Annotated in this window: 109 protein-coding genes and 3 pseudogenes (1 of these 112 cut by a window edge); 52 read left to right on the top strand and 60 right to left on the bottom strand. The window is 60.5% G+C overall.

What is annotated here, in order from left to right; all coding sequences use genetic code 11:
* Together HCF10_RS18620 and HCF10_RS18615 are read right to left on the bottom strand one after the other, a co-directional pair.
* Positions 1-218: the 5' portion of an ABC transporter permease gene (locus tag HCF10_RS18620; RefSeq protein ID WP_131698986.1), read on the bottom strand. It extends 730 nt beyond the left edge of the window; only the first 218 of its 948 coding nucleotides appear in the window; the start codon lies at positions 216-218; the stop codon falls past the left edge of the window.
* A 3-nt stretch (positions 219-221) separates the two neighbouring features.
* Complete coding sequence (locus HCF10_RS18615) at positions 222-1,109, bottom strand: proline iminopeptidase-family hydrolase (RefSeq protein ID WP_131698985.1); 888 nt, start codon at positions 1,107-1,109, stop codon at positions 222-224.
* Positions 1,110-1,292: 183 nt separating this feature from the next.
* Between HCF10_RS18615 and HCF10_RS18610 the strand changes: the two genes are divergently transcribed.
* Entirely contained in the window at positions 1,293-2,057 is a 765-nt protein-coding gene (locus HCF10_RS18610) for a LuxR family transcriptional regulator (protein ID WP_131698984.1), read from the top strand.
* Between the two features lie 94 nt (positions 2,058-2,151).
* Positions 2,152-3,084, top strand: a complete 933-nt coding sequence (locus tag HCF10_RS18605; RefSeq protein ID WP_167656132.1) for a proline iminopeptidase-family hydrolase — start codon at positions 2,152-2,154, stop codon at positions 3,082-3,084.
* 38 nt (positions 3,085-3,122) lie between these two features.
* On the opposite strand, the gene HCF10_RS18600 is transcribed toward HCF10_RS18605, so the two are convergent.
* Positions 3,123-4,625 (bottom strand): nucleobase:cation symporter-2 family protein, encoded by a 1,503-nt coding sequence (locus HCF10_RS18600; protein WP_131698982.1) that lies wholly within the window; start codon positions 4,623-4,625, stop codon positions 3,123-3,125.
* Between the two features lie 159 nt (positions 4,626-4,784).
* Between HCF10_RS18600 and HCF10_RS18595 the strand changes: the two genes are divergently transcribed.
* Positions 4,785-5,618, top strand: coding sequence for a nucleoside-binding protein (locus HCF10_RS18595; protein WP_167656131.1), 834 nt, complete (start codon positions 4,785-4,787; stop codon positions 5,616-5,618).
* On the opposite strand, the gene punC is transcribed toward HCF10_RS18595, so the two are convergent.
* Positions 5,615-6,799, bottom strand: a complete 1,185-nt coding sequence (gene punC / locus HCF10_RS18590) for a purine nucleoside transporter PunC (RefSeq protein ID WP_131698980.1) — start codon at positions 6,797-6,799, stop codon at positions 5,615-5,617. The genes HCF10_RS18595 and punC overlap by 4 nt on opposite strands.
* Positions 6,800-6,921: 122 nt before the next feature.
* Between punC and punR the strand changes: the two genes are divergently transcribed.
* Positions 6,922-7,842, top strand: a complete 921-nt coding sequence (gene punR / locus HCF10_RS18585) for a DNA-binding transcriptional activator PunR (protein ID WP_131698979.1) — start codon at positions 6,922-6,924, stop codon at positions 7,840-7,842.
* Here the strand turns inward: punR and HCF10_RS18580 are convergent.
* On the bottom strand, positions 7,831-9,000 hold the full coding sequence (locus HCF10_RS18580) for an aspartate aminotransferase family protein (RefSeq protein ID WP_145334814.1): 1,170 nt from the start codon (positions 8,998-9,000) through the stop codon (positions 7,831-7,833). The two genes, punR and HCF10_RS18580, sit on opposite strands and share 12 nt — an antisense overlap.
* 104 nt (positions 9,001-9,104) lie before the next feature.
* On the opposite strand from HCF10_RS18580, the gene HCF10_RS18575 reads away from it, so the two are divergent.
* Positions 9,105-10,010, top strand: coding sequence for a LysR family transcriptional regulator (locus tag HCF10_RS18575; protein WP_167656130.1), 906 nt, complete (start codon positions 9,105-9,107; stop codon positions 10,008-10,010).
* Here HCF10_RS18575 and HCF10_RS18570 read toward each other — a convergent pair.
* Positions 10,007-10,630 (bottom strand): HAD family hydrolase, encoded by a 624-nt coding sequence (locus HCF10_RS18570; RefSeq protein WP_167656129.1) that lies wholly within the window; start codon positions 10,628-10,630, stop codon positions 10,007-10,009. The two genes, HCF10_RS18575 and HCF10_RS18570, sit on opposite strands and share 4 nt — an antisense overlap.
* 304 nt (positions 10,631-10,934) lie before the next feature.
* Here HCF10_RS18570 and HCF10_RS18565 point away from each other — a divergent pair, with 304 nt between their 5' ends.
* A complete protein-coding gene (locus HCF10_RS18565; protein WP_167656128.1) occupies positions 10,935-12,104 on the top strand; it encodes an anthrax toxin-like adenylyl cyclase domain-containing protein in 1,170 nt (389 codons plus the stop codon).
* A gap of 61 nt (positions 12,105-12,165) precedes the next feature.
* On the opposite strand, the gene fabV is transcribed toward HCF10_RS18565, so the two are convergent.
* Positions 12,166-13,362, bottom strand: a complete 1,197-nt coding sequence (gene fabV / locus HCF10_RS18560) for an enoyl-ACP reductase FabV (protein ID WP_167656127.1) — start codon at positions 13,360-13,362, stop codon at positions 12,166-12,168.
* 309 nt (positions 13,363-13,671) lie between these two features.
* Here fabV and HCF10_RS18555 point away from each other — a divergent pair, with 309 nt between their 5' ends.
* The 5 genes from HCF10_RS18555 to HCF10_RS18535 all read left to right on the top strand — a co-directional run bounded on the left by HCF10_RS18555 (position 13,672) and on the right by HCF10_RS18535 (position 17,323).
* A complete protein-coding gene (locus HCF10_RS18555; protein ID WP_145334823.1) occupies positions 13,672-14,496 on the top strand; it encodes an aspartyl/asparaginyl beta-hydroxylase domain-containing protein in 825 nt (274 codons plus the stop codon).
* A 147-nt stretch (positions 14,497-14,643) separates the two neighbouring features.
* Complete coding sequence (gene ppnN / locus HCF10_RS18550; protein ID WP_167656126.1) at positions 14,644-16,017, top strand: nucleotide 5'-monophosphate nucleosidase PpnN; 1,374 nt, start codon at positions 14,644-14,646, stop codon at positions 16,015-16,017.
* Between the two features lie 213 nt (positions 16,018-16,230).
* Entirely contained in the window at positions 16,231-16,488 is a 258-nt protein-coding gene (locus HCF10_RS18545; protein WP_131699039.1) for an AbrB/MazE/SpoVT family DNA-binding domain-containing protein, read from the top strand.
* The gene (locus tag HCF10_RS18540) at positions 16,485-16,880 is read left to right on the top strand and encodes a PIN domain-containing protein (RefSeq protein ID WP_167656125.1); all 396 of its coding nucleotides are present in this window, start codon (positions 16,485-16,487) and stop codon (positions 16,878-16,880) included. Before HCF10_RS18545 ends, HCF10_RS18540 begins: the two co-directional genes overlap by 4 nt.
* A 71-nt stretch (positions 16,881-16,951) precedes the next feature.
* Entirely contained in the window at positions 16,952-17,323 is a 372-nt protein-coding gene (locus HCF10_RS18535; protein ID WP_167656124.1) for a hypothetical protein, read from the top strand.
* A 7-nt stretch (positions 17,324-17,330) separates the two neighbouring features.
* Here the strand turns inward: HCF10_RS18535 and HCF10_RS18530 are convergent, their stop codons facing one another.
* Positions 17,331-17,660: a YXWGXW repeat-containing protein gene (locus tag HCF10_RS18530; RefSeq protein WP_131698969.1), complete on the bottom strand. Its 330-nt coding sequence runs from the start codon at positions 17,658-17,660 to the stop codon at positions 17,331-17,333.
* Between the two features lie 131 nt (positions 17,661-17,791).
* Positions 17,792-18,688: a LysR family transcriptional regulator gene (locus tag HCF10_RS18525; protein ID WP_167656123.1), complete on the bottom strand. Its 897-nt coding sequence runs from the start codon at positions 18,686-18,688 to the stop codon at positions 17,792-17,794.
* 50 nt (positions 18,689-18,738) lie between these two features.
* On the opposite strand from HCF10_RS18525, the gene HCF10_RS18520 reads away from it, so the two are divergent.
* On the top strand, positions 18,739-19,452 hold the full coding sequence (locus tag HCF10_RS18520) for an NADPH-dependent F420 reductase (protein WP_205885734.1): 714 nt from the start codon (positions 18,739-18,741) through the stop codon (positions 19,450-19,452).
* 85 nt (positions 19,453-19,537) lie between these two features.
* On the opposite strand, the gene mqo is transcribed toward HCF10_RS18520, so the two are convergent.
* Entirely contained in the window at positions 19,538-21,184 is a 1,647-nt protein-coding gene (mqo, locus tag HCF10_RS18515; protein ID WP_131698966.1) for a malate dehydrogenase (quinone), read from the bottom strand.
* A gap of 493 nt (positions 21,185-21,677) precedes the next feature.
* On the opposite strand from mqo, the gene HCF10_RS18510 reads away from it, so the two are divergent.
* Positions 21,678-22,865 carry an MFS transporter gene (locus tag HCF10_RS18510; protein WP_167656122.1) on the top strand — a complete coding sequence of 396 codons (1,188 nt, stop codon included), beginning with the start codon at positions 21,678-21,680 and terminating at the stop codon, positions 22,863-22,865.
* 159 nt (positions 22,866-23,024) lie between these two features.
* On the top strand, positions 23,025-23,864 hold the full coding sequence (locus HCF10_RS18505; RefSeq protein WP_131698964.1) for a lipopolysaccharide kinase InaA family protein: 840 nt from the start codon (positions 23,025-23,027) through the stop codon (positions 23,862-23,864).
* A gap of 56 nt (positions 23,865-23,920) precedes the next feature.
* Here the strand turns inward: HCF10_RS18505 and HCF10_RS31475 are convergent, their stop codons facing one another.
* Positions 23,921-24,142 carry a hypothetical protein gene (locus HCF10_RS31475; protein WP_167656121.1) on the bottom strand — a complete coding sequence of 74 codons (222 nt, stop codon included), beginning with the start codon at positions 24,140-24,142 and terminating at the stop codon, positions 23,921-23,923.
* Between the two features lie 196 nt (positions 24,143-24,338).
* Between HCF10_RS31475 and HCF10_RS18495 the strand changes: the two genes are divergently transcribed.
* Positions 24,339-25,091, top strand: coding sequence for a metallophosphoesterase (locus tag HCF10_RS18495; RefSeq protein ID WP_167656120.1), 753 nt, complete (start codon positions 24,339-24,341; stop codon positions 25,089-25,091).
* Between the two features lie 248 nt (positions 25,092-25,339).
* Here HCF10_RS18495 and HCF10_RS18490 read toward each other — a convergent pair whose 3' ends face one another.
* From HCF10_RS18490 to HCF10_RS32060, 3 genes and pseudogenes are all read right to left on the bottom strand, one after another.
* Positions 25,340-25,588 carry a CsbD family protein gene (locus tag HCF10_RS18490; protein ID WP_167656119.1) on the bottom strand — a complete coding sequence of 83 codons (249 nt, stop codon included), beginning with the start codon at positions 25,586-25,588 and terminating at the stop codon, positions 25,340-25,342.
* A 336-nt stretch (positions 25,589-25,924) separates the two neighbouring features.
* Positions 25,925-26,446 (bottom strand): annotated as a pseudogene (locus tag HCF10_RS32065) (methyl-accepting chemotaxis protein); the annotation flags it as partial.
* Between the two features lie 609 nt (positions 26,447-27,055).
* Positions 27,056-27,565 (bottom strand): annotated as a pseudogene (locus HCF10_RS32060) (MCP four helix bundle domain-containing protein); the annotation flags it as partial.
* A 306-nt stretch (positions 27,566-27,871) separates the two neighbouring features.
* Between HCF10_RS32060 and HCF10_RS18480 the strand changes: the two are divergent.
* A complete protein-coding gene (locus HCF10_RS18480) occupies positions 27,872-28,012 on the top strand; it encodes a DUF2256 domain-containing protein (RefSeq protein ID WP_082340960.1) in 141 nt (46 codons plus the stop codon).
* Between the two features lie 55 nt (positions 28,013-28,067).
* On the opposite strand, the pseudogene HCF10_RS32055 reads toward HCF10_RS18480, so the two are convergent.
* Positions 28,068-28,178: pseudogene (locus tag HCF10_RS32055) on the bottom strand (DUF6124 family protein); the annotation flags it as partial.
* A gap of 270 nt (positions 28,179-28,448) precedes the next feature.
* Between HCF10_RS32055 and dusA the strand changes: the two are divergent.
* Both dusA and tal read left to right on the top strand, forming a co-directional pair.
* Positions 28,449-29,435 carry a tRNA dihydrouridine(20/20a) synthase DusA gene (gene dusA / locus HCF10_RS18475; protein WP_145334833.1) on the top strand — a complete coding sequence of 329 codons (987 nt, stop codon included), beginning with the start codon at positions 28,449-28,451 and terminating at the stop codon, positions 29,433-29,435.
* Between the two features lie 308 nt (positions 29,436-29,743).
* Complete coding sequence (tal, locus tag HCF10_RS18470) at positions 29,744-30,670, top strand: transaldolase (protein ID WP_053136503.1); 927 nt, start codon at positions 29,744-29,746, stop codon at positions 30,668-30,670.
* A 189-nt stretch (positions 30,671-30,859) separates the two neighbouring features.
* Here tal and rssC read toward each other — a convergent pair whose 3' ends face one another.
* The gene (gene rssC, locus HCF10_RS18465; protein ID WP_003172602.1) at positions 30,860-31,342 is read right to left on the bottom strand and encodes an anti-sigma factor antagonist RssC; all 483 of its coding nucleotides are present in this window, start codon (positions 31,340-31,342) and stop codon (positions 30,860-30,862) included.
* Positions 31,342-32,523, bottom strand: coding sequence for a two-component system response regulator RssB (gene rssB / locus HCF10_RS18460; protein ID WP_131698958.1), 1,182 nt, complete (start codon positions 32,521-32,523; stop codon positions 31,342-31,344). Before rssB ends, rssC begins: the two co-directional genes overlap by 1 nt.
* 276 nt (positions 32,524-32,799) lie before the next feature.
* Between rssB and HCF10_RS18455 the strand changes: the two genes are divergently transcribed.
* Complete coding sequence (locus HCF10_RS18455) at positions 32,800-33,096, top strand: PilZ domain-containing protein (RefSeq protein WP_167656117.1); 297 nt, start codon at positions 32,800-32,802, stop codon at positions 33,094-33,096.
* 61 nt (positions 33,097-33,157) lie between these two features.
* On the opposite strand, the gene HCF10_RS18450 is transcribed toward HCF10_RS18455, so the two are convergent.
* Positions 33,158-33,847 carry an MlaA family lipoprotein gene (locus HCF10_RS18450; protein WP_027604219.1) on the bottom strand — a complete coding sequence of 230 codons (690 nt, stop codon included), beginning with the start codon at positions 33,845-33,847 and terminating at the stop codon, positions 33,158-33,160.
* Between the two features lie 195 nt (positions 33,848-34,042).
* On the opposite strand from HCF10_RS18450, the gene HCF10_RS18445 reads away from it, so the two are divergent.
* Entirely contained in the window at positions 34,043-34,651 is a 609-nt protein-coding gene (locus HCF10_RS18445) for an HAD family phosphatase (RefSeq protein ID WP_131698955.1), read from the top strand.
* Positions 34,652-34,761: 110 nt separating this feature from the next.
* Positions 34,762-35,028: a DUF4404 family protein gene (locus HCF10_RS18440; protein ID WP_065928147.1), complete on the top strand. Its 267-nt coding sequence runs from the start codon at positions 34,762-34,764 to the stop codon at positions 35,026-35,028.
* 63 nt (positions 35,029-35,091) lie between these two features.
* Here HCF10_RS18440 and queF read toward each other — a convergent pair whose 3' ends face one another.
* Together queF and copI are read right to left on the bottom strand one after the other, a co-directional pair.
* Positions 35,092-35,922, bottom strand: coding sequence for an NADPH-dependent 7-cyano-7-deazaguanine reductase QueF (gene queF / locus HCF10_RS18435; protein WP_131698954.1), 831 nt, complete (start codon positions 35,920-35,922; stop codon positions 35,092-35,094).
* Positions 35,923-35,988: 66 nt separating this feature from the next.
* Positions 35,989-36,510, bottom strand: coding sequence for a copper-resistant cuproprotein CopI (gene copI / locus HCF10_RS18430; protein WP_131698953.1), 522 nt, complete (start codon positions 36,508-36,510; stop codon positions 35,989-35,991).
* 157 nt (positions 36,511-36,667) lie between these two features.
* Between copI and HCF10_RS18425 the strand changes: the two genes are divergently transcribed.
* Both HCF10_RS18425 and HCF10_RS18420 read left to right on the top strand, forming a co-directional pair.
* Complete coding sequence (locus HCF10_RS18425) at positions 36,668-37,348, top strand: heavy metal response regulator transcription factor (RefSeq protein ID WP_131698952.1); 681 nt, start codon at positions 36,668-36,670, stop codon at positions 37,346-37,348.
* A complete protein-coding gene (locus HCF10_RS18420) occupies positions 37,345-38,700 on the top strand; it encodes a heavy metal sensor histidine kinase (protein ID WP_167656116.1) in 1,356 nt (451 codons plus the stop codon). Before HCF10_RS18425 ends, HCF10_RS18420 begins: the two co-directional genes overlap by 4 nt.
* Before the next feature lie 104 nt (positions 38,701-38,804).
* On the opposite strand, the gene HCF10_RS18415 is transcribed toward HCF10_RS18420, so the two are convergent.
* Genes HCF10_RS18415 through HCF10_RS18405 form a run of 3 tightly spaced genes read right to left on the bottom strand, consistent with a single transcriptional unit; the run spans position 38,805 to position 42,049 of the window.
* On the bottom strand, positions 38,805-40,049 hold the full coding sequence (locus HCF10_RS18415) for a lipoprotein-releasing ABC transporter permease subunit (RefSeq protein WP_145334837.1): 1,245 nt from the start codon (positions 40,047-40,049) through the stop codon (positions 38,805-38,807).
* A 58-nt stretch (positions 40,050-40,107) separates the two neighbouring features.
* Positions 40,108-40,791: a lipoprotein-releasing ABC transporter ATP-binding protein LolD gene (lolD, locus tag HCF10_RS18410; protein WP_024074097.1), complete on the bottom strand. Its 684-nt coding sequence runs from the start codon at positions 40,789-40,791 to the stop codon at positions 40,108-40,110.
* A gap of 7 nt (positions 40,792-40,798) precedes the next feature.
* A complete protein-coding gene (locus tag HCF10_RS18405; protein WP_027604228.1) occupies positions 40,799-42,049 on the bottom strand; it encodes a lipoprotein-releasing ABC transporter permease subunit in 1,251 nt (416 codons plus the stop codon).
* 94 nt (positions 42,050-42,143) lie between these two features.
* Here HCF10_RS18405 and HCF10_RS18400 point away from each other — a divergent pair, with 94 nt between their 5' ends.
* Together HCF10_RS18400 and HCF10_RS18395 are read left to right on the top strand one after the other, a co-directional pair.
* Complete coding sequence (locus HCF10_RS18400; RefSeq protein ID WP_131698949.1) at positions 42,144-42,728, top strand: PilZ domain-containing protein; 585 nt, start codon at positions 42,144-42,146, stop codon at positions 42,726-42,728.
* 44 nt (positions 42,729-42,772) lie between these two features.
* Positions 42,773-43,495 carry a glycerophosphodiester phosphodiesterase gene (locus tag HCF10_RS18395; RefSeq protein ID WP_131698948.1) on the top strand — a complete coding sequence of 241 codons (723 nt, stop codon included), beginning with the start codon at positions 42,773-42,775 and terminating at the stop codon, positions 43,493-43,495.
* A gap of 42 nt (positions 43,496-43,537) precedes the next feature.
* Here the strand turns inward: HCF10_RS18395 and sthA are convergent, their stop codons facing one another.
* Positions 43,538-44,932 carry a Si-specific NAD(P)(+) transhydrogenase gene (gene sthA / locus HCF10_RS18390; protein ID WP_090407744.1) on the bottom strand — a complete coding sequence of 465 codons (1,395 nt, stop codon included), beginning with the start codon at positions 44,930-44,932 and terminating at the stop codon, positions 43,538-43,540.
* A 214-nt stretch (positions 44,933-45,146) separates the two neighbouring features.
* On the opposite strand from sthA, the gene HCF10_RS18385 reads away from it, so the two are divergent.
* Positions 45,147-45,680 (top strand): chalcone isomerase family protein, encoded by a 534-nt coding sequence (locus HCF10_RS18385; protein WP_167656115.1) that lies wholly within the window; start codon positions 45,147-45,149, stop codon positions 45,678-45,680.
* A gap of 194 nt (positions 45,681-45,874) precedes the next feature.
* Here the strand turns inward: HCF10_RS18385 and HCF10_RS18380 are convergent, their stop codons facing one another.
* On the bottom strand, positions 45,875-47,338 hold the full coding sequence (locus HCF10_RS18380; RefSeq protein WP_131698946.1) for a glyceraldehyde-3-phosphate dehydrogenase: 1,464 nt from the start codon (positions 47,336-47,338) through the stop codon (positions 45,875-45,877).
* Between the two features lie 340 nt (positions 47,339-47,678).
* On the opposite strand from HCF10_RS18380, the gene mfd reads away from it, so the two are divergent.
* The 3 genes from mfd to HCF10_RS18365 are packed head-to-tail and all read left to right on the top strand — an operon-like array spanning position 47,679 to position 54,409.
* Positions 47,679-51,128 (top strand): transcription-repair coupling factor, encoded by a 3,450-nt coding sequence (mfd, locus tag HCF10_RS18375; protein WP_145334841.1) that lies wholly within the window; start codon positions 47,679-47,681, stop codon positions 51,126-51,128.
* 11 nt (positions 51,129-51,139) lie between these two features.
* The gene (locus tag HCF10_RS18370) at positions 51,140-51,706 is read left to right on the top strand and encodes a CsiV family protein (RefSeq protein WP_145334843.1); all 567 of its coding nucleotides are present in this window, start codon (positions 51,140-51,142) and stop codon (positions 51,704-51,706) included.
* Positions 51,707-51,715: 9 nt separating this feature from the next.
* Positions 51,716-54,409, top strand: coding sequence for a DEAD/DEAH box helicase (locus tag HCF10_RS18365; protein ID WP_167656114.1), 2,694 nt, complete (start codon positions 51,716-51,718; stop codon positions 54,407-54,409).
* Between the two features lie 61 nt (positions 54,410-54,470).
* Here HCF10_RS18365 and nagZ read toward each other — a convergent pair whose 3' ends face one another.
* Both nagZ and HCF10_RS18355 read right to left on the bottom strand, forming a co-directional pair.
* Positions 54,471-55,481, bottom strand: a complete 1,011-nt coding sequence (nagZ, locus tag HCF10_RS18360; RefSeq protein ID WP_167656113.1) for a beta-N-acetylhexosaminidase — start codon at positions 55,479-55,481, stop codon at positions 54,471-54,473.
* A gap of 136 nt (positions 55,482-55,617) precedes the next feature.
* On the bottom strand, positions 55,618-56,325 hold the full coding sequence (locus tag HCF10_RS18355; protein WP_131698942.1) for a TetR/AcrR family transcriptional regulator: 708 nt from the start codon (positions 56,323-56,325) through the stop codon (positions 55,618-55,620).
* A gap of 263 nt (positions 56,326-56,588) precedes the next feature.
* Between HCF10_RS18355 and lexA the strand changes: the two genes are divergently transcribed.
* Together lexA and sulA are read left to right on the top strand one after the other, a co-directional pair.
* Positions 56,589-57,197 (top strand): transcriptional repressor LexA, encoded by a 609-nt coding sequence (lexA, locus tag HCF10_RS18350; RefSeq protein WP_003172575.1) that lies wholly within the window; start codon positions 56,589-56,591, stop codon positions 57,195-57,197.
* A gap of 10 nt (positions 57,198-57,207) precedes the next feature.
* Entirely contained in the window at positions 57,208-57,681 is a 474-nt protein-coding gene (sulA, locus tag HCF10_RS18345) for an SOS-induced cell division inhibitor SulA (RefSeq protein ID WP_131698941.1), read from the top strand.
* A gap of 83 nt (positions 57,682-57,764) precedes the next feature.
* Here sulA and HCF10_RS18340 read toward each other — a convergent pair whose 3' ends face one another.
* From HCF10_RS18340 to HCF10_RS18310, 7 genes are all read right to left on the bottom strand, one after another.
* Entirely contained in the window at positions 57,765-57,998 is a 234-nt protein-coding gene (locus HCF10_RS18340) for a hypothetical protein (RefSeq protein ID WP_010212068.1), read from the bottom strand.
* Between the two features lie 116 nt (positions 57,999-58,114).
* Positions 58,115-58,636 (bottom strand): DUF6586 family protein, encoded by a 522-nt coding sequence (locus HCF10_RS18335; RefSeq protein WP_167656112.1) that lies wholly within the window; start codon positions 58,634-58,636, stop codon positions 58,115-58,117.
* A 246-nt stretch (positions 58,637-58,882) separates the two neighbouring features.
* Positions 58,883-61,504, bottom strand: a complete 2,622-nt coding sequence (topA, locus tag HCF10_RS18330) for a type I DNA topoisomerase (protein WP_027604240.1) — start codon at positions 61,502-61,504, stop codon at positions 58,883-58,885.
* 114 nt (positions 61,505-61,618) lie between these two features.
* On the bottom strand, positions 61,619-61,855 hold the full coding sequence (locus HCF10_RS18325) for a DUF1653 domain-containing protein (protein WP_010212074.1): 237 nt from the start codon (positions 61,853-61,855) through the stop codon (positions 61,619-61,621).
* Between the two features lie 97 nt (positions 61,856-61,952).
* Positions 61,953-63,128, bottom strand: a complete 1,176-nt coding sequence (gene fadA, locus HCF10_RS18320) for an acetyl-CoA C-acyltransferase FadA (RefSeq protein WP_026136849.1) — start codon at positions 63,126-63,128, stop codon at positions 61,953-61,955.
* Positions 63,129-63,157: 29 nt separating this feature from the next.
* Positions 63,158-65,305 (bottom strand): fatty acid oxidation complex subunit alpha FadB, encoded by a 2,148-nt coding sequence (gene fadB / locus HCF10_RS18315; protein WP_167656111.1) that lies wholly within the window; start codon positions 65,303-65,305, stop codon positions 63,158-63,160.
* Between the two features lie 496 nt (positions 65,306-65,801).
* Entirely contained in the window at positions 65,802-66,239 is a 438-nt protein-coding gene (locus HCF10_RS18310) for a hypothetical protein (protein WP_131698937.1), read from the bottom strand.
* Between the two features lie 105 nt (positions 66,240-66,344).
* Here HCF10_RS18310 and HCF10_RS18305 point away from each other — a divergent pair, with 105 nt between their 5' ends.
* Entirely contained in the window at positions 66,345-66,785 is a 441-nt protein-coding gene (locus HCF10_RS18305) for a universal stress protein (RefSeq protein WP_131698936.1), read from the top strand.
* A gap of 135 nt (positions 66,786-66,920) precedes the next feature.
* On the opposite strand, the gene HCF10_RS18300 is transcribed toward HCF10_RS18305, so the two are convergent.
* Positions 66,921-68,840, bottom strand: a complete 1,920-nt coding sequence (locus HCF10_RS18300) for an ATP-binding cassette domain-containing protein (protein ID WP_131698935.1) — start codon at positions 68,838-68,840, stop codon at positions 66,921-66,923.
* A 213-nt stretch (positions 68,841-69,053) separates the two neighbouring features.
* Between HCF10_RS18300 and HCF10_RS18295 the strand changes: the two genes are divergently transcribed.
* Positions 69,054-70,982: a transglycosylase SLT domain-containing protein gene (locus HCF10_RS18295; protein ID WP_167656110.1), complete on the top strand. Its 1,929-nt coding sequence runs from the start codon at positions 69,054-69,056 to the stop codon at positions 70,980-70,982.
* Positions 70,983-71,047: 65 nt separating this feature from the next.
* Here the strand turns inward: HCF10_RS18295 and HCF10_RS18290 are convergent, their stop codons facing one another.
* Positions 71,048-72,832, bottom strand: coding sequence for an ABC transporter transmembrane domain-containing protein (locus HCF10_RS18290; RefSeq protein WP_167656109.1), 1,785 nt, complete (start codon positions 72,830-72,832; stop codon positions 71,048-71,050).
* 246 nt (positions 72,833-73,078) lie between these two features.
* Here HCF10_RS18290 and HCF10_RS18285 point away from each other — a divergent pair, with 246 nt between their 5' ends.
* Complete coding sequence (locus tag HCF10_RS18285) at positions 73,079-73,252, top strand: PA1571 family protein (RefSeq protein ID WP_053136589.1); 174 nt, start codon at positions 73,079-73,081, stop codon at positions 73,250-73,252.
* A 54-nt stretch (positions 73,253-73,306) separates the two neighbouring features.
* Here the strand turns inward: HCF10_RS18285 and pdxB are convergent, their stop codons facing one another.
* Positions 73,307-74,452 (bottom strand): 4-phosphoerythronate dehydrogenase PdxB, encoded by a 1,146-nt coding sequence (pdxB, locus tag HCF10_RS18280; RefSeq protein ID WP_167656108.1) that lies wholly within the window; start codon positions 74,450-74,452, stop codon positions 73,307-73,309.
* Positions 74,453-74,621: 169 nt separating this feature from the next.
* Here pdxB and HCF10_RS18275 point away from each other — a divergent pair, with 169 nt between their 5' ends.
* On the top strand, positions 74,622-76,016 hold the full coding sequence (locus tag HCF10_RS18275; protein ID WP_167656107.1) for an MATE family efflux transporter: 1,395 nt from the start codon (positions 74,622-74,624) through the stop codon (positions 76,014-76,016).
* On the opposite strand, the gene tusA is transcribed toward HCF10_RS18275, so the two are convergent.
* Together tusA and rlmM are read right to left on the bottom strand one after the other, a co-directional pair.
* On the bottom strand, positions 76,013-76,264 hold the full coding sequence (gene tusA / locus HCF10_RS18270; protein WP_131698931.1) for a sulfurtransferase TusA: 252 nt from the start codon (positions 76,262-76,264) through the stop codon (positions 76,013-76,015). The two genes, HCF10_RS18275 and tusA, sit on opposite strands and share 4 nt — an antisense overlap.
* 27 nt (positions 76,265-76,291) lie before the next feature.
* Positions 76,292-77,368 carry a 23S rRNA (cytidine(2498)-2'-O)-methyltransferase RlmM gene (rlmM, locus tag HCF10_RS18265; RefSeq protein WP_046490414.1) on the bottom strand — a complete coding sequence of 359 codons (1,077 nt, stop codon included), beginning with the start codon at positions 77,366-77,368 and terminating at the stop codon, positions 76,292-76,294.
* A gap of 196 nt (positions 77,369-77,564) precedes the next feature.
* On the opposite strand from rlmM, the gene acnA reads away from it, so the two are divergent.
* Complete coding sequence (gene acnA / locus HCF10_RS18260; RefSeq protein WP_131698930.1) at positions 77,565-80,306, top strand: aconitate hydratase AcnA; 2,742 nt, start codon at positions 77,565-77,567, stop codon at positions 80,304-80,306.
* 131 nt (positions 80,307-80,437) lie between these two features.
* On the opposite strand, the gene HCF10_RS18255 is transcribed toward acnA, so the two are convergent.
* A complete protein-coding gene (locus HCF10_RS18255; RefSeq protein WP_131698929.1) occupies positions 80,438-81,376 on the bottom strand; it encodes an aspartyl/asparaginyl beta-hydroxylase domain-containing protein in 939 nt (312 codons plus the stop codon).
* 127 nt (positions 81,377-81,503) lie between these two features.
* Complete coding sequence (gene cysK / locus HCF10_RS18250; RefSeq protein WP_108574007.1) at positions 81,504-82,478, bottom strand: cysteine synthase A; 975 nt, start codon at positions 82,476-82,478, stop codon at positions 81,504-81,506.
* Positions 82,479-82,606: 128 nt separating this feature from the next.
* Here cysK and HCF10_RS18245 point away from each other — a divergent pair, with 128 nt between their 5' ends.
* From HCF10_RS18245 to HCF10_RS18235, 3 genes are all read left to right on the top strand, one after another.
* The gene (locus tag HCF10_RS18245) at positions 82,607-83,683 is read left to right on the top strand and encodes a DUF748 domain-containing protein (RefSeq protein WP_131698928.1); all 1,077 of its coding nucleotides are present in this window, start codon (positions 82,607-82,609) and stop codon (positions 83,681-83,683) included.
* Between the two features lie 99 nt (positions 83,684-83,782).
* On the top strand, positions 83,783-84,628 hold the full coding sequence (locus tag HCF10_RS18240; protein WP_003210690.1) for an AAA family ATPase: 846 nt from the start codon (positions 83,783-83,785) through the stop codon (positions 84,626-84,628).
* Complete coding sequence (locus tag HCF10_RS18235; protein ID WP_131698927.1) at positions 84,628-85,806, top strand: vWA domain-containing protein; 1,179 nt, start codon at positions 84,628-84,630, stop codon at positions 85,804-85,806. Before HCF10_RS18240 ends, HCF10_RS18235 begins: the two co-directional genes overlap by 1 nt.
* Positions 85,807-85,852: 46 nt before the next feature.
* Here the strand turns inward: HCF10_RS18235 and HCF10_RS18230 are convergent, their stop codons facing one another.
* The 3 genes from HCF10_RS18230 to HCF10_RS18220 are packed head-to-tail and all read right to left on the bottom strand — an operon-like array spanning position 85,853 to position 88,199.
* The gene (locus tag HCF10_RS18230) at positions 85,853-86,761 is read right to left on the bottom strand and encodes a biotin-dependent carboxyltransferase family protein (RefSeq protein ID WP_167656106.1); all 909 of its coding nucleotides are present in this window, start codon (positions 86,759-86,761) and stop codon (positions 85,853-85,855) included.
* Positions 86,758-87,462 (bottom strand): 5-oxoprolinase subunit B family protein, encoded by a 705-nt coding sequence (locus HCF10_RS18225; RefSeq protein ID WP_131698925.1) that lies wholly within the window; start codon positions 87,460-87,462, stop codon positions 86,758-86,760. Before HCF10_RS18225 ends, HCF10_RS18230 begins: the two co-directional genes overlap by 4 nt.
* Positions 87,459-88,199: a 5-oxoprolinase subunit PxpA gene (locus tag HCF10_RS18220; RefSeq protein ID WP_131698924.1), complete on the bottom strand. Its 741-nt coding sequence runs from the start codon at positions 88,197-88,199 to the stop codon at positions 87,459-87,461. Before HCF10_RS18220 ends, HCF10_RS18225 begins: the two co-directional genes overlap by 4 nt.
* A gap of 174 nt (positions 88,200-88,373) precedes the next feature.
* Between HCF10_RS18220 and HCF10_RS18215 the strand changes: the two genes are divergently transcribed.
* Entirely contained in the window at positions 88,374-89,288 is a 915-nt protein-coding gene (locus HCF10_RS18215) for a LysR family transcriptional regulator (RefSeq protein WP_167656105.1), read from the top strand.
* Between the two features lie 34 nt (positions 89,289-89,322).
* Here the strand turns inward: HCF10_RS18215 and HCF10_RS18210 are convergent, their stop codons facing one another.
* The 3 genes from HCF10_RS18210 to HCF10_RS18200 are packed head-to-tail and all read right to left on the bottom strand — an operon-like array spanning position 89,323 to position 91,217.
* A complete protein-coding gene (locus HCF10_RS18210) occupies positions 89,323-89,865 on the bottom strand; it encodes a DUF2937 family protein (protein ID WP_167656104.1) in 543 nt (180 codons plus the stop codon).
* 11 nt (positions 89,866-89,876) lie between these two features.
* Positions 89,877-90,653 (bottom strand): class II glutamine amidotransferase, encoded by a 777-nt coding sequence (locus tag HCF10_RS18205; RefSeq protein WP_053136626.1) that lies wholly within the window; start codon positions 90,651-90,653, stop codon positions 89,877-89,879.
* A gap of 30 nt (positions 90,654-90,683) precedes the next feature.
* Positions 90,684-91,217 carry an MFS transporter gene (locus tag HCF10_RS18200; RefSeq protein ID WP_131698921.1) on the bottom strand — a complete coding sequence of 178 codons (534 nt, stop codon included), beginning with the start codon at positions 91,215-91,217 and terminating at the stop codon, positions 90,684-90,686.
* A 24-nt stretch (positions 91,218-91,241) separates the two neighbouring features.
* Here HCF10_RS18200 and HCF10_RS18195 point away from each other — a divergent pair, with 24 nt between their 5' ends.
* Positions 91,242-93,284, top strand: a complete 2,043-nt coding sequence (locus tag HCF10_RS18195) for a S9 family peptidase (protein ID WP_167656103.1) — start codon at positions 91,242-91,244, stop codon at positions 93,282-93,284.
* Between the two features lie 68 nt (positions 93,285-93,352).
* Positions 93,353-93,826 (top strand): cyclic nucleotide-binding domain-containing protein, encoded by a 474-nt coding sequence (locus HCF10_RS18190; RefSeq protein WP_131698919.1) that lies wholly within the window; start codon positions 93,353-93,355, stop codon positions 93,824-93,826.
* On the opposite strand, the gene HCF10_RS18185 is transcribed toward HCF10_RS18190, so the two are convergent.
* The gene (locus HCF10_RS18185) at positions 93,823-94,101 is read right to left on the bottom strand and encodes a hypothetical protein (protein WP_090407826.1); all 279 of its coding nucleotides are present in this window, start codon (positions 94,099-94,101) and stop codon (positions 93,823-93,825) included. The two genes, HCF10_RS18190 and HCF10_RS18185, sit on opposite strands and share 4 nt — an antisense overlap.
* Positions 94,102-94,179: 78 nt before the next feature.
* Here HCF10_RS18185 and HCF10_RS18180 point away from each other — a divergent pair, with 78 nt between their 5' ends.
* On the top strand, positions 94,180-94,866 hold the full coding sequence (locus HCF10_RS18180) for a spermidine synthase (protein ID WP_058411058.1): 687 nt from the start codon (positions 94,180-94,182) through the stop codon (positions 94,864-94,866).
* Between the two features lie 40 nt (positions 94,867-94,906).
* Here HCF10_RS18180 and HCF10_RS18175 read toward each other — a convergent pair whose 3' ends face one another.
* Entirely contained in the window at positions 94,907-95,827 is a 921-nt protein-coding gene (locus tag HCF10_RS18175; protein WP_167656102.1) for a ParB/Srx family N-terminal domain-containing protein, read from the bottom strand.
* A gap of 106 nt (positions 95,828-95,933) precedes the next feature.
* Between HCF10_RS18175 and HCF10_RS18170 the strand changes: the two genes are divergently transcribed.
* From HCF10_RS18170 to HCF10_RS18160, 3 genes are all read left to right on the top strand, one after another.
* On the top strand, positions 95,934-96,308 hold the full coding sequence (locus HCF10_RS18170) for a YajD family HNH nuclease (protein ID WP_003210675.1): 375 nt from the start codon (positions 95,934-95,936) through the stop codon (positions 96,306-96,308).
* A gap of 168 nt (positions 96,309-96,476) precedes the next feature.
* The gene (locus HCF10_RS18165; protein WP_010563721.1) at positions 96,477-96,944 is read left to right on the top strand and encodes an RNA methyltransferase; all 468 of its coding nucleotides are present in this window, start codon (positions 96,477-96,479) and stop codon (positions 96,942-96,944) included.
* 67 nt (positions 96,945-97,011) lie between these two features.
* Positions 97,012-97,377: a YgaP family membrane protein gene (locus HCF10_RS18160; protein WP_131698917.1), complete on the top strand. Its 366-nt coding sequence runs from the start codon at positions 97,012-97,014 to the stop codon at positions 97,375-97,377.
* Between the two features lie 58 nt (positions 97,378-97,435).
* Here HCF10_RS18160 and HCF10_RS18155 read toward each other — a convergent pair whose 3' ends face one another.
* Positions 97,436-98,656: a hypothetical protein gene (locus tag HCF10_RS18155; RefSeq protein WP_145334869.1), complete on the bottom strand. Its 1,221-nt coding sequence runs from the start codon at positions 98,654-98,656 to the stop codon at positions 97,436-97,438.
* A 13-nt stretch (positions 98,657-98,669) separates the two neighbouring features.
* Positions 98,670-99,119 carry a YcgN family cysteine cluster protein gene (locus tag HCF10_RS18150; protein WP_003172524.1) on the bottom strand — a complete coding sequence of 150 codons (450 nt, stop codon included), beginning with the start codon at positions 99,117-99,119 and terminating at the stop codon, positions 98,670-98,672.
* A gap of 153 nt (positions 99,120-99,272) precedes the next feature.
* Here HCF10_RS18150 and HCF10_RS18145 point away from each other — a divergent pair, with 153 nt between their 5' ends.
* On the top strand, positions 99,273-99,857 hold the full coding sequence (locus HCF10_RS18145) for a nitroreductase family protein (RefSeq protein ID WP_131698915.1): 585 nt from the start codon (positions 99,273-99,275) through the stop codon (positions 99,855-99,857).
* Between the two features lie 61 nt (positions 99,858-99,918).
* Here the strand turns inward: HCF10_RS18145 and HCF10_RS18140 are convergent, their stop codons facing one another.
* The 5 genes from HCF10_RS18140 to HCF10_RS18120 form a co-directional block, all read right to left on the bottom strand.
* Complete coding sequence (locus HCF10_RS18140; protein WP_145334871.1) at positions 99,919-100,851, bottom strand: D-2-hydroxyacid dehydrogenase; 933 nt, start codon at positions 100,849-100,851, stop codon at positions 99,919-99,921.
* Positions 100,852-100,958: 107 nt separating this feature from the next.
* The gene (locus tag HCF10_RS18135; protein WP_065938924.1) at positions 100,959-101,252 is read right to left on the bottom strand and encodes a YcgL domain-containing protein; all 294 of its coding nucleotides are present in this window, start codon (positions 101,250-101,252) and stop codon (positions 100,959-100,961) included.
* Positions 101,249-102,382: a ribonuclease D gene (gene rnd, locus HCF10_RS18130; RefSeq protein ID WP_167656101.1), complete on the bottom strand. Its 1,134-nt coding sequence runs from the start codon at positions 102,380-102,382 to the stop codon at positions 101,249-101,251. The genes HCF10_RS18135 and rnd overlap by 4 nt, the downstream gene beginning before the upstream one ends.
* Positions 102,383-102,504: 122 nt before the next feature.
* Entirely contained in the window at positions 102,505-103,104 is a 600-nt protein-coding gene (locus HCF10_RS18125) for a class I SAM-dependent methyltransferase (RefSeq protein ID WP_131698912.1), read from the bottom strand.
* A 101-nt stretch (positions 103,105-103,205) separates the two neighbouring features.
* Positions 103,206-104,576: a glutamine synthetase family protein gene (locus HCF10_RS18120; RefSeq protein WP_167656100.1), complete on the bottom strand. Its 1,371-nt coding sequence runs from the start codon at positions 104,574-104,576 to the stop codon at positions 103,206-103,208.
* A gap of 345 nt (positions 104,577-104,921) precedes the next feature.
* Between HCF10_RS18120 and HCF10_RS18115 the strand changes: the two genes are divergently transcribed.
* Together HCF10_RS18115 and HCF10_RS18110 are read left to right on the top strand one after the other, a co-directional pair.
* Positions 104,922-105,695, top strand: coding sequence for a transporter substrate-binding domain-containing protein (locus HCF10_RS18115; RefSeq protein WP_145334875.1), 774 nt, complete (start codon positions 104,922-104,924; stop codon positions 105,693-105,695).
* Between the two features lie 50 nt (positions 105,696-105,745).
* Positions 105,746-106,582: a cache domain-containing protein gene (locus HCF10_RS18110; RefSeq protein WP_167656099.1), complete on the top strand. Its 837-nt coding sequence runs from the start codon at positions 105,746-105,748 to the stop codon at positions 106,580-106,582.
* A gap of 70 nt (positions 106,583-106,652) precedes the next feature.
* On the opposite strand, the gene HCF10_RS18105 is transcribed toward HCF10_RS18110, so the two are convergent.
* Positions 106,653-108,170 carry a DHA2 family efflux MFS transporter permease subunit gene (locus tag HCF10_RS18105; protein WP_167656098.1) on the bottom strand — a complete coding sequence of 506 codons (1,518 nt, stop codon included), beginning with the start codon at positions 108,168-108,170 and terminating at the stop codon, positions 106,653-106,655.
* A 66-nt stretch (positions 108,171-108,236) separates the two neighbouring features.
* Positions 108,237-109,421 (bottom strand): 4-hydroxybenzoate 3-monooxygenase, encoded by a 1,185-nt coding sequence (gene pobA / locus HCF10_RS18100; RefSeq protein WP_178116724.1) that lies wholly within the window; start codon positions 109,419-109,421, stop codon positions 108,237-108,239.
* A gap of 189 nt (positions 109,422-109,610) precedes the next feature.
* Between pobA and HCF10_RS18095 the strand changes: the two genes are divergently transcribed.
* Complete coding sequence (locus HCF10_RS18095; RefSeq protein ID WP_131698906.1) at positions 109,611-110,489, top strand: helix-turn-helix domain-containing protein; 879 nt, start codon at positions 109,611-109,613, stop codon at positions 110,487-110,489.
* Here HCF10_RS18095 and HCF10_RS18090 read toward each other — a convergent pair.
* Positions 110,482-110,658, bottom strand: coding sequence for a hypothetical protein (locus HCF10_RS18090; RefSeq protein ID WP_167656097.1), 177 nt, complete (start codon positions 110,656-110,658; stop codon positions 110,482-110,484). The genes HCF10_RS18095 and HCF10_RS18090 overlap by 8 nt on opposite strands.
* 100 nt (positions 110,659-110,758) lie before the next feature.
* Entirely contained in the window at positions 110,759-111,664 is a 906-nt protein-coding gene (locus tag HCF10_RS18085; RefSeq protein WP_167656096.1) for a LysR family transcriptional regulator, read from the bottom strand.
* A 107-nt stretch (positions 111,665-111,771) separates the two neighbouring features.
* On the opposite strand from HCF10_RS18085, the gene HCF10_RS18080 reads away from it, so the two are divergent.
* Together HCF10_RS18080 and HCF10_RS18075 are read left to right on the top strand one after the other, a co-directional pair.
* Positions 111,772-112,635: an MBL fold metallo-hydrolase gene (locus HCF10_RS18080; protein ID WP_167656095.1), complete on the top strand. Its 864-nt coding sequence runs from the start codon at positions 111,772-111,774 to the stop codon at positions 112,633-112,635.
* Between the two features lie 34 nt (positions 112,636-112,669).
* A complete protein-coding gene (locus HCF10_RS18075; protein WP_167656094.1) occupies positions 112,670-113,284 on the top strand; it encodes an NAD(P)-dependent oxidoreductase in 615 nt (204 codons plus the stop codon).
* Positions 113,285-113,371 lie beyond the last annotated feature (87 nt).

Raw genomic sequence — 113,371 nt, 5'->3', positions numbered from 1 at the left:
AGGAAGTAGAAATACTGCTGCCACAAAGGCTGGTCGAGGCCGTACTGGGCGCGGATTTTCAGCAAAGCGTCCGGCGTGCTGCGCGAGCCGAGCAAGGCGCGTGCCGGGTCGCCCGGGATCGAGCGCACCAGCACAAACGTGATCAGGCTGATGCCAAACAGTACCGGCAGCAATTGCAGCGGCCGGGACAGTACAAAACGGTAGCGCGCCAGGTTCATCTGTCAGCCTCGGTGGCGAGCGAGAAAGTCCAACAGTACCGGAAAATAAGCGTGTGGCTCCTCATAGAACGGCATATGGCTGCTGTTGGGAAATACATGCAGTTCGGCGTGTCTGGCCGCCATCTTCATGCGCATGGCGCAGGCCGGGGTGAGTTCGTCGTGCTGGCCAGTGGTGATCAGGATCGGCATGCTGAAAGCGGCCATCTCGGGGATGCGGTTCCAGTCCTTGAGGTTGCCGACGTAGAGGAATTCATTGGGGCCCTGCATGGTTTCGTAGGGGCCCATGTTCCAGTCGCCGAGGGAGCGCTTGACCGGTTCGGGCCATTCGTCCAGGCGGCAGACGTGGCGATAGTTGAGCAACGTTATCGCGGCCTGGTATTGCGGGTGATCCAGGGTGCCCATGGCTTCGTGGCGCTGCATCATCGCCACGGTCTCACTGCCCAGCGCGCCGCGCAGGCGTTCGAGTTCTTGAGAAAGATGCGGAATGTCGCCGACGGTGTTTTCGAGGATCAGGCTTTTCAGCGTGTCGGGGTAATGGATGGCGTATTCGATGCCCAGCCAGCCGCCCCAGGAATGCCCGAGCAGGTGCACGCGGCCGAGATCCAGGGCTTGGCGCACGGTTTCGACTTCTTCGACATAACGGCGGATTTCCCACAGGGAAACATCGGTCGGTCTGGCTGATGCGCCTGTGCCAAGCTGGTCGAATGCAACCACTCGCAGGTTATGGTCCTTGAGCCAGCCATGGGCGTCGCGCAAGTAGTCACACGGCAGGCCCGGCCCGCCGTTGAGACACAAGAGCACCTCATCGCCTTCGCCGAAGCTGTAGACCACGAGGTTGTGGCCATCGACTTGCACGTTGTACTGCTGGTCGGGGGCAATTTCACGCCACATGCATACATTCCTTGTGTTGTATCGGCCTGGCGGGTAGCGGCCGTTTATCAGGCCAACACTACCGAGGATGCCGCGCGTCCATAACCTAGTATTTCTTATAGGTTTGGCCTGGCAGTCCTTCGCCGGGGCGTGGCATTCTACTTGCAGGAAGTCGAGATTCAAATGAATTCGGGAGCAGAACGGATGCTGGCCAAGCTAACTGCCTTCAACAATCGTCTGATGCCGGGCAGGAGCCTGGATGAGCAGATGGACAACACGTTCATCCTCGCCCAGCAGATGGGCTTCGATGCACTGGTGTACGACTACACCCCGGTGCCAATAGACCAGGATGGTGCATTGATCACCCCATCGGTGCTGGAGCTGCGCAACACGCCGACCGATTGGCATGGGTTGTGGTGCAGCAAAGGGTTCTACCAGATCGACCCGGTGCAACACCTGGCCCTGCGCACGGTGTCACCGTTCGTGTGGTCCTACGAAGCCAAGGCTGACACGGCTCTGCAAACCATCATCGACCCCTGCCACGCCCCCGTTTCGTCCTACCTGCACGACCAGCAACTGACGTGCGGCGTCAGCGTTCCGATGCATCTGCCCCGTGGCGGCTTCGCTTCACTGACCGGCTTGCGCACCGGCAACACGCCAACCGTGCTGCAGGACGCGCAGCAGACCTTGTCGGACTTCAGCCTGATTTCCCACGCTTTGCAGGAAGCGGCCTACCCGCTGTTCGGCAAGGAGCTGCGCACCTACCCGCACATTCACCTGACCAAACGCGAGCGCGAATGCCTCAAATGGGCCGCCGAAGGCCTGACCGCCGCCGAAATCGCCACGCAATTGAGCCGTTCACTGGCGGTGATCACCCTGCACCTTGCCTCGGCGATGCACAAACTGGGGGCCAAGAACCGTGTACAGGCCGTGGTGCGCGCGACCCATTACCGCCTGCTCGAAGACTGACTTTTTGGCAAAACCTAGCTGTTTTGCTAGTTACCTGAATGTTGCCCAAGGCTTATCGTGTCCCTGATCCTTTATTTTCAGAGCAGGGTACGAAATGGAATTCATCGAAAAAATCCGCGAAGGGTATGCCACGTTTGGCGCCTACCAGACCTGGTACCGCGTCACGGGTGATCTGGCCAGCGGCCGTACACCGCTGGTGGTCATCCACGGTGGCCCCGGCTGCACCCATGATTATGTCGACGCCTTCAGGGACGTCGCAGCCAGCGGTCATGCGGTCATCCACTACGACCAACTCGGCAATGGCCGCTCCACGCACCTGCCTGAGAAAGACCCGTCCTTCTGGACCGTCGATCTGTTTCTTAAAGAACTGGATAACCTGCTGGACCACCTGCAAATCAGCGATAACTACGCGATCCTCGGCCAGTCCTGGGGCGGCATGCTCGGCAGCGAGCACGCAATCCTGCAACCCAAGGGCCTGCGTGCGTTTATCCCGGCCAACTCGCCAACCTGCATGCGCACCTGGGTCAGCGAGGCCAACCGCCTGCGCAAACTGCTGCCCCAAGGCGTGCATGAAACCCTGCTCAAGCATGAAGCCGCCGGCACGTATAACGACCCGGAATACCTCGCCGCCTCACGGGTGTTCTATGACCAGCATGTGTGCCGCGTTAACCCGTGGCCGGAAGAAGTGGCGCGCACCTTCGCCCAGGTCGACTCAGACCCCACGGTGTACCACGCCATGAGCGGCCCGACCGAGTTCCACGTAATCGGCAGCCTGAAGGACTGGAAATCCATTGGCCGCCTGTCGGCAATTAAGGTGCCGACCCTGGTGATCTCCGGCCGGCATGATGAGGCCACACCACTGGTGGTCAAGCCGTTCCTGGATGAGATCGCGGATGTGCGCTGGGCGCTGTTCGAAGACTCCAGCCACATGCCCCACGTGGAAGAACGCCAGGCGTGCATGGGCACCGTGGTGAAGTTTCTGGATGAGGCGTGTTCTGTTCCGCACACAGTCCGCAAGGCTGGTTGAGTTCCAAATGTGGGAGGGGCGGTGCCCCTCCCACATTTTTAGACCTCTGTGGTTTCAGCTTGTGCAGCTTTCCTTGGCACCTCCGCCACCAATGGAATCTCCTTGCCCTCGGCATCGAACAACTTGCCGCCACTGAAGTAATCCCCCTCGCGCAATGCCGATACGTCGTGGAAGCACAAACTGCGCTCAGTCCCCGCCACAAACACCGACTGCTGGTCTGAATTACCCGCAGTGAAATGGTTGAACGCCAGGTTCAACAGGATCGCCATGATCGCCGACGAACTGATACCCGAGTGGAAAATGGTCGCGAACCAGCCGGGGAATTGGTCGTAGAAACTCGGCGCAGCAATCGGGATCATGCCGAAACCGATGGAGGTGGCAACGATGATCAGGTTCATGTTGTTGCGGTAGTCCACCTTGGACAAAGTGCGAATACCACTGGCCGCCACGGTGCCAAACAGCACAATCCCGGCACCGCCCAGTACCGAGGTCGGCACCGCGGCGATTACCCGCCCCATGAATGGCAGCAAGCCGAGGATCACCAGGAATAGCCCACCCGTTGCGACCACAAAGCGACTCTTCACCCCGGTCACCGCCACCAGGCCTACGTTCTGGGCGAAGGCACTCTGGGTGAACGAACCGAAGATCGGCGCGAACATGCTCGACAGCATATCGGCGCGCAGGCCGTTGCCCAGGCGTTTGGAGTCGACCTTGGTGTCGATGATTTCGCCCACCGCCAGGATGTCGGCCGAGGTTTCCACCAGGGTCACCATCACCACGATACACATGGAAATGATCGCCGCGATGTGAAAGGTCGGCATGCCGAAATGGAATGGCGTAGGGAAACCGAACATTGGCCCCTGGGTGACGCCGGAAAAATCCGCCATGCCGAGGAACACCGCTATCACCGTACCGATCACCATCGCCAGCAGGATCGACAGGCGCGAGATGGTTGCGCTGCCGATCTTGCTCAATAGCAGCACCAGCACCAGGGTCAACGCCGCCAGGCCGATATTGGGCATGCTGCCGAAATCCGCCGCGCGGCTGTTACCGCCCATGGCCCAGCGCGCCGCCACGGGCATCAGGGTGAGGCCAATGGTGGTAATCACGATACCGGTCACCAACGGCGGGAAAAACTGGGTGATCCGCGAGAACACCGGGGTGATCAACAGCCCGATAAACGACGCGGCCATCACCGCGCCGAGAATCGCCGGCACTCCGCCGGCGCCATCGCTGCCGACAATCGCCACCATGGTCGCCACACCGGCAAACGACACGCCCTGCACCAACGGCAACTGACAGCCAAAGAACGGCAGGCCAAGGGTTTGCAACAAGGTGGCGAGGCCACCGGCAAACAACGATGCGGCGATCAAGAGACCAATATCCGCCGGCGACAGCCCGGCCGCCTGGCCGACGATCAAGGGTACCGCGACGATGCCGCCATACATGGTGAGCACATGCTGCAGGCCGTAAGCCATGTTAGCGGCGACGCCTAGATTCTCATCTTCCGGCCGCTGCGGTGACGCCTTCGGGATAGTCATGGTGAGGGGATCTCTGTTTTTGTTGTGCGGACACTGTATTCAATCTTAAGACCAGATGTCCATATAGTTGTATACAATCAATCGAACAAGATACCCTCCACCGGCGTTACAAAAACCATTGGGCCGTGTTGAGCCAGAACGCCAAAGGACACTAAAACAATGAAAAAGGCATTACAGGGCGCCACCGTTGCACTCACCCTCCTCGGCGGCGGGGAGGCTGTCGCGGTGGAATGGATGAACAACAGCGTCGGTTTTCGCTACGGCCAGCAGTTCACCAATCCGAATAACCCCGAGGAATTCAGCAAGCGCATCTACAGCTTTACCCACGCCAGCGGCTACCGGTATGGCAGCAACTTCCTGAACCTGGATGTGTTCCTGTCCGACAGCCACGACCCGCGCAAGGGCACCTACCACGGCGGCAGTGAGGTGTACGCGGTGTACCGGCATCAGCTGTATGCGTCACGGGTGCTGGATGTGCCGCTGGGCACCGGGCTGATCAAGGATTACGCGCTGACCCTGGGCTTTGATGCCAACCGCAACAACAACGTCGCTTCGGCGAAAAAACGTGCGCTGGTGATCGGCCCTACCTTGAAGTTCAACACCGTGGGCGTGCTGGACCTGAGCCTCCTGTACTACAAGGAGCGCAACCACACCGGCATCCCCGGCGCGCAGGAGTCAGACCACACGTTCGACGACACCTACATGCTCAACCTGACGTGGATGCGCCCTTTCGAGATCGCCAACCATGCGGCGAAATTCCAGGGGTTTATCAATTACGTCGGGGAAAAAGGCGCGGACTACCATGGCCGCGACACGGCACCGGAAGCCCTGATGCGCAACGCGCTGATGGTCGCAGTACGACCGGGCAAGGGCGTGAAGCCGAACCTGTACCTCGGGGTGGGTTACGAATACTGGCATAACAAGTTCGGCGTGGACGGCGGCCGGGGCAGCCGTACGTCAACGCCGACGGTGAACATGGAAGTGACGTTCTAGGCGGCCGCCAGTTCCGAATCGTCTGCGTTGCGCCGCGCCAGCCAATAGCCCAACACGGCCAAGGGCGCGGTCGCCAGCATCACGATCGCCGTGATCAGCAACGGCTGCTCGATCATCGACGACACCAACAGGCTGCTGAGAAAGCACAGGCCCAGTTGCAGGGTATTCTGCAGAGCGGCAGCCTTACCGGAATTTTCTGCAAACGGCATCAGCGCATTCGCCACCACGATCGGGTAGCTGGCGCCGTTGACCAGCGCCATCAGGCAGAACGGAATCAGCAAGGTGGTGAGCGTCGGCACGGTCAAGGTGGCGACCAGGTACAACGCCACCATGCTGACGCAATAGGCGAGCAGCAACCACGGCAGCAACGTCTTGCCCTGGAAGCGCTGCAAGGCGCTGCGGCAACTGTAGCCACCCACCAGAAACGCCAAGGTTGGGAGCACGTAGCTCAGGCCGATGTCATTCGGGCTGTAGCCCATGTCGCCCAGGATGAAAGGCGACGCGGTCAGCCAGGCGAAGAAGCTGGCCGAGCAGGCGGCGAAGATCATCACATTGCCAGTAAACACCCGGGAGGTGAGCAACTGCCAATAGCCAAGGCGCGAAGATTCGCCTTCCCGTGTCTGAGGTTTCGGCACGGAGCGCAGGAACAACGTCGGCAGCAACAACAGCAACGACACCCCCAGCAATACGCCGAAGATGGCCTGCCAACCGAAGTGGTTCAGCACCATTGCGCCCAACAGCGGCGCCAGCGCCGGCGACAACGACATCAACGGCATGATGCTGGCGAACACGCGGTGGGCCTTGTCGGCCGGGTAGCGGTCGATCACCAGCGCCTGCCAGCTCACAGCCGCAGAACACACGCCAATCGCCTGCATAAAGCGCAAGGCCAGCAACTGCGGCGCGGTCTCGACCCAAAACATCCCCGCGCAACCCACGACAAACAGGCTCAAGCCTGCGAGCAAGATAGGCTTGCGCCCCAGGCGGTCGGACAACGGCCCCCACAGCAACTGCCCCACCGCAAAGCCCGCGAGGAAAATACTCAAGCTGGCGCCCACCGCGCCCGCCCCAATATGCAACTGCTCGCCCATGGCGCCGAACGCCGGCAAATACATGTCCATGGCGAGATAACCGAGCATGCTCAGCCCCGCCAGATACCAGGTGAAACCAAAAGAATTTTTCATTGAAGCCTTGTTAGTCTTGCCATCAAACTATTTGCTGACTGCCGCCCATTATGAAGCTGAGAGATTTTGTGTGAAGCGATAATAATTGGCGGCTCTTATCAATAATTTTGAAGGTAACCCTAATGTGGTCCGAATACTCCCTGGATGTCGTCGATGCGGTAGCGCGCCATGGCAGCTTCAGCGCCGCCGCCCAAGAATTGCACCGCGTGCCGTCAGCCATCAGTTATACCGTACGTCAACTTGAAGAGTGGCTCGCGGTGCCGCTGTTTGTGCGCCGGCATCGTGATGTGGAGCTGACACCCGCCGGCCGCCTGTTTATCGACGAAGCCCGCGGCGTGATGAAAAAAATGCTCGGCACACGGCGCCTGTGCCAGCAGGTGGCCAATGGCTGGAGTGGCCAGTTGAAGGTGGCGGTGGATTCCATCGTCAAACCCCAGCGCTGCCGGCAGTTGGTGCTGGATTTCTATCGGCAGTTTCCCGAGGTGGAGTTGCTGCTGGAATACGAGGTGTACAACGGCGTGTGGGATGCCTTGGCGGATGAGCGCACCGATATTGTCATCGGCGCCACCAGCGCCGTGCCGGTGGCCAGTCACTTCACCTTTCGCGATATGGGCTTATTGAATTGGCTGTGCGTGGTCAGCGCCCGGCACCCGTTGGCGGCCGTGGAAGGGTTGCTCAATGACGACCAACTGCGCCCCTTCGCCTCACTGTGCATGACTGACACCTCGCGCAACCTGCCCAAGCGCGACACTTGGACCCTGGATAACCAGCGGCGGCTGGTGGTGCCGAACTGGGCCTCCGCCATCGATTGCCTGCGCGATGGCCTGTGCGTCGGCATGGCACCGGCGCATCAGGTATTGCCGTGGATCGAACGCGGTGAATTGGTGGCGCTGCAACTGACGCGCCCCTTCCCGGCCAGCCCATCGTGCGTGGCCTGGGCACAGAGCAAACTGTCCCCGGCCATGGCATGGTTGCTGGAGTACCTGGGGGATACCGACACCCTGAACCAGGAGTGGCTCAACGGCAGGGACCTAGCTCAATAGCCGAGTGATGGCCCGCACGATCATCTCGACCTCCTTGGCCTCCAGGGTCAACGGCGGCAGCAGGCGAATGACCTTACCCCGCGTCACGTTGATCAGCAGCCCATGCTCCTGGGCGGCACGCTGGGCCAGGTCGCGACAGGGGCTGGCCAACTCAATACCGACCATCAGGCCCCGTCCGCGAATCGCCAGCACCTGTGGGTGGTCTTCCAATTCCATGCGTAAACGCGCCAGCAAGCGTTCGCCCTGTTGCGCAGCGTTCTGCAACAAACCTTGCTCTTCGATAATGTCCAACACCGTGCAGCCCACCCGGCACGCCAGCGGATTGCCGCCAAAGGTGCTGCCGTGACTGCCGGGCGTGAACAGCTCGGCTACCGCAGCCCTGGCCAGGCAGGCACCGATGGGTACACCATTGCCGAGGCCTTTGGCCAGGGTCATCACATCCGGGACAATGCCTTCATGCTGGAAGGCAAACCAGGCGCCGGTGCGGCCGATGCCGGTCTGGATTTCATCGAGCATCATCAGCCAGCCGTGGCGTGTACAGTGATCGCGCAGGGCTTGCAGATAACCGGCCGGTGCCGGCTGTACGCCACTTTCGCCTTGGATCGGCTCGAGCAGGACCGCCGCGATACGCGCGCCAAACGTCTTGGTGATGGCCTCCAGTGCCACAAGATCACCGAAACCGACCTTGAGAAAATCCCCCGGCAAACGCTGAAAGCCCAGGCGCACCGACGGCCCATCACTGGCAGCCATGGTGCCCAGCGTACGGCCATGAAAAGCATTCTCCATCACTACCACCAACGGCTCTTCGATGCCTTTTTTCCAGCCATGCAACCGCGCCAGTTTCAGCGCCGTCTCGTTGGCTTCGGCGCCGGAATTGTTGAAGAAGGCACGGTCAAGGCCGGACAGCTGGGTCAGGCGCTGGGCGAGGCGTTGCTGCCAATCGATGCTGTAGAGGTTGGAGGTGTGCAACAACAGGCCGGCCTGCTCACTGATGGCCGCCACCAGTTTCGGATGCGAATGCCCGACGTTGGTCACCGCAACGCCCGCCACCGCGTCCAGGTATTCACGCCCCTGCTGGTCCCACAGGCGCGTGCCGAGGCCACGGGTAAAACTCAGGGCTAAGGGTTGATACGTGGTCATCAGGCAGGCGGCGGTCATGGTGGCAGGCTCCAGTGCATCGTTGTGATGGGTTGAAGTATCGTTAGCCACCAGAGCTGGATAAACTGCACTTTCCTGCAATGACTTTAAACCAGGACTTTACAATGGATCTATTCCAGGCGATGTCGGTATACGTAAAAGTGGTGGAGAGCGGCAGCATGACCGCCGCCGCCCAGGCCTCCGGGATGTCGACCACGATGGTCGGCAACCACTTGCGCGCCCTCGAACAACGCCTGGGCGTCAGCCTGCTCAAGCGCACCACCCGCAAACAGAGCCTGACGGAATTCGGCGGCCAGTATTACCAGCGTTGCCTGGAAGTACTGGGACTGGTGTCCGACTCCGAGCAACTGGCCGAACAGGCCCACAGTGACATTCCCAAAGGCACTCTGCGCATCACCGCCCCGCCCGCCTTCGGCACCGAACGCTTGGCGCCGGCCTTGAGCGAGTTTTCCCAACGCTACCCGCTGATCAAGCTGTACGTGGTGCTCAGCAACCAGCGCGTGGACATGGTCGACAGCGGCTTTGACGTGGCCATCCGCCTTGGCGAACTGGAAGCCTCAAGCCTGATCGCCCGACCGATGCGGGACTACACCATCACCCTGTGCGCCTCACCGGACTACCTGGCCCGACGTGGTACACCACAGACGCCCGAGGACCTGCAACAGCACGACTGCCTGGCGTTCGCCTACCCTTCCACCGATGACTGGCGCAACGCCGACAAGCTGTGGCGCATGACCGGCGCAGAAGGCGAAGTGGAAATCCCGGTGTCCGGCTCGCTGACCGTCAATAGCTCCCAGGCCTTGCGCCAGGCAGCCGTGCAAGGCATGGGGATCGTCATGCTGCCGGATGCCCTGGTGCAGCCCGACCTGCAAACCGGCAAGCTGGTGGCCTTGCTGACCACCTATCAACTGCCCAGCCGGCCCATGCATTTGCTGTACGGCCAGGATCGTTATCGCTTGCCGAAGCTGCGCGCCTTTGTGGATTTCGCCATGGAAAAGTGGGCGCGCTAGAAGCCCACGCCCAACTCGCGCAATCGCGCCGCCGTCTGCTCGGCAGACACATGGTGAATGCCTTGCCAGCCGAGGGCGACGGCCGCTTCGATATTGCCGGCGACATCATCGATAAACACCACTTCCCCCGGCTGGATATCCGGCAGGTACACCCGTACCTGGCTGAGACTGGCGTGGTAGATCGCCGCGTCGGGCTTGATCAACTTCAACTCGCCGGACACCACGATGTTGCAGAATTTCCGAAGGAAGGGGTAATTGGCAAGCGCATAGGGAAAGGTCTCCGCCGACCAGTTTGTGAGCCCGAACAATGGCATGTTGGCTTGATGCAGCGCGTTGAGAATCGCCACGCCTTCGGGCAACGGGCCACGCAGCATTTCGTGCCATCGGTCGTAGTAGGCCGCGATCAAGGGTTCATGGTGGGGGTATTGATCGATCAGGCTTTGCGTGGCTTCGACCAGCGGCCGCCCCGCATCCTGCTCGGTGTTCCAGGCCTGGGTACAGATGTTATCGAGGAACCACTGCCGCTCTTGATCGTCGGCAATCAGTTTGCGGTACAGGTGCTGCGGGTTCCAGTCGAACAGTACACCGCCAAAGTCAAACACTACTGCGCGGATCGTCATGGGTTCCTCCCTTTTGTACAACGCCAGAGTCAGGACAGTTTGGCATGTACCCGGCCCCTAGCAGCAAGTAAGCACGAGTAGGATTGTTCTGAGATTCAAACAAGGCGTGCGCGGGGAACCCGCAGCGTCCCGTGTTAATAAAGGCCTTTAGCTTTAATGCGCGGGTTCTATCTCACATAGATAGTCACACTTGTTCTTCCCGTTTGAACGCGCCCTCACTTTAATCTCGGGCGTCCAACTCAAGGAGCTAGCGTCTGGAGGGAATCATCGAACTTCGCTGTAGATATGACTCGGAGAAACTTCAATGACAAGCATAACCTCTTCAGTGACCTCCCCTTCCGCATACAGCCTTGCCGCGCTGCAAAACTATCTTGCCCAAGGCGCAAATACTCCTACAGCAGTGCTGATCGATCGGGTCAAGGACGAAACAGGCATCGTGCCAAGCCATCTTGCCCCCTTGCAAGACATCGCAATGACCACCAACTCCATCATAGGCATACGCCCGGTCGAAACCGTCGCAACTGGCCTGATAGAAGCCGGGCACCCCACCAAGGACTTCCATATCAAAGGCAAGAGCGCCAACTGGGGCCCTCAGGCAGGTCTGATCTGTACAGACCAGGCATTCAGCAAACTTGAACAAGTTGCCAAAAAAACACCAGCCAAAGTAGCCAACGCCAATGAGCAAATCCAAGCGTGTATCCAAGAAGGCCATGCAGTTGCAACGCCCCTGCAGCTGTCGAGCCAGCGCCTTGATGTATTGGTCAAGCTCGGCCACATAACCCAACTGGCCGTTCAAGGCGCTGACGGCACATTGCAATTAAGCGCCCACGGGCCCAGTCAGCAAACCTATACATTCGAAGCCCATCGCACGTCACCCTCAAGCGACAGCTACTTCATCACCCATCAGGGCAAGCCCCTTGAAGTGCTGGCCAAGCATGCAGAAGGTAAACCGTTGACCGCCGATTACGATCTGCACCTGATCGCGCCCCATATCAGCGACTTCGGCCCCCAGGACAAACTCCCCATACCGGACGTGGCCCACAGTGTCTTCAAGGGTCGAGTTGAACGCTATAAGCAAGCTCCTGAGGCGCTACGCGCAGACTTCGAAAGCCCCGCCCATTTCTACCGGAAAGAAGATCCCCACCTTGGCAACGCAACACCACGGATAGAGCAGATGATAGGACTGATCAATCAAAAATTGGTCGGCGAGGGAGAGAGAGTGGTTCATCACAACGCGGACTCGGGCAGCCCGGCCACGGAAGTGGCTGCCAATTACCCGACGACGTTTTTCCTACCGGCAAAACTGGGTCGATTCGATGAAATCAGCATCATCCACGACAGCAGGGAAATGGCAGAACTGATCAAGACCGCCAAGGACAGCGGTTATCACGTACCGCTGAATCCCCTGTGGGAGAAAGAAGTAACCAACGTGAGGCGGTCCGCCTTCACCCAGGCAAAAAATAGCCTTGCCTGAATCATGACGGGAAGACAGCGGCCTGATAACCCGATGATCAGGCCGCTATCAGTCACATCATTTACGCTTGGATCAAGCCGTTGATCTTCACGGTCGGATTGACGTCAGCCTCGTAATCCACACCCTCGACTTCAAAGCCGAACAAGCGCAGGAACTCAGCCTTGTAGCCGGCAAAATCACTGATCTCGTTGACGTTCTCGTCGGTGACCTGGTTCCACAGTGCCGCCACGGCGTCCTGAACCTTCGGTTCCAGTTCAGCCAGGTCGGCACGCAAGCGACCATCGGCGTCAAGCTTCGGTTCGCTGCCGTACAGGCTGTCCTTGAACAGGCCGTAGACCTGCTCGATGCAGCCTTCGTGGGTGCCCTGCTCTTTCATTACCTTGAACAGCAACGACAAGTACAGCGGCATGATCGGAATTGCGGAACTGGCCTGGGTGACCACCGCCTTGAGTACCGACACGCGGGCGTCGCCCTTCAGTGCAGCGAGGTTGTCGCGCAGGGTCAGGACTTTCTTGTCCAGGTCTTTCTTGGCTTCGCCGATGGAGCCATTCCAGTAGATGTCCTGGGTCAACTTCTCACCGAGGTAGGTGAACGCGGTAGTCTTGGCGCCTTCGGCCAGTACGTCGGCGTCACGCAGGGCGTCGATCCACAGCTGCCAGTCTTCGCCGCCCATGACTTTCACGGTGCCGTCGATTTCTTCCTGGGTCGCAGGCTCGAGGGTGGTGTCGACCACGACGCCTTTGTCGGTATTGATACCGCGCAGGGTCACAGCCTTGCCGATTGGCTTGAGGGTGGAGTTGTAGACTTCACCGGTCTTGGGATCGGTGCGGCGTGGCGCGGCCAGGCTGTAGACGACCAGGTCGATCTTGCCCAGGTCTTTCTTGATGGTTTCGATGGTCAGGCGCTTGATCTCGTCGGAAAACGCGTCGCCATTGATGCTCTTGGCGTACAGGCCTTTTTCGACGGCAAACTTCTCGAACGCAGCGCTGTTGTACCAGCCGGCGGAACTCAGCTTGCCTTCTTCGCCTTCTTTCTCAAAAAACACGCCCAGGGTGTCGGCGCCGCAGCCAAACGCAGCACTGATGCGCGCGGCCAGGCCGTAGCCGGTGGAAGCGCCGAGGACCAGCACCTTCTTCGGGCCATCGTTGATGGCGCCGTGCTCAGTTACGTAGTCGATCTGTTCCTTGACGTTCGCCTCACAGCCAACAGGGTGAGCGGTCACACAGATAAAGCCACGAACCCGCGGTTTGATGATCATAAAATTTCTGCCTCTTCCAAGGTGCCGAAGGCCAATGGTGGCCATTCAACTTCAATCGTACCGGTCTATGACGTCCGAAAAACCGAAGCGTCACGATAGTCGCAAATCTTCTGTTTACAAAATCCAATCCACACGAGCCCACCAGGGTTAAAGACTGTGTCGAGCCTTCACAATTTCGCACTATTTAAAACGCCAATCCGCTGCTGAACGCCTTATCATGACGAAGATGTTTCATTATGTTTCAAAACCCCACCACTCGCAGCCACGGATCCGGACCTGTCGAATGGCGTCCTTCTGGAGCTGAGTTGCATGAACAAGTCTGCTTTGCGTAAGAAAGCGGTATCGGTCGCCTGGGTACTCGGCGTGTTGCTGATTATCGATGTGTTCCCCGAAACCACGCTGGTGTTCCTCTGCCTGGTACTGGTGTGCGGCGTTTACGACTTCCTGCGTAACGGCCTGTATGACAAGCCCACCTTCAAAAAATACTTTATCGGCAGTGGCCGCAATACTTGGCTGCTGGCACCGTTCAACACCCTGTTCGACCTGCTGAGCTCGCGCAACCGTCACCTTTATACGATGCGCGACCTGCCGCCCGCCTGGCGTGCAGACCTGCAACAGGTGCTCGATGACGCCATGGTCCACAAGGATGAAATCATCGGTTACCTGGACGAGCGCATGGCCGAGAAGAAACGCGGCATGTTGTTTTTCCAGTGGTACGGGCGGCCGATCGAAACCACCCTGGATATTCCTGAACTGCGCAAAAAACTGCCGTTCGTGAAAACCATCGGCGTGTCGGTGTTCAACGAAAACCGCTCGACGTCTTTTCACTTCGGCCCGCTGCGCATGATGTTCCGCGTGCTCTACAACATGGCACCGGCACCCCATCACGACGGCGTGTACATCCAGGTCGGAAAGCACAAGCACTACTGGCATGACGACCCGCTGTTTATTTTTGATGACACGCTGATGCATGCGTCCTTCAACAAGAACGACGCCAAGCGCTACTGCCTATTTATCGACATCGTACGGCCTACGCCGCTGCCGTCGGTGCTTAACGCCGTGATCGCGGGGTTTGCCGGGATGGTCTTTACCCTGCGGCGAGTTTTCTACAAAAACTGGAAGCTGATTGAGTAAGTTCTGCGGCATGATGGTGGTGGACGGTATTTGCGCTCGGCCCTGCGCCTGAGGTAAATATCCGGCTCGTGCGCTCTAACCTGCGCCCACCATTCTCACGTCATCGCACCTCGACAGGTGCGGTGGCTGCGTTTTCAAGGAATCAGAATGCCCCAACGCCAAGTCATCAATGCCTCCGTCAGCCCCAAGGGCAGCCTCGAAACCCTGTCCCAACGTGAAGTCCAGCAACTGAGCGAAGCCGGTACCGGCAGCATCTACACTCTGTTTCGCCAGTGCGCCCTGGCGATCCTCAACACCGGCGCGCATATCGATAACGCCAAGACCATCCTCGACGCCTACAAAGACTTTGAAGTGCGCATCCACCAGCAGGACCGTGGCGTGCGCCTGGAGTTGTTGAACGCCCCCGCCGACGCCTTCGTCGATGGCGAAATGATCGCCAGCACTCGCGAAATGCTGTTCAGCGCCCTGCGCGACATCGTCTACACCGAGAACGAACTGGACAGCCAGCGCATCGACCTGAGCAACTCCCAGGGCATCACCGACTACGTATTCCACCTGCTGCGCAACGCTCGCACGCTACGCCCGGGCGTGGAGCCGAAGATCGTGGTGTGCTGGGGCGGGCACTCGATCAATACCGAAGAATACAAATACACCAAGAAAGTCGGCCACGAACTCGGCCTGCGCAGCCTCGACGTGTGCACCGGTTGCGGCCCTGGCGTGATGAAAGGCCCGATGAAGGGTGCGACCATTTCCCACGCCAAGCAACGCATCACCGGCGGGCGTTACCTGGGCCTGACCGAGCCGGGCATCATTGCTGCCGAAGCGCCGAACCCCATCGTTAACGAACTGGTGATCCTGCCGGACATCGAAAAGCGCCTGGAAGCCTTCGTGCGCGTTGGCCACGGCATCATTATCTTCCCCGGCGGCGCCGGCACGGCTGAAGAGTTTCTGTACCTGCTGGGCATCCTGATGCACCCGGACAACCGCGACGTGCCCTTCCCGGTCATTCTCACCGGGCCGAAACAAGCCGCGCCGTACCTGCAACAACTGCATGCCTTCGTCGGCGCCACCCTCGGCGAAGCCGCGCAGGCGCACTACCAGATCATCATCGACGACCCGGCCGAAGTGGCCCGCCAGATGACTATCGGCCTCAAGGCAGTGAAGCAGTTCCGTCGTGAGCGCAACGATGCGTTCCACTTCAACTGGCTGCTGAAGATCGACGAAGGCTTCCAGCGCCCGTTCGACCCGACCCACGAAAACATGGCCAGCCTGCAACTCAGCCACGCACTGCCGCCCCATGAGCTGGCAGCCAACCTGCGCCGCGCGTTTTCCGGGATCGTGGCCGGTAACGTCAAGGACAAGGGCATTCGCCTGATCGAACAACACGGCCCGTACGAGATCAACGGCGACCCGGCCATCATGAAGCCACTGGATGAGCTGTTGCAGGCGTTTGTCGCCCAGCACCGAATGAAGTTGCCGGGCGGCGCGGCGTATGTACCGTGCTATCGCGTGGTGCAGTGAGCTAGCCCGGCACTGCCGCGCGCTTGATGACAGCCGCCAGGCTTCAACTGGCGGTCGGTCATAGTTTGTATTGCTTTGCGGCGTGGGTAAGCGTGCGGCAGGACTGAGTTCGGACTAGTTTTTATAGGCCGACTCACCCCACCTGAAGAGCGACCTATGGACCAACGGATATTGTCCTCCACCATTCCTTACCCTAAGGTAAGGAGCATCATGTTGGAGATCTTTACTATGGCGACCGCCACACTTACCTCAAAAGGGCAAATCACCATCCCCGTCCAAGTCAGGACCGCACTTGGCCTGGAAACAGGCGACCGCGTCGAGTTCGTCGAAACGGAAGATGGCAAGTTTTCCATCATTGCAGCGAGCAAGACTGTCCATGATCTCAAGGGGTTGATCCAGAAGCCTGCCAGGGCTGTGTCCATTGACGACATGAACCGCGCCATCGCAGCGCAGGGAGCGAAGGCTGGATGATCGGACTGGATACCAATGTACTGGTGCGCTACGTCACCCAGGATGATCCCGTTCAATCCCCCAAGGCATCCGAGTTGATCGAGCCCCTCACCACACTTTCGCCAGGGTTTGTCAGCCTGGTCTCCGTGGTGGAGCTGGTGTGGGTATTACAGAGCTGCTACCAATCCGCCAAAAATGACATCGTCGTCGTTCTGGAAACCCTGCTGCGCACCCGTGAATTGACCATCGAACATGCCGAAGTCATCTGGCAGGCGCTTCGACGGTTCACGGCCAACAACGCCGATTTCGCCGACTGCCTGATAGAGCGCTGCGCCCACGCCGCCGGGTGCGAATACACCGCCACCTTTGACCTCAATGCGGCCAAGGCAGCGGGCATGAAGCGTCTGGGCTGAGCCGGAACATTGCGGCGACGGGCAGGCTTTGGTAAAAGTCGCGCTAATCCCTGATCGAGAGAAAGCCCCACGTGCGCACGCTTCTTCTTGCTGCCCTGGCCCTGACGCCGTCCCTCGCCCTGGCCGAGATCATCTGGCCCGACCTGCCGAAGAGCTGCTTCGTCAGCGGGCGCTCTGCCACCAGTGTGGATGTCGACACCGGCTGCGCAGCGTTCCTGATCAATGTGAAAGGCAAAGCGGCGGGTACGCCGATCAAGGTGGATATTCCCCAATACGCTTTTCACATCGACGAAGCCAGCGGCAAAGAGACACCGGTGATCATCATCCAGGCCGAAGAGAACGGAGAGGTCAAGGCCGTGGGATACAGGGAACTGGGCACCGATCAACTCGGTGCCGCGCTGCTGCGGGAAGTACGGCTCCTGGGTACAAAGAAGCCCTCCTAGTCGGGGTTCAACGAACCCAGCCACCCACCTGCCAGTGGTAACCATCATTGCGCTGCACCCAATGCGGATGCACATAACGATAGCCTTCGCGCACCGGCTCCCAATGGCCGTGTACAGCAACGTAGCGCCCGCCTTCCCAGCGCCAGTAACCACGTGACCATATGTAACCTTCACGTACGGCAGGCTCGACTTCGATGATCTGGGCCGGCGGCGGTTGTGGCGCAACCACCTCGACATATTCACGCTGTACAGGCCGTCGCTCATGCACCACGCGCTCCTGCACACACCCGGACGCCGCGACCACAACTGCCGCTAATGCCGCGTAACGTAACAACATACAACCCCCTCGGGCGTTATCGCCCAACACCTGCACCGGTAAAAATGCCCCCGTGTTTCAGCCGTGCTCCTGCTCAGGCCTGGGTACTTTTTTAACAGGTTGTGTCTGTCGGATTGCTGAAGCAGCACGCATCAAGGGTGACCGAAGCTTCTCAACACCGCTTCGACAAAACGTCTCAGCTTGGCCGTACGCTGGCGGTTCGCCGTGTAGACAAGGTGCATCGGCCGGCTCGGCGCTTCAAAGTCCGGCAGCACTCTCACCAATTCGCCTCTGGCCAACGCCTCGCGCAAGAAGTCTTCCGAACCGAGCACGATGCCAAAACCATCCAGCGCAGCCGACATCAAGGCGCGGCTTTCGTTGATCTGCAAACGGCTGGCAACCTGAACCTTGTGTGGGGTCGCCCCGTCGTAAAGTACCCACTCGCGGTCTACCGGCCGCGACCAGAAGGCGTAGCCGAGGCATTCGTGATGCTCAAGATCCGCCGGGGCCTTCGGGGTACCGCGTGCCGCCAGGTATTCCGGCGAAGCACAGACCACCAGACGGTAAGGTGCCAGTGGCCTGGCTGTCAGACCCGTGGTCGCCAGGGGGCCGATACGAAAAGCGGCTTCATAGCCCTCCTCCACCAGGTCCACGAAACGGTCGGTCAGGTGCAATTCAATTTCCACATCCGGGTTGTCGCGCAGGAACCCGGTAATCAACGGCATCAGGCTGTAGGAACCGAAGGTGACGGGAGCGGTGATTTTCAGCTTGCCGCGCGGCGTGTCGCTCATGATCTGCGCCAGTGAATCGGCAGCCTCGGCTTCTACCAGGATATGTTTGCAACGCTCGTAGTACGCGCTCCCCAGTTCCGTCAGGCTTTGCCTTCGTGTGGTGCGGTTAAGTAAGCGAGCGCCCAGGCGCTGCTCCAGCGCGGTGACATGCTTGGCCACCATCTGCGGCGATATGCTCAAGCGCTCGGCAGCCCGCGCGTACGAGCCCAACTCTGCAGCCATCACAAAGGCATTCATGCTCGACAGGCGATCCATCATTCCCTACTCCCAGTAACAACATCCACACCAAAACGACTATTTATCGCCGATTGGTTGCCAATCATCATAACCGCTCCCCCATTCATTGGAGCAAGACCATGAAGATTGGTGTTATTGGAGCAGGCTTTATCGGGCGCGCCGTGGCCCAACTGGCGCTGGCGGCCGGGCACGAAGTGATGTTGAGCAACTCCCGTGGCCCCCACACCATGAGCAGCGTAGTGAGCGGCATACTCGGCGTGCAGGTGGGCAGTGCCGACGACGCCGCCAAATTCGGCGATGTGGTGCTCGTGGCGATCCCCCTGGAGCATTACCGCAGCGTCCCGGCGCAATGGCTGGAGGGCAAGACCGTGATGGACGCCAATAATTATTACCCGAACCGCGACGGCCATATCCCGGTACTGGATCGCTTTGAAACCACTACCAGCCGGTTGCTCGCCGAGCATTTGCCCCATTCACATGTGGTGAAAGTGTTCAACGCGATCTTCGCTCCCGACCTGACGCAGGACGCCCGCCCCCACGGTGCACCCGACCGCCGAGCGTTGCCGGTGGCAGCGGATGACGACGCAGCGAAGGCACGCGTCATCACGCTACTCGACGAATTGGGTTTCGACGCCGTGGATGCCGGTAGCCTGGATGAGAGCTGGCGGTTGGAACGCGGCAAGCCTGCCTATTGCGTCGCGCTGGACCAGGCTGGCTTGAAGGCAGCGCTGGCCGCCGCCGAGCGTACGGTTGAACTGCCGCCTGTCGAGCGCTCTCGCACTTGACCCCATAAAAAAGCCCGCTGACCGTTACCGGTTCAGCGGGCTTTTTGTTAGCGGTAAGGTCCTGACTCAGGGCCTCGCCAGCAGCTTACAGCGCCAGGTCAGACGCCGGCTTGCTCGGCTCAGCCGCAGGCTTGGCGGCCTCGGTGGCCTTAGGAGCAGCCTGTTGCGGAATCGCGGGCGGTGCAGGCAGTTGCAGGATATTGGCGGTGTAGGCCCATTCCTTGGCAACAGCCTCAGGACTGTCGTTCAGCTTGGTGCCGTAGCTCGGTACGATCTGGTGCAGTTTTGCCTGCCACTCAGGGGTCGCGACCTTGTCCTTGAACACTTTCTGCAGCACGGTCAGCATGATCGGAGCCGCGGTGGACGCGCCTGGCGATGCACCCAACAGGCCTGCAATGGTGTTGTCGGCGGAGCTGACCACTTCGGTACCGAGTTTCAGGACGCCGCCCTGTTCTTCGTCACGCTTGATGATCTGCACGCGCTGACCGGCTTGCCACAGGCGCCAGTCGGATTGCTTGGCGTTCGGGAAGTACTCTTGCAGCGCCTTGAAGCGGTCGTCATCCGACAGCATCAGTTGGCCGGCGAGGTACTCGACCAGTGGGTATTCACGAATACCGACTTTGGTCATTGGCCAGATGTTGTGGGTGGTGGTGCTGGTCAGCAGGTCCAGGTACGAGCCTTCTTTCAGGAACTTGGTCGAGAAGGTGGCGAATGGGCCAAACAGAATCACGCGCTTGCCATCCAGCACGCGGGTGTCCAGGTGCGGAACCGACATCGGTGGCGCGCCAACCGAAGCCTTGCCGTAGGCCTTGGCCAGGTGCTGCTCGGCGACGGTTGGGTTATCGGTCACCAGGAACGAGCCGCCGACCGGGAAGCCTGCGTATTCCTTGGCCTCAGGAATGCCCGACTTTTGCAGCAGGTGCAGTGCACCGCCGCCGGCGCCGATGAACACGAACTTGGCGTCGGTTTCAGTCTTGGTGCCGTCTTTCAGGTTTTTGTAGCTGACACGCCACGAGCCGTCGGCGTTCTTGGTGATGTCCTGCACTTCGCTCGACAGTTTCAGGTCGAACTTAGGCGTGGTTTGCAGGTGAGCGACGAACTGGCGGGTAATCTCGCCGAAGTTCATGTCGGTACCCAGCGGGCTCCAGGTAGCCGCGATTTTCTGGTTCGGGTCACGCCCTTCCATCATCAGCGGAACCCATTTGGCGATCTGCGCCGGGTCTTCGGAGTACTGCATGCCGGCAAACAGCGGGCTCGCTTGCAGGGCTTCGTAGCGCTTCTTGAGGAACTTGATGTTGTCATCGCCCCACACAAAACTCATGTGCGGTGTGGCGTTGATGAACGAACGCGGGTTCTTCAGCACACCCTGCTGGACCTGCCAGGACCAGAACTGACGGGAGATCTGGAACGCTTCGTTGATCTCGACCGCTTTCGGGATCTCAACGTTGCCGTTCTTGTCTTCCGGGGTGTAGTTCAACTCAGCCAGGGCCGAGTGACCGGTACCGGCGTTGTTCCAGCCGTTGGAGCTTTCTTCGGCGACGCCGTCGAGACGCTCGACCATTTCCATCGACCAGCCCGGCTCCAGTTCGTTAAGCCAGACACCCAGGGTTGCACTCATGATGCCGCCGCCGATCAGCAGCACATCGACTTTCTTTGCCTCTTCCGCGTGAACGGACGTGATCCCCATCGACAAAGCCAGCCCCAGCAGGGCAGTGTTTACTTTTTTAAACATCAGTAGCACCTATGATAAAACGCCATCCGCCCCACCGCCCCTGATCATGGGCAACCCTCAATCACGCTGCGCCAGGCAACGCACCGCGGGGTTTGCACAGTCACTCGGGGACCGCAGGGTGGGCACACAAGGCCGACGTATCGACCTCACTTTTATGTCCCTTCTGCGCTGACTTCTTATCATTATTGGCTTCAGCTACTTGGGCGACAGCCAACCGCCGGGACGTATACGGATGTACGTACCGAGGAAAGACTAGACCAAGACGGCGCGCAGAATATCACGCTAAACGGCGTTTATGCGTCGTTTGGCCAATTGACAGTTCTAAATCGCGGGTTTTAACGCGCGGATGTCAAGCGTGGCAAGCGTGACGTGGGGTCACAGGGTGTTTAATGAAACTGAACTCTGCCAAAAAAGGCTGTTCTAGACACCTTCGTCGCTGCTTGCGTAGCATCGGCGGCTTTCCCCCGTATCACCCTTCAACACAGAGCGATCCATGTCTATCCACCAAACTCCCGGGCATGTGCTGCCCGCGCGCAGCGCCGCAAAAATGGAAGCTGCCATGGCCGTGGGCGCTTTCGCTATCGGTACCGGCGAATTCGCCATCATGGGTTTGATGCCCGACATCGCCCAGAACCTAAGTTTAAGCGAACCCCAAGTCGGCCACGCCATCAGCGCCTATGCATTGGGCGTGATGGTCGGCGCCCCACTGCTGGCCATCCTCGGCGCCAAGCTGCTGCGCAAACATATGCTGCTGTTGCTGATGGGCCTGTATGCCCTGGGCAACCTCGCCACCGCCTTCACCCCGACCTTCGGCTCACTGATGGCGTTCCGCTTTATCAGCGGCCTGCCCCACGGCGCCTACTTCGGCATTGCCGCGGTGGTCGCCTCGAGCATGGTGCCCAACGACAAACGCGCCGGCGCCGTGGCGCGGGTGATGATGGGCCTGACCCTCGCAATGCTGCTCGGCAACCCCATCGCCACCTTCCTCGGCCAGCACTTGGGCTGGCGCTCGGCGTTTGCACTGGTGAGCGTGATCGCCCTGTGCACCATCGCCCTGGTCTGGCAATTCGTGCCCCATCGCCACGACGAACAACGCAGCGACCCACGCAAGGAACTGCGCGCCTTCACCAAACCCCAGGTGTGGATGGCCCTGTCGATTGGTGCCATCGGTTTTGCCGGCATGTTCTGCGTGTTCAGCTACCTGGCGCCGACCATGCTGGAAGTGACCAAAGTGTCGCCGCAGTGGATTCCATTTGGTCTGGCAGCGTTTGGCGTGGGCGGGATTATCGGCAACATCGCCGGCGGCAAGCTGTTTGATCGCATGCAGTTTCGCGCGGTGGGTTGGATTCTGGTGTGGTCGATGGCCGTGTTGCTGTTCTTCCCCCTCGCGGCGTCCTCGCTATGGGGCGTGCTGCTGAGCATGGGTCTGGTGGGCACCATGGTGTCGTTGGCCGCGCCGTTGCAGATCCGTCTGATGGACATCGCCCACGAAGCGCCAAGCCTCGCAGCGGCATCGAACCACGCGGCGTTCAATCTGGCGAACGCACTGGGGCCGTGGTTTGGCGGGATGGCGATTACAGCCGGATACGGCTGGACCAGCACCGGCTACATAGGCGCAGCCACGGCGCTGGCTGGGCTCGGCATCTACTTGATAGCACGGCGAATGCAGGGAGGGCATTAAGCGCCCCGGGCCTGAAAGCACACTTCAATCGTCAGGAACAGCGAATAATCGGTGTAATGGAGACTGTTTCACTTCCGTTCAGCCAAGGTTCAGGTTGGATCCAATAAGCACAAGCTGTAACATGTCCGTCATGTTTATTCCAAATGACAAGGACGTGCTGTGAGCTTTCCTGACACAGGTGTATTGCAGAGTTTTCCGATGACACTCACTCATCGCAACGCGACAATCTTCACCATCGCTCCCACCGACCACAGAACGCAGCAGGCGATTCAGGACCTGATCGACACGCGACACCAACTGACAGACCGCATCAGCGCACCGCTCAAAGGGAAGGAAGCCACCCTGTTCGCCAAATCCCAGCCGCTGGACAGCCTCAGACCCAAATTGCGAGTGACTTTCGGGCGCGCCAAGCGAGACGGTGCGTTTGACTGGCCGGTCGAAGAGGTCATCAACACCCTCGGCGCCCAGAAACGCGGTGCACCGATTGCTGGCTTGTATGGGTTCGGTTACCGAAAGTCAGCGCTTGGCCTGATCCAGGAATTCTTCATCTTTACCGAGATGCTGGAGGGTTACCTTAATGGCCTGGAATGGCTCAAGCAGGAGCGTGACATTCAGAGCCTGATCACCGCGTCGTTCAAACTGTTGCGCTGCCTGCATAGCAAAGGCGTAGTGCACATGGACTTCTGGGCAAACAATGTGATGATCAACCTGGAGCAGCCGACGCACGCCAAGGCCATCGACCTGGAAAACTGCTTTCTCTCGCCAACGGATTACTTGTCCGAGGTGCTGGCGTTTCAATTTGGGTTCTATTATAGGCGGGAGATTTTCCGGTTCATGATCGAAGAGGATTACGACCGGAGGGTGCTGCAAGAACTTGGCAACTACGACGGCGTTGATCGCGCTCGCTTTGACGAAATCTACACGTCAAGCAAACATGAAAACATCAGCCGCCGCGCCAGGCGCGAGATTTTCCATAAAGGGGTTGTGGTAACGGGCTGACTCACCTCCCCCAGCGACAAGGGCGCTTGCCCCGCGGGGCTATATGCGATGCGCCATCAATCATCATGCAACAGCCCCGACCCATACTCCCCATAACGACTCCCCAGCGCACTGCCGCCAAAATTCATCTTCGCGGCCTTGCTGGGGCTGTGGTCCCCAAACGCCTGGCATCCGCCTGAAAAGCAAGGGTCACTGCTCGCGCCGGACGAACCCGATGAGCAAGCACCCAACAGCAACGTGCCAGCAATCATCGCGACTTTGACGAGGTTCGAGATCATTTTTCAGTTCCCTAGGAGCTGGAGGCGCGGGGGGCCTCTCTTGAGCAAGATCGTAGACCTCAACGGTGTAGGGAATTATGAAACTTTGCTGGCTGTCAGGGAGGGTTCAGGTTGCCGCCTTGGCGGGGATGCCAGGTTTTCGGAGGCGTTGGCAATGATATAGTCCGTCAATGTCCACCCCATCGAAGCCCTGAACATGTACACCATCGAAGTATTTGAATCCAACCCAAAGGGCCGCGACTTCGTGGTGGGTGATATTCACGGGCATTTCAAGCTACTCGCGTCACTCATGAAAAAAGTAAACTTCAACACACTACAGGATCGCTTGTTTTGTGTGGGCGACCTTATTGATAGAGGCCCTGACTCTATAGACGTATTGAAGTGGCTCAGCGAACCCTGGTTTTACGGCGTACGCGGTAACCACGAACAGATGCTTCTTGATTGCCTCTGCGGTCGTGGCGACATCAACAGGCACACACGAAACGGCGGAGCGTGGCTTTACGCGCTGTCGCCCAGTGTCCAGACCGAGATTTACAACGTACTGCAAACGCTCCCAGTAATGATTGAGATCGGCTTATCGGATGGTCGAAAAATCGGCATCGTCCATGCTGAAGCGTTTCTTTCATGTGCAACCCATAGTTGGCAAGACGCCAAAGACGCTATCAGTGGAGTGCGAGGGGAAACCACGCAACAACTAGCGTTGAAAACCGCACTCTATGCCAGGGAAAAAATAGAGCAGCAAAACCAGGCAGCGATCATAGGTTTGGATAGGTTATATGTGGGCCACTCGACAGTCCCTCATGTGCATGCATTGGGCAATGTCGTTTATATCGATACGGGTTGTTCTTTTTCGGACGGCGCGTTGAGTTTGATAGAGATGGAAAGTGGAGAGGTTGCGCATGTGAGCATGCATTCATTGCATGACTCTCTCGGGGTCAGCTCGCAGTAGTCACTTGAACGTGAGCAAATATTTCCCTAAGGGATTATGACTCTATGCTGGGGACAGCCCCTCCAGTGTCCATTTCCACGAGCTAAGTGGCCCAATAGTCTCGTAGTAATTCAGACGCGGTGCGCGGATGGAATTGAGTCGTGCATACCTGCCCGCGCCCCAGAAGCCCACTGATGGAAAAATCTAGGGGGCGGGGGTGAATAAACGCAAAAGGGAACGCCCCTGTCGGAACGTCCCTTCTTCCTCACTCAGCGACGAAAAAGACGGTCTAGAACCAACAGGGCAACTGCACCAATCGCGATTGCCGCAACTGGTTTTTCTTTAACGAATGTAGATACGCTGTCCAGTGCGTCGCCATAGGCTTGTGTCAGCTGTCCAGCTGCTTGCCGACCAGCACCTTCAGCTTCCAGCTTCGAATCACCAAACAGTTTCCCAACTGCGCTCTGCGCTTTGCCGGCAACCTTTTCAACAACACCTTCTACCTGTTCGCTCTTCATGATTCACCAAACCTTCGTGTGTGATTGAGTAACCCAGAATAAACCTGGGCTTGAGGCAACCTTCACGGCATTAGGGAGACTCTGGTAATGATTAGTTCAAAGTTGATGAGGCTCACAGGTGGCCAGCTATCATTAACTCGAAAACTTGAAGGAAACAGCCCCCGCTGACGGCATGCAGACGCCCTCAGCAAGACTCCATGTAGCAGCCCCATTAAGATAAGTTGGCATGTTCTGTCTTACTTCGACCGAGAATCCTGCGTGGCCAGTTAAACTTCTGAGTAGCCCAGCAGTCGCGCATAGACGTCAGTGCAGCAGTGAAAAGCTGTCCTGAATCCACTAAGCCGCAGAGAAGAACGCCACTTTAGCGGTAAGACGATCCGCCAAACCTGATAGCTCGATGCTAGCTGCCGCCACTTGGCGCGCGCCGTTGGCAGACTCAACAGTCGAACCATGAATGCGGTTGATATTTTCAGCGACCTCATCGGTCACGCTACTCTGCTGCACGGAGGCGCTCGCGATCTGGGCGTTCATATGACTGATTGCGGCAACCTGCTCGCTGATCCTTGCCAATGCATGCTGCGCACTGCGGGTTTGTGTGACCGTTTGGCTCGCTAGCTCGCAACTATCGCGCATAGTTTGGGATGCCGTTTCGGTACCCGATTGCAGCGTACTGATCATCTCCCGAATTTCCTCGGTCGACTGCTGTGTACGATTGGCCAAAGAACGTACTTCGTCAGCTACCACCGCAAACCCACGCCCGTGCTCCCCAGCTCTCGCTGCCTCAATGGCAGCGTTCAAGGCAAGCAAATTGGTTTGCGAGGCGATAGCGTTGATGACGTCGATCACTGACGCGATATTTTCACTGTGTTTGGACACCTGGTTCACGGTAGCAGTGGTTTGCTCAAGCGTTACTGCCAACTGTTCAATGGCAAGCGTGGTACTTGCAACCAGCTTGTTCCCACTTCCCACTTCAGTATCAGCCAACCGGGAGGCGTCAGCTGCCTGCGCGGCATATCCAGATACTTCATTAACCGTCGCCGCCATTTGCATTATGGCTGCGGCCACCTGCTCGGCTTCGCGGGTTTGTAAGCTGGTCTGCTCATTGTTAGCCGATGATGCGGCAGACAACTGGGTGGAGGAGTGATTGACCTCTTGGGCCGCCTTACGTACTTGCTGAATAGTCTCTCCGAGATGGCCTAGCGCGTTTTTCAGGACGCCCATCACACTGCCGGGATAATCTGTGGAAATCGTCTGATTCAGATCACCAGCTGCCAGTCGCTCGATGGCCAATGCAACGTCTGTGGGCTCAGCACCCAGCGTGGATTTAACGAAGTGAATAATTACAGCCGACAACGTGATGCTCAGCAGCAAAGCAATACCTGTCGCTATAAGCATCAGCGTACTGAACTGACTGGCGGTTGCCTGCACTGCGCCCAGCTTTGCCTTGATTGATGCTTCCTCGTAGTCGATCAGTGCATTGACGCGTTTCAGCCACTCACTGTAATCCAAAGACGTTTGACGCATCAGCAGCGCCTGAGCTCCAGGTATGTCACCCGCTTGGCGCAGGGAGATTACCGCCCTGGTGGAGTTAAGGGTTTGTTGTTCGATGTCCTTGATAGCGCTCAGTAATCGAACCTCCTCGCCTGTTACGCTTGCGCCCTTGAACAACTGATCCATTGGAGCCGCCGAGTCGGAGTAGGCCTTTTCCAAGGCTGTGACCTCCGATAAGTGTTTTGCCAAATCCGTATCAGTCGTCACCAGCACAGCATCCCGAATAGCGATGGCTCGGTTATGGACACTGCCTCGAAAATTGATTGCGTAGCGCTGCACCTTGGCGGCATTTTCGCTGACGTCTTCCAAGGTGGAGTCAATGAACGCAACGCGGTGAATGCCGATGGCGGTTATCAACATGAGCAGCGCCAGGATGGCTGCGAAACTAAGCCCTATGCGTGTGGCCAACGACAGCGTTTTCTTCATGGCTAGCTCGAAAATATGACCTGTACAGGCCTTTGTTGATTTGGAAGAAGCGAACGGTACTACCAGCCCATTACGCTTGATGCCTTGACGATACGTCGACGCAGAAAGGTCATCCAGTTAGCAATACGCACCGCCATGATAGCGTATAGCTATCATCATGATGCGTATGTTCTGCAGTGGGCCTCGCGATTTACTTAGAGCATTTTTGCGCGGCTATGGCAGTAGGAGCTAATGAGGGAGGTCGCAAAGCCAACGGTCATTAGATCGCCACGTGGGTACCCGCAAGGCAGTTGAAGGTGAACAATTTTGAAAAAGAGTGAGCTTCCAGTAAAAACCTGCCTTACCTGCGGCCTTCCCTTCACTTGGAGGAAGAAATGGGCGCGCTGCTGGGAGGAGGTTCGTTATTGCTCTGAACGCTGCCGACGCAGTAAGCCTGCTAACTGCTGAGCCAAAAAGGGGGTCAGGTTGCCGCCTTCTTGGGGTAAGGCGGCAGGGTCGGGTGTCAGGCTGTGGCCTTGCTGGACGTCGCTTCGACTTGCTCTTGAGCTCGGTCGACAAGCAGAGAGCTCAACTCGATCAGTTGCTGAATGCCCAAAGCGATGGAGCGCTGGGATGCCGCCCAAGCAGACGAGAACAGAAGCGCCGCGTCTCATTTCAGAATCATTGAGGTGAAGCGCCTACGCTTCCGCCTGGAAAAAGGGCGCAGCACGTAATCGACACCGACTACGATATACCGCGCAATGACCACCTTCAGATCCTCAGAGACGAATTTCACATGCCACAATTACCCGCATACACTTCGGGCGCATGCCACGCCTCCCCTACACCCATGATGCATCCCTGATAAACTGCCCACCATTCGCCTCGTTGACTCAGATTCCCAATGCCCCCACAAACCGCTCCCCTCTCCCGCCGCTTTTCCGTCGCACCGATGATGGATTGGACCGACCGCCACTGCCGGTTCTTCCTGCGCCTGCTCTCCAAGCACGCTCTGCTCTACACCGAGATGGTCACCACCGGCGCGATCCTCCATGGCGACCACGACCGTTTCCTGCGCCATAACGAAGCCGAGCACCCTTTGGCGCTCCAGCTCGGTGGCAGTGTCCCCGCGGACCTGGCCGCCTGTGCCCGTATGGCCGAAGCCGCCGGTTACGACGAGGTGAACCTGAACGTCGGCTGCCCGAGCGACCGGGTGCAGAACAACATGATCGGCGCGATCCTGATGGCTCACCCGGTCCTGGTGGCCGATTGCGTGAAGGCGATGCGTGATGCAGTGTCGATTCCGGTGACGGTGAAGCACCGTATCGGGATCAATGGTCGGGATAGTTACGCCGAGCTGTGTGATTTCGTCGGGACGGTGAAGGACGCCGGCTGCACCAGTTTTACCGTGCATGCGCGGATTGCGATTCTTGAGGGCTTGTCACCGAAGGAAAACCGCGACATTCCGCCGTTGCGTTATGACGTGGCGGCACAGTTGAAGCGGGACTTCCCCGAGCTGGAAATTGTGCTCAACGGAGGGATCAAGACGCTGGAGCAGTGCCATGAGCATTTGCAGACGTTTGACGGGGTGATGCTGGGCCGGGAGGCTTATCACAATCCGTATCTGCTGGCGGAGGTGGATCAGCAGTTGTTTGGCAGTGAAGCGCCGGTGATCAGCCGAGCTGAGGCGTTGGCGCAGTTGCGGCCTTATATTGCTGAGCATTTGGCGACTGGCGGGACGATGCATCACATTACGCGGCATGTGTTGGGGTTGGGCACCGGTTTCCCTGGGGCGCGCAGATTCAGGCAGTTGTTGTCGGTGGATATTCATAAGGCTGCGGATCCGTTGGCATTGCTGGATCAGGCTGGAGCTTTGTTGGAAGGGCGTTGATTGGATAGCTTGCAGGGGGTCAGTTGGTTATTGGATGAGCTGACATACTGCCATCGGTAGCAAGCTCCCTCCCACATTTGGTGCGGTGTGTGTCAGGGAAGGCCTCAGTTGGCATGAAGGCGTTATCCTACATCGGGCAGTTGGGTTGAACCTGTCGGCCGTTCTGGCCTCCTATTCAGCAGTACGGCCGGGCATTCAAACGGCTGTTTTCAGGTTGTTGCCCTCGCAAACGATCGAACGCATTTGCGCCCTTGAGCGCCTGTCGGCGCTCGGGTAATGTCATCAGACCCATAGGACAGAGCACGCCCATGACTTCCAAGCTGGAACAACTCAAGCAATTCACCACTGTCGTAGCCGATACCGGCGATTTTTCTACCCTCGCCAAGCTCAAGCCTCAAGACGCCACTACCAACCCTTCCCTGCTGCTCAAGGCCGCGTCGATTCCGGGCTATGCCAAGCTGCTGGATGAGTGTGTGCAGGACTGCAACGGCGATGTCGGCCTGGCCAGCGACCGTTTCGCGGTGGCGGTGGGTCAAGAGATCCTTAAAGTAGTACCAGGGCGCATCTCCACCGAGGTGGACGCCCGTCTGTCGTTCGACACCGACGCCGTACTCAAGCGTGCGCACCGTCTGATCGACCTGTACGACAAAGCTGGGGTTAGCCGTGACCGCGTGCTGATCAAGATCGCGTCCACCTGGGAAGGCATCCGCGCGGCGGAGAAGCTGGAAAAAGAAGGCATCCAGACCAACCTGACCCTGCTGTTCTCGTTTGCCCAGGCTGTGGCGTGCGCAGAAGCCGGCGTGTTCCTGATTTCACCGTTCGTAGGCCGTATCTACGACTGGTACAAGAAAGCCAATGGCAACGACTACACCGGCGCTGATGATCCGGGCGTGCAGTCGGTGACGCGCATCTACAACTACTACAAGGCTAATGGCTACAAGACCGTGGTGATGGGTGCGAGTTTCCGTAACCTGAGCCAGATTGAAGAGCTGGCCGGCTGTGATCGCCTGACCATCAGCCCGGACCTGCTGGAGAAGCTGGCGGCGGATGAAGGCAAGCTGGAGCGCAAGTTGTCGCCAGGGCATGCCGGGGAAGCGCGGGTGCATCTGACTGAAGCGCAGTTCCGTTGGGAGTCCAACGAGGATGCGATGGCGACTGAGAAGCTGGCAGAGGGGATTCGTCAGTTTGCTCGGGACCAGGAGAAGCTTGAGGCACTGTTGTCCGCCAAGCTGTAAACGGCGGAGGCGGCAAAAAGGGCGGTACCTGTGAGGGTACCGCCCTTTTTTTGTCTCAAGCCGATCTCAGTTCAACTGTGGGAGGGGGCTTGCTCCCGATAGCGGTGAGTCCGTTATGAATGTGCTGACTGACACGGCGCTATCGGGGGCAAGCCCCCTCCCACAATTGGCATGTGTTCGACAGACGGATCAGTGACGCTCGAGGGCGTTGACGAGGTCGTGGAAAGCTTCGCGGTTGGACTCGTTGAGGCCCATCAGGATCTTGTGCGCTTCCAGCACCTTGACCCGTACGACTTCCTCGGACTGGTCCTGAGACGGCAGGTCGGTGAGGCACTCCGGGCACGGAATCGGGCGATCAACGATGTTGAACACTTGGTCGAAGCCCATGGACTGCAACAGACGGGTGATGTCTTCGTGGGTGGTGACGACGGTCGGCAGCAGGCCAACCTTCTGCCGAGACAGAATGGACAACTTGGCCAACAGCCCAAGGGTGGTGCTATCGATGCTGCGGGTTTCGGTCAGATCGATCACGATCGCCGAGAAATTCAACGCCGTGAAAATCCGCTCAATCGTCGCATCCAGCGCCGAACACAAGGTCAGGCGCACTTCACCGACAAACTTCAGGACGAAGGTCCCGTCTTGCTCGGCGAATTGGATTCTTCCGGTACTCATCAAAGATTCCTGCTCAACACCAATAGGGCGATATCATCCGGCATCTCCCCTAGCGTGGCCAATCCAAAAACCTGCCGCAGGCCATCCAGGCTGCCGCCCGCCGACTTGACCTTTTGGGGCAAGGCGGCTTCTTTCTCTTTGAGTGTAGGCTCTGGAAGAAGGTCCAGGATGCCATCGGACATCAGCGTCAGGCTGAACGTCGGCGGCAGCTCCAGGATGTGGTCTTCATAGGTGGCTTCATTGAACAAACCTACGGGCAGACCACGCCCTTCCAGGTAACGCACACTGTCGGGAGTGTATAAAACAGGCATCGGCAGGTGACCGCCGATGCTGTAGGTCAAAAGACCGGTTTCTTCATCAATCACGCCGCCCACCATCGTCACGTGCTTGCCCAGCTTGCAGCTGATCAGGCCTCGGTTGATGTGGCCCAGCACCTCGGAGGGCGTGAACTCCGGCAAGGTGCCATTGCGCTTGGATTCGAATAACAACCGTGTGGTCATGAACTTCAACAACACGGTGACAAAAGCAGAGGAAGCTCCATGGCCGGAGACATCGGCCAGGTAGAACGCGACACGACGCTCGTCTACGCGGAAATAATCGACAAAATCGCCCGACAGGTACAACGACGGGATGATCTGGTGAGCAAACTGGAATTCGTCGATGCTCCAGGGGCTGACCGGCAGCATGTTCATCTGCACCTGGCGACCGGCGTTCTGGTCTTCCTGGAGCAGGTTAAGGCTGGCTTCGAGTTCGCGGTTGGCGGTTTCGAGCTTTTCGCGGTAGCGCTGGTTCTCTACCAGCAGGCGCGCACGATCCAAGGCGCGGCGCACAGAGTGCTCCAGTACCGCCAGGTCTTCGAGGGGCTTGATCAGGTAGTCGGCAGCGCCCAGACGCAACGCCTCGACGGCATCGTTCATGACGCCCGCACCGGACACGACAATCACCGGCGTCTGCGGGGCAAGCTCAGTCACCTGGCGAATCAGCTCCAGGCCGCCCATCTGGGGCATGCGCAGGTCGCAGATCACGAGGTCGGGCTGGTCGCGCTCGAATACCTGGAGACCCTGTTGGCCATTACTGGCCTGCAGGACGCTGAAGCCACTGTCTTCCAAGTAGGCCGCAAGGCTCGCGCGCACTACTTCGTCGTCATCGATTATCAGCAGCGTGGCACTGGTTTTTTGCATGTGGGCAAACGGCGCCAGAATTAGGTTGGCGTAGGCGGTTCGGCAATGGCCGGACTCACGTACTGGATTCGCTTTCTAGCCTCTCTGTCCTACAACGCAATGGGATTTTTCCCATGCACAACCGTAAAGCAGAGGTGCCCTTCTAAGGCGCAGACGGTACTCCCATCCGCCAGGGGTTTCAAGCTCATGCCGATGGTCGCCGGGCGTCTTTACATCGCAAATCACCCGGAGTTATAAGAACAGCCAAGACCACAACACAAAGTAAGGATGGAACCGATGGGCGAACACGAGCGCGACTACGCCGAAAAACGCGATTTCATCCGCATGCGGGTGGATGCCGAAGTATCGTTGCTCCACGAAGGCCAGGAGTTTTCCGGGGTTTGTGTGGACCTTTCCAGCTCCGGGATGCAGGTGCAGGCACCGCGCCAGTTCACCGTGGGGGACCTGCTCACCGTGCGCATTGATTCAGAGCACGCGGCGCTCAAGGGCCTGGAGGCTGACACGGAAGTGGTCTGGACCAAAACGGCGAGCGACGAGCAACAACTGGGACTTAAGATCCTGAAAATGCGCTGAAACCCGCGCACAAAAAAGGCGACCGCCAAGTCGCCTTTTTTTCATTTCAAAACATCACAGCTTAAAAGTCGTCGACGACCTTGCCGTCCTTGACCTTGAACTCGCGGTTCTGCAGGTAAGCATTACGGATAAAGGTGTACTTGTCGCCGGTGATCAGCTTCTCGCTGTCGAGCAGGCTGGCACGGGTGTCAACGATGTTCAGGCCCATGGTGCTGTTGCGCCAGCCGATATCGTTCATATAGCGGTACGGTTGGGTGTAGCTGTCCACGTATTTGGACGGCGCGTCACGCAAGGTGCTCGGGCCCAGCAGCGGGATCATCACGTAGGGACCGCTGCCCACGCCCCAGTAACCCAGGGTCTGGCCGAAGTCTTCATCACTGCGTTGCAGCCCCATTTTGGTGCCGACGTCGATAAAGCCCAGCACGCCGAATGTGGTATTAACCAGCAAGCGCGCAGTGTCGACCCCGGCATTGTGGGGTTTGAGCTGCAGCACGTTGTTGGCCAGGTTGCCGACATCGCCGATATTGCGGAAGAAGTTGTGGATACCGTCTTCGACAAATTGCGGAGTGATCCACTGATAGCCTTGGGCCAATGGCTTGAGGGCGTAGGTATCAACGGTGTCGTTGAAGGTGAAGATCGGGCGGTTGACGCTTTCCCATGGATCATCTTCCGATGCAGCCTGTGCAGCGAAAGGCGCCAGCAGGACAGTGGCACACACCGACAGCTGAGCGAAGTAGTGGCTCCAGCGCATAGCTTTTGCTCCTTGAATGGTCTGTCATGGGCGCTATGCCCTGAATAAGGCCGTCAGTATATGACGGAAGTGTCCAATTAGGCAGCTTCTAGGAATCGTCCTAACACAAATGGACAATTTTCCTACAATTAACCCGCCTGTCATCTACTTGTCATCCTGCCCCGATAGCGTCACAGCTATTTCAGGGATGTCGACATGCCTCACGCTGAGATAGCCATCGCCAACGCGCCCGCCTTGACTGCCGTTCTGTTTGGCCTGAGTGGTTGCCTGGTGGACTTTGGTTCCCAGGCGCGCACCGATTCACCCTCCCTGCACTCCCAAGCCACACCCGGCGCCCTGAAAATCCTGCGCAGCCTCAAGGAACAAGGCATCCCCTGTGCCTGGCTGGATGAACTGCCGCCTTCGGTGACCACACCACTGGCCGCCGTACTGCCCGGCTGGCTCAAGGCCGCATCCCCCTCATCGATCCGCTGGCCCGCCCCTCATGCGTGCTGGCAAGCCTTGATGGAACTCAACATTGAACGCCTGGAAGGTTGCGTACTGGTCAGCGGCGAACCACGCTTGCTGCAATCGGGGTTGAATGCCGGTTTGTGGACCATTGGCCTGGCGTCCTGTGGTTCGCTGTGCGGCCTGGCGCCTGAGCAGTGGCAGGCGCTGAGCGACAAGGAACGCGAGCACAAGCGCGGCAAAGCCACCGTTGAGCTCTATGGGCTGGGGGTACACTCGGTGATCGATCACCTCGGGGAACTCGGCACCTGCCTGGCCGACATCAGCCTGCGCCAGCTCAAAGGCGAGAAGCCCTGATCAAGATCATGCACAGTCGGCGCCCGTGGATTAATCTACAGGTCACCCCGTAGACCTTTCACGGCGTGCCGTGGTCTATGCCAGTGCCTATCGATAAAAGGAAGAACGTCATGCCTGATCGCAAAAAACTGGAAGAACAGGTCGAGATCCTGCGCGGGCAGCTGGAACAGGAACCCCCGCTGTCGGAAGAAAAACGTGAAGCGCTGCAAGCCTTGATTGCCAAGTTTGAATTGCAACTTGAACTTGAACCGGCCACTCAGACGCCGAGTATTTCCGACGATGTGAGTCAAGCTGCCATAGAGTTCGACGCTGAGCACCCGGTGATTTCCGGGACACTGCGCAATATCATGATCACCTTGGGCAACATGGGGATCTGACCCGAACCCAAGCCAGGCGCAGAACCAAAAGGTAGGAGAGGGCCTGCCCCCTCCCACCTTTGCTTACTGACGGGCCAGGCGCACGTTCTGGAACGCCACATCCTCAGTACTGCGGTAAGGATTGATATCCAACCCACCCCGCCGCACATAGCGCGCATACACCGTCAACTTCTCCGGCTTCAGCAAACGCTGCAGGTCGAGGAAAATGCGCTCCACGCACTGTTCATGGAAATCCGAGTGCTGGCGAAAGCTCACCAGGTATTCCAGCAAACTCCCGTGATCCAACGCCGCACCGCGGTACTCCACCACAACGCTGCCCCAGTCGGGCTGGCTGGTGACCGGGCAGTTGGACTTGAGCAGGTGGCTGTGCACGCTCTCCTCGACAATGCGCGAGTCATCGCAACGCAGCAGCTCCGGGCGTGGGTGTTCGTAGTTGCTCACACTGATATCCAGATCATCAATGCACACGCCCGGCAACGCCATCACGCCTTCGGCCTCAATGTCGGCCAAGCTGCGGATACGCACGGTAACAGGCTTGCCGGCGGCGGCACTGAGGTCGGTACGCAGGGTCGCTTCCAGGCTTTGCACATCGGCAAACGCGGTCTGGTTGAGCGAGTTGAGATACAGCTTGAACGACTTGGACTCGATGATGTTCGGCGAGTCGGCCGGGATGCTGAACTCACCGATGGCCACCACCGGCTTGCCCGACGGCAGCAACCAGGACAACTCGAAGCAATTCCAGAAATCCACGCCCTTGTACGGCAGGGTCTCGGCGCTCAGGCCCAGCTCGGTCCATTTGGCGGCGCGTGGAATCGGGAACAGCAACGAAGGGGTGTAGGTGGAGATGTATTCACTGGACTTGCCCAGCGGCGAATGTTCGGCTGCGGGATGCATGGCGGAAACCTGGCTAAATAAACCGCGCCAGTCTACCAGCCTTTGCCACCGCCCTTAAGAAACGCCTTACTCAACGGTCAGCTTGCCGACCATGCCCGCCTGGTAATGACCGGGGAGGTTGCAGGCAAACTCCAGGCCGGTGGCCTTGGTGAACGTCCAGGTCAGCTCAGCGGTCTTGCCGGGCTCCACCAATACGCTGTTGGGATCGTCGTGCTTCATGCCGCCCATTTCACCGTGGCCCATGGCACTGTGATCCATCTTGCCCATCCCCGTGGAGGTGAGCATGCCACTGGCCTGCATCTGCAACATTTCCTTCTGGTGTTCGGCGTGCATCGCCGCGTCACCGAGGTTGAATTCATGCAACAACTGACCTTTGTTGATCAGTACAAAGCGCACCGTCTCACCGGCCTTGACGTCCAGGGACTTGGGCGAAAAGGAAATATCCTGCAGCGTCACTTCCACAGTACGCGTGGCCTTTTCAGTCGGTGCCGGCTGGCCGAACGCGTAGGTATGGGCCGCATCCGCCATGGCATCGAAACTCAACGCCAACAGGCAGCCCGCCAACAACAGGGGTGTACGCAATGCCATCTCGATTCTCCAAAAAGTGTGCAATCTGCTTGGACAGCACTCTAAGAGTGCGCCGCTGCCAGCCAGCTGACTGCTAGATTACAACTTTGTCAGGTTGCGCCCTTCCCCTGGCACCCAAGGTATAAAGCCCCTCGTGAACTGTTGCCAAGAGCCGCCCATGAAATTGCTGATCGTCGAAGACCAACCGAAAACCGGCCACTATCTGCGCCAAGGCCTGGCCGAGGCTGGTTTCACCACCGAACTGGTGGCCGACGGCACCAGCGGCCAGCACCTGGCGCTGACCGGCGATTATGACCTGTTGATCCTGGATGTGATGCTGCCCGGTCGCGATGGTTGGCAAATCCTGCAAGCGGTGCGCAGTGCCGGCCTGGAGATTCCGGTGCTGTTTCTGACCGCCCGGGATGCCGTGGAAGATCGCGTGCATGGCCTGGAACTGGGCGCCGACGATTACCTGGTCAAGCCCTTCGCCTTCTCCGAACTGCTGGCGCGTATACGCAGCCTGTTGCGCCGTGGCAGCAGCACGCCGCAGGAAACCGCCCTGCAACTGGCCGACCTGCGCCTGGACCTGATCCGCCGCCGCGTCGAACGGGACGGCCAGCGCATCGACCTCACCGCCAAAGAGTTCTCCCTGCTGGAACTGCTGCTGCGCCGCCAGGGCGAAGTACTGCCCAAGTCGCTGATTGCCTCCCAGGTGTGGGACATGAATTTCGACAGTGACACCAACATCATCGAAGTCGCGATCCGGCGTCTGCGCCTGAAAGTCGACGATCCCTTCCCCACCCAACTGATCCATACCGTGCGCGGCATGGGTTATGTACTGGAGGAGCGGAGCCATTGATCCAGCGTCTGTCCCTGGCCAGCCGCCTGGCCCTGCTGTTTGCAGCGTGCACTGCGGTGGTCTCGTTGCTTGCGGGCGTACTCTTTAACCGTGCCAGCGAGGCGCACTTCATTGAATTGGACCAGCAGCAACTCGACAGCCAGTTGGTAGCGCTGCGCAGTACCTTGCAGGGGGTCAACTCGCCTGCGTTGTTTGCCCAGCGCGAGCAACAGTTGCGCGTGGAGCTCAATCGCCAGCCCGAACTCGCCCTGCGTATAACCGCAGGCGGCCAGCGTTGGCTTGATGATGCGCCCGGCGTCACACTGCCCGAGGGCCTCGGACTGCATAGCCTGCAAAACGCCGGAACCGACTACCGCGTCTACAACGTGCCGCTGATGGCGGGCCAACCCGACTCGCCGCAACTCAGCCTGGTGCTCGACATCACCCACCACCAGCACTTCCTGCAACGCATGCAGCATTTGATCTGGCTCACCGTCGGTCTCTCCGCCCTCGCCACCGCCGTGCTCGGTGCCTGGGCTGCACGCAGTGGCTTGCGCCCGTTGCGGCGCATGGGCGAAGTGGCTGCCGGTGTTTCGGCCCACTCCTTGACCCAGCGTCTGCCTCAACAGCAAATGCCGGCGGAATTGGCCGAACTGGCCCAGGCCTTCAATGCCATGCTGGGGCGTTTGGACGATGCATTCCAACGCCTGTCGGCCTTCTCCGCCGACATTGCCCATGAACTGCGCACGCCTCTGTCGAACCTCCTGACCCAGACCCAAGTCATCCTGACCCAACCGCGCCCCTTGGAGGATTACCGCGAAGCGCTGCACAGCAACCTGGAAGAGCTGCAATGGATGGCGCAGTTGGTGAATGACATGCTGTACCTGGCCAAGGCGGACCACGGCTTGCTGATACCCAAGTGCGAGCCGTTGGCGCTGGCGAATGAAGTGGAGACGTTGCTGGAGTTTTTCGCGTTGCTGGCAGAAGACGCACAGGTCTCGCTGGTACGCGAAGGCAGCGCGCAAACAGCCGGCGATCGCGGCATGCTGCGCCGAGCCCTGTCGAACCTGCTGGATAACGCCCTCAGGTTTACCCCGGCCGGCGGCCAAGTGCGCGTGCGGATGGTTGAAGGCGTACGGGGCGTGACAGTGACGGTAGAGAACAGCGGGGAAGGTATTCCAGCGGACGTGCTACCGAGGTTGTTCGACCGATTCTACCGCGCGGACCCGGCGCGCCATGAAGGCAGCAGCGAGCATGCAGGACTGGGGTTGGCGATTACCCAGTCGATTGTGCGGGCCCATGGTGGGAGGATTTTTTGTGAATCCGGGGCGGGGTGGACAAGGTTTGTGATTGAGTTGCCGAAGGTAAATTGATGCAAGCCGGGCCGGCCCTATCGGGGGCAAGCCCCCTCCCACACTGTGATCTGTGAATACATTCAAATGTGGGAGGGGCTTGCCCCCGATAGCGGACTTAAAGACTACGAATACCTAAGGGCATGCGCCGGCTCAATCTTCGCCGCCCGATACGCCGGGTAAATCGTCGCCAGGAAGCTCAACACGAACCCGGCCGTACAAATCAGCACCACATCGCCACTTTGCAGCTCGGAAGGCAGGTTGCTGACGAAGTACACGTCCGAACTGAAGATATGCTGCCCGCTCACCCGCTCCAGCCAACCTACCAGTTCACTCACGTTCAGCGCCGCAATCACGCCCAGCAAGCCGCCGATCAGGGTGCCGACAACGCCGATCACGGTGCCCTGTACCATGAAGATCGCCATGATCTGCCGTGGCGTGGCGCCGATGGTACGCAGGATCGCGATGTCCGCGCCCTTGTCGTTCACGACCATGATCAGCGTGGCGATGATGTTGAACGCCGCGACGGCGACGATCATCAGCAACAACAGGCCGATCATAGTCTTTTCCATCTTCATCGCGCTGAACAGGCTGCCCTGGGTGTGAGTCCAGTCATCGGGCTTGTAGCCGCTGCCCAGGCTGGCGGCGATATCTGCCGAGACCTTGGGCGCTGCGTACAGGTCTTTCAACGCCAGGCGCACGCTCTGCACCTGGTTCGGCTGCCAATGCTGTATCTCGGCGGCGTCAGCCATGTGGATCAGGGCCATGGAGCCATCCAGCTCGGCGCCGACCTTGAAGATACCCACTACGTTCAGACGCTGCATGCGCGGGGTGATCCCCCCCGGCGCGCTGCTGATTTCCGGGACGATCAGGGTCAGTTTGTCACCCACATTCAGGCGAAAACGCCGGGCAGTGATTTCGCCGACCACCACGCCGAACTCGCCAGGCTTCAGGTCTTCCAGTTTGCCCTGCACGATATGCTGGGCCACGATCGACACCTTGCCTTCCTGGGCCGGGTCGACGCCGCTGATCTCGATCGGCTGCATCGCGCCCTTGTAGGAAAACATGCCGTCCATCTGCGTGAACGGTACGGCGGCAGTCACTTGCGGATTCTTCATCGCCGCAGCGGCCACCGGCTGCCAATCATCGATCGGGTTCACCCCGACGATGGTGGCGTGGGGCACCATGCCAAGGATGCGCGAGCTCATTTCGCGCTGGAAGCCGTTCATCACCGACAGCACCACGATCATCGCCAGCACGCCCAGGGCGAGGCCGATCATCGAGGTCATCGAGATAAACGAAACAAAACGGTTGCGGCGCTTGGCGCGGGTATAGCGCGTGCCGATGAAAATCGATAACGGTCTGAACATTCGCGGGCACCGTTGGAAAAATAGAAAACCCGGCGTCAGGCACCGGGCTTGAAACAGGTCAGATGGCGACCAGATGACCTTCCTGCAGATGCAGTACGCGGTCCATCTGGCGGGCCATGCTCATGTCATGGGTCACCACCAGGAACGCGGTGCGCATCTGGGTGCTCAGTTCCAGCATCAAGTCCTTGATGCCCTGGGCGGTGTGAGAGTCGAGGTTGCCGGTGGGCTCGTCGAGCATCACCAGCCCCGGGTTGTTCACCAGGGCACGGGCAATCGCCACACGCTGGCGCTCACCGCCGGACAGTTCGGCCGGTTTGTGCTCCAGGCGATGGCCGAGGCCGACGCGCTCGAGCAACGCCTTGGCACGCTGACGCGCTTCCGGGATCGCGGTCTTGCCGATCAACAGCGGCATGCACACGTTTTCCAGGGCGGTGAATTCCGGCAACAGGTGGTGGAACTGGTACACAAAGCCCAACGAGCGGTTGCGCAACTGGCCACGGGCCTTTTCATTCAAGGCCGACAGTTCTTCACCGGCCAGCCATACACTGCCCTGGGACGGCGTATCAAGGCCGCCCAACAGGTTGAGCAAGGTACTTTTGCCGGAACCGGAACTGCCGACGATCGCCACGCGCTCGCCGGGATGAAGTTCCAGTTGCAGGTTGGACAGCACCACAACCGACTCCGGGCCTTCCTCGTAGGATTTGCCCAGGTTGCGGCAGCTCAGGATTGCTTTTTCACTCATGCCCGATTCACTCATAACGTAAGGCCTGTGCTGGCTGGGTACGTGCCGCGCGCCAGGCTGGATACAGGGTGGCAAGGAAACTCAGGACCAACGCGGCGCCGCCCACCATCAGCACGTCCTGGGCTTGCACCTGGGACGGCAGGTAATCGATGAAGTAGACGTCGGCGTTGAGGAACTTGTGGCCGATCACCTTTTCAAGCAAGGCGATGGCGGCACTGACGTTCAGCGCGGCCAAAATGCCTACCGCGGTACCGATCAAGGTGCCGACCACGCCAATCACGGTGCCCTGCACCATGAAGATCGCCATGATCTGCCCGGGCGTGGCGCCCAGGGTGCGCAGGATGGCAATGTCGCCCTTCTTGTCATTCACCACCATCACCAGCGTGGAGATGATGTTGAAGGCGGCAACGGCGACGATCAGCAGCAACAGCAGGCCGATCATGGCTTTTTCCATGCGGATGGCCTGGTACAGGTTGCCGTGGGTGCGGGTCCAGTCGCGGGCGTAGTACTGGCTTTCACCCAGGTGCTGGGCGATTTCCCAGGCGCCGCGCGGGGCATCGAACAGGTCGTTGAACTTCAAGCGCAGGCCCTGCACCTGGTCTGGCTGCCAGCGATGCAGGCGGGCCAGGTCGGTGAGGTTGGTCAGGCCGAGGTAGCCGTCGATCTCGCCGGCGCCGACGTGGAAGGTACCGACCACGGTAAAGCGCTTCATGCGCGGGAACATGCCGGCCGGCGTCACGGTGACTTCCGGGGCGACGAAGGTCAGCTTGTCGCCGATGCCCACGCCGAGTTTGGCCGCTGCCTTGTCACCGATGACAATGCCAAAACTGCCGGGAGCCAGATCGTCGAGTTTGCCCTGCAACATGAACTTATCGATGATCGAGACGTTGCGTTCCTGGGCCGGGTCGATGGCATTGAGCAGGATTTTCTGCACCTTGCCGTCATTGGTCAGCAGCCCCTGCATCTGGGTAAACGGCGCGACGGCCACTACCTTGGGGTTCTGCTTGACCTTGGCGGCCAGGCTTTGCCAGTCGCTGATGGGTGCATCGCCCTCGATGGTCGCGTGGGGCACCATGCCCAGCACGCGGGTGCGCATCTCATGATCGAAGCCGTTCATCACCGACAGCACCACGATCATCACGACCACGCCAAGGGCGAGACCGATCATCGAGGTCAAGGAAATGAACGACACAAAATGATTGCGACGCTTTGCACGGGTATAACGCGTGCCAATAAATACGAAGAGAGGTCTGAACATGTCGGGGCTTGTTCGGAGGAAAAGAAGACGTCCCGGTGGCGGGGTCTGGTAAGCAGCTTTACACTCAGACCATTACCGTTACCTGGGGTTCGCCATGTCGACATTAGATGAAGAAGAGCGCCGCGAATACTACCGTATCGACGACATGATCGCACTCCAAATCAAAAGCCTGTCTGCCCCCGAAGCGGCGAGCAAGGAAGTGTTGCTGGATGATTCACCGCTGTTCAATCTGCTCAGTGAACTGCACCTGAGCGAATTTGAAGCCCAGCACCTGCTGCGCCAGCTCAGCGAGAAGGATCGCACCCTCGTCGCCTTTCTCCGCGTGCAGAACAAACGCCTGGATTTGCTCAGCCAAATCATGGCCCGCGGCCTGCTGGATGAGGTCGGCGCCCCGCAGCCGGTGATCATTTCCGAGGGCGGCATCGATTTCCAACACCCCTCCCCCCTGACGGTGGGTGCGAACCTGGCGGTCAAGCTGGTGCTGATGCCCCAGGCGCTCGGCCTGCTGCTGCGCGCGCGGGTCACCCATTGCGATCCCAAGGGCACAGGCTTTGACATCGGCACGGAATTCGCAGCCATGACCGATGCCCAACGCCAGCTGCTGGCACGCTACATCCTGCAGAAACAGGCGCAGGAACGGCGCCTGGCGCGGGAACAGAGCGACGCCCAGGACACCTGAATTCGTATTTACCCCGCCAGACAACCTGGCGTAAAGGAGCAACTGTGACCCTGATCTACGGCCACCGCGGTGCCAAAGGCGAAGCACCGGAAAACACCCTGACCAGCTTCCAGGAGTGTCTCAAGCACGGTGTACGCCGTTGCGAACTGGATTTGCACCTGTCCATGGACGGCGAGCTGATGGTCATCCACGACCCGACCCTCAAGCGCACCGCCGACCGACGCGGCAAAGTCGTCGAGTATTCGGCGGCAGACCTGGTCAAGATGGACGCGCGCAAGGGCGGCCCGGGCTGGGTCAAGCCGTGCCCGATTCCACGCCTGGAAGAATTGTTCGAACAGTGCGACTTCGATCACTGGCAACTGGAAGTCAAAAGCGCCTCGCGCACCCGCGCCGCGACCACCGTGCTGGCCATCCGTGAGATGGCCGTGCGTTTCGGCCTGATGGACAAGGTCACCGTGACCTCAAGCTCGCGGGAAGTGTTGAAAGCAGCGGTTGAACTCACCCCCGACCTGTCACGCGGACTGGTCGCCGAATATGCCTGGCTCGACCCGTTGAAGGTCGCGCAGAACTATGGTTGTGAGATTCTGGCGTTGAACTGGACGTTGTGCACCCCCGAACGTCTGGAAAAAGCCCAGCGCCAGGGCCTGCACGTGTCCGTGTGGACGGTCAACGAACCTGCGCTGATGCGCAGGCTCGCCGACTTCGGCGTAGATAGCCTGATTACAGACTTTCCCGGTTTGGCCACTGCCACCCTCGAGAATTACTGAAATCGGTCTCCCCGGCCGGCTCAGGCCACCGGCCGGAGCCGCTCAAAAAAGCCGGTTGAGGCCGTCGTAGGCCGCTACCCGATAGGCTTCGGCCATGGTCGGGTAGTTGAACGTGGTGTTCACAAAATACTTGAGGGTATTTTGCTCACCCGGCTGGTTCATGATCGCCTGGCCGATGTGCACGATCTCAGAGGCCTGGTAGCCGAAGCAATGCACGCCGAGGACTTCCAGGGTTTCGCGGTGGAACAGGATCTTCAGCATGCCTTGCGGCTCACCGGCGATCTGCGCACGCGCCATGCTCTTGAAGAACGCCTTGCCCACTTCGTAAGGCACCTTGGCCTTGGTCAGTTCGTGCTCGTTCTTGCCGATCGAGCTGATCTCGGGAATCGTGTAGATCCCGGTGGGCACGTCGTTCACATAACGCCAGCTGCCGTTGTCGACGATGCTGCCGGCCGCCGAACGGCCCTGGTCATGCGCCGCACTGGCCAGGCTTGGCCAGCCGATCACGTCACCGGCACCGTAGATGTTGGTCACGCAGGTGCGGTAGTTCTCGTCGACTTCGATCTGGCCACGGTTGTTGACCTTGACCCCGATGTTTTCCATGCCCAGCTTGTCGGTGTTGCCGGTACGGCCGTTGCACCACAACAAGGCGTCGGCCTTGATCTTCTTGCCGGACTTGAGGTGCAGGATCACGCCGTTGTCCAGGCCTTCAACCCGCTCGTACTCTTCGTTGTGACGCACGGTGATGTTGTTGTTGCTGAAGTGGTAACTCAACGCCTGGGAAATTTCCGAGTCGAGGAAGCTCAGCAACTGGTCGCGGTTGTCCACCAGTTCCACCAGTACACCCAGGCCGCTGAAGATCGAGGCGTATTCACAGCCGATCACACCGGCGCCGTAGATGATCAGTTTGCGCGGGGTATGGCCCAGGCTGAGGATGGTGTCGCTATCGTAGATGCGCGGGTGGTGGAAATCGATATCCGCCGGGCGATATGGGCGCGAACCGGTGGCGATGATGATGTGCTTGGCCACCAGCGTCTCGACCACGCCGTTGGCACACACCACTTCGACGGTTTGCTCGTCGGCGAAGCTGCCGGTGCCGAAGAACAGGTCGACACGGTTACGGGCGTAGTACCCGGTACGCGAAGCGACTTGCTTGGAGATGACCTTCTCGGCGCTTTTCAGCACGTCCGGGAACGAGAACCAGCGCGGCTCACCAATCGCCCGGAACATCGGGTTGGTGTTGAACTGCATGATCTGGCGCACCGAGTGACGCAAAGCCTTGGACGGGATGGTACCCAGGTGGGTGCAGTTACCGCCGACCTGGCGACGGCTATCGACCATCGCCACCTTGCGCCCTGCCTTCGCGGCGTTCATCGCCGCACCTTCTCCAGCCGGGCCGGAACCCAGTACCACCACGTCGTAGTTGTAGACAGCCATGCGTACTCCTCAGAACAGGCCAGGCGCACGGTTGGGCGCCTGGCTAAATCATGCCGCGGCCAGCGGTCATGAAGGACAATTTGGCTCAAGTGTGTGAGCCGGGGCACAGTCTATATAAGGCTCAACGCCGCGCACATTAACCCTTGGTCGCGTCGTAGGCCAGTTTTGCCATACTACATGACGCAAATCAGCGCCGATTTCAGGATGAGCCATTATGCGACAACTATTTTTTTGTTTGATGCTGATGGTGTCGATCACAGCGCACGCCAATGAAGCGGAGCGACTCAAGCAAGCGGGCTTCCCGGCGCAGGTTGAGGGACTGACGCTGAAAAACCAGGCGGTGTTCAACTATCTCTGGGCGGATGTTTACGCCGCCGGACTGTATGCCTCTGCGGATGTAAGCGCCAGACAGGCCTGGGCACAACAAAAGGATCTGCGCCTGGTGCTGTATTACTTTCGCAACATCGACCGCAAGGATGTGATCAAGGCTGCCACGGCGACGTTGGAGCGCCAGCAAACCAGTGCTCGATTGAAGCCCGAGCTGGATCAGCTGCATGCGCGCTTTCGCAATATCCGTAACGGGGATCGTTATGCCCTGGATTTTCGGCCAGGTCGTGGCCTGAATTTGGAGATCAATGGGCAGGTGGTGTTCAGCAGCAGCAATGACGCGCTGGCAAGGGCCTACCTGGGCATCTGGCTGGCGCCCAAGGGTTTGTCTGATGAGTTGCGCGGCAAACTGCTGAAATGAAAATGGCCCACCAGTGAGGCATGCATCCACTGAACGACCGCTATCGGGGGCAGGCCCCTCCCACCTTTCGACGTGTGAATACATTCAAATGTGGGAAGGAGCTTGCTCCCGATGAGGCCCTGATCGACAACATAAAACCTGCTGCCATAAAAAAGCCCCGAACCAGTCGGGGCTTTCTCATTCAACGCAGATGCTTAGCGCGGAAACGCCGGTGGGTTAACCCCAGCCATGTCTTCCATCACGCGAACCACCTGGCAGCTGTAGCCGAACTCGTTGTCGTACCAGACGTACAGTACAACGCGGTTGTCCTGGGTAATGGTCGCTTCCGCGTCCACCACACCGGCGTGGCGCGAGCCAACGAAGTCGGTGGACACTACTTCCTGCGAGTTGACGAAGTCGATTTGCTTATGCAGATCGGAGTGCAGCGCCATGTAGCGCAGGTACTCGTTCATCTCTTCACGGGTAGCGGCTTTCTCAAGGTTCAGGTTGAGAATGGCCATCGACACGTTAGGCGTCGGCACACGGATCGCGTTACCGGTCAGCTTGCCGGCCAGCTCAGGCAGGGCCTTGGCAGCGGCGGTGGCAGCACCGGTCTCGGTGATGACCATGTTCAGCGCGGCGCTGCGGCCACGGCGATCACCCTTGTGGAAGTTGTCGATCAGGTTCTGGTCGTTGGTGTACGAGTGAACGGTTTCAACGTGGCCGTTAACGATGCCGAACTTGTCATTCACAGCCTTGAGCACCGGCACGATGGCGTTGGTGGTGCAGGAAGCGGCGGACACGATCTTGTCGTCAGCGGTAATTTCGCCGTGGTTGATACCGTGCACGATGTTCTTGAGCTTGCCTTTGCCAGGCGCGGTCAGCACGACACGATCGATACCCGGGCACGTCAGGTGCTGGCCCAGGCCTTCGGCATCACGCCATACACCGGTGTTGTCCACCAGCAGGGCGTCCTTGATGCCGTACTGGGTGTAATCCACCTCGGTCGGGTTCTTCGCGTAGATCACCTGGATCAGGTTACCGTTGGCGGTGATGGTGTTGTTTTCTTCGTCGATGGTGATGGTGCCGTTGAACGAACCGTGTACCGAATCACGGCGCAGCAGGCTGGCGCGTTTGGTCAGGTCGTTCTCGGCGCCTTTGCGCACCACGATGGCACGCAGGCGCAGGCCGTCGCCGCCACCGGTTTTTTCGATCAGGATGCGCGCCAGCAGGCGGCCGATACGACCGAAGCCGTACAGGACAACGTCGGTGCCTTTGCGGGCAGCGGCGTTTTGCTGGCCAACCACATCGGCCATTTCTTCACGCACGAACTGCTCGGCGGTACGGCCGGCGCCTTCCTTGCGGAATTTGTAGGCCAGCTTGCCCAGGTCTACCGAAGCCGCGCCGAGCTTGAGCTCGCTCATGGCCTTGAGCAGGGGGAATGTTTCGTGGACGGAGAGTTCGCTGTCGTCGGCAGAACGATGGCGAGCAAAGCGATGCGCCTTGAGAATCGCGATGACTGATTGGTTGATCAGGCTGCGGCCATAGATCGAGCTCACCACATTGTTATTGCGGTACAGCTGACCGATAAGCGGGATCATCGCTTCTGCGAGTGCTTCACGGTCGATCCATTCACCAAGACACTGGTCGGGCTTCTGAGTCACGGGAACCTTCCACATGTAGGGGCTGAAAAAAGGGGCTACATTATGTCGTCCGACCGCCCGTTGAGCAATGCGCCAACCCCAACAAAAAGCCCTTGCAAAAAAATACCACCCCGCTAGAGGCCAGGAAACACGCGGGTTTCAGAAGGCCACCAATGGCGCAGCGCCGCCAACTTGTCCGTAACTCTCCGAAACATCCGTGCAAAACGGCACTACATAATGAGTCAAAAGGCCGCTTTGTTTGTCTTAGCCACTACATTTCCTACAAACCGTAATAGGCTCAGTCAGCAACTGACAGGCGGCACCTCGGGCCGTTACAATTACCGACTTTGTCGCAACGCTTGGAGCTCAACCTTCCGTGCCCGTTCTGCGTCTACCGCTTCTCCCTGCCGCGGCAGGTAAACAGCACTGGGGCAATCTGCCCGGTGCAGCCCTGAGCCTGGCCATTGCCGAGGCTGCCAGCGCAGCCAAGCGCTTTACCCTGCTGCTCACCGCCGACAGCCAAAGCGCCGAACGGCTGGAGCAGGAGCTGAGCTTCTTCGCCCCCGATTTGCCGGTGCTGCATTTTCCCGACTGGGAAACCCTGCCCTACGACCTGTTCTCGCCGCACCAGGACATCATCTCCCAGCGTATCGCCAGCCTGTACCGCCTGCCGGAACTGGCCCACGGCGTGTTGGTGGTGCCGATCACCACCGCCCTGCACCGCCTGGCGCCGACCAAGTTCCTGCTGGGCAGCAGCCTGGTGCTGGATATCGGCCAGAAGCTCGACGTGGAACAGATGCGCACGCGCCTGGAAGCCAGCGGCTACCGTTGCGTCGACACGGTGTATGAGCACGGTGAATTCGCCGTGCGCGGCGCGCTGATCGACCTGTTCCCGATGGGCAGCAAGTTGCCGTACCGCATCGACCTGTTCGATGACGAAATCGAGACCCTGCGCACCTTCGATCCGGAAAACCAGCGGTCCATCGACAAGGTCGAGTCGATCAAGCTGCTGCCGGCACGGGAATTCCCGCTGCAAAAGGACGCAGTCACGCGCTTCAAGGCACGCTTCCGGGAACGCTTCGATGTGGACTTCCGCCGCTGCCCGATCTTCCAGGACTTGAGCAGCGGGATTACCCCGGCGGGCATCGAGTACTACCTGCCGCTGTTCTTCGACGAAACCTCGACCCTGTTCGACTACCTGCCCCAGGACACACAAGTGTTCTCGCTGCCGGGCATCGAGCAAGCCGCAGAAAACTTCTGGAACGACGTGCGCAACCGCTATGAAGAGCGCCGCGTCGATCCCTCCCGTCCTCTATTGCCGCCCGCCGAGCTGTTCCTGCCGGTGGAAGACTGCTTCGCCCGCCTGAAAAACTGGCCGCGCGTGGTCGCCAGCCAGCAGGATGTGGACGCCGGCAGCGGCCGCGAACGTTTCCCTGCGGCGACGCTGCCGGACCTGGCAATCCAGGCCAAAGCCACGCAACCACTGGAAGCACTCTCGAACTTCCTCGGCGACTTCCCCGGCCGCGTGCTGTTCACCGCCGAGTCCGCCGGGCGCCGTGAAGTGCTGCTGGAACTGCTGGAACGCCTGAAGCTGCGGCCGAAAACCGTCGACAGCTGGCCGGATTTTGTCGCCAGCAAAGAGCGCCTGGCGATCACCATCGCGCCATTGGACGAGGGCCTGCTGCTGGATGACCCGGCCTTGGCGCTGATCGCCGAGAGCCCACTGTTCGGCCAGCGCGTGATGCAACGTCGTCGCCGTGAAAAACGCGCCGACGCCAACAACGACGCGGTGATCAAAAACCTCACGGAACTGCGCGAAGGCGCGCCGGTGGTGCATATCGACCACGGCGTCGGCCGCTACCTCGGCCTGCAGACCCTGGAGATCGACAACCAGGCCGCCGAATTCCTCACCATGGAATACGCCGAGGGCGCCAAGCTCTACGTGCCAGTGGCGAACCTGCACTTGATCGCCCGCTACACCGGCAGCGACGACGCCCTGGCGCCGTTGCACCGCCTGGGCTCCGAGACCTGGCAGAAAGCCAAGCGCAAGGCCGCCGAACAGGTGCGCGATGTCGCCGCCGAACTGCTCGACATCTATGCCCGTCGTGCGGCGCGCGAAGGGTATGCTTTCGCCGACCCAAAAGCCGACTATGCCACCTTCAGCGCCGGCTTCGCCTTCGAAGAAACCCCGGACCAGCAAACCACCATCGAAGCGGTGCGCGCCGACATGCTCGCGCCCAAGCCGATGGACCGCCTGGTCTGCGGCGACGTGGGCTTCGGCAAGACCGAAGTGGCCATGCGCGCCGCCTTCATTGCGGTACACGGCGGCAAGCAAGTGGCGATCCTGGTGCCGACCACCCTGCTCGCCCAGCAACACTACAACAGCTTCCGCGACCGCTTTGCCGACTGGCCGGTGACCGTGGAAGTGATGAGCCGCTTCAAGTCCGCCAAGGAAGTGAATGCCGCCGTCGCCGACCTTGCCGAAGGCAAGATCGACATCGTGATCGGTACGCACAAGCTGCTGTCGGACGATGTAAAGATCAAGAACCTGGGCCTGGTGATCATCGACGAAGAACACCGCTTCGGCGTGCGTCAAAAAGAACAGCTCAAGGCCCTGCGCAGTGAAGTCGACATCCTCACCCTCACCGCCACGCCGATTCCGCGCACGCTGAACATGGCCGTGTCGGGCATGCGCGACCTGTCGATCATCGCCACGCCACCGGCACGGCGCCTGTCGGTGCGCACTTTCGTCATGGAGCAGAACAAAAGCACGGTCAAGGAAGCGCTGCTGCGGGAACTGCTGCGCGGCGGCCAGGTGTACTACCTGCACAACGACGTAAAAACCATCGAGAAATGCGCCGCCGACCTTGCCGAACTGGTGCCGGAAGCACGCATCGCCATCGGCCATGGGCAGATGCGCGAACGCGATCTCGAACAGGTGATGAGCGACTTCTACCACAAGCGCTTCAACGTGCTGATCGCCTCGACCATCATCGAGACCGGCATCGACGTGCCGAGTGCCAACACCATCATCATCGAACGGGCGGACAAGTTCGGCCTGGCCCAACTGCACCAGCTGCGCGGCCGGGTTGGGCGCAGTCACCACCAGGCGTATGCCTACCTGCTGACGCCGCCCCGCCAACAGATCACCGGGGACGCCGAAAAGCGCCTGGAAGCGATCGCCAACACCCAGGACCTGGGCGCCGGTTTTGTCCTGGCCACCAATGACCTGGAAATCCGCGGCGCAGGCGAACTGCTGGGCGATGGCCAGAGCGGGCAGATCCAGGCAGTCGGCTTCACCTTGTATATGGAGATGCTTGAACGCGCGGTGAAAGCCATCCGCAAGGGCGAGCAGCCGAACCTCGATCAACCCCTGGGCGGCGGCCCGGAAATCAACCTGCGCTTGCCGGCGTTGATCCCCGAAGACTACCTGCCGGATGTGCATGCACGGCTGATCCTGTACAAGCGCATCGCCTCGGCCACCGACGAAGAAGGCCTCAAGGACCTGCAGGTGGAGATGATCGACCGCTTCGGCCTGCTGCCCGAACCGACCAAGAACCTGGTGCGCCTGACCCTGCTCAAATTGCAGGCCGAGCAGCTTGGGATCAAGAAAGTCGACGCCGGGCCCCAGGGCGGGCGTATCGAGTTCGAAGCGCAGACACCGGTGGACCCACTGGTGCTGATCAAGTTGATCCAGGGCCAGCCCAACCGCTACAAGTTCGAAGGGGCTACGCTGTTCAAGTTCATGGTGCCGATGGAACGTGCCGAAGAACGCTTTAATACATTGGAGGCGCTGTTCGAGCGCCTCATCCCGAAATCTGTTTGAAGGACGCCCCAATGCGCCTGTTCCGCATTCTGAGCCTGTTATTGGTGGTATTCGCGCCTTCGGCATTTGCCGACAGTCCGTACCAGGTGGAAATGATCCTGATACGCCAGAACGCGGAGCCGGCGCTCAACAGCCGCGCTGCGCCGGAAAACTGGGATGAAGGCGCGCAGCGGTTGGGCGACAGACTGAGCCCGCCGCGCTTGAACAATATCGTCGACAAACTCAACGCCGATAACAGCTTCACCGTGCTGGCGCACAAGGCCTGGGAACAGAACCTTGGCGAGCAGCCGGTCAAAATCGCGATCACCGACGGCCAGGAGCAGTTCGGCCAGTTCCCCATCGAGGGGGTGTTGAGCCTGCAACTGGGGCGTTTCACGGATATCGATGCGGACTTCTGGCTCAACACGTTCGACAGCAACGGCAGCGTGGTGGCCAGCGAACACCTGAGCCAGAAAGACGTGCGCACCAAGAACAACCAGCTCAACTACCTGGACGGCGGCCACCTGGCACTGTTGATCAAGATCACGTCGCTGACCGCCAAGCCACCCAGCGCCCCCCCGCCCGACATTCAGGACTGATCCAGCGCCATGCCCCTGACGTCGTCGCTGACCAAACCCCTGGCCCCTTCGTGGGCCAATCGCTTCAAAGAGCAAAGCCTGGAGCGCGGGCGACGCTACGCCCTGGAAAACCGTGTGCGCATCGTCGAGTCCGGCGACAGCACCATCATCGCCAGTTGCGAAGGCTCGGGGGGCAACGTTTACCGGCAGACCATCTCATTGCGCGAATCGGCCAAGGGCGCGCTGATCCTGGTGGACAGCCGCTGTACCTGCCCGGTGCACACCAACTGCAAACACATCGCGGCGGTGCTGCTCAAGGTCCAGGAAACCCTGGCCTACCCGGCAGCCGCCAAGGATGCCGAGTTGCTGGAAAAGCTCCAGGCCGTGCTGGATAACCGCGTAGTGTTGCCGCAGGTGGTGATGGAAGACGTCGTGCCCGTGCCGCGCCTGTGGCTGGCCAGCGTCGAGTTCAGCGCGTTTGAACCGCGCAACGGCAAGATGCAGCGCTATATCCAGCACCGTGCGGCGCTGTCGTTCAACTATTTGGGCAACTATGTCAGCGGGCAAAAGAACGCCGACATCATCGTGCGCCAGGAAACCCAGAGCCTGCGCATCAAGCGCCACCCTGAGCTGGAGCAACCCTATCGCGAGCAACTGCGCGTGCTCGGTTTCAAGATCGCCACGCGCCAGAGCAAGGCATTGCCGGAAAGCGCCGGCGAACTGTTCGAGATGGTCAATGACAGCGCCTGGCTGAACTTCACCCTCAATGCATCGCCGACCCTGCGAGCAGAAGGTTGGGAGCTGCAGATCGATGAAGACTTCGGTTTTGACCTGAGCGCCGTCGACGACTGGTACGCCACCGTCGATGAAGGCCCGGAGCGCGACTGGTTCGACCTGGAGCTGGGGATTATCGTCAACGGTGAGCGCCTGAGCCTGCTGCCGATCCTGCTCAACCTGATGCGCTCCCACACCGAGATCCTCAACCCGGAGAAAGTTGCCCGGCGCCGCGACGACGAACTGATCCTGGTGAATATCCCCGGGCTGCCCAATGGCGGTCACGGCCCGCTGCAAGTAGCCTTGCCCTATGGCCGATTAAAACCGGTGCTGGCGACCCTCGGTGAGTTTTACCTGCAGGAACCCGGCACCACCGCGCTGCGCCTGGCCAAGGCCGATGCGATTCGCCTCAACCCGCTGGAAGACCTGCCCCTGCAATGGGAGGGCGGCGAGAAGATCCGCAACTTTGCCCAGCGCCTGCGGGATATCAAGGACTTCACCTGCGTGGCACCCGAAGGCCTGAACGCGACGTTGCGGCCTTATCAGTTGGAAGGCTTGAGTTGGATGCAGTCGCTGCGCCAGCTGGAGGTGGGCGGCATTCTTGCGGATGACATGGGCCTGGGCAAAACCCTACAGACCTTGGCGCATATCCTCAGTGAAAAGATCGCCGGGCGCCTGGACCGGCCGTGCATGGTGGTGATGCCCACCAGCCTGATCCCCAACTGGCTCGACGAAGCGGCGCACTTCACCCCGCAACTCAAGGTCCTGGCGCTGTACGGTGCCACGCGCAAAAAACACTTCGCCAGCCTGCAAGACTACGACCTGCTGTTGACCACCTACGCGCTGCTGCCCAAGGACATCGAACAACTGGCCGCCCTACCCTTGCATGTGCTGATCCTCGATGAAGCCCAGTACATCAAGAACCCTTCCAGCAAGGCTGCCCAAGCCGCGCGCGAGCTGAATGCCCGGCAGCGCCTGTGCCTGAGCGGCACACCGCTGGAAAACCACCTGGGCGAGTTATGGTCGCTGTTCCACTTCCTGCTGCCGGGCTGGCTGGGTGACGTCAAAAGCTTTAACCGCGACTACCGCGTTCCCATCGAAAAACGCGCCAGCGAGGTACGACTGCAGCACCTCAATGGTCGGATCAAACCCTTCCTGCTGCGCCGTACCAAGGAACAGGTGGCCACGGAATTGCCGCCCAAGACCGAGATCATTCACTGGGTCGACCTCAATGAAGCCCAGCGCGATGTGTACGAGACCATGCGCCTGGCCATGGATAAGAAGGTCCGTGACGAAATCACCCTCAAAGGCGTAGCGCGCAGCCAGATCATCATTCTTGAAGCGCTGCTCAAGCTACGCCAAGTGTGCTGCGACCTGCGCCTGGTCAACGACGCCACCCTGCCCGCCCGTGGCAGCACCTCGGGCAAGCTCGACAGCCTGATGGAAATGCTCGAAGAGCTGTTTGAGGAAGGTCGTCGGATCCTGCTGTTTTCCCAGTTCACCTCGATGTTGAGCCTGATCGAAGCCGAGCTTAAAAAACGCGGTGTCGCCTACGCCCTGCTGACGGGCCAGACCCGCGATCGGCGCACCCCCGTGAAGGATTTCCAGAGCGGCAAGTTGCAGATTTTTCTGATCAGCCTGAAGGCAGGCGGTGTGGGCCTGAACCTGACCGAAGCTGACACCGTGATTCACTACGACCCTTGGTGGAACCCGGCCACCGAAAACCAGGCCACCGACCGTGCGTACCGCATCGGCCAGGAGAAGCCGGTGTTCGTGTACAAGATGATCGCGCGGGGCACGGTGGAGGAGAAAATCCAGCACCTGCAGAAGGAAAAATCCGACCTGGCGGCGGGCGTGCTGGATGGACGTACGACGGGGGATTGGCAACTGGGCAACGACGATATCGAGGCGTTGTTTGCGCCGCTGCCTAATAAGCAGGAAAAGCGCTGAAAAACATACCTGACGCGCCCCATAGATACCGTCTTATCCAACACCGCGTAAATCCGTAGCATCAGTCGATGAGTTGAGCGGCTCTCAGAGCAGCCAGGGCCGTCAACCAACGTGGATCTTGCTTGTAGTCCGTCGAAGCAATCGCCTGGCCGCGCATACGTGCAATTCTTGCCGACGGCGTAACCTTCGTCCGCTGGGCCGCAATGAGTGCCAGTTCAGCCGCCGCACGGTCGTTGCACACCAGCCCCATGTCGCAACCGGCAGTCAGCGCCGCCTCGATCCGACTGGCCGCGTCGCCGACCACATGGGCACCGGCCATCGACAGGTCATCGCTGAAAATCACCCCATCGAACTGCAACTCGCCGCGCAGGATGTCCTGCAACCAGCGGCGTGAGAAGCCGGCGGGCTGCGCATCCACCTGCGGGTAGATAACATGCGCAGGCATCACTGCCGCCAACTGCTTGCTCAGGCGTGCGAAAGGCACCAGGTCATTGGCCCGAATCTGTTCCAGGCTGCGTTCGTCATTGGGAATCGCGACGTGGGAATCGGCCTCGGCCCAGCCATGGCCTGGGAAGTGTTTACCGGTGGCGGCCATGCCGGCGCTGTTCATGCCACGGATAAAGGCACCGGCCAGCACGGCGGCGCGCTCGGGATCGCCTTCGAAGGAACGGGTGCCGACCACGGCGCTGCGCTGGTAGTCCAGGTCCAGCACCGGGGCGAAACTTAGGTCCAGGCCGACCGCCAGTACTTCAGTGGCCATAATCCAGCCGCATTGCTCGGCCAGGTACTCGGCGTTGGGGTTGTCCGCCAACGCGCGCATGGCCGGCAGGCGCACAAAGCCCTGGCGCAGGCGCTGGACACGACCGCCTTCCTGGTCGACCGCCAGCAGCAGGTCCGGGCGCACCGCACGAATCGCCGCGCTCAATTCCCGCACCTGGCGTGGATGCTCGATATTGCGTGCAAAAATGATCAGGCCACCGACTTCAGGCTGGCGCAACAGGTGACGATCCTCGGCCGTCAGCCAAGTGCCAGCCACGTCGACCATCAAAGAACCTTGCAGGGCAGCAGTCATAAACCTTCCTTAAATAACGCACACAACCCGCGGCCCTCACCAGGCGCAGTGAGAACAACAGGTTGCGAGTAAATAGCTGAATTCGGCATGGGCGGCTAGCTTAGCGGATGCAAGCGGTCGCGCACACCCGGAGCGGTCAAACCTTGGCGGGAGCTGGCGCGGATTTGCTGCGTGGGCGCAATTGGGCGGCCGCCATGGCCGAGTCGGTCACGCCGGTTTCAGCACGCATTCCGGCGGCAAGGAACGGCACCATCAGGCGCATGACCTGCTCAATGGAGGTATTCACGCCGAAATCGGTCTCGGCAATCGCACGCAACGCCTTGATCCCGGACATGCTGAATGCGGCCGCACCGAGCATGAAGTGCACGCGCCAGAACAATTCGATAGGCGGAATACGCGGGGCAGCTTCGTTCACCAGCAACATATAGCGGCGGAAGACCTTGCCGTACATGTCTTCCAGGTAACGGCGCAAGTGGCCCTGGCTCTGGCTGAATGCCAGGCCCAACAGACGCATGAAGATCGACAGATCGTTGCCGCTGCGCGGTTGAACCACCAGCGCTTGCTCCACGAGCATTTCCAGCAGGTCTTCCAGGGTGGGCTTGTGGTCGGCCTTGGCCTGGCGGCGCTCGAGTTCACGGTCGAGGCTCGCACAGAACGGCCCCAGGAAGCGCGAGAACACCGCCTGGATCAGGGCCTTTTTCGAGCCGAAATGGTAGTTCACTGCGGCGAGATTGACCCCGGCTTTGCTGGTGATCAGCCGCAATGAAGTTTCAGCAAATCCTTTTTCCGCGAACAATTGCTCAGCAGCATCGAGAATGCGTTCAACGGTTTCCGACTGGGCCATGGATACTCCGCCTGACAAACACTTGTTTGAAACATACGTTTCAGGGTGTGTCTTGTCAAGCCTGCAAGTTCGCTTTCCGGCCGGGCAGTCATCTATTTCATCGCTATTTAATCACAGACTCCCAGGTCTGTAGGCAGTGCCATCTCTGCCTTGTAGGACAGCTAACGAATGACCGTCCGGCGGCGTCGTAGAAAAGGATGATTGCCAAGCGCAGTTCACTGTATATAATCCCAGTCACTGTATAAAAAGACAGAGCGATCAACATGCTAAAACTGACGCCACGCCAAGCTGAGATTCTGGCTTTTATCAAGCGCTGCCTCGATGACAACGGCTATCCGCCGACGCGAGCGGAAATAGCGCTGGAACTGGGATTCAAGTCCCCCAACGCCGCCGAAGAACACCTCAAGGCCCTCGCTCGCAAAGGCGCGATCGAGATGACCCCGGGTGCTTCGCGGGGCATCCGTATCCCTGGCTTTGAAGCCAAGGCCGACGAATCGACACTGCCAATCATCGGTCGCGTAGCCGCCGGTGCGCCGATCCTGGCGCAGCAGCACGTCGAGGAATCCTGCAACATCAACCCGACCTTCTTCCATCCGCGTGCCGACTACCTGTTGCGGGTACATGGCATGAGCATGAAGGACGTGGGCATTTTCGATGGCGACCTGCTGGCCGTCCATACTACCCGCGAAGCCCGTAATGGCCAGATCGTCGTCGCCCGTATCGGCGATGAAGTCACCGTCAAACGCTTCAAGCGCGAAGGCAGCAAGGTCTGGCTCCTGGCCGAGAACCCTGAGTTCGCCCCGATTGAAGTGAACCTGAAAGATCAGGACCTGGTGATCGAAGGCCTGAGCGTCGGCGTCATTCGCCGCTAAAGGAGGCATCATGCAGCTCGTGCACACACCCCAACACACACAACTGTCGCTGTTCGAGGCCTTTATGGCCCAACCCCTTGCGCCCATCCTCAAGGAAACGGTCGAGGCGCCCTGGAGCGCCGAACCTGAGGCGTTCAGTGAACTGTCGTTGCGCGGTGCGGCCGGGAGCTGCCTGAGTCTGCTGGCGCCGATCCTTCGCGACCTGAGCGAAGAACAGGATGCACGCTGGTTGACGCTGATCGCCCCGCCCGCCAGCCTGACCCAGGCTTGGCTGCGGGACGCAGGCCTTAACCGCGAGCGCATCCTGTTGCTGCAGCCACGTGGCACGCAAAGCGCTCAGCAACTGACCTGTGAAGCGTTGCGCCTGGGCCGTAGCCACACCGTGGTCAGCTGGCTCAACCCGCTGAATGCCACTGCCAAGGCACAGCTGATCAGCGCTGCACGTACAGGCGATGCGCAGAGCTTGAATATTCGATTGGGGTAATTCGGTGCGCCGCAGGCTATCCCTTTAGAGGGGGCCTGTTGTGGTGAGCGGGCTTGCCACAACAGCGAACCCACTTGCCAAACTCAGTGAAGAACGCGCGGGCCGTCTTCTTTCTCCGGTTCGCCTTCTGCCAGGCGACCTGCCATCTGCACACCAACGCTCAACATGGCTTTTGCCACTTCCACGTGCTGACCCTGCAGGAACACCTTGGCGTCCTCGGAAAAATCCAGAATAACCAGAGAACCTTCGTCCTCAGCCCGGCGCAGCTCGATTCGGCCGTCAGGCAACTCAACAATTTCCAGAAAGGACGTCGGCATAAAAGTCTGTTCTCCACGAAAGGCCGGGATTATATCAGTCATCCTCCCGGCTTCGTTGAGGATCTGAAGAGGTTTCTTTACGGCTTGATGAACGGTGCCGTGAATCCGACCAACGTTCAGCACTCGTTCAAACCTTCACGAAAGCGCAACGCCATCTTTTTCAGCTCCTGACGCCAGCCTTCCAGCTCCTCCCGGCTCAGGGGCTTGGGTTCTTCCTCTTCCAGCGCTACCGCTACGATCAACGGTTGAGTGACGTCGCCCTTAGGTACATGGGGAATGCGTGGCGGCTGGAACATGTCCGCATGGGCCTTGAGCAGACGCGCGACCCAGCTGTCGGGGCTCTGGGTCATTTCCACCAGCTCAGCCAGCTCAGGGATCGCCATGCTTTCCAGCACTTCACGGTTCATGATCATTTCCGCACGGGGCGAACCGGCCTGAGGCAAGCGGTAGAACCCGGCGATCTCATGGCACAAGCCCAGTAACGCACCATACAAGTGGAACAATGCCGCTTCACGCCCGGCCTGAACCAGCGCAATCGCGTTCATCTCCTTCCCTTCCTCGGCACGGCCAAGGGCTTCCAGGGACAAACCCGCGAAGTAAATTTTCTGGTTGGTACGGGTATAGAGTTCGTTGGCCATAACGGCAATCTCCACAACGAATAAGCGTGATGCTGGCTGAACAGTGTCACGGATCAGCCGAGCCTACTGCAAGTGCAATAAACCGCTGCTTATGCGGGTCAAAACTCGACTTTCAGATCCAGACAGATCCAAATGTGGGAGGGGGCTTGCCCCCGATAGCGGAGCATCAGTCATACACATGTCGACTGATATACCGCTATCGGGGCAAGCCCCCTCCCACACTGGACCTTCAGCGCATCCGACGGATCAAGCCCCCTGGCGCTTGTCCTCGACCTTCCACTTGCCACCGTCGTAGAACGCTTTCCAGCCGGTAGGCTTGCCGTCCACTTCGGTCTGCACGTACTGCTCCTTGGTCTTGCGGCTATAGCGGATCACGGCTGGGCGACCATCCGGGTCCTTCTTTGGCGCTTCACACAGGAAGTGGTACTTCGGATCGATCTCGTCCTTGTGCGGCACGATCTCCAGCACCAACGGCGCTCGGGTCTCGCGGTTTTTCGGGAACTGGCTGGCCGCCAGGAACAACCCCGAAGCACCGTCACGCAGGATGTAGGTGTCGTTGACCTTCTCGCACTTGAGTTCCGGCATCTTCACCGGGTCCATCTTGGGCGGGGCCGCGTCACCGCTTTTCAGCAGTTTGCGCGTGTTCTTGCAGGTCGGGTTGGTGCAACCGAAGAACTTGCCGAAGCGGCCGGTCTTGAGCTGCATCTCGCTGCCGCACTTGTCGCATTCCAGGCTCGGGCCTTCGTAGCCCTTGATGCGGTAGCTGCCCTCTTCGATCTCGTAGCCGTCGCAATCCGGGTTGTTACCGCAGATGTGCAACTTGTGCTTCTCGTCCAGCAGGTAGGCGTCCATCGCCGTGCTGCAGATGGGGCAGCGGTGCTTGCCACGCAGTACCAGCGACTCGGACTCACCCTCGTCGTCTGCCGCAATTTCATCGCCCGGCACCAGGTTGACTGTCGCCTTGCAGCGCTCTTTCGGTGGCAGGCTGTAGCCCGAGCAACCGAGGAACACGCCAGTGGACGCAGTACGAATCTGCATCGGGCGACCGCAGGTCAAGCATGGGATGTCGGTCATCACCGGCTGGTTGGCACGCATGCCGCTCTCAGGGCTTTCGGCCACTTCGAGTTTTTTCTTGAAGTCGCCGTAAAACTCGTCGAGCACGTTTTTCCAGTCGCGCTCGCCCTGGGCCACGTCATCGAGGTTCTCTTCCATACCGGCGGTAAAGCCGTAATCCATCAGGTTGGAGAAGCTCTCGGACAAGCGTTCGGTGACGATGTCGCCCATCTTTTCCGAATAGAAACGACGGTTGTGCAGCGCGACGTAGCCACGGTCCTGAATGGTGGAGATAATCGCCGCGTAGGTCGAAGGACGACCGATACCGCGTTTCTCCATCTCTTTCACCAGGCTGGCTTCCGAATAACGCGCCGGCGGCTTGGTGAAGTGCTGGGACGGGTCGAGTTTGATCAGCTTCAACGTGTCGCCCTGGGCCATGTCCGGCAGCACATCGTCGTCGCCGGGCTTGGCGATCTGCGGCATCACGCGGGTGTAGCCATCGAACTTGAGGATACGGCCCTTGGCGCGCAGCTCGAAGTCGCCAGCGCCGACGCTGACAGTGGTGGACAGGTATTGCGCCGGTAGCATCTGGCAAGCCAGGAACTGGCGCCAGATCAGCTCGTAGAGGCGCTCAGCGTCGCGTTCCATGCCGCTCAGCTTGCTTGGCTCGGTGTTGGCATCGGAAGGACGAATCGCTTCGTGAGCCTCCTGGGCGCCTTCTTTGCTGCTGTAGACGTTCGGCTTCTCCGGCAGGTACTTCTTGCCGAATTCGCTTTCAATATAGGTACGCGCCATTGCCACCGCGTCTTGCGACAGGTTGGTGGAGTCGGTACGCATGTAAGTGATGTAGCCGGCTTCGTACAGACGCTGGGCCATCATCATGGTTTTCTTCACACCGAAGCCCAGGCGGTTGCTCGCGGCCTGTTGCAGGGTGGACGTGATGAACGGTGCCGACGGCTTGCTGCTGGTCGGTTTATCTTCGCGCTTGACGATGCTGTAGCTGGAGGCCTTGAGCTTCTCCAGCGCGGCCATGGCCTGGGCTTCGTTAAGCGGCTTGAACGCCTCGCCTTTCTCACGGGCCACTTCGAAGCGCACGTTGGCGCCCTTGGCAGTGCCCAGGTCGGCGTGAACTTCCCAATATTCCTCGGGGTTGAACGCACGGATCTCACGCTCACGCTCCACCACCAGCTTGACCGCTACCGATTGCACACGGCCGGCGGAGAGGCCACGGGCGATCTTGGCCCACAGCAGCGGCGAGACCATATAACCCACGACGCGGTCGAGGAAACGGCGGGCCTGCTGGGCGTTGACACGGTCGATATCCAGCTCGCCCGGCTTGGAGAAGGCTTCCTGGATGGCTTTCTTGGTGATTTCGTTGAACACCACACGCTTGTAGCGGCTGTCATCACCGCCGATGGCTTCCCGCAGGTGCCAGGCAATGGCTTCCCCTTCGCGGTCCAAGTCCGTTGCGAGATAGATGGTGTCGGCATCTTTGGCGAGCCGGCGCAGCTCTTCGATGACCTTTTCCTTGCCCGGAAGGATTTCGTACTTGGCCTTCCAGCCATGATCCGGGTCCACACCCATGCGCGAGACCAGCTGCTTGCGCGCTTTCTCTTTAGGCGTGAGCACCGGACCTTCGCCCGCAGCCGCCTTGCCGCGCTTGGCGGCAGGCTCCTTGCTGGCGCTAGCCGAACCGCTGGTGGGCAGGTCTCGGATATGGCCGATACTCGACTTCACCACGTACTCGTTGCCCAAGTACTTGTTGATGGTCTTGGCCTTAGCCGGGGATTCCACAATGACCAGCGATTTGCCCATGGATCGGAAAATTCCTGAATTCGAGAAGTGAAAGGCAGTTGGCGCCTGACGCGGCAACGCTATATATAGTGGCAACAAGGTGAGGTCAAGCGCAGCATTCTGCGCGACCTGCCGTTATTGCCCTGAAAAAAGGCTGGGTTCGGCCTGGACCAAAGCAAAGCGCGGGACCTGCTCACCGTCAACTTCGACGGTCTCCAGGAACATGCTCAAGGGGCGCACCCAAAAGCCGTAATCGCCATACAGTGCTTGGTAAAACACCACTTCCTCTTCGGTCTCGGAATGCCGTGCCACGCTGAAAACGCGGTACTGCGGACCTTTATAATGCTGGTAGAGCCCTGGTTCGACTTTCATGCTCTGGCCCCCTTACAAAATTTGTTGAAAAAAAATATTAAAAATTCCAAAAAACAAAAACCGGGGCACTGGGCCCCGGCTTCCGTCAACTCAACGCTTAGACGCGTTCGAAGACGGTGGAAATGCCTTGGCCGAGACCAATGCACATGGTTGCAACCCCAAGGTTACCGCCATTTTGCTTCATCACGTTCAGCAAAGTGCCGGAAATACGTGCACCGGAGCAACCAAATGGGTGGCCCAGGGCAATCGCACCGCCGTGCAGGTTAACCTTCTCATTCATCTTGTCGAGCACTTTCAGATCTTTCAACACCGGCAGGGCCTGTGCGGCGAAAGCTTCGTTGAGCTCGAAGAAGTCGATATCGGAGATAGTCAGGCCTGCGCGCTTCAAGGCTTTTTGTGTCGCCGGTACTGGACCATAGCCCATGATTGCCGGGTCCACACCCGCCACAGCCATCGAGCGAATCACCGCCAGCGGCTGGATACCCAGGTCCTGGGCACGCTGAGCCGACATCACGATCATGCACGAAGCGCCATCGGTGATTTGCGACGAAGTGCCGGCGGTCACGGTGCCGCCCTTCGGATTGAAGGCAGGCTTGAGGGCCGCCAGGCTTTCCAGAGTGGTATCCGGACGAATGGTTTCGTCGTAGTCGAACAGCTTGAGGAAACCGTTCTCGTCGTAGCCGTTCATCGGGATGATTTCATCCTTGAACTTGCCTTCCACGGTCGCCTTGTGGGCGAGCTGGTGGGAACGCACGCCGAACGCGTCCTGGGCTTCACGGGTAATGCCATGCATCTTGCCGAGCATTTCCGCGGTCAGGCCCATCATGCCCGAGGCTTTTGCCGCGTACAGCGACATATGCGGGTTCGGATCGACACCGTGCATCATGCTGACGTGGCCCATGTGCTCCACGCCACCGACGACGAACACGTCACCGTTACCGGTCATGATCGCCTGGGCGGCGGTGTGCAGCGCGCTCATGGACGAGCCACACAGGCGGCTGACGGTCTGGCCGGCGGCCGTGTGCGGGATCTGCGTCATCAGCGACGCCATGCGCGCGATGTTCCAGCCCTGCTCCAGGGTCTGGTTGACGCAGCCCCAGATCACGTCTTCGACTTCGTTCGGGTCGACCTTGACGTTGCGTTCCAGCAGCTTGCTGATCAGGTGCGCCGACATGTCTTCGGCACGGGTGTTGCGGTGCATGCCGCCCTTGGAGCGGCCCATCGGTGTGCGACCGAAGTCGACAATCACCACGTCTCTTGGATTCAAGCTCATAAATATTCTCGCTCTAGTCGTCTGGGCGCTTAACCGAAGAAGCTCTGGCCGTTTTTGGCCATTTCACGCAGCTTCGCGGTCGGGTGGTACAGCGGGCCCAAATCAGCGTATTGATCAGCCAGGGCAACGAACTCGGCCACACCGATCGAGTCGATGTAACGCAGTGCACCACCACGGAACGGAGGGAAACCAATACCGTACACCAGGCCCATATCGGCTTCGGCGGCGGTTTCAACGATGCCGTCTTCCAGGCAACGCACGGTTTCCAGGCACAGGGCGATCATCATCCAGTTGATGATGTCCTCGTCGGACACCTCACGCTGCTCGTAGATGACCGGCGCGAGTACTTCGTGCACCGAAGGGTCGGCCACTTTCTTCTGCTTGCCCTTCTTGTCCGCCTCGTAGGCGTAGAAGCCTTTGCCGTTCTTCTGGCCCAGGCGCTTGGCCTCGTAGAGCGCGTCGATCGCGGAGCGGCGGTCGTCTTTCATGCGGTCCGGGAAGCCTTCAGCCATCACGTCACGACCGTGGTGGCCGGTGTCGATGCCGACCACGTCCATCAGGTACGCCGGGCCCATTGGCCAGCCGAATTTTTCCATGACCTTGTCGATGCGCACGAAGTCCACACCGGCACTCACCAGCTTGGCGAAACCGCCGAAGTACGGGAACAGCACGCGGTTGACCAGGAAGCCTGGGCAGTCGTTGACCACGATCGGGTTCTTGCCCATTTTCTTGGCGTAGGCAACGGTGGTGGCAATCGCCAGCTCGCTGGACTTCTCGCCACGGATCACTTCCACCAGCGGCATCATGTGCACCGGGTTGAAGAAGTGCATGCCGACGAAGTTTTCCGGACGCTTGAGGGCCTTGGCCAGCAGCGAAATGGAAATGGTCGAGGTGTTAGACGCCAGGATGGTGTCGTCTTTAACGTGGCCTTCAACTTCAGCCAGTACCGCCTGCTTGACCTTCGGATTCTCGACAACCGCTTCGACCACCAGGTCGACATGGCCGAAATCGCCGTAGGACAGCGTAGGACGGATGCCGTTAAGCACTTCAGCCATCTTCGCAGCCGTCATGCGACCTTTATCAACGCGGCCAACCAGCAGCTTGGCGGCTTCGGCCAGGCCCTGTTCGATCCCGTGCTCGTTGATGTCCTTCATCAGGATCGGCGTGCCTTTAGACGCCGACTGATAGGCGATACCGCCGCCCATGATACCGGCGCCGAGAACGGCAGCCTGCTTCACGTCCTTGGCGATTTCGTCGTAGGCCTTGGCCTTTTTCTTCAGTTCCTGGTCGTTCAGGAACAGGCCGATCAGGCTCTGGGCCGCCGAGGTCTTGGCCAGTTTGACGAAGCCCGCAGCTTCCACTTCCAGGGCTTTGTCGCGACCGAAGTTCGCGGCCTTCTGGATGGTCTTGATCGCTTCAACCGGCGCCGGGTAGTTCGGGCCGGCCTGGCCAGCCACGAAACCCTTGGCGGTTTCGAACGACATCATTTGTTCGATGGCGTTGAGCTTGAGTTTTTCCAGCTTCGGCTGACGCTTGGCCTTGTAGTCAAATTCGCCACTGATGGCGCCCTTGATCAGGTTCAGCGCGGCTTCGGCCAGTTTGTCCGGAGCCACCACAGCGTCGACGGCACCGACTTTCAGCGCGTCATCAGCACGGTTTTCCTTACCGGCGGCAATCCACTCGATGGCGTTGTCGGCACCAATGATGCGCGGCAGGCGCACGGTGCCGCCGAAGCCTGGGTAGATGCCCAGTTTGACTTCAGGCAGACCGATTTTGGCAGTGGCCGCCATGACGCGGAAGTCCGCCGCCAGGCACATTTCCAGGCCGCCGCCCAGCGCGATGCCATTGATCGCGGCAACGGTCGGTACGTTGAGGTCTTCGAAATCGCTGAAAATCTTGTTGGCTTCGAGGTTGCCAGCCACCAGCTCGGCATCGGGCAGCTTGAAGTTGTCGACGAATTCGGTGATGTCAGCGCCGACGATGAACACGTCCTTGCCGCTGGAGACGATCACGCCTTTGATCGATGCCTCAGCCTTGATGGTGTCTACGGCCTGACGCAGTTCGTTCAGGGTTAGACGGTTGAACTTGTTGACGGACTCACCCTTGAGGTCGAACTTCAGTTCGACGATGCCACTTTCAAGAGCCTTAACCGTGATGGCTTTACCTTCGTAAATCATCAACTGATCTCCACGATATGGAAGCTGAACAGTACACATTGGACGCTGGCCTATGCTTGGACATTGATAATTTCGTCAATGCTCAGGCCAATCCGCCAGGCACACCCGCCAATGCGATAGTCGGGGTTCTGTATGAGCGGTCTGACAGACAAACGCTCAATTCATACGCCCGTTTGATTTGGGTACGCCACCTTCATCCAATTCCGAGCAATTGTCAATCGCTCGAAAGCGCTAGGAAAAACGCGACTTTCCAGTCATTTCAGAACCCCACGGCCAGGCCCGCGATTCGTCAATATTCAACTATTCACGAAATCAATAATGAAAAAGATAGGGGAAACCGCTGTACAGATCGGGATATGCCGCTAGGCTAGCGACAACCGTAACGCGCCTGGATGAACATCCGACGCGGGAAACACAGATTTACCGGCCTGCCTGGCCAACTCCAGCCCGATGATGCTTTCGGGCTTTTTATTGCCTGGCGTTTAACACCGAAGCATCAGGCCAGGGCCTTGAGCAATTTATCAATGGCCAGCAGGTCGCTCGCCTCGCCCTTCTCGCCCCAGTAAAGGGCGATCATTTGCTTGTCAGCCTCGACCTTGTAGACATTCGCCGGCAGCGTTGCAAAATGCGGCAACAACTTCTCATCGACACACACTTCGCGCCACTGATTGACCCACACGCCCGGCTCCAGTTGCCAGTAACTCCAAACGGCCGGCGTGCTGCCGCGTCGAGGCCGACAGTACTGCGCACACGGGCTCGGCGGCTCTTGCTTGAGCCAGTGCGGCCACTCCTGGGGCGCCAGTTGCATGGCCAGGCCGATGCGGCGTGCCTCCATGCGCAGGGCCATGCGCCCGCTCTGATGGCGCGATGGACGCAGCCATGCCAGAGGGCTCAGAACCACGACAAGGATTGACACCACTATCCAGACCGTCATATGTGTACTCCCGATTTTTCTGATGAGCGGATTTGACCTGACACAACCCTATCCGCTTGAAAGCAGCCATACTGAATCTATTGCAGTCCCCTGGAGGAACGCCCCATGTCCTACGAACATATTCTGGTCGCCGTAGACCTGACCGAAGAGTGCGATCCAGTGATCAAGCGCGCCCGTGCCTTCGCCGTCGCCAGCGGCGCGAAACTGTCCCTGGTGCATATCGTGGAGCCCATGGCCATGGCCTTTGGCGGCGACGTGCCCATGGACCTTTCCCAATTGCAGCAACAACAGTTCGACCAGGCCAAGGAGCGCCTTGACCGCTTGATCGTCAAATACCCCGAAGTGACCAAGGAAAATTCCCACCTCACCTACGGCCAGCCCCGCCAGGAAATCCATCACCTGGCCAAGGAACAGCATTGCGACCTGATTGTGGTCGGCAGCCATGGCCGTCACGGTTTGGCGTTGCTGCTGGGCTCTACTGCCAATGATGTGCTGCACGGTGCGCCGTGCGATGTGTTGGCGGTGAAACTGGTTAAAAATACTTAAAGACGCTGAAGACCAAATGTGGGAAGGGCGGTGCGACGATTCGGCTTGCCCCCTCCCACATTTGAAGCGCATTTCATATGAAAAAGCCCGGCGCTCATACAAGAGCGCCGGGCTTTTTTATTGCGCAAAAGTCAATCAGGCATCCAACTCAGCCCAACGCTCAACCAGCACTTCCAGCTCCTGGTTCAACGTCTCCAGGGAGGCGATGACCTTTGCGGTTTCCGCCGCGGGACGCAGGTAGAAACCCGCGTCAGCCATTTCCGCTTCTACCGTTGCGATCTGCTGTTCCTTGGCGTCGATATCACCCGGCAAGGCTTCCAGCTCACGCTGCAGCTTGTAGCTGAGTTTCTTTTTGGCGGCCGGTGCAGCTTCCTGGGCCGGTGCAGCAGCTTCCACCGGAGCCACCACAGCGGAGGTCAGGTCGGCCTTGCCGGACTTGCTCTCTGTCACGCCCAACAGGCGCGGCGAGCCGCCCTGGCGCAGCCAGTCCTGGTAACCACCGACGTATTCACGCACCTTGCCTTCACCTTCGAAGACCAGGGTGCTGGTGACTACGTTGTCGAGGAATGCCCGGTCGTGGCTGACCATCAGCACGGTGCCGTTGAAGGTCAGCAGAACCTCTTCCAGCAGCTCGAGGGTTTCCACGTCGAGGTCGTTGGTCGGTTCGTCGAGCACCAGCAGGTTGGCCGGCTTGCTGAACAGCTTGGCCAGCAGCAGGCGCGCACGCTCGCCACCGGACAAGGCTTTCACTGGCGTACGCGCACGCTGCGGGCTGAACAGGAAGTCGCCCAGGTAGCTGAGTACGTGGCGGCTCTGGCCGTCGATGTCGATAAAGTCGCGGCCTTCGGCGACGTTATCGATCACGGTTTTTTCCAGGTCCAACTGATGGCGCAACTGGTCGAAGTAGGCCACGTCGATGCGCGTGCCTTCTTCCACGGTGCCGCTGGTCGGTTTCAGGCCATTGAGCATCAGTTTGAGCAAGGTGGTCTTGCCGGTACCGTTGGCGCCCAACAGGCCGATACGGTCGCCGCGCTGCAGGACCATCGAGAAGTCCTTGATCAGGAACGGGCCATCCGGGTGATGGAAGCTGACGTTCTCGAGCACCATGACCTGCTTGCCCGACTTATCGGCGGTATCCAGCTGGATATTGGCCTTGCCGGTGCGCTCGCGACGTTCGCTGCGCTCAACGCGCAGGGCCTTGAGGGCACGCACGCGGCCTTCGTTACGGGTGCGGCGCGCCTTGATGCCCTGGCGGATCCAGACTTCTTCCTGGGCCAGTTTCTTGTCGAACAGGGCGTTGGCGGTTTCTTCGGCGGACAGCGCAGCTTCCTTGTGCACCAGGAAGCTGGCGTAGTCGCCGTTCCAGTCGATCAGGCCACCACGGTCCAGTTCAAGAATGCGCGTGGCGAGGTTTTGCAGGAAGGAACGGTCGTGCGTGATGAACAGCACGGCGCCCTGGAAATCCTTAAGGGCTTCTTCCAGCCAGGCGATGGCGCCGATGTCCAGGTGGTTGGTCGGCTCGTCGAGCAGCAGCAGATCCGGCTCGGACACCAGGGCCTGGGCCAGCAGCACACGACGACGCCAGCCGCCGGACAACTCGGCGAGGGTCTTGTCGGCCGGCAATTGCAGGCGGCTCAGGGTGCTGTCGACCAGTTGCTGCAGGCGCCAGCCGTCACGGGCTTCGAGGTCCTGCTGGACATGCATCAGCTTGTCCAGGTCCGCTTCGGTGACGCAGTTCTGCGCCAGGTGATGGTATTGCGCAAGCAACTCACCGACACCGTCCAGGCCTTCGGCAACCACGTCGAACACGGTCCGTCCGTCGGCCACTGGCAATTCCTGCGGCAATTCGCCAATCTTGAGGCCCGGGGCGCGCCATACGGAGCCGTCATCGGGCTTCTGGTCGCCTTTTACCAGCTTCATCATGCTGGACTTGCCGGTGCCATTGCGGCCGATGATGCACACCCGCTCACCACGGGCGATCTGCCAGGACACCTTGTCCAACAACGGCATAGCGCCGAAAGCAAGGGACACATCGCTGAATTTGAGCAGGGTCATACGCTTCTCCAAAAACTGGGCGCGCATTCTACCTGACTTGAGGGGGGGATGCGGCCAGCATTTTCTCTACCGACACGTTCTGTAGGACATTTCCGGCGAACTTGAACGAACCCACTGGCAAAGCTTTCGCCGGCCGCTGGCAAAAGGCTAAGCTAGGGGCAATCAGTGTCGGCGGTGCCGGTGCTAGTCGTGATTTCTCTGCACGGACGTCTCATGCGCAGTCGCCTTTTCAACTTTTTATCTTGTCTGCTTCTTTCCGCCACCGCCGTTCAATCCGCCCAGGCCGTGGACCTCACCACCCAACGTCAATATTACGATGAAGCCAAACGCGCCCTGGCCAAGGGCGATACGGGCCCCTACATGCAATACAGCCAGGCCCTGGCCGACTACCCGCTGACGCCCTACCTGGCCTACGACGAACTGACCGCTCGGTTGAAGACCGCCAGCAACGAGGAAATCGAACAATTCCTCGCCAAAAACGGCGACCTGCCCCAGGCCAACTGGATGAAACTGCGTTGGTTGCGCTGGTTGGCCGACCGTGGCGACTGGCAGACCTTTGAAAAGTACTACGACCCCAAGCTCAATTTCGTTGAGCTGGACTGCCTGCATGGCCAGTTCCAGCTGACCCACAACTTGAAGGCTGAAGGCTACAAAACCACCGAAAAACTGTGGATGACCGGTAAATCCCAGCCGACCGCCTGTGATGCCACCTTCGGCCAGTGGGCCGCCGACGGCCAACTCACCGAACAAAAAATCTGGGACCGCGCCAAACTCGCCGCTGAAGCACGCAACTACGCGCTGGCCAACAGCCTGGTAAAAACCCTGCCGACCCTGGGTACCCAGGGCCGCCTGATGGTGGACGTCGCGCAAAAGCCCGGCATGCTCAGCGACCCGTCGCGCTTCCTGCCGGCCACGGAGGCGATGTCTGACGCCGTTGGCCTGGGCCTGCGCCGCCTGGCACGCCAGGACCCGGACAAGGCCATGGCCCTGCTCGACGGTTACGCGAGCAGCATGCACTTCTCCCGTGACGAAAAAGTGGCAATTGCCCGTGAAATCGGCCTGACCCTGGCCAAGCGCTTCGACCCGCGCGCGCTTGAGGTGATGACCAAGTACGACCCCGAGTTGCGCGACAACACCGTGTCCGAATGGCGCCTGCGCCTGCTGTTGCGCCTGGCCCGCTGGGAAGATGCCTACCAACTGACGCGCAAACTCCCGCAGGATTTGGCCACCACCAACCGCTGGCGCTACTGGCAGGCCCGCAGCCTGGAACTGGCCGAGCCGAAAAACCCGCAGGCCCTGGTGCTGTACAAGAACCTGTCACGGGAGCGTGACTTCTACGGCTTCCTCGCAGCAGACCGCTCCAAAGCGCCGTACCAGCTGAACAACAAGCCGTTGGTGATGAGCCAGGCACTGATCAACAAGGTGCGTAACACCCCCGGCGTGCGCCGTGCCCTTGAGTTCTATGCCCGTGGTCAGATAGTGGATGGCCGCCGCGAGTGGTACCACGTCAGCCGCCACTTCAACCGTGATGAAATGGTTGCCCAGGCCAAGCTGGCCTACGACATGAAGTGGTACTTCCCGGCGATCCGCACCATCAGCCAGGCGCAGTACTGGGATGACCTGGACATCCGCTTCCCGATGGCCCACCGCGACACCCTGGTGCGCGAAGCCAAGGTCCGTGGCCTGCATTCCAGCTGGGTATTCGCCATCACCCGCCAGGAAAGTGCCTTCATGGACGACGCGCGCTCCGGCGTCGGCGCCAGCGGCCTGATGCAACTGATGCCCGGCACCGCCAAGGACACCGCGCGCAAGTTCAGCATCCCCCTGGCCTCCCCCGCCCAGGTGCTGGACCCGGACAAAAACATCCAGCTCGGCGCCGCTTACCTGAGCCAGGTGCACAGCCAGTTCAACGGCAACCGCGTCCTCGCCTCTGCCGCCTACAACGCCGGCCCTGGCCGCGTGCGCCAATGGCTGCGCGGCGCCGACCACCTGAGTTTCGACGTATGGGTGGAAAGCATCCCGTTCGACGAAACCCGCCAGTATGTGCAGAACGTGCTGTCTTATTCAGTGATCTACGGGCAGAAGCTCAACTCGCCACAGCCGTTGGTGGATTGGCATGAGCGGTACTTTGATGATCAATAAGGTTTGAAGCAGAAATGAAAATGCCCGCATTGAGAGATGCGGGCATTTTTTATGGACACCAATATTCAGTGTTCGAGACTTTCCTCAACCCCATCACTGAACTGCAACGCCGCCAACCGCGCATACAGCGGGTTGCTCGCAATCAGCTGCTGGTGCGTCCCCACCGCCACCAGCTTGCCCTGGTCCATTACTGCAATCCGGTCCGCATGCTTCACGGTCGCCAAACGGTGGGCGATGACCAGCGTGGTGCGCCCTTGCATCAACTGCGGCAACGCTTGCTGGATCAGGTGTTCACTCTGGGCATCCAGGGCGCTGGTGGCTTCGTCCAGCAGCAGGATCGGCGCGTCTACCAACAACGCGCGGGCAATCGCCAGGCGTTGGCGTTGGCCGCCGGAGAGGCCCATGCCGCCGTCGCCGAGGTGGGTCTGATAGCCATCGGGCATTTGCAGGATGAAATCGTGGGCGTGGGCAATACGGGCGGCGGCTTCGACTTGCTCGCGAGTGGCCGTCGGGTTGCCGTAGCGGATGTTCTCCTCAACGCTGCCGAAAAACAGCGCCGGGCTCTGAGACACCAGGGCGAAGTGGCGGCGCAGGTCCAGGGGATCGAGATCGGTCAACGCCTGGCCTTCCAGCAGGATGCGGCCTTGCTGCGGATCGTAGAAGCGCAGCAACAGGTCAAAAATCGTCGACTTGCCCGCGCCGGACGGGCCCACCAGCGCCAGGGTTTCGCCGGCGTTGATGGTCAGGCTCAAGCCGTCGATGGCATAGCTGTCCGGCCGTGAAGGGTAGGAAAAGCGCAGGTCCTGCAGCTCCATGCGACCGCTGACACGCTCCGGCAACTGCACTTTGCCCGTGGCCGGCGCCTGGATCTCGTTGCTCGACTGCAACAGCTCACCAATGCGCTCCGCCGCACCGGCGGCACGTTGCAATTCACCGAGGACTTCGCTGAGGGTACCGACGGCGCTGCCGACGATCAGGCTGTAGAACACAAATGCGGCCAGCTCACCGCCGGAAATGCGCCCGCTGATCACGTCCATGCCGCCGACCCAGAGCATCACGCCCACCGCACCCAGCACCAGCATGATCACCAGGGTGATCAACCAGGCGCGCTGCGCGATGCGTTTGCGTGCGGTGGAGAACGCCTCTTCCACGGTCACGGCAAAGCGCTGCTCGTCCTGCACCTGATGGTTATAGGCCTGCACGGTCTTGATCTGGCCGAGGGTCGCGGACACGTAGCTGCCCACATCGGCAATACGGTCCTGGCTCAGGCGCGACAAGCTGCGTACACGACGACCGAAGATCAGGATCGGCGCCAGTACCAACGGCAGCGCCACCACCACGATGCTGGTGAGCTTGGGGTTAGTGATGAACAACAGCACGATGCCGCCGATCACCATCAAGGCATTACGCAGGAACAGCGACAGCGACGAGCCGATCACCGATTGCAGCAAGGTGGTGTCGGTGGTCAGCCGTGATTGGATTTCCGAGCTGCGGTTGTTTTCGTAGAAACCCGGGTGCAGGTAGATCAGGTGGTTGAAGACCTGCCGGCGAATGTCCGCCACCACCCGCTCACCGATCCACGACACCAGGTAAAACCGCGCAAACGTGCCCACGGCCAAGCCCAGCACCAACACCATGAACAGGCCGATGGATTGGTTGAGCAGGTGCGGCGACTGTGTCATGAAGCCCTGGTCCACCAGCAGGCGAATGCCCTGGCCCATGGATAAGGTGATGCCGGCGGTGACGATAAGCGCCATCAGGGCACCCAGTGCCTGCCAGCGATAGGGCGCGATAAAGCGACTGGCCAGACGAATCGCGCGGCGTTGACGGACTGAGAACATGAGGGGCATCACCTGATCGGAAAGGGTTGGTACCTGCCTGCTTACATGGGGGGAACTTGGGCGAATAACAATGAGTCAGGTTAATTATGCCCACCGATGCTGACCCCTAGAGGCTATCGGTCTAACGCCCGGCTGGAAATCCTTAGCGGTTTCTGGTGGACTGGATGTTCGAACGGGTGATCTCGTAAGGAGTTGTAACAGCGCGGTCACTCGGGGGTTATACAGTAGGTACACAACCTGATGAGGAGACAGGCCATGACCTTGCAAAATAGCAGCGATGCCAAAATTGAAGTAATCCGCCAGCCACAGCAGTTGCCTTGCTCCGTGATCGACGCCCAGGGCCGCGAAGTGCAGATTACCGAAGAGATGATCCAGCAAGCGTGCCGCGAGCTGGAACAGCGACTGGTCAAGCCTGCCCAGCAAGGCTGAAGCGCCCACGCTCTTTCAAACCCGGCCCAGGTGGCCGGGTTTTTTATTCGGTGTTTAAACGGTTGCCGCGCCCAATGCGGACACGATGCTCGCCAACACCGCCGACTCCCCATTCACAATGCGCACCTTCAAGCCATCGATTTCACGACGCTCCGGATAATGCTTGCGCAGCAAATCGAACGCCTTGCGTTGTTCTTCGACGGTACCCACCAGGCTACGGCGGAAATCCGCATCATCACGGCGCGGGTCGTACACGCTGCGGCACAACGTCGCGAGTGCCCAGGCCGGGTCGGTCGATGCGTTCAAATGCACTTCGGCCAGCCACGGTTGCGGCAACAAGTCGCTCAACTGAATGCTCTGCTCCTGGCCCAGGTACGCGCAGAACGCCTGATAGATCTGCGCCGTACCGCGCTGCTTGCCGTCAAGGCTATAACCGGCAATGTGCGGGGTGGCCAACACACACAGGTCGGCGAGGTCGACGTCCACCTCGGGCTCGCCTTCCCACACGTCCAGCACCGCTTGCAGGTCTTCACGCGCAAGCAGCACGTCGCGCAGGGCGGCGTTGTCGACCACCGGGCCACGGCTGGCATTGATCAGCCAGGTGCCGGGCTTGAGGCGGCTGAGCCGCTCGCGATCAAACAGGTGCCAGGTGGAACCATTGCCGGACTTGGTCAACGGCGTGTGCAGGCTGATCACATCGCATTGCTCGATGATCTGCTCAAGGCTGACGTAGTCGCCGTCTTCGGCGATCTGTCGCGGCGGGTCGCAGACCAGCACGTTCCAGCCCAGGCCCTTGAGCACTTCGATCAGTCGCCCGCCCACTTCACCGGCGCCGACGACGCCATAGGTACGCTGATTGAGGTCGGCGCCTTCGATCTCGGCCAGGGTTTGCAGGCTGCCCAGCACATAGTCCACCACGCCACGGGCATTGCAGCCGGGGGCGCTGGACCACTGGATACCGGCCTGCTTGAAGTAATCGAGGTCGAGGTGGTCGGTGCCGATGGTGCAGGTGCCGACAAAACGCACCTTCGTGGCGTCCAGCAGGGCGCGGTTGACGTTGGTCACCGAGCGCACCAGCAGTACATCGGCCTGTTCGACGGTGGCACGGTCGATGGAACGGCCGGACACTCGGCGAATCTCGCCAAATCCTTGGAAGAACTCATCGAGCAGCGGAATATTTTCGTCGGCAACAATCAGCATGGCAGGCTCCTTTGGCGGATCAGCAGTGTACAGGGATGCGATCTTCAATGTGGGAGGGGCGGTGGCACGACAGCTCGCTTACAAATCGCTAACACAGGTTTTTTCCTGACTATTACGTCAAGGCGTAGAATCCGCCGGCCTTGCGCCCTTCTCTATTGGACACCCGTACGTGAACACTGCCACTGCCCCCCTTACCCGCCCCGCCCGCATCAGCCGGGAAGTGGGTGGCCTGATGACCCTCGCACTGCCGATCATGATCGGCCAACTGGCAACCACCTTCATGAGCTTTGTCGATGCGGTGATGGCCGGCCGCGTCAGCCCCCAGGACCTGGCGGCGGTGGGCCTGGGCAACTCGATCTGGATTCCGGTGTACCTGCTGATGACTGGTACGCTGTTGGCCACCACGCCGAAAGTCGCCCAACGCTACGGTGCGGGCCACTATGGTGAAATCGGGCCGTTGGTGCGTCAGTCATTGTGGCTGGCCGTGGTGGTCGGCATCATCGGCTCGCTGCTGCTGCTCTGCGCCGAGCCGATCCTGCATGCCATGAAGGTTGAACCCGAGCTTATCGCCCCCACCATGGGCTACCTGCATGGCATCGCCGCCGGGATGCCGGCCGTTGCCCTGTATTACGTGCTGCGCTGTTTCAGCGACGGCCTGGGCCGCACCCTGCCCAGCATGGCCATGGGCCTGTGCGGGTTGGCGCTGAATGTCCCGCTCAACTACATCTTCATCTACGGTCACCTGGGCTTACCGGCCATGGGCGGCGTGGGCTGCGGCTGGGCCACGGCGATTGCGATGTGGGTGATGATGCTCGGCATGGCCGCCTGGACCCGCTGGGGGGCGGCCTACCAGAGCAGTGAACTGTTCAAGCGCTTCGACTGGCCGCAGTGGTCGGTGATCAAGCGCGTATTGGGAATTGGCCTGCCGATTGGCATCGCGATCTTTGCCGAATCGAGCATCTTTGCCGTCATCGCCCTGCTGCTCGGCAGCCTGGGCGCCACGGTTGTGTCGGGGCACCAGATCGCGCTGAACGTCAGCTCATTGGTGTTCATGATCCCCTACTCCCTGAGCATGGCCGTCACTGTGCGCGTCGGCCAGGCCCTGGGGCGTGGCGAGGCGCGGGAAGCACGTTTTGCCGCCGGGGTCGGCATGGGCACGGCGCTGGCGTACGCCTGCCTGTCCTGCAGCCTGATGCTGGTGTTTCGCGAGCAGATTGCGGCGATCTACACCCCGGACCCCATCGTCATTCACCTGGCATCGACGCTGATCGTGTTTTCAGCGCTGTTCCAGTTCAGTGACTCGATTCAGGTCACCGCTGCCGGCGCCCTGCGTGGCTACCAGGACACCCGCGTGACCATGGTGCTTACCCTGTTTGCCTACTGGGGCGTGGGGCTGCCGGTGGGTTACGCTTTGGGGCTGACCGATTGGCTTGGCGAACCCAGCGGCCCGAGCGGTTTGTGGCAAGGGCTGATCGTGGGGTTGAGCTGTGCGGCGGGGATGCTGCTGGTGCGCCTGGCGCGCAGTGCACGCCGGCGCATTCGCCTGGAGAAGGCGCGGGGTTAATCGGCCTTTTTGCGGATCCAGTACAAGTACGTACCGGCCTGCTCCTGCTGATCCACCAGTTCATGGTCAAGGAACACGCAGAACTTGGGAATATCGCGGCGCGTTGACGGGTCGGTCGCGATCACCTTGAGCAAGCCGCCGGGCGGCAGGTCGCGGATGTGCTGGTGCAGCATCATCACCGGCTCAGGGCAGTTGAGGCCCGTTGCGTCGAGGGTGCCATCAACGGCGGTGTGGAAAATATCGCTCATTGTCTACTCCTGAAACCGGCGCTCAGTTTAGCGGGCCTTGGTTTTCTTCACATCCACCAGCCGACGCAGGTGGCAGGTCACTTCTTCACGGTCGTGATACAGCTGTTTGCAGCCGATCTCCACCCGAATGCCGCGCGCCTTGAAACCGTCCTCGATACGTTCCAGCAGGCGCTTGACCTCGGCGTAACGCTGTTTCATCGGCAACTTCAGGTTCACCACCGCCTCGCGGCAATACCCTTCGCCGATCCAGGTCTCAAGCAGCGCCGCATTGCGCGCCGGCTTTTCGACGATGTCGCACACCATCCAGTCCACCGGCTGCTTAGGCACGAAGGTAAAGCCGTCGGCCATCAAGTGCTGCACCAGGCCGGTGTCCATCAGGCTTTCGGCCATGGGGCCGTTGTCGATGGCGGTCACCAGCATGCCACGGTTGACCAGTTGCCAGGTCCAGCCGCCCGGGGCTGCGCCCAGATCGACGCCGGTCATGTCGCCATGCAGGCGCTCGTCCCATTGGTCGCGGGGGATAAAGTGGTGCCAGGCCTCTTCCAGCTTCAGGGTCGAGCGGCTGGGCGCGTCCCGGGGGAATTTCAGGCGCGGGATGCCCATCGGCCACATCGCCGAGTTATTCGACTCGGCCAGGCCCATGAACACTTCGCGGCCGCTTTTGAAGGTCAGCAGCAGGCGCGGCTTGCTCGGGTCGTCCACCAGCTTGCCGGCGTTCAACAAGGCTTTGCGCAGGTGCACTTCGAATTTCTTGCAGAAGTTCGAGAGTTCCTTGCCGTCATTGGTGTCGACCATCTCCAGCCACAGGCTGCCGCACACCGGGAATTCACGCAGGTGGGCGAGGATCACGCTGATACGGTCGGTTTCCGGCAGGTCGATAAACACCCCGCGCGCCCACTGCCGCGGGAAGATCAGCTCGGCAAAGCGCTGGCCGTGCATCAGGCGCTGGGCGCCGTCTTCTTCGGTGCAGACAAATTCGGCGCAGGCGCTGCCGGTCTTGGCCTTGGCGTAGCCGGAAACGTTCAGGCGCGCGGCGTGTTCCGCGATCTCGGAACAGACTTCGCCCTCAAAACCCGGGCGGCAGTGCATAAAAAGGGTGTTCATCGACTCTCCTGGTGACTCAACTGACGTCGCGCTATCGCAATGCCTGTCATGAAAACGCGCGCATGATAGCCGAGTTCGGAACCTTGGTTCTGTCCATAGAGTCCAGTAATTAGCCAGCTACTGAAAACAGCGCTAGTTTGAAAGCTCTGTTCGTCCCGTCAGGTCCGTAGCCGTGCGGACCATAAGGAGTCATGTAATGTCATCCCTTGATAGCCTGAGAACCCTTAAAACTTTAGAAATCGACGACAAGACCTACCACTATTTCAGCCTGCCCGAGGCCGCCAAGAGCCTGGGTGACCTGGACAAGCTGCCGATGTCCCTCAAGGTGCTGCTGGAGAACCTGCTGCGCTGGGAAGACAACAAGACCGTCACCGGCGCCGACCTCAAGGCCATTGCCGCCTGGCTCAAAGAGCGCCAGTCCGACCGCGAGATCCAGTACCGCCCCGCCCGCGTCCTGATGCAGGACTTTACCGGCGTACCCGCCGTGGTCGACCTGGCCGCCATGCGCGCCGCCGTGGCCAAGGCCGGGGGCGACCCGCAGCGTATCAACCCACTCTCGCCCGTGGACCTGGTGATCGACCACTCGGTGATGGTCGACAAGTTCGGCAATGCCGACGCCTTCGAGCAGAACGTCGACATCGAAATGCAGCGCAACGGCGAACGCTACGCCTTCCTGCGCTGGGGCCAGAGTGCCTTCGACAACTTCAGCGTGGTACCGCCGGGCACCGGCATCTGCCACCAGGTCAACCTCGAATACCTGGGCCGCACCGTGTGGACCAAGGACGAGGACGGCCGCACCTACGCCTTCCCCGACACCCTGGTGGGCACCGACTCCCACACCACCATGATCAACGGCCTCGGCGTGCTCGGCTGGGGCGTGGGCGGGATCGAAGCGGAAGCGGCGATGCTCGGCCAACCGGTGTCGATGCTGATCCCGGAAGTGATCGGCTTCAAGCTCACCGGCAAGCTCAAGGAAGGCATTACCGCCACCGACCTGGTGCTGACCGTCACCCAGATGCTGCGCAAGAAAGGCGTGGTGGGTAAGTTCGTCGAGTTCTACGGCGACGGCCTGGCGGACCTGCCCCTGGCGGACCGCGCGACCATCGCCAACATGGCCCCGGAATACGGCGCCACCTGCGGCTTTTTCCCGGTGGATGAGGTGACCCTGGACTACCTGCGCCTCTCCGGTCGCCCGGCTGCCACCGTGAAGCTCGTCGAGGCCTACACCAAGGCCCAGGGCCTGTGGCGCAATGCAGGCCAGGAGCCGGTGTTTACCGACAGCCTGGCCCTCGACATGGGCAGCGTCGAAGCCAGCCTCGCTGGGCCAAAACGTCCACAGGACCGTGTGTCCCTGCCCAACGTCGGCCAGGCGTTCAGCGACTTTCTCGACCTGCAATTCAAGCCTACCAACAAGGAAGAAGGCCGCCTGGAAAGTGAAGGCGGCGGCGGTGTGGCCGTGGGCAACGCCGACCTGGTGGGCGAAACCGACTATGAATACGAAGGCCAGACCTATCGCCTGAAAAACGGCGCCGTGGTGATCGCCGCCATCACTTCCTGCACCAACACGTCCAACCCGAGCGTGATGATGGCCGCCGGGCTGGTGGCGAAAAAAGCCGTGGAGAAAGGCCTCACGCGCAAACCCTGGGTAAAAACCTCCCTGGCGCCCGGCTCCAAAGTGGTCACCGACTACTACAAGGCCGCGGGCCTCACCCAATATCTGGACAAACTTGGCTTCGACTTGGTGGGTTATGGCTGCACCACCTGCATCGGCAACTCCGGGCCGTTGCCTGAGCCGATTGAAAAAGCCATCCAGAAGGCCGACCTCGCCGTGGCCTCGGTGCTGTCCGGCAACCGCAACTTCGAAGGCCGCGTGCACCCACTGGTGAAAACCAACTGGCTGGCCTCGCCGCCCCTGGTAGTGGCCTACGCCTTGGCGGGGACCGTACGCATCGATATCAGCAGCGAACCGCTGGGTAACGATCAACAGGGTAATCCGGTGTATTTGAAGGACATCTGGCCGAGCAGCCAGGAGATCGCTGACGCAGTAGCGCAAGTCAGCACCGGCATGTTCCACAAGGAATACGCCGAAGTGTTCGCCGGCGACGAACAGTGGCAAGCCATTGAAGTGCCACAGGCCGCGACCTATGTGTGGCAGAAAGACTCCACCTACATCCAGCACCCGCCGTTCTTCGATGACATTGCCGGCCCCCTGCCGGTGATCAAAGACGTCAAGGGCGCCAACGTACTGGCGCTGCTGGGCGACTCGGTGACCACCGACCACATCTCCCCCGCCGGCAATATCAAGGCCGACAGCCCTGCCGGCCGCTACCTGCGTGAGCAAGGCGTGGAGCCGCGTGACTTCAACTCCTACGGCTCACGCCGCGGCAACCATGAAGTGATGATGCGCGGCACCTTTGCCAACATCCGCATCCGCAATGAAATGCTCGGCGGCGAGGAAGGCGGCAATACGCTGTACATCCCCACCGGCGAGAAAATGCCGATCTACGATGCCGCCATGAAGTACCAGGCCTGCGGCACACCGCTGGTGGTGATCGCCGGTCAGGAGTACGGCACCGGCTCCAGCCGCGACTGGGCAGCCAAGGGCACCAACCTGCTGGGGGTCAAGGCGGTGATCGCCGAGAGCTTCGAGCGGATTCACCGTTCCAACCTGGTGGGCATGGGCGTGCTGCCGCTGCAGTTCAAGCTGGATCAGAACCGCAAGGCGCTGAAGCTTACGGGTAAGGAGAAGATCGATATTCTCGGCCTGACCGAGGTAGAGATCGTGCCGCGGATGAACCTGACGCTGGTGATTACCCGGGAGGATGGCAGCCGCGAGAAGGTCGACGTGCTGTGCCGGATCGACACCTTGAATGAAGTGGAATACTTCAAGTCGGGGGGGATTTTGCACTATGTGCTGCGGCAGTTGATCGCCTCTTAAGAACACAGGAGATCAAATGTGGGAGGGGGCTTGCTCCCGATAGCGGTATGTCAGTCAAAACATCTATGACTGATCCACCGCCATCGGGAGCAAGCCCCCTCCCACACTTTAACCGCGTTTAACGCTTCAGATCAGCCGAACAACCACTTCCACAACAGCACCAGCACCACTACCGCCAGCACCGGCCGCGCAATGCGGTAAGCCTTCGGATGCTTGCGCTTCCACTGCTTGACCACGCCGCTGAACTTGTCACTGAAGGTCTTGCTCCAGGCATACGCCTGGTTGATGCCGCCGACGCGCTCGTCGTCGAGGTTCTGCGGCGCGGTGGCACGGCCCAGTTGCTTGCTGACCCAGCGGTTGACGCGGGTCATCAGGCGATTGCTCAGCGGGCGTTCGATGTCGCAGAACAGGATCACGCGGGTCTGCTCGGTTTCGTTCTTCACCCAGTGCACGTAGGTTTCGTCGAACATCACGTCGTCACCGTCGCGCCAGGCATACACCTGGCCGTCGACAAAGATGCGGCAGTCGTCGGAGTTCGGCGTGGACAAGCCCAGGTGATAACGCAGGGAACCGGCAAACGGGTCACGGTGCGGGTTGAGGTGGCTGCCGCCCGGCAACAGCGCGAACATCGCGCCCTTGACGTTGGGGATGCTGCTCACCAACGCCACGGTTTTCGGGCACAGCGCCTCGGCCGATGGCAGGGGTTTGTCGTACCACTTGAGGTAGAAACGCTTCCAGCCCTTCTTGAAGAACGAACCAAAACCGGCGTCGTTGTTCTTTTCGGCGGCGCGGATATAACCCTCGTCGAACAGGTGCATGGCCTCTTCGCGGATCACTTCCCAGTTGTCCTTGAGCACGTCCAGTTCCGGAAACTTGCTGCGGTCCAGGTACGGCTTGGACGGCACCGCCGAAAACAGGTACATCAAGGCGTTATAGGGGGCGAACAGCGCCGAATGGTTGACGAACTGACGCAACATCGGCAAACGGGCCTTGCCGCGCAAGTGCACATACAGCGTGCTGCCGATAAACAGCAACAGCACCGACAGTTTGGCGGCCAAAGAAAAGGTCATGCAGCAACTCCTGGAAATAAGCGCCTGGCCAACAGCCTCCCGGCGATGGGAGACCAGACGTAACAGCCGGCCATGATAAACAGTTGGGCCATTATGCAGAAGGCCCAGGCTGACCGGCTGACATAAATCAAGCCTGGTTTTCTTGCTCGGTAAACAAATCGCTGAACAGCATGCTCGACAGGTAGCGCTCACCGGAGTCCGGCAGGATCACCACGATGGTCTTGCCCTGCATTTCCGGTTTCTCGGCCAGGCGCACGGCCACGGCCATGGCGGCACCGCAGGAGATACCGCACAGGATGCCCTCCTCCTGCATCAGGCGCAGGGCCATGGCCTTGGACTCGTCGTCGGTCACCAGCTCCACGCGGTCGACCATCGACAGGTCGAGGTTTTTCGGCACGAACCCGGCGCCAATACCCTGGATCTTGTGGGGGCTGGGCTTGATCTCTGCACCGGCCAGGGCCTGGGTGATCACCGGCGACACCATCGGCTCGACAGCCACCGACAGGATCGGCTTGCCCGCCGTGTTCTTGATGTAGCGCGACACACCAGTGATGGTCCCACCCGTGCCGACGCCCGCCACCAGCACGTCCACGGCGCCATCGGTGTCGTTCCAGATTTCCGGGCCGGTGGTTTTTTCGTGGATGGCCGGGTTGGCCGGGTTTTCGAACTGGGCCGGCATAAAGTAGGTGGCGGGGTCGCTGGCAACGATCTCGCCCGCTTTGTCGATGGCGCCCTTCATGCCTTTGGCCGGCTCGGTCAGTACCAACTCGGCGCCGAGGGCCTTGAGCACCTTGCGGCGTTCGATACTCATGGACGCCGGCATAGTCAGCAGCAACTTGTAACCACGGGCAGCGGCGACAAAGGCCAGGCCGATACCGGTATTGCCGGAAGTCGGTTCCACGATGGTCATGCCCGGCTTGAGTTTGCCGGTGCCTTCGGCGTCCCAGATCATGTTTGCGCCAATGCGGCACTTCACCGAGTAGCCCGGATTACGTCCTTCGATCTTGGCCAGGATGGTCACGCCACGCGGTGCGATACGGTTGATCTGAACCAGGGGCGTGTTACCGATGGAGTGCGCGTTGTCTGCAAAGATGCGGCTCATGGCGGGTCCTATTAGGCGGTTTTCAGAAAGGCTCCAAGGGTATGCCTCGTGTTGCAAAGCGTCCAGTCGAAGGAACGTTGCGCCTGTCGCAGAGGTCCACCCCACTATATGGACAGAGGACCCTCCCCATGAAACGTCGCTACAGCTGGCCACTATGGACCATTGCCGGATTGCTGGTGGTCCTGGTCGCCATGAGCATCGCGCTGCCCTATCTGGTGCGTAACTACCTGAATGACAAGCTCGCGAACATGGGCGATTACCGCGGCCAGGTGACCGACGTGGACCTCGCGCTGTGGCGTGGCGCGTACCGGATCAATGGCCTTGAAATCATCAAGGTCGACGGCAAGGTCCCCGTCCCGTTCGTCAAGGCGCCGCTGATCGACCTGGCGGTGAGCTGGCACGCTCTTTGGTACGACCACGCGGTGGTGGCCAAAGTGCTGTTTATCAAGCCCGAAGTGAACTTCGTCGACGGCGGCGCCAACAAGCAAGCCTCCCAGACCGGTAAGGGTACCGACTGGCGCGAACAGTTGAGTAAGTTGGCTCCCATCACCCTCGACGAAGTGCGCATCGAAGACGGCAAGATCGCCTTCCACAACTTCAGTTCCAAACCTGTGGTGAAGATCGACGCGACCGACGTCAACGCCAGCTTCTACAACCTGACCAATGTGGTGGACGTCAAAGGCCGGCGCGACGCGCGCTTCGACGGCAAAGCCCTGCTGCAAGGCCAGGCCCCGTTGGAAGCCACCGCCACTTTCGACCCGCTGAGCAATTTCGAGAATTTCGAGTTTCGCTTCCGCGCCAGGGACTTGCAGCTCAAGCGCATGAACGACTTCGCCTCGGCCTACGGCAAGTTCGACTTCAAGGCCGGCACCGGGGACGTGGTAATTGAAGCCCAGGCGGAAAAAGGCCAGTTGACCGGCTACATCAAGCCGCTGCTGCGCGATGTGGAGGTCTTCGACTGGCAACAGGACGTGGAGAACAAGGACAAGAACATCTTCCGCTCGATCTGGGAGGCGGTGGTGGGCGCCAGCGAGACCGTGCTGAAGAACCAGGCGAAGAACCAGTTCGCCACCCGCGTGGAGCTGAGTGGGAGCGTACACCAGCAAAATGTCAGCGCTTTCTCCGCATTTTTGGCGATTTTACGTAATGGTTTTATCCAGGCGTTCAATGCGCGCTATGAACAGCCCAAGCCCTCGGCGGATTGAGCCGTGACCGGTCATTCAGAGACTGAATAACCCGTCTGCGTTCACAGTCGCCGGGGCCTCGCGGTATAGTCAGGCATTGATGAATTCGAGGAATGACCGATGAAGTTCGAAGGCACCCAGGCCTACGTTGCCACCGACGACCTGAAACTGGCCGTCAACGCTGCCATTACCCTGGAGCGCCCGCTGCTGGTCAAGGGCGAGCCCGGCACCGGCAAGACCATGCTCGCCGAACAACTGGCCGAGTCCTTCGGCGCCAAGCTGATCACCTGGCACATCAAGTCCACCACCAAGGCCCACCAGGGCCTGTACGAGTACGACGCGGTCAGCCGCCTGCGCGACTCGCAGCTGGGCGTGGACAAGGTGCACGACGTGCGCAACTACCTCAAGAAAGGCAAGCTCTGGGAAGCGTTCGAGTCCGAGGAGCGGGTGATCCTGCTGATCGATGAAATCGACAAGGCTGACATCGAGTTCCCCAACGACCTACTGCAAGAACTCGACAAAATGGAGTTCTACGTCTACGAAATCGACGAGACCATCAAGGCCAAGAAGCGCCCGATCATCATCATTACCTCTAACAACGAAAAAGAGCTGCCGGACGCGTTCCTGCGCCGCTGCTTCTTCCACTACATCGCCTTCCCCGACCGCACCACCCTGCAAAAAATCGTCGACGTGCACTACCCCGACATCAAGAAAGACCTGGTCAGCGAAGCGCTGGACGTGTTCTTCGACGTACGCAAAGTGCCGGGCCTGAAGAAAAAACCGTCCACCTCCGAACTGGTCGACTGGCTCAAGCTGCTGATGGCCGACAATATCGGCGAAGCGGTGCTGCGCGAGCGCGACCCCACCAAGGCCATCCCGCCCCTGGCGGGTGCCTTGGTCAAGAACGAGCAAGACGTGCAGTTGCTGGAACGTCTGGCATTCATGAGCCGTCGCGGTAATCGCTAATGTTGCTCAACCTGTTCAATGAAATGCGGGCCGCCAAGGTCCCGGTGTCGGTGCGCGAGCTGCTCGACCTGATCAACGCGCTGAAACAGCGCGTGACCTTCGCCGACATGGACGAGTTTTACTACTTGGCCCGGGCGATCCTGGTCAAGGACGAGCGGCATTTCGACAAGTTCGACCGTGCCTTCAGCGCCTATTTCAACGGCCTGGAAAAGCTCGACGACCACCTGCAGGCGCTGATCCCCGAAGAGTGGCTGCGCAAGGAATTCGAGCGCTCGCTGAGCGATGAAGAACGCGCGCAGATCCAATCCCTTGGTGGCCTCGACAAGCTGATCGAGGAATTCAAAAAGCGCCTGGAAGAACAGAAAGAACGCCACGCCGGCGGCAACAAATGGATCGGCACCGGCGGCACCAGCCCGTTCGGCTCCGGCGGCTACAACCCGGAAGGCATTCGCGTCGGCGACGCCGGCAAGCGCCAGGGCAAGGCGGTAAAAGTCTGGGACCAGCGCGAGTACAAGAACCTCGATGACCAGGTGGAACTGGGCACGCGCAATATCAAGATCGCCCTGCGCCGCCTGCGCAAGTTCGCCCGCCAGGGTGCGGCCGAAGAGCTGGACATCGACGGCACCATCGACCACACCGCCCGCGATGCCGGGCTGCTGAATATCCAGATGCGCCCGGAACGGCGCAACACCATCAAGCTGCTGTTGCTGTTCGATATCGGCGGCTCGATGGACGCCCACGTGAAGATCTGCGAAGAGCTGTTCTCGGCGTGCAAGACCGAGTTCAAGCACCTGGAGTACTTTTACTTCCACAACTTCGTGTACGAGTCGGTGTGGAAGAACAACCAGCGCCGCACCTCGGAGCGCACCTCCACCCAGGACCTGCTGCACAAGTACGGTGCCGACTACAAAGTGATCTTTATCGGCGATGCGTCGATGGCGCCGTATGAAATCACCCAGGCTGGCGGCAGCGTCGAGCACTGGAATGAAGAGCCGGGGTATGTGTGGATGCAGCGCTTCATGGCCAAGTACAAGAAACTGATCTGGATTAACCCGTATCCCAAGGATACGTGGGGCTATACGGCCTCGACGGGGATTGTGCGGGAGTTGGTGGAGGATCAGATGTACCCGCTGACGCTGCGCGGGCTTGAGGAAGGGATGCGCTTCCTCTCCAAATAAACGCCGATCCCCATAATGCAGGAGATCTCATGTGGGAGGGGCGGTGTTATGTAAATCGGCGCAAATACTCGACATGCTGCCGATGCGCCGTTTCCTGCACCACCGGCGCCAACCTCACCTTCTCCCCCGGCAAACACTGCGCCAGCCGCGCCAGCGCCAATGGCGTCAACGCGCCCAGACGCGGATACCCGCCAATGGTCTGCCGATCATTGAGCAACACAATCGGCTGCCCATCCGGCGGCACCTGGATACCGCCCAACGGGATCCCTTCGGAAATCAGCGACGGCCCTTGGTACTGCAACGGCGTACCGAGCAAGCGCATGCCCATGCGGTCGGCGCGACTGTCCAGGGCCCAGTCGGTGTTGAAGGCATCGAACAGGCTCTGGCCGCTGAACTGGCCAATTTGGGCGCCGACGATCACGTCCAGCGGCGCCTTGGCGGGTAACGCCTGTGCGCTCAGCACTTTCATCGCTCCGCCGGTACCGGAATAGGCCAAGCGCCCGCCTTCGGCCAGGGCCTTGCCGAAACCGTCCGGCCCGCCCAGTTCCTCACGGACCACCGTGGCACAACTGCCCAGCACATCCGGTGCATCAAACCCGCCCGGCGCGGCCAGGTAAGCCCGCGCGCCGCTGAACGGCTGGGTAAAGCGCAGGCGCTGACCCTTCTGCAGGATAAAACTGCGCCCGGGACTGATCGCACGTTCGTCGATATACGCGCCCAAATCCGCCCCGGCCAACGCCAGCAGACAGTAGTCCTCGGCCTGTACGGTAAAACCACACAAGGTGATTTCCACTACCGGCGCATTCAGCGCATTGCCCAACAGCCAGTTGGCCCACGACATTGACACCCAATCCAGCGCGCCGCCCTGGGTTACGCCCAGGTGGCGCACGCCAAAACGACCGGCGTCCTGCAACAGGCACAGCGGCGTGCTGGCCTCGATGATCAAGCGGCTCATGCCTGCGCCTCCAACGGCGTGTCATCGCCACCCAGATTGATAAATTCGGCGTGGCTGACGGATTCAAAACGCACCGTGTCACCGGGCTGCATCAGGCTGTAGCCGTCGCGCTCGCGGTCAAACAGCTTGGCCGGGGTGCGGCCAATCAGGTTCCAGCCACCGGGGGACACCACCGGGTAGGCGGCGGTTTGCCGCTCGGCGATGCCCACACTGCCGGCCGCCACGCGTTTGCGTGGCGTGCTCAGGCGCGGTGTGGCGAGGATCTCATCCACCAGCCCCATAAAGGCAAAACCGGGGGCGAAGCCGAGGGCGAACACCTGGTATTCGTGGGCGCTGTGGCGGCGGATCACCTCGTCGACGGCCAGGCCACTGCGCTGGGCGAGCAACGTCAGTTCAGGGCCGACACTCAGGTCATACCAAACCGGCAGCACATGGCACTGGCCGCTGCCCTGGGCCTGGGGTTGCAGGTCGGCGAGGGCCTGGTCGATCAATGCCCGTGCCTGGGCCGGGTTCAACGCGGTGAGGTCGTAATGCAGCATCAAGGTGGTGTAGGACGGCACCAGGTCTACCAGTGCCGTGCCGAAACCAGCTCGCAGGCGCTGGGTGGCGGCAAGCATCCACGGCATATTGGCCTCGGCGATCACGTCGAACAGCCGCACCATCAGGCAGTCGATGGCCACCACTTCAATCCGTAGCTTCATACCGGCTTCAACGCCTCACGGATGCGCTTTACGGCAGCGACCGAGCTGGCGTTGTCGCCATGTACGCACAGGGTATTGGCGCGCAATAACAACGAGCTGCCATCGCTGGCGGTCAGGGGTTCGCCACGAGAGAGCGTCAATGACTGGTGGACGATGACCTCGGGATCATGGTGCACAGCGCCCGGCAACTGGCGCGAAACGAGGTGGCCGTTACTGTCGTACGCACGGTCGGCAAAGGCTTCGAACCACAGGATTACCCCATACTCATCACCCAATGCCTGAGCCGCACTGTTGTCGCGGGTGGCCAGCAGCATCAACGGCAGGTCGCCATAAGCAGCCACCGCCTGGATCACCGCCCGCAGTTGCGCCGGGTTAGCCATCATGTCGTTGTACATCGCGCCGTGAGGTTTGACGTAGCTGACCCGCCCGCCCTGGGCACGACAGATGCCATCCAGTGCGCCGATCTGGTAATGCAGCAGGTCCTGGATTTCCTCGGGCGTGTAGGCCATGGAGCGGCGGCCAAAGCCTTGCAGGTCCTGATACGCCGGGTGCGCGCCTACCTGTACGCCGTGCTTGAGCGCCAGGCTGACGGTCTTGCGCATGATGCTCGGGTCGCCGGCATGAAAGCCGCAAGCCACGTTGGCGCAATCGATGAACGGCATGACCTCGGCGTCCAGACCCATGGTCCAGTTGCCAAAGCTCTCGCCGATGTCGCAATTCAATAGCAGACGGCTCACGGTGGTTGCTCCTGTAGGCTTTGTTTTTTGTAGTGTGGGATTTTTTACGCAGAACTCGCAACTTGTCCTGATACCCCAACGGCGCTTATCGTGGAATGGCTCGATTTTTGGCGCTTGCCCGGTGCGGCGTCCAACTAATAAAAACCGATCCATGCATAAGAAAAAGTTGATCCCATGAATTTGAAGTTCCTCGAAACCTTCGTCTGGGTGGCCAAGCTCAAGAGCTTCCGCCTGACTGCGGAGAAGCTGTTCACCACCCAGGCCTCGATCTCCAGCCGCATCGCCGTGCTGGAGAGCGAGCTGGGGGTGAAGCTGTTTCTGCGTGATTCACGGGGTGTGAGCCTGACCCCGGAAGGCTTGAAGGTGCTCGATTATGCCGAGCAGATGATGGTGACCATGCAGGGCCTGAAACAGTCCCTGGAAACCACCAGCAGCAAGGTCGGACGCATCCGGATCGGCGCAATGGACACGGTGATCCATACCTGGCTCAGCCCGTTGGTGGCGGAGCTGATGGACCACTTCCCTTTGGTGGAAATCGAATTGGTCGCCGATACCGCACTTAACCTCAGCGATCAGCTGCAAAAAGGTTTTCTCGATCTGATCCTGCAAACCGACCTGCTGCGCCTGGAAACCGTGCGCAGCCTGGAACTGGGCAGCCACCCCATGGCCTGGATCGTCGCCAGCCAGTCGATCTACAACCGCGACTACGCGTCCCTCGCCGAACTGGCCCAGGAGCGCATCATCACCTATTCGAAAAACTCCCATCCGCACCAGGACGTACTCAGCCTGATGCAAGCCAACGGCGTGGCCGCGCCACGGATGAACTGCGTGAACTCGGTGTCGGCGATTACCCGGTTGTTGCGCGATGGTTTTGGCATCGGCGCACTGCCGCCGGTGCTGGTCAGGGAAGAGTTGGCGCGGGGTGAATTGGTGATGTTGCCGATGGCGCAGAAACTGCCGAACCTGCAGGTGGTGGTGTCGTGGCGTGTGGGCGTGGAGTTGGTGGAGGAAATTGTGGGGCTGTGCCAGAAGGTCGTTGCCCGCTATGCCGAGGAAGTCGGCGAAGAGCGGATGCTGCTGACCTCCTGACGAAACTCGATTAAAACTGTGGGAGGGGCGGTCTTTAGAGACCTTTCAGGTCCCGCTCTTCGATTGGCCGGCTCTGGCGCAAGCGCTTGCCGCCCAGCACCACCCAGTCGATCAGGCGGAACAGGCACTCCAGGCCGAACGACAGCAGCATCGCCCCGCCCAGGCCCCAGCCCATGGCTTCGGGGGTCAGCAGGATCTGGTAGCTGTAGCCGTTCCAGGTTTCCAGGCGGATATCCGGGTCGGCGGCCACCGCCACTTGCAGGGCGCGGATGTACCACGGGCCTTGCATGGCCTGGAATTGCTTGTCCAACGCCACCTGGCGGTCAAGCATCGCGCCCAGGCTGTTGGCATCGCTCTGGAACACCGGGTCATCGCTGGCACGGTAATGCGCCACCAAGGCCTTCAAGTCACCTTTGAAGAACTGCCGCGCGGTGGTTTCAAACCCGCTCAGGCCGGTCTGCGCCTCGATCAGGTGGGCTTCGACGCGCTTGGCGTAGTCATTAATAAACCCCGGCACTTGCACGCCGACCAACAGGCCAATGGCAAACAGCACCAACCGCAGATAACTGAGCAACATGGTCGATATCCTTACTCGGTAACGCCCTGGCTGACGCATTCACCGCGTCGCCACAGGCTCCATTGGCCCGGTTCGTAACGGGTCCAGTTTTCGTTGTCGGTCAACGGTTCGGTAGCAATCACCGTCACCACATCGTTGGGGGTGGTTTCGGCCTGAAAATCGACGATCACGTCGACATCTTTGAGGCGCGCCGGGCCAAACGGTGCACGCCGGGTGATCTGCGCCAATTTGGTCGAGCAATAGCAAAACAGCCAGTCGCCATCACTGAGCAGGCAGTTGAACACGCCTTTGCTGCGGTATTCGGCACAGGCGGCGATCAGGTCCGGCAGCATCTGTTCGATGTCCACCGGCTCGGGGAAGGCTTCGCGCACGCGGTTGAGCAGGTCGCAAAAGGCCGCTTCGCTGTCGGTATCGCCTACCGGGCGGTAGAAGGTGGCGCGGGGGGTGAAGTCCGCCAGTTGGCCGTTGTGGGCGAAACACCAGTTGCGGCCCCACAGTTCGCGCACGAACGGGTGGGTGTTGGCCAGGCTCACCTTGCCGACGTTGGCCTGGCGGATATGCCCGATCACCACTTCACTCTTGATGGGGTAACGCTGCACCAGCAGAGCGACTTCCGACTCACTGCTCGCGGCCGGGTCCTGGAACAGGCGCAGGCCACGGCCTTCGTAGAAAGCGATGCCCCAACCGTCGCGGTGGGGGCCGGTGCGCCCACCACGCTGCATCAGCCCGGTAAAGCTGAACACGATATCGGTGGGGACGTTGGCACTCATGCCCAATAATTCACACATGCCAGGGCTCTCACTGCAGGGCGGACAACGTTAAAGGCGCGGTTCGACCCGCATACCGCTCACCGGTGCAGGACGGCGGAACGGCTCGTCGTCTTCGTCCACAGGCTCGGCGGCCAAGGCGGCATCGGTGGCAGCCTTGCGCTCACGGCGGGCGTTGGCGGCGCGCTCGATGGGCCAGCGGATCAGCACAAACACGATGTACACACCAAAGGCGATCATGGTGTACATGAACAAATCGGAAATGGCCCGCCAGGCGTTATTGCCGACCTTGAGCACCAGGTCCAGCGCCGTGATGGCCACGGCCGGCGCGAACTGAGTCTTGACCGGGTCGACGATGGTCGGGCTCAACAGCAGCACCGCCATGAGCAACTGCAGCGGCTCGCGCAGCCAGCGCCAGATCCAGCGGGTCATGCGCCACCACACCAACAGGCAGCCCAAAGCGGCGAAGGCGTAAAGGCCCCAAGCGGTCAGATAGTCGTTCTCGGTCATGGTGTCCATGGCAAGGTAGGCAAACAGGCGGCTATGATAACGGCTTTTGCGTGTCGCGGCTGCAATGCCTGCCACCTTCCGCCAGACAGAGAGTGCTCCATGCCTTCATCGACCGCCCCGATTGCCCGTAAAGCCCCAGGCCAGGACCCATACGCCTGGCTGCAAGAGCGCGACAGCGTTGAAGTCCTTGATTACCTGAAGGCCGAAAATGCCTTCCAGGAAGCCCAGCTCGCCGACCAGCAGGCCCTGCGCGAAACCCTGTTCGAGGAGATCAAGGGCCGCATTCTCGAAACCGACCTGTCTCTGCCCTCCCCCTGGGGCCCGTACCTGTATTACACGCGCACCACCGCCGGTGACGAATACGCCCGCCACTACCGCTGCCGCCGCCCGGCCGACGACAGCAACCAGGTGGACGACAGCAGCGAAGAGCTGTTGCTGGACCCGAACGTGCTGGCCAACGGCGGCTTCTTTTCCCTCGGCGCATTCAGCATCAGCCCCGACCACCAGCGCCTGGCCTACAGCCTCGATACCAGTGGCGAAGAGATCTACACCCTGTTCGTGAAGGAATTGGCCACGGGCAAAGTCAGCGAACTGGAGTTTCAGGATTGCGACGGCAGCATGACCTGGGCCAATGACAGCCTGACCCTGTTCTTCGGCGAGCTGGACGACACCCACCGCCCGCACAAGCTGTATCGCTACCGCCTGGATGGCACGGCGGCGCAGGAAGTATTCCATGAGCCCGACGGGCGTTTCTTCCTGCATTGCTACCGTTCCAGTTCCGAGCGCCAGTTGCTGCTGTCGTTGGGCAGCAAGACCACCAGCGAAATCTGGGCGCTGGACGCCAACCAGCCGCACCTGGACTTCACCTGCCTGGCGCCACGGGTCGAGGACCATGAATACGATGTCGACCACGGCCAACTGAATGGCGCGTGGACCTGGTTTATCCGCAGCAACCGCGATGGCATCAACTACGCCCTGTTTGTGGCTACCGACATTGGCGACGTGCCGACTGAGGATGAGTGGCAGAACCTGATCCCCCACAGCGACGAGGTGATGCTCGACGGCGTCAGCCTGAACGTCAACGCCATGACCCTGAGCCTGCGCATCGGCGGCCTGCCGGTGATCGAAGTGCACTCCCAAGGCGTGCCGGCCTATCGCGTGGAATTGCCCGACGCCGCCTACAGCCTCTACGTACAGAACAGCCTGGAATTCGTCAGCGACAAGATCCGCCTGCGCTATGAAGCCCTGAACCGCCCGGCCCAGGTGCGCCAGCTGGAACTGGCCAGCGGCGCGCAGCAGGTGCTCAAGGAAACCCCGGTGCTCGGCGTGTTCAATGCCGATGACTACGTCAGCCAGCGCCTGTGGGCCACTTCCGCCGATGGCACCCAGGTGCCGATCAGCCTGGTGGTCAAGCGCGACCAGCTCGGCAAGCCGACACCGTTGTACCTGTATGGCTACGGCGCCTATGGCTCAAGCCTCGACCCGTGGTTCTCCCATGCACGCCTGAGCCTGCTGGACCGTGGCGTGGCGTTCGCCATTGCGCATGTGCGCGGCGGTGGCGAACTGGGTGAAGCCTGGTATCGCAATGGCAAGCAGGAACACAAACAGAACACCTTCAGCGACTTTATCGCGTGTGCCGAGCACCTGATCGCCGAGGGCCTGACCACCTCCAAGCAACTGGCCATCAGCGGCGGCAGTGCCGGCGGCCTGTTGATCGGCGCGGTGCTCAACCAGCGTCCGGCGCTGTTCCAGGCGGCGATTGCCGAAGTGCCGTTTGTCGACGTACTCAACACCATGCTCGACCCGGAATTGCCGCTGACCATCACCGAGTACGACGAGTGGGGCAACCCCGAAGAGCCCGAAGTGTATGAACGCATCAAGGCCTACGCGCCGTACGAAAACGTCAGCGCCCAGGCCTATCCGGCCACGCTGGTGATCGCCGGCTACAACGACAGTCGCGTGCAGTACTGGGAGGCGGCCAAGTGGGTGGCCAAGTTGCGCGACACCAAGACGGACGACAACCTGCTGTTGCTCAAGACCGAACTGGGTGCCGGCCACGGCGGGATGAGCGGTCGTTATCAGGGATTACGTGACGTAGCACTCGAATATGCATTTGTGTTCAAGGCGCTGGGGCTGATTTAAGGAACTTAGCGGGGCGGCCCTGTCTGAACACAGGACCGCCTACTGATTGATGGACCAAGATTGCAGCCATGGCACTACCGACGCTAATGAATACCGAAATCCGCGACATGCTCATGGATTGCGGCCTGTTCGACCCTTTGCTGCCGGAAGACTTTTACGTCGCCGCCGGCTACTTCAATATCAGCAGCATTGCCGAGGGCGAGGTGATTTTCCTCGAGGGCGATGCCGGCACCTTCATGTGCATCATCCACAGCGGCCAGGTGGCGGTGCAGAAAACCAACCACACCGGCCAGCGCCTGACCATCGCCACCCTGCGCAGCGGCCGGGCCTTTGGTGAGATGGCGGTGCTTGACGGTGAGCGGCGCTCGGCCAGCTGCGTGGCCGCCAGTGACTGCGTGCTGTTGAACCTGGGCAAGGACGCCCTGGAAAAGATGCTCAATGAAACGCCGCGTGTGGCGGCGAAGATCATCCGCGCAATCGCCATCGCGTTGTCCAAGCGCCTGCGCATGGCCGATGGGCAATTACTCTCCCAACCGTTTTAACCGCCGGGCGTCTTCGGTTTGCTGTCGTTCTGCTGCAGGCCAGGCACCGTCTGGTCCTTCGGCGGTGTCGGCAATACGATGGGCACCAACGGCGGTGAGCCGTTCGTCTTCGGCACGGCCGGCGGGGTGATCTGCGGATACAGCGTCGGCGTCGGCGTGCCCGGTGCGCCTGGGGTAGGTGCCGGTGCCACCGGTACGGTTTGCAACTCCTGAGCCTGCGCCGCACCCAATGCGAGCGCGCTCAACACAATGACCGTTAGAATGCTGCACTTCATCGATGGCTCCATGGCCTGACCGGAATGTCGTAAGGCTACTCCCAACCGCGCAAGAATGCCCTTCCCAATGAGATTTCCATGAAACGTTTCGTTCTGCTGGACACCACCCCGATCCCCGACAACGGCGGTGCCTTGTGCCTGTTCGAATACGGTGAAGACTTTGTCATCAAGATCCAGGGCGGTGACGGCGGCCAGTTGATGAACACGCGCATGCACGGCTCCGAAGACGCGCTGGCGGAAATCCCTTGTCGCAAGGTCGCGGGGCGCCCGGGCTCACGGGTGTTGATCGGCGGGTTGGGCATGGGCTTCACCTTGGCCTCGGCGCTCAAGCACCTGGGCAAGACCGCCGAAGTGGTGGTGGCGGAACTGGTGCCCGGTGTTGTGGAATGGAACCGTGGGCCGCTGGGGGAAAAGTCCGGCCGCCCACTGCTGGACCCGCGCACGGTGATCCGCATGGAAGACGTGGCCAAGGTGTTGCAGGCCGAGCCCCAGGGCTTTGACGCGATCATGCTCGACGTCGACAACGGCCCCGAAGGCCTCACGCAGAAGGCCAACAGCTGGCTCTACTCAGCCGGTGGCCTGGCCGCCTGCGCCAAGGCCTTGCGGCCCAAGGGCGTACTGGCGGTATGGTCCGCCAGCGCCGACAAGCTGTTCAGCGACAAACTGCGCAAGGCCGGTTTCAAGGCCGAGGAAGTGCAGGTGTTTGCCCACGGCAACAAGGGCACCCGGCACACCATCTGGATAGCGGAGAAGCTCAAGGGCTGAGCACGATTCTCAAGACACCCCTCCCCCATTTCTATCCCCGTCAGTCGTGGGATTTGCGGTAGTCGATCACGTACGGCACTTTTTTGTCGAAGGTCTTCTGCAGCTCATCGCGGTCCAACTGGGTCATGCCGCCCAGTTGATGGGCGGTGAAACCGCTGTCACCCACCTGTGAACCCGGCGCCAGGCCGACCATGCGCTTGGCGACCGCTTCGATAGCGTCCTTGTAGCCGCCTTTCTTGTTCAGGTTGTACTGGCCCAGATCAATCTGCGTGCGCAGCCAGTTGCCCCAATAGAACTCCAGGAACTCCGGTGCGATCTCGCCGCCATCCGGCTTGCCATAGGCGGCCTTGCGAGTGAAATACACCAGGCTGCGGAAGGTGTCGTCCTGCAGGTTCTTGAACCCCAGGTGCGCCGGCAGTTGTTCCGGCGGCAAGGTCTGGCCTTGGTTATCCTTGAGCCAGACCTTGCGGGCCGCTTCCATGCGCTGCCAGAAGCTCGCCATGTTCGGGCTGTTGCTGAAGTCGTCGGTGACCTTGACCCACATCTTCAAGCGCGGGCCGCCGCCGGGCACTTCCCACAAGGTGGTGAAACTGTGGTGACCGTCGGTCAGGTACAGCTGGCCGGCGGGGCCGACCACCACGGTTTTCATGTCTTCGGGATGGGTGCCCACCGGGTCCTTACAGGTGAAGCTGTCGGGCTGGTGCAGGTCAGCCTTGTTGGGCACCTTGTCGGCCTCGCCCTGGCCGTTGGTTTCGCAGTATTCATCGAAGACCTTGGCGGGTTTGTCGGCGAACAAGCCCAGGCTGTAATAGATCTGGTCGAAGCCCACCACTGCTTGGGTCGGATGCAATTGTTCAAGGGCAACTTCGACCACCTGCCCGGGTTTGGGCGTCGAGAACGCCTGGGCCTGAAGGGTAGCGACACTCAGTAGCAGTGCAACAGTCCATGAAAGCAGACGCATGTTTTTCAGATCCTTATGAGTAAAGTAAATCGATCCTAGCGGTCATTTGCGGCGCAAGCGGCTAGAATCAACCCTATCCGTGACCACCAAATAGCCAGGAGCCATGATGAGCTCGACCAACCCGCCCTCCCACACCGCCAAGCTGGACCGCATCCTTGCCGATGCCCAGCGCGACCGGGAAATGGGCTACCGCGACAAAGCCCTGAAGATGTACCCGCACGTGTGCGGCCGCTGCGCCCGTGAGTTCGCCGGCAAGCGCTTGAGTGAACTGACCGTACACCACCGTAACCACAATCATGATGACAATCCCCAGGATGGCTCGAACTGGGAGTTGCTGTGCCTGTACTGCCACGACAACGAACACTCGCGCTACACCGACCAGCAGTACTTCGGCGAAGGCTCCACCAGCAGCCCGACGATCGCCAAGGCTACGCACAACCCGTTTGCGGCGTTGGCGGGGTTGATGAAGAAAGACGACTGAAGAGTGTTGTCGCCTGTCCTGGCCTCATCGGGAGCAAGCCCCCTCCCACATTTTGAGTTGTGAACACTTTCAAATGTGGGAGGGGGCTTGCTCCAGATAGCGTTAGCCCAAGCAATACATCACCTTCAAGCCGTATAATCGCCGTTTTTCTCCAAGGCACCCTTCCCCGTGGGCAATAAACGCTACAGCTGCATCGGTCTGTATAACCCCAAATCCCCCGAAAACGTTGGTTCGGTCATGCGTGCCGCCGGCTGCTACGGCGTGGCCTCGGTGTTCTACACCGGCGTGCGTTACGAGCGCGCGCGGGACTTCATCACCGACACCAAGAAGGTCCACCACGATATTCCGCTGATCGGCATCGATGACCTGAAGAAGATCCTGCCGCTGGGCTGCATCCCGGTCGCCGTGGAGCTGGTGGAAGGCGCCCGCCCGCTGCCCGAATACACCCACCCCGACCGCGCGCTGTATATCTTCGGCCCTGAAGACGGGTCGCTGGATAAAGACATCCGCGACTGGTGCGAAGACGTCGTGTACATCCCGACCACTGGCTGCATGAACCTCGCTGCCACCGTCAACGTGGTGCTCTACGACCGCATGGCCAAGGGCAACAACACCCGTTCGGGCCCCAAGTACTGATTTTTTGGGAACATCCGGCGCTTGCACGCAGTCAGCTGCATACACTTGCCCTTGTTGGAGACAGATCATGAGCGACAGCAAAACCTTGCGACCTATCATCGAACACACCCCCTTCCAGAACCCGTCTCCCCAAAATCAGCCCACCCAGAACGTGCATGGCTGGGAACGCATCGGCTCAGTGGCCGGTGGCGTGATGATGGTGGGCAAAGGTCTGCGCCGTGGCGGGATTTTTGGGTTGATTCAGGTGGCGATCGGCGGTGTGGCGCTGGCTCGTGGCTTTACCGGGCACAGTACGCTTAAAGACAAGCTGGAACAGGGCCGCCAGGAAATGAACAGCGTGCGCACGAAGATCGAGCGTGCGGGTGCAGAGCTGAAAAGCCTGAAGACCAAGGCGGAAGTGGCGGCTGAGAAGGCCGTTAAAACCACTGGTTAGATTCAAATGTGGGAGGAGGCTTACCCCTCCCACATTTTGTTTTGTGTATGGCGAAGACTCAGCGTAACAACTTGCTGTCGAGCACCACCGACGATTCGCCGATGATGCTCTCCGCCAACTGCACGAACTCCGCAGTGGTGATGCTGTTGGCGCGCATCACCGCTTGCGCGAGGTCATCGAGGGAGCGCTTGTTGTGGGTTTTCACGCGGATCTCGCGGTCCAGCTCCTGCAACACCAGCACCGCCCGTGACACCGTCGCGCCGCTGACGTGGTCGCCGCGCAGGCTGGTCACGTCCTTGCCCTCCTTGGCCAACCGCGCCTGTATCGCCTGATAGCGCTCATCGGTAACCCCGCCTGCGCGGCGCACCAATTCGATGGCGTAGTACTCGCCCAGCCCTTCGCTGATCCAGTCGCTGCTGTCGTGGTCGTTGAAGCGGCCAATCGCCTGCACCACTTCGCGAATCAACGGGCTGCTGCCGTTCTCGCTGACCAGCGGCGTGCGGCTGTTGAGGTAGATCGAGTCGCGCGCCGAGAACGCACCACGGCGCATCGGATCGCTGGCGCCCACCACCAACAGCTTGGCCGGATGACGTGGGAACGCCGCTTCGACCTGCGGCCAGACAAAGGTCAGCAGTGTCAGCACATCCATACGCCGCATGGCTTGGCCCTTGGGCGAGGCGATGGTCACTTCGGTCTCGCCCAGGCGCACGCGGCGGCTGCCGAGGGTGCCGGCGAGCATCCAGCCGGTGGGCCGGTCGAACAGCCGCGAGACGTTGTCGATGCGGAATTTGTTCTTGCCGATGCGCGGCCAGGCGGTTTCGATGCTTTTCCAGCCGGCCGGCAGTTCGAACATCAGGCGCGAGACCAGCTCCACACCGTCCTGCTGGTCGAGGCGTGCGGGGGGCACCAGGTCTTCGCCGCGAAACAGCGCCCAGCTCGGCGTCATCCGCGCCTCATAAATACCCGGTTTGCGCGCGTGGCTCAGGCGTACACGGTAGGTCAGGCTGGCCTTGCCGGCGCTGGGTTGCCACAGGCCACGATGATCAGTGACGCTCCACTGGCCATCGGCCTTGAAGTCGCTGTAGTCGCCAGCGCGCCCCAGGTCAAAGTTCAGGCTACGCACCGCCGAGCCCTGGGAGAGGCTCACCCGCACCTCGGCCTGATCGCTCTGGGGCAGCAGCTTGACGTGATAATCCACATCGACCTTCTTCGCGCACCACGCAGGCATGCTCAACGCCAGCAACACCAGGCTTGCCGCCAGCTTGGTTCCCGCCCTCATACACACTCCTTGTTCAGCCCGCGCGGAAGATCAGGTAATCCTCCCAGTCGTCTTCGGGCACGCTGCCTTCGCTGAGCATGCGCCCGGACTGGGAAATGCGTTCGTGGTGCACGGCGTCGCGGTCACCGCAAACCAGGTGGTGCCACAACGGCAGGTCCTTGCGCTCGCTGACCAGGCGGTAACCACAGGTAGGCGGCAGCCATTTGAACTGGTCGGCCTGGCCTGGGGTGAGCTGGATGCAGTCGGGCACCGAGGCGCGGCGGTTGGGGTAGTCAGTGCACTGGCAGGTTTTCAGGTCCAGCAGTTTGCAGGCGATGCGCGTGTAATAGACGCTGTTGTCGTCTTCATCCTCAAGCTTTTGCAGGCAGCACAGGCCACAGCCGTCGCACAACGACTCCCACTCCTCCTGGTCGAGGTGTTCAAGGGTTTTGCGTATCCAGAAAGGTTCGACTTTGGCGGCCATGGCTCTACATCGGTATCGGTAGGTGAAAAGGCCGCCAGTCTAGTGCCCAAGGCCCCTGGGGCCAAGCGCTTACGACTGACGGCGTTCCAAGACTTGTCAGTCTAGTGGGGGCGCAGTAGCTTTGAGCGCCGAATTGACGATCAGGAGCTGTCCATGACACGCGTTGCCGATTACCCGATCCATACCCAGTTCACCGAACGCTGGTCGCCGCGCGCCTTTACCGGCGAGAGCATCCCGCAGGAAACCCTGCTGAGTTTTTTCGAAGCCGCACGCTGGGCACCGTCGGCCTACAACTCGCAGCCTTGGCGTTTTCTCTATGCGCGCCGTGACACGCCGGATTGGGAGCGCTTCCTGGGCCTGCTGAATGAATTCAACCGTAGCTGGGCGCAGCATGCGTCGGCGCTGGTGATCATCGCCTCGAAAACCGACTTCATCGCCCCCGGCGCCACGGAAGAAACCCCGGCCCTGTGGCACACCTTCGACACCGGCTCGGCCTGGGGCCACCTGGCGCTGCAAGCCAGCCTCAGCGGCTGGCACACCCACGGCATGGCCGGCTTCGATCAGGAGCTGACGCGCAAGGAGCTGAAGATTCCAGAGGGTTATGCGCTGCATGCCGCCGTTGCGGTGGGCAAGCTGGGCGACAAATCGACCTTGCCGGAGTACCTGCAAGGCCGTGAAGTGCCAAGCCCGCGCAAGCCGCTGAGCGAGTTGGTGTCGGAAGGTGACTTCAGCCTCTGAAACTGACGCACTATTAAAATGTGGGAGCAAGCCCCCTCCCACATTTTCTTCCCGCGTCGGCTCAGTAACCGCGCTCGAAATCCACTTCCCCACGCAGGGCTTGCTTGGCCTTGTACGCACGTAGGTTTTCCAGGAACAACTCCACCATCATCGACGGCGAGGTCGGCGCGGAGCTGTGTCCGGTCAACAACAGGCCCCAGGCGGTCCAGAACGGGTGGCGTTGCGGCAACGGTTCCTGGCGGCACACGTCGATCACCGCGCCGGCCAGGTGCCCTTCTTTCAGGGCTTCGACCAGGTCGGCATCCACCACCGCCACACCGCGCCCAACGTTGATGAACAGGCCGGTCGGCTTGAATTGCTTGAACAGCGCGGCGTCGTACAGATCATGGGTATTCGGTGTGTTGGGCAGCAGGTTGATCACGTAGTCCACCTCCCCCACCAACCGGCCCAGTTGGTCGAGGCCGGCCACTTCGATAAACGGCGCTTGTTCCCGCGCGGTACTGGCAATGCCGTACAGCTTGACGCCAAACGGCACGAGGAACTCTGCCACGCTGCGGCCAATATCGCCGGTGCCCACGATCAACGCCTTGCGCCCTGCCAGGCTCTGGCCGGTGCGGCTGTCCCACTTGCGCTCGACCTGGCTGACCAGCCGCGCGAGTACTTCGCGCTCGTGACCCAGCATGTAGGTGAGGACAAACTCGGCCATGACCTGGCCAAAAATACCGACGGCGCGGGTCAGGCGATAGTCGCGGGGCAAGCCTTCGGCCAGCAGCGGCGTGATGCCGGCCCAGGTCGATTGCAGCCACTGCGGCTGGTGGCCCTGGCGCAGCAGCGTCGCCAACAGGTCCGGCTGGCCCAGCCATATCGGGCAATCGGCGGCCAGGCGTGAGAGCTCGGCCGAGTCGCCGCTGGTGAGCACCTCAAGGTCCGGCGCGGCGTCATTGAGCAATTGGGCGTAGAGCGGGTGATCCTGTTCAGCAATCAGAACACGCATGGTTCAAACCTTTCAAAAACAGTGCAGACGGCCGCCCGCTTCCCTACGGCCACCGCCCACTAATACGATTCCATTGAAACCTGTGCCCCGGGCGGGGCACTGCCCGATCACATCGGGTCGTTGCGACGCAGCAGCTCTTCGGGCAAGTGCTCGATGTACTCGTCCTCGGCCGGCGGCATTTGCAGGTGGTAGCCCTGCTTGTCGAGGTTTTCCAGCACCACGACGATGTCTTCGCGGGACAACTTGCGCTCGGGTGTCAGTACCATGTCGAACGCGTGGTGCGGTTTACCGAAGGCCGCCATCAACGGCTCCGGCACGCGCTCCAGCGCGTCGCTTTTGAGCACGTAGAGGTACATGCCGTCTTTTTTCAAGCTGCGATAGATGGAGCAAATACGTTTCAAGGCTGTTCTCCGGCAGTGGCCAGGCTGTCGAGCAGCGCCTGGCCCATCAACTCGCGGCGCCAGCCACGCAGCGAGTCTGGCAATTTATAAGGCCCATCGGGGTAGCCACTTTTAACCAGGGCTTCGAGGGTTTTCTTGCGCAGCATCAGTTCCGGCGCCATCTCCAGGCGCTCGGCGAACGTCTGGCCCAGGGCGCGCAGTTGCTTTATCAGCGTGGCAGCGTCCACCGGCAGCGGTTCAGCCACGGCAGGCGGCCACTGGTCCATAGGCACGCTGCCAGCACGCTTGATCAGGTCCAGCAGGAACTGGCCATCCTGGCGCACGGTACGCGGGTGCATGTCTTCGATCTTGCCCAGGGCGGCGAGGTTGTCCGGCTGGGATTTGGCCAGGGGCCACAGCGAGTGTTCGCGAATGATGCGGTTGCGCGGCAGGTCGCGGACGCGGGCCTGCTGCTCGCGCCAGGCGCAGAGTTCACGCAAGACGGCGAGCTGGGCACGGGACAGTTTCCACGCCAGCTTGGCGTCACGGTACACCTCGTACGGGTCGACTTCGCGGCGCAGGTTGGCAACCAGTTCGGCGCCATCTTCCAGGACCCAGGCGTATTTATCGTCCGACAACCGCGGGCGCAGGCGAATGTAGACCTCGGCCAGGTGCACGGCGTCTTCGGCGGCGTAGCTCACCTGGGTCTCGGACAATGGCCGCTGCAGCCAGTCCGAGCGGGTCTCGCCCTTGGGCAGCTCAATATCGAGCACGGCTTGCACCAGGCGCGAGTAGCCCATGGAGAAGCCAAGGTTCAGGTAAGCGGCGGCCAATTGGGTGTCGAACAGCGGCACCGGCAGGCTGCCGGTCAGGCGCAGCAACACCTCAAGGTCTTCGCTGCAGGCGTGCACCACCTTGATCACCGCCGGGTTCTCCAGCAAAGCGGCCAAGGGTTGCCAGTTGTCGATGGTCAGGGGATCGATCAGGTAAGCGCGTACGCCATCACCAATCTGGATAAGCCCGGCAATGGGATAAAAGGTGTCGACCCGCATGAATTCGGTGTCGAGGGCGACGAATGGCAACTGCTGCCATTCGGCGCAATGCTGGCCGAGGCTATCGTTGTCGCAGATCCAGTGAATATCGATGGCCACACGGCTCTCCCTTGAAGAATGGCGCGCAGTATATATCGCGAAAGGGGCTAGCGAGCATCCGCAGTGCACAGGCAACCATGAAAACTCAGACAGGACATGAAGAATAGTCCGACAAGCGGGAGTTATCCTTTCTTACGCAGAACGTAGACCCGCCACAGGCTGGACCCCGGCATGAATTCCTGTTGATTCAAGACCTTGAATCCGGCCTGGCGAAATTCTTCTTCCACGGTGATACGCGACTGCACCGAGACAATCACCGTATCGCGGCTGACCCGATGAAATTCGCGCAGCAAGGCCATGCGCCCTTCGGTGCCGGGCACATGACGAAACAATTCCAGGCAGAAGATGCAGTCCACCGCATTCGCCGACAAGCCGATGGAAAACGCCGAGCCCTGAAAGGTCTTGACGCGCTTGAGCAAGGACGCCGGATGGTGGGTGCGGGCGTGGTCGAGCATGTCCTGGGAGTTGTCCGACGCCAGGATCACCCGGTTGATGTGTTCGGCCAACACCGGCCAGAAGCGTCCCGAGCCGCACGCCAGGTCCAGGATCAGCCCCGGCTCGCCGGCGACCTTCAGCGCATGGCGCACCAGCCGTGCATCACGCCATGAGGCCAGGCGTTGGCGCACGCCGGGCGGGCGCGTGTCACCGCAGACCCTGGCGTGCTCGCGGTCGCAGCGCTCGGCGTATTCGATCTCGATGGAGGATGGAGGTTGTGGCGACATCGCAGGCTCATGTGACTGGAACGGGAGTGAACGACCTTGATTCGCAGCTTAACCACTGCAACGTGAAAAAAAGGTCGAAGCCCTCACAACCGTAAAAGCCATCACGCCTGGTGCAGATACCAACGCCAATCCTGCTCGCCCACCTCGCCCATGAACTGGCGGTATTCAGCCCGTTTCACCGCCAGGTACACGCCCAGGAATTCACTGCCGAACGCCTCCCGCGCCCAGCTGGAAGCTTCCAGCGCGCGCAGGGTGGTGAGCCAATCGGTGGGCAATAACTCCTTCGCTTGGGCGTAACCGTTGCCTTCCACCGGGGCGCCGGGGTCGCGTTGTTCGCGGATGCCACGATGGATACCCGCCAGAATCGCGGCCGCCGCCAGGTAAGGGTTGGCGTCGGCGCCGCAGATGCGATGCTCGATATGCCGGGAGTGGGCCGGACCACCCGGCACCCGCAGGCTGACGGTGCGGTTGTCCACGCCCCAGGTGGCGGCCAGCGGCGCATAGCTGTTGGTTTGGAAACGGCGATAGGAGTTGGCGTTGGGGCAGAACATCAGCAGTGAATCGAGCAAAGTACTGAGCATGCCTCCCACTGCGTGGCGCAGCAGTGGCGTGCCGTCGGCGGCCTCACTGGCGAACAGGTTGTTGCCCTCGGCGTCGGCCAGGCTGACGTGCATATGCATGCCGGTGCCCGCCAGGTCGTCGAATGGCTTGGCCATGAAGCACGCGGCCATGCCGTGTTTGTGCGCCACGCCCTTGACCAGGCGCTTGTAGCGCACCGCTTCGTCCATGGCTTGCAGGGCGTCGGCGCGGTGTTCCAGGGTGATCTCCACCTGGCCCGGGGCGTATTCGGAGATCGCCGTGCGCGCCGGAATGCCTTGCAGTTTGCAGGCACTGTATAGGTCGGCGAGGAACGGCTCGATCTGCTCCAGCTCACGCAGGCCGTAGACCTGGGTCGCGCGCGGGCGCCCGCCGTCCACGTCCCGCGCCGGTTGCGGGCGGCCATTGCTGTCGGGTTTCTGGTCGAGCAGGTAGAACTCCAGCTCCGCCGCCATCACCGGGTAATAACCGTCGGCGTTCAGGCCTTCGATTACCTTGGCCAGCAAATGCCGGGGGTCGGCCACGGTGGCGGGCAGGCCTTCGGTGGGGTGCATGCTGACCTGCACCGCAGCGGTCGGGATCAGCCGCCACGGCATGCGCTGCAAACTGCCGCTGATCGGGTAGGCGCGGCAGTCGATATCACCCACCTCCCACACCAGCCCGGAATTTTCCACATCGTCGCCATTGATGGTCAGGCCCAGGATAGTGCTCGGCAGCGGCCGCCCGCTTTCATATACCGCCAGCAATTCGTCGCGGTGCAGCAACTTGCCGCGCGGCACGCCGTTGTTATCGAGGATAAACAGCTCGAACATCTCGATGTCCGGATGCTGTTCAAGGAAGGCGTGGGCTTCGTGCAGGCTGGCAAAAACACTCATGGGGGTTCTCGTACGTTGGTTTCAGGCAGGCGCACACAAGCGTGCGTCATCCATGGGGTAAATCAGCGTAGGAGAAAGGAATCTGGCGGGCGCGCGTGGCGGCAGTGGAACAGGGCCCAGAAGGCGAGCTCGGACGGCAATGTCGCAGGGTGAGTGTCGGGGGAGCCGTCCATAGGTGGATCACAATGATAGAGATGCGCCCAGCGTCACACGCCCGCATAGGTGTTTAAATTCAGGGTTGGCGGAGTTTGGTTGCAACTTGGCTAAACATTCGCCACACCTTGCTACCTTGGCCCTTGCTGGAAATAATGACCGCCCCCGAGCATGCCCCAAGGACTCGATCGCATGAAAACAACGATAACCCTGTGCGTACTGGCAAGCCTGGCCACATCCGCCCTGGCCGACACCGCGCCCTCACGCCTTGACCAGGTGCTTGAGCGCGGCACCCTCAGCGTCTGCACCACCGGCGACTACAAGCCCTACACCTCGTTGCGCGCCGATGGCAGCTATGAAGGCATCGACATTGCCATGGCCGAGTCCCTGGCCAAGAGCCTCAATGCCAGGATCCAATGGGTGCCCACCACCTGGAAAACCCTGATGCCGGACTTCCTCGCCCAGCGCTGCGACATCGCCGTGGGCGGTATTTCGGTGTCCCTGGAGCGCCAGAAAAAAGCCTTCTTCAGCCAGTCCCTCGGGGTCGACGGCAAGATCCCGCTGGTGCGTTGCGCCGACGTCAAGCGCTACCAGACCGTGGAGCAGATCAACCAGCCCCAGGTGCGCGTGATCGAACCGGCGGGCGGCACCAACGAAATCTTTGCCCGCGCCCACCTGGGCCAGGCGCAAATCCGCCTGCACGACAACGTGACCATCTTCGACGAACTGCTGGCCGGCAAGGCTGACGTGATGATCACCGACGCCAGCGAGGCGCGGTACCAGCAGAAACTCAAGCCGGGGCTGTGTGCGGTCAACCCGGAGCGGCAGATGCAGTACAGCGAAAAAGCCTTTTTGCTGCCCCGCGATGATGTGGCGTGGAAGAGCTATGTCGACCAGTGGTTGCACCTGAGCGTAGCCACCGGTGTCTATGACGGCATCGTCAACCAATGGTTGGCGGCGCCCTGAGCCAGAGCCGTCTACGCTGTGGTCACATCAATAAGAACGAGGGACGGGACATGAAGGGACTGCTCCGCGCCACCTGGCTGCTGCTGTTGTGTTTCAGCCAGGTGCACGCCGACACGCCGGGTGAGGACGCCCAGGCCGCCAAGGCCTTGCTGGGAAAAGCCCTGGCCTACTACCAGACCAACGGTGACAAGGCCTTCGCGGCGTTCAGCCGCCAGGGCGAGTTCATCGATCACGACCGCTATGTGTTCGTGGTCGACACCCAGGGCGTGCTGCTGGCCAGTGGCGGCCCCTCCTCCGCCTTGATCGGTCGCGATGTGTCCGAAGTGCTGGGACCGGACTTGCGCCAGTCATTCAAGGACGCGCTCAAGGTGCCGGAAAGCCAGGGTATCCAGCAGGCCGACTACCGTTGGCAGAACTGGAACGACGGCAAGGTCGAGCACAAGCATGTGTTTTACCAGCGCGTCGGCGAGCGCATCCTGGCCGTGGGTTACTACCTGCCGCGCGCCACACCCGAACAGGCCCGCGCCCTGCGCAACAATGCGGTGAACGCGCTGGAGAAGGATGAAGCCGGCACGCTCAAGGCCATCAACTCATTGCAGGGCGGCTTCCTGCAGGATGACCTCTATGTGTTTGTGGTGGACCTGAACACCCGACGCTACGTGGCCCACGGCACCAACCTGCGGCTGATCAACACCGACTTCAGCAAGATCAAGGACCCCGACGGCAAGCCGGTGGGCAAGCCGATCCTCAAGCTGATGGCCGAGCAGGACCAGGGGGAATACAAGTACCGCTGGAAAAACCCGGTGACGGGCAAGGTCGAGAACAAACACGCTTATGTGCGCAAGGTCGGGCACTTCATGGTTGCGGTGGGTTACTACAGCCCCTGATCTGAACTGGAATGCATTCAACTGTGGGAGGGGGCAAGCCCCCTCCCACACTAGGTCTCTATTGTGTCAGTCAGCGGATTTTGTCTTCACGCCCGCGCAGCATGCGATTGGGCATCGCGATCGCCGCCGCCAACCCCAACAGCGACACCCCCGCACTCACCAGCAGCAAATGCCGGAACGTCCCCCCCAATTCCCCGCGTAGGGCATCCTGCGTCGGGCCTGGCGCGGCGTTCAGGCCATCGAGCAGCACGTTGCCGGAACTGCCCTCCGCCACCAGCGCACCGCTGGCCAGGTGGGCGAAGCTGGAGTCCTGCAACAGCGCCAGCAGCAACGCCGACATGCACGCCACCCCCACCGCCCCGCCCAAAGAGCGGAACAGGTTGGTGGTGCTGGTGGCGACCCCGATGTCCCGTTGTTCCACCGAGTTCTGCGAGCCGACTAAAGAAGTGGGGAACTGCATACCGGCGGCAATCCCGCACAACAGCATGAATACACCGGTCAGCAGCACGTCCTGGGGCGCACTGTAGGCCATGCCCAGGATCGCCAGCGGGCTCAACAGCGCGCCGCTGAGGATCATCGGTTTGTAGCGCCCGGTCACCGAGGTCATGCGCCCGGCGCAATACGCACCGATGGGCAGGCCGATCGCCAGGGGCAGCAAATGCAAGGCCGCGCTGTCGGCACCACCTCCGGTCACTGTTTGAAAGCGCAGGGGCATCAGCACCGTCAGGGAAATCGCCTGAAAGCTGGTGAAGAAAATCGTGCACCAGCACAGCACCGCACTGCGGTTGGCAAACAGGTGCATCGGCAGCAAGGGCTCCCGCGCGCGGCGCTCGTGCCAGACAAACAGGGTCAATGCCACCAGCGCACAGGCCAACAACCCCAGCACCTGGCGGTCACGCCAATGATGGCCCTGGCCGATTTCGGTGATGCCCAGTAGCAAGGCGGTCAGGCCGATGATCATCAGCACGGTACCGAGGTAATCGATGATCGGCTTGCGTTGCGGCGCCGGCAGCCCCACCAGGGTGCGATGGGCCACGTACCAGGCACCGGCCCCCAACGGCAGGTTGATCAGGAACACCCAACGCCAGGATAAGTACTCGGTCATGTAGCCGCCCAACACCGGCCCGGCCACGCTGGCCACTGCGTACATGCTGCTGAAATAGCCCTGATAGCGACCGCGTTCACGGGGCGGAATGATGTCGCCGATGATCGCCTGGCTCACCGAGATCATCCCCCCCGCGCCGATGCCCTGCAGCACCCGCGCCAGCACCAGTTGCTCCATGCTCTGGGCCATGCCGCAGAACAACGAAGCGACGGTAAACAGGCCCATGCCGACCAGCATCATCGGCCGCCGCCCGTAGAGGTCGCCGAGCTTGCCGTAGATCGGCACTGCCACCGTCATCGCCACCATATAGCCGGAGATCACCCAGGCCAGCAGGTTGACGTCGTGGAATTGCGCGGAGATGGCGGGCATGGACACGGCGACGATGGTTTGGTCCAGGGCACCGAGGAAGATCGCCATCATCAACGAGGCGAGAATACTGCGCACCGCGGGAAGCGGTGGCGCGGGCTGATTGAGCTGAGTCACGGCAGAACCTTCGAGCAGGGCCCGCGGGAAAAGGCGCCCCGCGGGAATGCTCGATACGATAGCAGGCTATTCGATAGGCTCGTAAGGAAGTCCGACGTAATTTTCCGCAATGGTCTTGCGTCCGGCTTCGGAGTGAATGAAGTACTCCAGCTCGCTCTGGGCGATACGCTGGCTGAATCCGTCGGACTCAGGGAATTGATGCAACATCGAGGTCATCCACCACGAAAACCGCTCGGCCTTCCACACCCGACGCAGGCAGATGGCGGAATAACGTTCCAGCAAGTCCACCCGTCCCTCGCCATACACCTTGAGCAAAATCCGGAACAACGTGCTCACGTCGCTGGCCGCCAGGTTCAAGCCCTTGGCCCCGGTGGGTGGCACGATATGGGCCGCATCGCCGAGCAGGAACAGGCGCCCGTACTGCATCGGTTCCACCACAAAACTGCGCAGTGGCGCGATGCTTTTTTCGATTGATGGGCCGGTGACCAGCTGTTCAGCCAAGGCGTTGGGCAGGCGGGTTTTCAGTTCCGCCCAGAAGCGTTCGTCCGACCATTCGCCCACCGGCTCCTCGGCCGGTACTTGCAGGTAATAGCGGCTGCGCGTCGGTGAACGCATGCTGCACAGCGCAAAGCCTCGGTCGTGCTTGGCGTACACCAGTTCCGCGTGCACCGGCGGGGTGTCGGCGAGGATGCCCAGCCAGCCGAAGGGGTAGACCCGCTCGAACACCTTCAGCGATTCAGCCGGGATCGACTGGCGCGCCACACCGTGGAACCCATCACAGCCGGCGATGTAGTCGCACTCCAGGCGAAACGCTTCGCCCTGATGCTCGAACGTCAGCCAGGGTCGATCACTTTTAAGATCATGGGGCTGCACGTCGCGCGCTTCATACAGGGTGGTGGCGCCAGCGGCGGCGCGGGCGGCCATCAGGTCGCGGGTGACTTCGGTCTGGCCGTAGACCATCACGGACTGGCCGCCCGTCAGCGCCTTCAAATCGATGTGGGTCAGTTGACCGTCCAGCGCCAGCTCGAAGCCATCATGCACCAGGCCTTCGGCATCCATCCGCTCGCTGACGCCCGCCTCGCGCAGCAGGTTGACCATGCCCTGTTCCAGCACCCCGGCGCGGATGCGGCCTTGCACGTAGTCGGCACTCTGGCGCTCCAGGATGAGGGTCTGGATACCGGCGTTGTGCAACAGTTGGCCAAGCAACAGCCCGGAGGGACCGGCGCCGATGATGGCGACTTGGGTTTTCAGCGTTTTCATTGTTTTTATCGCCCGCAAATTCCACACGAACGGATCGAGTGAAAGAGTTGTCATTGATCTGGTAGCTGACAGTTTTCACTTGAGTGCGCAGTATAAGAAGGTGAAAACTGCGATAAAACCTGCGCTTTTTGCCAATTCGGGCGATTACCGCACCACTGTCCTGAGTATCGGATTGAAACCATGACCAACACCGCGATTCCGGTCTTCAAGCTTTACGGAGAAAGCCAGCAATGGCCGACCCCCGATTTGTTGCACTGCGAAACCATTTCCCGCCGCAGTCGGGAATACCAGTGGGAAATCCAGCCCCACCGGCACGCGGATCTGTGCCAGCTGCTGTATGTGCACAAAGGCCAGGCCGAGTTAGAAATCGAAGGTCAGCGCACCACGCTCAACGAAGCCACACTGCAGGTCTTGCCGCCGTTGTGCGTGCATGGGTTTCGCTTTGCCGAAGATGTCGAAGGCTATGTGGTCACCCTCGCGGCTCCGCTGGTCAGCCACTTGCAAGCCCAACTGGGCGCAACGGCAGGCGGTTTGCAGACCCTGGGCAGCTACCCGGCGGGCCAGGACAGTGACTACCTCAACAGCCAGTTCGCCCGCCTGCAGGACGAATACGCCGACGACCAACCGGCCCGGGACATGTTGATGCACGCGCTGGTCAGTGTGCTGCTGGTGTGGATCAGCCGACAGGCCATCCAGCGCCGCCACCCGCGCGCGCCAAGGGGCCGCGAGTACTTCCGGCGCTTTACGCAATTGGTTGAACAGCACTATCGGGAACACCCGAAGATTGAGGATCTGGCCCACAAGCTGGGTATCTCGGTCTCACACCTGAATGGGACGTGTCGGGAACTGGGCGGGCAGCCTGCCTTGCAGATCATGCATGACCGCCAATTACTCGAAGCCAAGCGCCTGCTGACCTACACCAGCATGACCATCAACGAAATGTCGGAAGTACTGGGTTTTTCCGACCCGACCAACTTCTCTCGGCTGTTCCGCCGACGGGTCGGGTTCTCACCCAAGGCGTTTCGCGAGCAACTCAAAGCCGAACAGCCGCTTACCTGAGTGCACTGAAACTACCGGTATGGGGAACGCAATGATCCTGATGACAGCTGATCGCAAAGGTCGGCTGCATACGGGTCTGTTCCACGCGGTAGGCGGCAGTTCCGTACAGTGCGCTGGCCAGGGCGCAGAGGGTGAAAATCATCAGGTATTTTCTGGTTTTGATGCTCATGGCACAGACCTCTGAACGGATCTACAGGGTGCTGTTTAAAGCATAGGCCAAGCAGGGCGAGTTGCCATTATTGGACGACATTCAACAGGGTTATGTCGCCTTAGAGACCAATATCCCACAACGGCTCCTCGGGGAACCTCACCACCAGGAAATCCAGCAGGCTGCGCAGCGCCGAAGGCATGTGCTTGCGCGATGCATAGACCGCGTAGATGTTCATCTGCCGGGGTTCGGCCTCGGGCAGCAGACGTACCAGTTCACCACGGCGGATGTGCTCGCCGGCCTGGTAGCTGGGCAACATCGCCACCCCGCCCCCAGCCAGCGCCACGCGTAACAACGTACTGGCTTCGTTAGCGGTGATATTGCCGTGCACCGGCACCGACACGTGCTCGCCGTGCTCTTCGAAATGCCACAGGCTTTTGCCGAAGTACGAGTGGGTCAGGCAGTTGTGCCGGGCCAGGTCTTCGACTTTCTGCGGCGCCGGGTGCTCCAATAGGTACGCCGGGGTTGCGCACACCACCGAGCGACAGACCGTCAGGCGCCGGGCGATCAGGTTCGGGTCCAGGTCGTTACTGGTACGGATGGCCAGGTCGATGCGCTCATCCACCAGGTTCACCGTGCGGTCGAGCATTTGCAGGTCAATGGTCACCAAGGGGTAGCGCTTGACGTACTCGGCGATGGCCTCGGCCAATTGCGCCTGGCCGAACGAGGTGCTGACACTCAGGCGCAACAGGCCACGGGGCGCATTATCAGGCTCACTGACGGCGGCCTGCATATCGCCGCACAATTCCAGGAGTTGCCGACAGCGTGGCAAGGTTTCGCCACCGGCCGCCGTAAGGCTGAGTTTGCGCGTGGTGCGGTGCAACAGGCGCGCGCCGACCCAGTCTTCCAACTCGGCCAGGTAACGCGACACCACCGGGCGCGACAGGTCCAAATGGTCGGCAGCAGCGGACTGGCTGCCCAGGTCCACCACCGTGACAAATACGCGCATTGCTTGAAGACGATCCATGATTTGCCCGATTTCAGAAACAAACTATGTCCCAGCATCGCATTTTTAGTTCGGTTTAGTGCAACTAAGCTCTGTGCATCCTTTGAATCGACTGCTGGAGCTGCCCGATGTTCTCAACCCTCAAGCGCTTGACCTTCACCGCTGCCGTGGCGTTTGCCGGCCATGCAGCGGCGGCCGACCTGACCCTTGATGTCTACAACCCAGGCGAGGCGGCAATCTTCCCGGTCAGCTCGGTGCTGGTCAGCGGCGCCAAAGACGCGATCCTGGTGGATGCGCAATTCGGCAAGGGCCAGGCCGAGCAACTGGTGCAGAAGATTCGCGCCAGCGGCAAACACCTGACCACCATCTACATCAGCCACGGCGACCCGGATTACTACTTCGGCCTCGACACCCTGACAGCCGCGTTCCCCGACGCCAAGGTGCTGGCGCCGCAACCGGTGGTCGACCATATCAACGCCACCGTGGCCGGTAAACTGGAGTTCTGGGGCCCGAAAATGGGTGCCGACAAACCGGGCAAAACCCTCGTGCCCCAAGTGCTGCAAGGCCACAGCCTAACCCTTGAAGGGCAGCAACTGGAGGTGATCGGCCTGGACGGCCCGCAACCGGACCGCAGCTTCGTGTGGATCCCGTCGATCAAGGCCGTGGTCGGGGGCGTGGTGGTCGCGCAAAACATTCACCTGTGGATGGCCGACACCCAAAGCGCGCAATCCCATAAAGACTGGCTTGCGACCCTGCAACGCATCGAACAGCTGCAGCCACGCACAGTGATTCCGGGCCACTACCTGGGCACGCCATCGCCGAAATCGGTGGCCTTTACTGCCGATTACATCAAGGCCTTCGACGTAGAAACCGCCAAGGCCAAGGACGCCGCCGCCCTGATCGCGGCCATGAAAAAACGTTACCCCTCCCTCGCCGACGAAAGCTCGCTGGAACTGAGCGCCAAAGTCGCCAAGGGCGAAATGAAGTGGTGAATGGCTTTAAACCCTAACCGTACTGGAGAACGTCATGAGCAAGATCGCAATCATTGGGGCCACCGGCCGTGCCGGCAGCCAACTGCTGGAAGAAGCACTGCGTCGCGGGCATAGCGTGGTGGCTATCGCGCGTAACACCGACAAGCTGGCTGTACGCCCCGGCGTCACCGTCAAGCAGGTTGATGCACTGGATGCCAATGCCCTGGAACAAGCCATCAGCGGCAGCGATGTGGTGATCAGTGCGGCACATTTCGCCACCCTGCCCGCCAGCGCCGTGATCGGCCCGGTGAAACAAGCCGGGGTGAAACGTCTGCTGGTGGTGGGCGGCGCCGGTTCGTTGCTGCTGCCCGGTGGCGGACGTGTGATCGACAGCGAGGGCTTCCCGGCTGAATACAAAACCGAAGCCAGTGCAGGGGCCGCGTTTCTCGACGTGCTGCGCCAGGAAAAGGACTTGGATTGGACGTTCCTGTCGCCATCGGCCTTGTTCGATGGCACCGAGCGCACCGGTAAATTCCGCCTGGGCCAGGATGACTTGCTGGTGAGCAGTGACGGTACCAGCTCGATCACCTTTGCCGACTACGCCATCGCCATGATCGACGAAGTGGAAGCACCGAAGCACTCGCGCCAGCGCTTTACCGTCGGCTACTGACCCAACGCGGTCAAGAACTGTGGGAGGGGGCTTGCTCCCGATAGCGGTGGTTCAGTTGGAGCCTCTTTGACTGACACACCGCTATCG

The sequence above is a fragment of the Pseudomonas sp. B14(2022) genome (assembly GCF_012030485.1).
Taxonomy (GTDB): Bacteria; Pseudomonadota; Gammaproteobacteria; order Pseudomonadales; family Pseudomonadaceae; genus Aquipseudomonas.
Note: the sequence above shows the minus strand (reverse complement) of the source record. Positions and strands in the feature narration are given on the sequence as shown.

Bases quoted from the DNA above. Each gene is read 5' to 3' on its own strand.
- HCF10_RS18615 (WP_131698985.1), bottom strand. From the start codon at position 1,109: ATGTGGCGTGAAATTGCCCCCGACCAGCAGTACAACGTGCAAGTCGAT.
- HCF10_RS18610 (WP_131698984.1), top strand. From the start codon at position 1,293: ATGCTGGCCAAGCTAACTGCCTTCAACAATCGTCTGATGCCGGGCAGG.
- HCF10_RS18605 (WP_167656132.1), top strand. From the start codon at position 2,152: ATGGAATTCATCGAAAAAATCCGCGAAGGGTATGCCACGTTTGGCGCC.
- HCF10_RS18600 (WP_131698982.1), bottom strand. From the start codon at position 4,625: ATGACTATCCCGAAGGCGTCACCGCAGCGGCCGGAAGATGAGAATCTA.
- HCF10_RS18595 (WP_167656131.1), top strand. From the start codon at position 4,785: ATGAAAAAGGCATTACAGGGCGCCACCGTTGCACTCACCCTCCTCGGC.
- punC (WP_131698980.1), bottom strand. From the start codon at position 6,799: ATGAAAAATTCTTTTGGTTTCACCTGGTATCTGGCGGGGCTGAGCATG.
- punR (WP_131698979.1), top strand. From the start codon at position 6,922: ATGTGGTCCGAATACTCCCTGGATGTCGTCGATGCGGTAGCGCGCCAT.
- HCF10_RS18580 (WP_145334814.1), bottom strand. From the start codon at position 9,000: ATGACCGCCGCCTGCCTGATGACCACGTATCAACCCTTAGCCCTGAGT.
- HCF10_RS18575 (WP_167656130.1), top strand. From the start codon at position 9,105: ATGGATCTATTCCAGGCGATGTCGGTATACGTAAAAGTGGTGGAGAGC.
- HCF10_RS18570 (WP_167656129.1), bottom strand. From the start codon at position 10,630: ATGACGATCCGCGCAGTAGTGTTTGACTTTGGCGGTGTACTGTTCGAC.
- HCF10_RS18565 (WP_167656128.1), top strand. From the start codon at position 10,935: ATGACAAGCATAACCTCTTCAGTGACCTCCCCTTCCGCATACAGCCTT.
- fabV (WP_167656127.1), bottom strand. From the start codon at position 13,362: ATGATCATCAAACCGCGGGTTCGTGGCTTTATCTGTGTGACCGCTCAC.
- HCF10_RS18555 (WP_145334823.1), top strand. From the start codon at position 13,672: ATGAACAAGTCTGCTTTGCGTAAGAAAGCGGTATCGGTCGCCTGGGTA.
- ppnN (WP_167656126.1), top strand. From the start codon at position 14,644: ATGCCCCAACGCCAAGTCATCAATGCCTCCGTCAGCCCCAAGGGCAGC.
- HCF10_RS18540 (WP_167656125.1), top strand. From the start codon at position 16,485: ATGATCGGACTGGATACCAATGTACTGGTGCGCTACGTCACCCAGGAT.
- HCF10_RS18530 (WP_131698969.1), bottom strand. From the start codon at position 17,660: ATGTTGTTACGTTACGCGGCATTAGCGGCAGTTGTGGTCGCGGCGTCC.
- HCF10_RS18525 (WP_167656123.1), bottom strand. From the start codon at position 18,688: ATGATGGATCGCCTGTCGAGCATGAATGCCTTTGTGATGGCTGCAGAG.
- mqo (WP_131698966.1), bottom strand. From the start codon at position 21,184: ATGTTTAAAAAAGTAAACACTGCCCTGCTGGGGCTGGCTTTGTCGATG.
- HCF10_RS18510 (WP_167656122.1), top strand. From the start codon at position 21,678: ATGTCTATCCACCAAACTCCCGGGCATGTGCTGCCCGCGCGCAGCGCC.
- HCF10_RS31475 (WP_167656121.1), bottom strand. From the start codon at position 24,142: ATGATCTCGAACCTCGTCAAAGTCGCGATGATTGCTGGCACGTTGCTG.
- HCF10_RS18495 (WP_167656120.1), top strand. From the start codon at position 24,339: ATGTACACCATCGAAGTATTTGAATCCAACCCAAAGGGCCGCGACTTC.
- HCF10_RS18490 (WP_167656119.1), bottom strand. From the start codon at position 25,588: ATGAAGAGCGAACAGGTAGAAGGTGTTGTTGAAAAGGTTGCCGGCAAA.
- dusA (WP_145334833.1), top strand. From the start codon at position 28,449: ATGCCCCCACAAACCGCTCCCCTCTCCCGCCGCTTTTCCGTCGCACCG.
- tal (WP_053136503.1), top strand. From the start codon at position 29,744: ATGACTTCCAAGCTGGAACAACTCAAGCAATTCACCACTGTCGTAGCC.
- rssC (WP_003172602.1), bottom strand. From the start codon at position 31,342: ATGAGTACCGGAAGAATCCAATTCGCCGAGCAAGACGGGACCTTCGTC.
- rssB (WP_131698958.1), bottom strand. From the start codon at position 32,523: ATGCAAAAAACCAGTGCCACGCTGCTGATAATCGATGACGACGAAGTA.
- HCF10_RS18455 (WP_167656117.1), top strand. From the start codon at position 32,800: ATGGGCGAACACGAGCGCGACTACGCCGAAAAACGCGATTTCATCCGC.
- HCF10_RS18450 (WP_027604219.1), bottom strand. From the start codon at position 33,847: ATGCGCTGGAGCCACTACTTCGCTCAGCTGTCGGTGTGTGCCACTGTC.
- HCF10_RS18445 (WP_131698955.1), top strand. From the start codon at position 34,043: ATGCCTCACGCTGAGATAGCCATCGCCAACGCGCCCGCCTTGACTGCC.
- HCF10_RS18440 (WP_065928147.1), top strand. From the start codon at position 34,762: ATGCCTGATCGCAAAAAACTGGAAGAACAGGTCGAGATCCTGCGCGGG.
- queF (WP_131698954.1), bottom strand. From the start codon at position 35,922: ATGCATCCCGCAGCCGAACATTCGCCGCTGGGCAAGTCCAGTGAATAC.
- copI (WP_131698953.1), bottom strand. From the start codon at position 36,510: ATGGCATTGCGTACACCCCTGTTGTTGGCGGGCTGCCTGTTGGCGTTG.
- HCF10_RS18425 (WP_131698952.1), top strand. From the start codon at position 36,668: ATGAAATTGCTGATCGTCGAAGACCAACCGAAAACCGGCCACTATCTG.
- HCF10_RS18415 (WP_145334837.1), bottom strand. From the start codon at position 40,049: ATGTTCAGACCGTTATCGATTTTCATCGGCACGCGCTATACCCGCGCC.
- lolD (WP_024074097.1), bottom strand. From the start codon at position 40,791: ATGAGTGAAAAAGCAATCCTGAGCTGCCGCAACCTGGGCAAATCCTAC.
- HCF10_RS18405 (WP_027604228.1), bottom strand. From the start codon at position 42,049: ATGTTCAGACCTCTCTTCGTATTTATTGGCACGCGTTATACCCGTGCA.
- HCF10_RS18400 (WP_131698949.1), top strand. From the start codon at position 42,144: ATGTCGACATTAGATGAAGAAGAGCGCCGCGAATACTACCGTATCGAC.
- sthA (WP_090407744.1), bottom strand. From the start codon at position 44,932: ATGGCTGTCTACAACTACGACGTGGTGGTACTGGGTTCCGGCCCGGCT.
- HCF10_RS18385 (WP_167656115.1), top strand. From the start codon at position 45,147: ATGCGACAACTATTTTTTTGTTTGATGCTGATGGTGTCGATCACAGCG.
- HCF10_RS18380 (WP_131698946.1), bottom strand. From the start codon at position 47,338: ATGTGGAAGGTTCCCGTGACTCAGAAGCCCGACCAGTGTCTTGGTGAA.
- HCF10_RS18370 (WP_145334843.1), top strand. From the start codon at position 51,140: ATGCGCCTGTTCCGCATTCTGAGCCTGTTATTGGTGGTATTCGCGCCT.
- HCF10_RS18365 (WP_167656114.1), top strand. From the start codon at position 51,716: ATGCCCCTGACGTCGTCGCTGACCAAACCCCTGGCCCCTTCGTGGGCC.
- nagZ (WP_167656113.1), bottom strand. From the start codon at position 55,481: ATGACTGCTGCCCTGCAAGGTTCTTTGATGGTCGACGTGGCTGGCACT.
- HCF10_RS18355 (WP_131698942.1), bottom strand. From the start codon at position 56,325: ATGGCCCAGTCGGAAACCGTTGAACGCATTCTCGATGCTGCTGAGCAA.
- lexA (WP_003172575.1), top strand. From the start codon at position 56,589: ATGCTAAAACTGACGCCACGCCAAGCTGAGATTCTGGCTTTTATCAAG.
- sulA (WP_131698941.1), top strand. From the start codon at position 57,208: ATGCAGCTCGTGCACACACCCCAACACACACAACTGTCGCTGTTCGAG.
- HCF10_RS18340 (WP_010212068.1), bottom strand. From the start codon at position 57,998: ATGCCGACGTCCTTTCTGGAAATTGTTGAGTTGCCTGACGGCCGAATC.
- HCF10_RS18335 (WP_167656112.1), bottom strand. From the start codon at position 58,636: ATGGCCAACGAACTCTATACCCGTACCAACCAGAAAATTTACTTCGCG.
- topA (WP_027604240.1), bottom strand. From the start codon at position 61,504: ATGGGCAAATCGCTGGTCATTGTGGAATCCCCGGCTAAGGCCAAGACC.
- HCF10_RS18325 (WP_010212074.1), bottom strand. From the start codon at position 61,855: ATGAAAGTCGAACCAGGGCTCTACCAGCATTATAAAGGTCCGCAGTAC.
- fadA (WP_026136849.1), bottom strand. From the start codon at position 63,128: ATGAGCTTGAATCCAAGAGACGTGGTGATTGTCGACTTCGGTCGCACA.
- fadB (WP_167656111.1), bottom strand. From the start codon at position 65,305: ATGATTTACGAAGGTAAAGCCATCACGGTTAAGGCTCTTGAAAGTGGC.
- HCF10_RS18310 (WP_131698937.1), bottom strand. From the start codon at position 66,239: ATGACGGTCTGGATAGTGGTGTCAATCCTTGTCGTGGTTCTGAGCCCT.
- HCF10_RS18305 (WP_131698936.1), top strand. From the start codon at position 66,345: ATGTCCTACGAACATATTCTGGTCGCCGTAGACCTGACCGAAGAGTGC.
- HCF10_RS18300 (WP_131698935.1), bottom strand. From the start codon at position 68,840: ATGACCCTGCTCAAATTCAGCGATGTGTCCCTTGCTTTCGGCGCTATG.
- HCF10_RS18295 (WP_167656110.1), top strand. From the start codon at position 69,054: ATGCGCAGTCGCCTTTTCAACTTTTTATCTTGTCTGCTTCTTTCCGCC.
- HCF10_RS18290 (WP_167656109.1), bottom strand. From the start codon at position 72,832: ATGCCCCTCATGTTCTCAGTCCGTCAACGCCGCGCGATTCGTCTGGCC.
- HCF10_RS18285 (WP_053136589.1), top strand. From the start codon at position 73,079: ATGACCTTGCAAAATAGCAGCGATGCCAAAATTGAAGTAATCCGCCAG.
- pdxB (WP_167656108.1), bottom strand. From the start codon at position 74,452: ATGCTGATTGTTGCCGACGAAAATATTCCGCTGCTCGATGAGTTCTTC.
- tusA (WP_131698931.1), bottom strand. From the start codon at position 76,264: ATGAGCGATATTTTCCACACCGCCGTTGATGGCACCCTCGACGCAACG.
- rlmM (WP_046490414.1), bottom strand. From the start codon at position 77,368: ATGAACACCCTTTTTATGCACTGCCGCCCGGGTTTTGAGGGCGAAGTC.
- acnA (WP_131698930.1), top strand. From the start codon at position 77,565: ATGTCATCCCTTGATAGCCTGAGAACCCTTAAAACTTTAGAAATCGAC.
- HCF10_RS18255 (WP_131698929.1), bottom strand. From the start codon at position 81,376: ATGACCTTTTCTTTGGCCGCCAAACTGTCGGTGCTGTTGCTGTTTATC.
- cysK (WP_108574007.1), bottom strand. From the start codon at position 82,478: ATGAGCCGCATCTTTGCAGACAACGCGCACTCCATCGGTAACACGCCC.
- HCF10_RS18245 (WP_131698928.1), top strand. From the start codon at position 82,607: ATGAAACGTCGCTACAGCTGGCCACTATGGACCATTGCCGGATTGCTG.
- HCF10_RS18240 (WP_003210690.1), top strand. From the start codon at position 83,783: ATGAAGTTCGAAGGCACCCAGGCCTACGTTGCCACCGACGACCTGAAA.
- HCF10_RS18235 (WP_131698927.1), top strand. From the start codon at position 84,628: ATGTTGCTCAACCTGTTCAATGAAATGCGGGCCGCCAAGGTCCCGGTG.
- HCF10_RS18230 (WP_167656106.1), bottom strand. From the start codon at position 86,761: ATGAGCCGCTTGATCATCGAGGCCAGCACGCCGCTGTGCCTGTTGCAG.
- HCF10_RS18225 (WP_131698925.1), bottom strand. From the start codon at position 87,462: ATGAAGCTACGGATTGAAGTGGTGGCCATCGACTGCCTGATGGTGCGG.
- HCF10_RS18215 (WP_167656105.1), top strand. From the start codon at position 88,374: ATGAATTTGAAGTTCCTCGAAACCTTCGTCTGGGTGGCCAAGCTCAAG.
- HCF10_RS18210 (WP_167656104.1), bottom strand. From the start codon at position 89,865: ATGTTGCTCAGTTATCTGCGGTTGGTGCTGTTTGCCATTGGCCTGTTG.
- HCF10_RS18205 (WP_053136626.1), bottom strand. From the start codon at position 90,653: ATGTGTGAATTATTGGGCATGAGTGCCAACGTCCCCACCGATATCGTG.
- HCF10_RS18195 (WP_167656103.1), top strand. From the start codon at position 91,242: ATGCCTTCATCGACCGCCCCGATTGCCCGTAAAGCCCCAGGCCAGGAC.
- HCF10_RS18190 (WP_131698919.1), top strand. From the start codon at position 93,353: ATGGCACTACCGACGCTAATGAATACCGAAATCCGCGACATGCTCATG.
- HCF10_RS18185 (WP_090407826.1), bottom strand. From the start codon at position 94,101: ATGAAGTGCAGCATTCTAACGGTCATTGTGTTGAGCGCGCTCGCATTG.
- HCF10_RS18180 (WP_058411058.1), top strand. From the start codon at position 94,180: ATGAAACGTTTCGTTCTGCTGGACACCACCCCGATCCCCGACAACGGC.
- HCF10_RS18175 (WP_167656102.1), bottom strand. From the start codon at position 95,827: ATGCGTCTGCTTTCATGGACTGTTGCACTGCTACTGAGTGTCGCTACC.
- HCF10_RS18170 (WP_003210675.1), top strand. From the start codon at position 95,934: ATGAGCTCGACCAACCCGCCCTCCCACACCGCCAAGCTGGACCGCATC.
- HCF10_RS18160 (WP_131698917.1), top strand. From the start codon at position 97,012: ATGAGCGACAGCAAAACCTTGCGACCTATCATCGAACACACCCCCTTC.
- HCF10_RS18155 (WP_145334869.1), bottom strand. From the start codon at position 98,656: ATGAGGGCGGGAACCAAGCTGGCGGCAAGCCTGGTGTTGCTGGCGTTG.
- HCF10_RS18150 (WP_003172524.1), bottom strand. From the start codon at position 99,119: ATGGCCGCCAAAGTCGAACCTTTCTGGATACGCAAAACCCTTGAACAC.
- HCF10_RS18145 (WP_131698915.1), top strand. From the start codon at position 99,273: ATGACACGCGTTGCCGATTACCCGATCCATACCCAGTTCACCGAACGC.
- HCF10_RS18140 (WP_145334871.1), bottom strand. From the start codon at position 100,851: ATGCGTGTTCTGATTGCTGAACAGGATCACCCGCTCTACGCCCAATTG.
- HCF10_RS18125 (WP_131698912.1), bottom strand. From the start codon at position 103,104: ATGTCGCCACAACCTCCATCCTCCATCGAGATCGAATACGCCGAGCGC.
- HCF10_RS18120 (WP_167656100.1), bottom strand. From the start codon at position 104,576: ATGAGTGTTTTTGCCAGCCTGCACGAAGCCCACGCCTTCCTTGAACAG.
- HCF10_RS18115 (WP_145334875.1), top strand. From the start codon at position 104,922: ATGAAAACAACGATAACCCTGTGCGTACTGGCAAGCCTGGCCACATCC.
- HCF10_RS18110 (WP_167656099.1), top strand. From the start codon at position 105,746: ATGAAGGGACTGCTCCGCGCCACCTGGCTGCTGCTGTTGTGTTTCAGC.
- HCF10_RS18095 (WP_131698906.1), top strand. From the start codon at position 109,611: ATGACCAACACCGCGATTCCGGTCTTCAAGCTTTACGGAGAAAGCCAG.
- HCF10_RS18090 (WP_167656097.1), bottom strand. From the start codon at position 110,658: ATGAGCATCAAAACCAGAAAATACCTGATGATTTTCACCCTCTGCGCC.
- HCF10_RS18085 (WP_167656096.1), bottom strand. From the start codon at position 111,664: ATGGATCGTCTTCAAGCAATGCGCGTATTTGTCACGGTGGTGGACCTG.
- HCF10_RS18080 (WP_167656095.1), top strand. From the start codon at position 111,772: ATGTTCTCAACCCTCAAGCGCTTGACCTTCACCGCTGCCGTGGCGTTT.
- HCF10_RS18075 (WP_167656094.1), top strand. From the start codon at position 112,670: ATGAGCAAGATCGCAATCATTGGGGCCACCGGCCGTGCCGGCAGCCAA.